The sequence below is a fragment of the Parabacteroides massiliensis genome (assembly GCF_900155425.1).
Lineage (GTDB): Bacteria > Bacteroidota > Bacteroidia > Bacteroidales > Tannerellaceae > Parabacteroides > Parabacteroides massiliensis.
Window position 1 is genome coordinate 1,302,812 of record NZ_LT700191.1, and the last position, 115,343, is coordinate 1,418,154.

Genomic DNA, 115,343 nt, shown 5'->3' on the forward strand with positions numbered 1-115,343 from the left:
CGCTGCATCGGAAGTATTTACCTTCTGCCTGAATCCCGGATTGAGGGTCGAGGAGGTGAAGGAAGGAGAGAAGCCGTTGGACTTTAAGCGGGAGGAACAGATTTTAGCGGTAGATTTCGGGAGGAAGATAGAAAAGGGCGATACCGTTTCGCTTTCGATCCGTTATGAGGGGAGGATAAAGGATGATTTCTGCTATCTGGATATCCCGGAAGAGGTCTTGCAGCAACCGTATGATAAGGAAATGCTCAAGCTCGATAAAAAATATAGCTTTCAGACACCCGATTATGTGTTGTTTACGCCCGAAACCTACTGGTATCCGCGTCCCGGCACGGGGTATAGCGACAAGAGCCCCGACTGGCAACAAACCTATTTCAGCCGTTTTCGACTGGATGTGAAACCGCTTCCCGGCCTGGTCTCTATTTCGCAGTCGGCAAACAACCCCTATCAGTCTGTTTCCCTGATTATCGGTAAATACGAGCAGAAGAGCGTGGAAAGCGACAGTACGCTCTATAGCGTCTGGCATATAAAGGGGCACGATTATTATGAGGCGGCGTTCGATTCGATCCGCGATACGATTCCGGGACTGATCCGCAACTTGCGGGAGAATCTCGAACGCACGTATAAGTTGAGTTACCCGTTCGACCGGTTTTCTGTGGTGGAGGTTCCGGCACAGTTCTACAGTTATGTCCGTTCCTGGTCGCAGGCGCAGGAAGTGGTGCAGCCGGAAATGGTTCTTTTCCCGGAATTGGGCTGTATGTTCAATCAGACGGACTTTGTCAGAAGCAAGGAAAACCAGATGAAATGGTCGAAGCGGGGAGGGCGCGAAATCAGCGGAGAGGAGGCGGAGATACGGGTGATGAACAATTTCCTGTGGCTTTTCTTGCAGACGGAAGGTAACTATAATTTCTCTTCCGGCAGCCGGGGCAAGTATAATATCTCCTCCCAAAGCAATCCGTATTTCCTGTTTCCCGAACTCTATAATTTCCGGTATAACATTTATTCTTCCGAATGGCCTGTCACGAACCGGTTGGTCGAGCTTTATCTGCAAAGGAAGTCCGATAACAACGGATGGGAACGTGAGATAAACGGAATCAGCAATAACGAGAAAGCGAACCTGCTGATGGAGAAACATTCGTTTAAAGAACTTTTGTCTGATGTGGAACACCGCGACTTGCTGAATAACACGATCAGCCTGAAAGGGTATTACCTGTTTGCTCCAGCCGAGGTGAATATGGGGGTAAGCCTGTTCCGAGATTCTCTGTATGCCTTGCTGGAACGAAACGAGTTTCGGAATATGCGTTTCGAGAATCTGTTGGATACGTTGGGGATGATCAGCGGGTCCGATATCCGTGCGGGTATTTCTGGGTGGGACCGTCCGACGCCTCTTCCTTTCTATACGATCGGTCAGCCCGAAGTGACTAAAATTACGAATAAGGGACAGGAGAGCTTTGTGTTGAAGCAACAGGTCAGCAATAATTCCGATCACGACGGTATGCTTCAACTCGATATACAGGCCGGAAGCTATGGTCCGAATATCGATCCGCGTACGAGCCGCAAACTGCCTCTTGCCGCCCGGCAGACCAAATTGCTGGTAACGGTCTGGGAAGGGGCGCCTCGCCAGGTGGATGTGAATACGCTGATATCCGGTAATCTGCCGAATATCCTGAACCTGCCTGTTGCCAACATTCGGGAAGAGCGGGAGAGAGCGGTCGATACCGAAGGCGATTTCATTGTTGCGGACTTCTCTCCCGAAGTGGAAGGGGAGGTGATCGTGGATAATGAAGATTCTCTTTTCTCCCTGTCCGAACCGGCCGTGGTCGGGCTTCTGCCCAAGTGGCTCGACAAGGTGGAAGATACCTCTTTCAAGTATGCCGGTGTCTCTCCCTGGCGTGCCCCGTTGCAGTGGACGGCTACGACGAATGCTGCCTACTATGGACGCTATATCCGGTCAGCCTATGTGATCAAGAGCGGCAACGGAAGCCAGACGGCAACCTGGAAAGTACCGATTCCTTCTGCCGGACAATATGACGTCTACTATTATGTCTCCAAAGACAATGAGCTGAAATATAATAAACAGGCCGGTGGGGAATACCATTTTAAGGTGAAGTATGATGAAGAAAACGAAGATGCTTATATAGACCTGAAAAGAGCGAATGAAGGGTGGGAACCGATAGGCGCCTATTACTTCAGTTCCGATACGGTCCGGATCACCCTGACGAACGAATGCAAACTACGGAGTGTGACGGCCGATGCGGTCAAAATAGTAAAACGATATTAATAGAATTAGATACATGATACGAAGAGAGTTACTATCCATGAAAAAGATAATGCTGACGGCTGCCGTCTGCCTGGGACTGTCTGTCCCGTCGCAGGGGCAGATATCGCTGACGATCGAGAAGGCGATGGATATAGCAGAGGAGCATAGTCCTTCCCTGCGCCGTTCCCACATGAACCTGGAACGTTATCAGCAGAACCTGGTCGCACAGCGGGCTTCCCTGAAATCGAAGTTCTCGTTGAACCTCAATCCGGTGGATTACAGCAAGAGCCGCAGTTTTGACAACCGCCTGTCTCAATGGTACACGAACGAACGGTTCAGTACGACCGGAACGTTCCAGGTGGACCAGCCGATCTTGTGGACGGATGGTGTCCTCTCGTTGATCAACCGTTTCGGGTGGCAGGATAACAATTCCAATATCGACGGAACGAAGACCAGCAACAAGGCATTCAGCAACGATCTCTACCTGCAACTCTCGCAACCTATCTTTACTTATAACAAGCGCAAAATGGAACTGCAGCAGATCGAATACGATTATGAGAATGCCAACATCAGTTATGCGTTGCAACGGTTGAGTACGGAAAAGGATATCACCCAACAGTTCTATTCCGTCTATATGACACAGAGCCAACTGGCCATCACCAGGGAGGAACTGACCAATGCACAGCAAAGCTACGAGATTATCAAGAACAAGGTGGAAGCCGACCTGGCTGCCCGCGATGAGTTGTTCCAGGCGGAAGTGAATCTTGCTTCCGCACGTTCTTCACTGGAAGAACAGCAGGTGTCGCTTGAAAACTCGAAAGACCAGTTGAAGCAGACGTTGGGGATGGACCTGAACGAGGACATCATGGTCTTTGCCGAAGTGCAGATCAAGCCGGTGGAAGTGAATCTGGAAAAGGCGATACAGCATGGGCTCGAATCGCGTCTGGAACTGCGGCAGCGTGAGATCGAGAGCAAAGAACTGGCTTTCGACATGATCAAGACGAAGGCTCTGAACGAGTTCAAGGGAGATATTGCTCTTTCTTTCGGTCTGATCGGTGATAACCGGCATCTGGAAAAGATTTATAATAACCCGACACAAAATCCGCGTGTCGCCATCAGCTTCAGCGTCCCTATCTTCGATTGGGGAGAGAAGAAAGCCCGTGTCAAGGCGCAGGAAGTAGCCCAAAAGATCAACCGGCTGGAGTTTCATGAGGACAAGGTCAACATCGAACTGAACATCCGCCAGACCTGGCGTAGCTTGGAAAATTTGCTTTCGCAGATCAAGATAGCCGAGCAGAACGTTGCAAATGCACAGCGGACCTATGACCTGAACCTGACCCGTTACCGGGAGGGCGATATCACCGGTATGGACATGAACCAGTTCCAGACCCAGCTTTCAAGTAAAAAGATCGCCTATACGCAGGCGCTTATCAATTATAAGATCGAATTGTTGAACCTCAAGATACTTTCCCTCTACGACTTCGAGCATGATGTGCCCATTGTCCCGATGGAAGATTTAGTAACGAAAAAGTAGTATGAACATGAAATATACAATCACATCTCTCTTATTGTTTGCTTTGTTGGCGACCGGTTGTAACAATCAGCCGCAGAATACGCCGAATGATATCGCCACACCCGTGTCGGTGACGGAATTGAAGGAAGGCTCTATCAGCAAGCTTGTCAATACGACCGGGACGGCACAGCCGACCTACGGGGTGACGCTCAATTCCGAAATGAGCGGCCTCTATAAGCTGCAAACCAATCCCCGTACAGGCAAGCCCTTTAAACTGGGCGATATTGTCTCCAAAGGACAACTGATTGTCCGGCTGGAAGACCGGGAATACGAAAACGGCATCGCTATCGACGCCAAAGAGTTGAGTCTCGAAATTGCCGAACAGGAGCAGGTGAAGCAGAAAGCCCTGTATGAGAAAGGCGGTGTGACGCTTAGCGAAATGCGTAATACGGAGGTGAAAGTGACAAACGCCCGCTACGACTACGAGAACGGGAAACTCAATCTGGAGAAGATGAATGTCAAAGCTCCTTTCGACGGTGTGATCGTGGACTTGCCTCACTATACGTCCGATGTACGTATCGAACAGGGGAAACCGGTAGTCGGCATCATGGACTATGCCCGTATGTATATGGATATCAACCTGCCGGAAAGCGCGATCGGGTATGTGAAAGCGGATCAGCCGGTCTATATCACCCATTATACGTTGCCCGGAGATACGATCCGGGGAGTGATCAGCGAACTGTCGCCCGCTATCAGTTCCGAAACCCGTACCTTCAAAGGGAAGATACTGATACAGAACGAGGGGTTGAAACTTCGTCCCGGTATGTTCGTCAAAGCTGATATCGTGGTGAACAAGGCAGACAGCGCCATCATCATACCGAAAGATGTGATCCAGTCCAACCGCCGTGTCAAATACGTTTATATCGTCGAGAAGAACACGGCTCTGCTCCGCGAGCTTAAAACCGGGCTGGAGGACGACAAGAACATCCAGATACTGGAAGGGCTGAAAGAAAACGATAACCTGGTGGTGAAAGGTTTCGAGACATTAAAAGAGAATGCAAAGGTAAAGGTTCAGAAATGAAAAGTATCATCAAATTTGCGGTAAGCAATCCGGTTACGATCTTTATGCTGGTACTGGCGATCTTGCTGTTGGGCAAGATTTCCTACGACCAGTTGGCAGTCGACCTGTTGCCCGACCTGAACAGTCCCCGCCTCTTTATCGAGCTGAAGGCAGGCGAACGTCCGCCGGAGGAGATCGAGAAGCAGTTTGTCAAGAACATGGAGTCGATGGCGATCCGGCAGAGCGACGTGACACAGGTATCGTCCGTGATTCGTGCCGGTTCCGCCCGCATCACGGTCGAGTACACTTGGAAGAAAGATATGGACGAGGCTTTTCTCGATTTGCAGAAAGCCATGAACCCTTTTGCCCAGAACAAGGATATCACCGAACTCAAGATCACGCAGCACGATCCGAACCAGTCGCCCGTCGTCCTGATCGGACTTTCGCACCGTAGCATTACCGATATGGCGGAGCTTCGGAAAGTAGCGGAGAGTTATATCCGTAATGAGTTGATCCGTCTGGAGGGGGTGGCGGATGTCACGCTGTCGGGTGATGAGGTCAGTACGCTGATGATCCGTACGGACCCTTATAAACTGGATGCTTTTAAGTTGACGATAAATGATCTGTCTTCCAAGATAGAGGCGAATAACCAAAGCATATCCGGTGGTCGTGTCAGCGAGTTGGGGCTGCAATACCTGGTCAAGAGTTCGAGCTTGTTTGCGACGGAGAGCGATTTTGAGAATCTGATTGTCGGTTACAAGCCGGTTACAGCCGAGACAAGCGGGACAGCAGCTTCGGGAACTTCCGGCGTGGCTGCATCATCGTCTGCGGACAAAGCCCCGATTTTCCTGCGCGAAGTCGCTACCGTCGGTTTCGAGAATGCCCGTCCGGAAAATATTGTCCGCATCAATGGCGAGCGCAGTATCGGATTGTCTGTTTATAAGGAGATGCGTTTCAATACGGTGAAAGTCGTCGATGGCGTGATCCGCCGGTTGGCGGTTATCGAGCAGGCATTGCCCGGCTATCGTTTCCAGGTGATCACGAACCAGGGAACTTTTATCAAGAATGCGATAGGGGAGGTGAAGAGCAGTGCCGTCTTAGGGATCATTCTCGCGGTGGTTATCCTGTTCGTCTTCCTTCGCCGCTTAGGGACGACGTTGATCGTCAGCCTGGCCATCCCGATTTCCATTGTCGCCACTTTCAACTTGATGTACTTCAATCATCTTACGCTCAATATCATGACGCTCGGCGGGTTGGCGCTTGGAGCCGGCATGTTGGTGGATAATGCGATCGTGGTGATCGAAAGCATTTTTCGTAATCAGGAGAAAGGAATGACGATACGTGAAGCCGCCATAACGGGAACTTCCGAAGTGGGTGGTGCGGTCATTGCCTCGACGCTGACGACGATTGTCGTCTTCCTGCCGATTGTCTACCTGCATGGCGCTTCCGGAGAACTGTTTAAAGACCAGGCTTGGACGGTGACGTTCTCGCTGGTATCGTCGTTGTTTGTGGCGATATTGGTGATCCCGATGTTATACGATCGGATTACCGGACGGCCCGGTCTCTTCCAGTGTTTGACGCCAGATCACAAAGAAACTTGTTGTGATAGTGGCGGTTCATCTGCGGCTCCGCGTCAAGCGCAGAGACAAGGTATCCGGATTGCCGGTTACAGCCCTTTGCTGCGTATTCTGCTTCGCCATCGTTGGGGAGTGATTGGCTGCGCTCTGATGTTGTTGGTGCTGGCTGGTGCGTTGGTACCTTTTATCGGTACGGAGTTTATGCCGAGAACTGAGAGCAAGGCGTTCTCTGCTGTTATCAAATTGCCGGAAGGGACTCCGTTGGAGCGTACCGTTTCGGCTGTCGAGAATTTGGAGGAGTTGATACGTACTATTTCGCAGGATTCCCTGTGTACGGTCTACAGCCATGTCGGATCGGGCAGCGGTTCGGAGAATGATATATTCGAAGGCGAGAACACGGCTGTCATGAAAGTGATCCTTTCTCCCTCTTGCCCTGTTCCACCCGAAGAGGTGATGGCGCAGTTTGTCCGGACAACCGAAAACACCGAAGGGTTGGAAGTCACCCTGAAACAGGAAGAGAACTCCCTCAGTTCCCTTTTGGGAAGCGAAGGGGCTCCTATCGTGGTCGAGGTGAAAGGAGAGGAGCTGGACGAGATCGGTGCTGTCACCGGTGAAGTAATGGAACGGATGACCGGCATTCCCGGAATCTACAACATCCGGTCGTCTGTCGAAGACGGGGCTCCGGAAGTAACAGTCTCCGTCGACCGTACGGTTGCTGGTATCCATAATGTCAGCGTCTCGACCGTTATCGAGCAGTTGAAGCAGCAGCTTGGCGGTCTCGAATCCGGCAAGATGGAGTATCGGGGAGAGATGCGGGACATCCTGATCAAGGTTCCCGATATCACCTTGCATAACCTTGGTGCCTTGGTCGTACGAAGCGGTGAGAAAGAGTTCCGCTTGCAGGAGATAGCTGCGATTACCCATTCGCAAGCTCCGAAAGAAATCTTCCGTCGCGGGCAGAACCGCATCAGTAAGGTGACGGCAAACCTCGACGCAAACTATTCGCTCGACAAGGTGGCGGACGAGATACGCCTTGCCGTGAAAGATATCGGCTTGCCTGCCAACTATTCGATTACTGTCACCGGTGAAGAAGAGAAGCGGCAGGAGTCCATGAACAGCCTGATGTTCGCTTTGGCCCTTTCGGTGATCCTGGTCTATATGGTGCTCGCTTCGCAGTTCGAGTCGCTGTTGCATCCTTTCACGATCCTGCTGACAATCCCGTTGGCGGTGGTAGGGGCGATCCTGCTGTTCTTCCTGACGGGGACGACGATTAACATGATGGGAGTGATCGGCATCGTGATGCTGGTAGGTATTGCGGTGAACAACTCGATTATCTTGGTCGACCGTATCAACCAGTTGAAACAATCCGGAATGGAGCTGACGGATGCCATCGTGGAATCCGGCCAGCAGCGTATCCGCCCGATCCTGATGACGACGCTCACGACGATCCTCGCCCTCCTGCCGATGACGTTCGGCTTCGGTGAAGGGGCTTCGCTCCGTTCACCTATGGCGATCGCGGTGATCGGTGGGTTGGTGACTTCGACCGTCATGAGCCTGATGGTGATCCCGTGTGTATATTATGTATTTGAAAAAATGAAAAGATGAATTTTTTACTACATAGGAAGATTGCGATCTGTATGCTGTTCATCGCATTGACCGGATTGGGCTATGTGTCGTACAAGCAGTTGCCGGTCGAGCTGTTGCCTAATGCGGAGCTTCCGATGCTGTTCGTGCAGGTCACCTCGGCACAGGATATGGACCCATCGTATGTGGAGTCGGAGGTTGTGATCCCCCTCGAAGGAGCCATCGGAACCATAGGCGGAGTAGAACAGATCGAATCCCAGATCGACAGCCGCCAGTCTTCCATCAAGATCGATTTCAAGCCGAACATCAACTTCAAGATAACCGCTCTGAAGTTGCAGGAAAAGATCAACGAGGCCGCCTCCTCGCTTCCCGAAGGTTTCACGGTACAGGTGCAAAAGGTCGATGTCTCGATGCTTGCCGGTGGCTTCATGTCGCTTCAGGTGCGCGGATCGGGCGGTACGGACCGGGTCCGTAACCTGGTGGAGAAAGAGATAAGGCCCGATCTGGAAAACATCGACGGCATCGCCTCCGTCAATATCTATGGCGGGCGAGAGAAGGCCATTGAGGTGCAACTTGATCCCGATGCCTGCAAAGCCCTTGATCTGATCCCTTCCGCTATCAGCAGCCTCCTGACGCAGAATACCGAGGAGAAGGCGTTCGTCGGTTATGCTAACGAACCGGACGGGAAATATTTCGTCCATGTCAACTCGCCTTATACCGAAGTATCCGATCTCGAAAACATCGTCGTCGCTCCCGGCCCTGTGCTGCTGAAAGACATCGCCACTGTTTTCTTCGATATGAAGGAAGAGACAAGCTACAGCAGGGTCAACGGCAAAGAGGCTGTCTCCGTCTCCTTGCTTGCTGACTCGCAGGCCAACTTGATCCAGCTCTCCCACCGTACGGTCGAAGTGATCGACCGCCTGAACGAGCAGCTTGCCCCGCTCGATCTCTCTATCGTGGTAGAGAACAACCAAGCGGAAACGATGGAGGATAACATCGACCAGATCATCCACCTCGCGATCGTGGGCGGTCTACTTGCCGTCATCATCCTCTGGCTTTTCCTGAAGAACATCCGGTTGGTGTTCTTCATCGCCTTGTCCATCCCGATCTCCGTCTATACGGCGTTCAATTTCTTCTACGGGGCAGGGATTACGATCAACAGCCTTACGCTGGTCGGTATGGCGCTGGCAATCGGTATGCTGCTGGACAATAGCGTGGTAGTCTTGGAGAACATCTACCGCCTCTCCGCTGTCGGAGACACGCCCGAACGTTCCGTGACGCAAGGTACGCGCGAGGTCTGGCGTTCCATCCTCGCTGCCACCCTGACAACAGTCACGGTCTTTCTGCCCTTCGTCTTTTCCGATAATTTCCTGATCAAGCTGATGGGCCACCATATCGGTGTCTCCATCATCTCGACTCTCCTGATCTCTCTCGCTGTCGCCCTCCTTTTTATTCCGATGGCCACTTATACGGTATTGAGAGGGGCTAAAAGGACAGGTTGCTTCAAAGGTTTCCATAGATGGTTCAAGTCGGTACGCTCCCACGTCAAGCGTGGAGACAGGAGCACGGTCTTTTATGAAAAAGTGTCTGTCACGCAACGACCGGTACAGATATATCTGGTGCTGTTGAAGACCTGTATGCGGAATCCCGGCGTGACGATCTTCGGGGCTGTCATCCTGCTGTTCCTTTGCCTGATCCTCTCTATCTCCCTGAATATCCAAGACAGGAAAGAGGTGGAAAACGACCGTTTCAGCATCTATGTGACGATGCCGACCGGCAGCACGCTGGAGAATGCCGACCAGGTCGTTCATGTCATCGAGGAACGCCTTGCCGAATTTCCGGAGAAACAAGACCTGATCAGCCGTATACGGGAAACGGATGCCGAGTTGATACTTGTCCTCAAAGAAGATTTCCGCCGGATAGGGAAGCGCAGCATCGCCGACATCAAATCCGACGTACAAACCCACCTTCGTGCCATCAACGGCGCTGAAATATCCCTTTCCGAAGCCGGAGGCAGAGGGGGAAGCGGTTCCGGAGATATGATGGGCGGCATGGGCAGCTTCATGCGCCTTTTAGGTATGGGCGAGAACCGGGAACGGATTGTGGTCAAAGGTTCCGACTTCGACCTTATGCAGCGAGTGGCGGAAGACTTCCGCTATTATCTCGACGAACAGGAGTTCATCCGCAATACCCGTGTCTCCTACAATCGCCGGCAACCGGAGATCCGTCTCGGTTTCGATCCGATCCTGCTGACTTCCTACGATATCTCTCGCCAGAACATAGCCTCCGGCCTCACGTCGCTGAACCCGGAGATTTCGTCCGGAACCTCTTTCAAGGTAGGGGAGGACACTTACGATATCATCATCCGTAACCGGGCGAACCGGATGGAAGAAGAGGAAGAGACGGACAAAAAGCGGGACAGGACGGTAGACGACCTACGCGAAGTGCGCATACCGGGTGGTTCCGGCGGCCTGCACAGGCTGGAAGATATCGCCTCTGTCAACTATGGCCGCGGGCGTGCCCGTATCACCCGTGTGAATCAGGACAAGCAGATCGAGTTGTTCTATTCTTTCTCGCGCAATGTCGAAGAGTCGAAAGACCTTCTCGAAGGCTACCGGTCGGATATCGACCGGCTGGTGTCGGATTATAACCTGCCTTCGGGTGTGGCAGTCGAAGTGTTTCACGAAGAAGATACGTTTGCCGACTTCAAGTTCTTGTTGTTGGCGGCGTTTATCCTGATTTTTATGATATTGGCTTCAGTCTTCGAATCCCTGACAACACCGTTCGTCCTGCTGTTTTCCATCCCGCTGGCCGCGATCGGTTCGTTGTTGGCGTTGTTGCTGACGGGCAACAGCCTGCTGAACAACGCGAACGTGATGATCGGGTTCCTGATCTTGTTGGGAGTGGTGGTGAACAATGGTATTATCTTGATCGACTATGCCAATATCCTCCGCCGGCGCGGTTACCGTCGCAACAGGGCGCTGATGACGGCAGGACTGTCGCGTATCCGCCCGATCCTGATTACCTCCATCACGACGATCGTAGCCATGTTGCCGATGGCAATGGGCAATTCGGAGTATGCCGGAGCGATCGGTGCGCCGTTTGCCATTACCGTGATCGGAGGGCTTTCCTTTTCGGCCTTGCTGACGCTGATCCTGATCCCAACTGTCTGCATGGGATTGGAGAACACGTTGCAATGGTACAGGGGGCTGTCCCCGAAAGTGTGGCTGCTGCACGGCCTGCTCTTTATGGTGGGAGCGGGTTGTATCCACCTGTATGGCGGTAGTCTCTTGTGGCAGTCCGTCTATGGGGTGTTGTTGCTGGCCGGTATTCCGGGTGCGACCTATTTTATGCAGGCAAGCCTCCGCCATGCCCGTTCGAAGGTGATCGATCCGGAGGCGGACATTCATATATCCGTCCGCAATTTGGTGAAGATATACGACTGGCCGGGACGTGTCAGCCGCCAGTGGAGGAGTGGCCTGTTGATCCGCCGGCGGTTGGGGATCGACGGTGAATATCGTTCGTTGAAAGATTTCGTGAATGTGGGTTGGCAGTTCGCCCTGTTGGGCTTCGGCGTCTGGTTCACCTGGTTCTTTATTGACAGCCGGTTATGGATCTTTTTCCTTTCCTTCGTGGTCTATGCCGCAACGCTTTACCTGTGGCGCAAGGTACGTGAATATTTGTATGTCAGGTTTGCAGGAAGCCGGACGGTGAAATACGTCAATCGGATCATCTTCTGGAGCCTTCCTCCGCTGATTCTCTTCGGCCTGTTCCGCAGATTGGACAATCCGAACCTGGTAGGGACGGTCGGGGTGCTGTGGGCGTTCTGCATAGCTGTCTATGTGACTTCCGGCTATCTGTTTGAGAAGGAAATCAATATCGAACGGGTAAAAGGGCGTTTCTCCGGGCTGCGCCGTTCGTGGTTCCGTCTGGTGAAAGGCATTCCGCTGATCGGGAAACGTCGCCGGCCGTTCAAGGCGCTCCGGGGCGTATCATTCGAGATACGTACGGGTATGTTTGGTCTCTTGGGGCCGAACGGGGCGGGAAAGTCCACCCTGATGCGTATCATCTGCGGTATCCTGGAGCAGAGCTACGGCAGTATCTGGATCAACGGGCTGGACACGCGTGTCTACCGGGAGGAATTACAGAGCCTGATCGGTTTCCTGCCACAGGAGTTCGGGACGTACGAGAATATGTCGTCTTGGGAGTTTCTCGACTACCAGGCGATCCTCAAGGGCCTCGTCGATTCCGGCCTGCGGCGTGAGCGGTTGGAGTATGTCCTTCGGGCCGTCCATATGTTCGACCGCAAGGACGAAAAGATAGGTTCTTTCTCAGGTGGCATGAAACAGCGTATCGGTATCGCTCTGATCCTGCTGCATCTGCCGCGTATATTAGTGGTGGACGAACCGACTGCCGGACTCGATCCGCGCGAACGCATCCGTTTCCGTAACCTGTTGGTGGAGCTGAGCAAGGACCGCATCGTGATCTTCTCCACCCATATCATCGAAGACATATCCAGCTCATGCAGCCAGGTGGTCGTGATCAACAAGGGCAGCCTGAAGTATTTCGGCGATCCGGTCGATATGGTCGGTATGGCGGCCGGAAAGGTCTGGCTGTTCGATATAGATAAAACGGAATTTGAACAGGCATTGGATAAGTCACGTATTGTCAACCATATCCAGAAAGACGATCGCATCCGGGTCCGTTACCTCTCGACTGCCTCCCCGCATGACGGGGCGGTACAAGCGGAACCGAACTTGGAAGATGCTTATCTTTGCTTGTTGAAAGGACTTTGAAAATTTATGGTTTATGATTTGTACGTCGGTGATAAATCATAAATCTCAAATCTCAAATCATAAATCATTATGACACTGAAACAATTCATATATCTCTTGCCTCGTCTGGTTAAATATAACCTGAAGATTATTTTTGCTGGGAAATTCATCTGGTTCCTCCTGGCGGCATTTCTGTTTTTTGGTTATTTCATGTTTCAGATAGCTTGGAACCGGTCGGAGGTCAACGAAGGGGTGGTCTATAACCTTCTGATGTTCCCTTGTGTCTTGCTGGTGTTCTATCCTGCCGTTTTCGGTATACAGAACGATGAGGACAGCCGGATACTGGAAATCCTTTTCGGCATCCCCGACTATAAATATAAGGTATGGGGTGTCCGCCTGTTGATGATCTACGTGGCGGTTTTCGTGATCCTGGTCGTCTTCTCGTGGCTGGCTACGCTCTTGCTCTATCCCGTCAATCCCCTTGAGATGTCGGCACAACTGATGTTTCCGATTCTTTTCTTCGGAAATCTCGCCTTCATGTTCTCCACCATCACCCGCAGTGGTAACGGGACTGCCGTCCTGATGATTATCATCGGCATTGCCCTGCTGATCTTCAGCAATACGCCCCTTATCGAGCGTTCCTTTTGGAACATCCTCCTCAATCCTTTCTCTATTCCCCACAATTTCCTGCCGGTCATCTGGGAAGGTATCATCATTAAAAGCCGCATCTTTCTCCTGGCTGCCAGTATCATCTGGATGCTGATCGGCCTTCTGAACTTGCAAAAGAGGGAGAAATTTGTCTGATCATATCATAGAAATCTGCTTATTTCCGGGTCGAAAGCAATAGACGATGATGCTTGGTAAAAAGCTCTTCTGTAAAAATACAAATAGAGTATCAGTGGTAATACACAAATACCGGTGATGCAAGGTATCTACATTGTGAAATTAACCAATGCTGGCTATACGAATGTGACTAAGGTAAATGTTTATTGATCCATATACGTTTAGTATTAAAAGAAAAAGGGCATCCCCATGGATGCCCTTTTCTTTTAAAGAGAGAAGTAGGGTTACCACTTATTATACAATACCACCTTGCGGGAATCTCGTATGCTCATGGTTGGGAACCAGATGTCGTCGGCTGTCAGGCCGCATTCTTCGACTGCCTGTAAACAATATTCCAGTTTGCCGAAATCGGCATCGGCATTGTTTGTCCCGAAGGTGAACTTGATTCCGCGTTCTTTCGCTTTACGGATGATGTCGAAGCTCGGAATCTTGTAGCGTGCGTTGATTTCAAGGGCTATATTGTATTTAACCAATACATCCAGGACACGGCTGATACGTTCGTCGGTCCAGTATTTGGCATACTCTGCATTCAATTCTCCCGGCAGGAAGGTCGGATTGGCATAGATGTCGGCCGGCTCGTAGGTAAGAATCTTGACCGTCTGGTCCACCAGGTGGTCCATATATTGTTCTTTTGTGACACCGTCGTAGTGCACCTCTTCGGGGCGGTATATCCTTGACAAACGTCCTTTATGGTCCACAATGGTCATTCCGTCGGTAAAGAGATAGTCGAATACGCCTAAAGCCTCTTGCGAGAAGGTTGCGGTCCATTTACGACCTTCACCCTGTACGCCACGCAGGAAAGGCATGTCTTTTACTTCGTTGTAGTATTCGTACACTTCCTTGTCATCGGCAAGCATACGGCCTACACCGCCCTCGCCGGCATTGGGAGCCACACCGTAGTTGATGCCGTAGTTCATCGACATGGCGTGTGCCATCTCCTTCGTCAGGCCACCTTTCAAATGTACGTGGTAGTCTATCACGGGGAAGTTTTGCTGCTGGAAACGGATCACGGCATCGTTCTGTTCGTCTATCCGTGGCATTGTGTCTGCTTCATTGACCGCGTCTTTTTTCAAACGGGTCATGTTGAGGTTACGAAAGGCTACATCGCCATTCATGCCTTTTAGCGCGATAGAACCCCGGCTGAGCAGACGTCCGGCATATTCTTCCGTACGATAGGGATGTTCGGGTTCGGTATAGCATACTACTACCGTATCGTTTATAGCAACCAGTATGTTATGCCCGCGTACGGCGATTTTGAAATCGAACCATTTCCCATCTTCGGCCAACGAACGGTAGAGGTTGCGCACGGATGTGAGGCTGCCGCTTTTACGTGTGCCGTCGATGGCTCCGTTCCGGAATGCCACCTCATAACCTGATTTCCCGTCGGTATGGAACAGCAAGGCTGCTTCCGCATTTTCTTCGGTGAGAGCTTGTCCGGTGAGTATGAAGTTTTCATATTCCCCTTCGGCAAACCAGGTCGATCCGGCTGTCACGGTTATCTCATTGCCCTCAGCGGTCCCCAGTTCGGAACTGCTGAAACGGTTCAACGGTTCTGCAACGTTGTATCGTACGCAGCCGGTAAGCCCTAAAATGCTTATCAAGGCCGCTATTAGTGCTGTACTGGTTTTATTGATCATAATGTATGTTGTTTTAGGAAATTATACATTGAAACGGAAATGCATGATATCGCCGTCCTGAACGATATATTCTTTTCCTTCGACGCTCATCTTTCCGGCTTCTTTCACGGCTGATTCCGAACCGTAGGAGATATAGTCTTCATATTTGATGACTTCGGCGCGGATAAAGCCTTTTTCGAAATCAGTATGGATCACGCCGGCGCATTGCGGGGCTTTCCATCCCTTATGGAACGTCCAGGCACGGCATTCGTCGGGACCGGCTGTCAGGAATGTTTGCAAGTTCAGGAGCTTGTAGGCTGACTTGATCAGGCGGGCAACCCCCGATTCCTCTAAGCCGATCTCCTGCAAGAACATCTGGCGTTCTTCGTAGGTGTCGAATTCGGCGATCTCGCTTTCGATTTTGGCTGCTACGACCAGAATTTCGGCACCTTCGTCTTTCACAGCTTCGCGGACGGCTTCCACATATTTATTACCGCTCACTGCGCTTGCTTCATCTACGTTGCAGACATACATCACCGGTTTGTCGGTCAGCAGGAACAGGTCGTGTGCTATCTTCTGCTCGTCTTTCGTCTCGAAAGAGACAGTGCGGGCGCTTTTACCCTGTTCCAATGCTTCTTTGTATTTGCAAAGCACTTCATAAGCGATTTTAGCCTGTTTGTCACCGCCGGTCTGAGCCTGTTTCTGTACTTTGGCGATACGGCTGTCTATAGTTTCCAAGTCTTTGATCTGCAATTCGGTGTCGATGATTTCTTTGTCGCGCACCGGATCGACACGGCCATCCACATGGACGATGTTGTCATCGTCGAAACAACGCAATACGTGCAGGATTGCATCTGTTTCGCGGATATTGGCGAGGAATTTGTTTCCTAATCCTTCCCCTTTGCTGGCGCCTTTTACAAGGCCGGCGATGTCTACGATTTCCACCGTAGTGGGGATAACACGTTGGGGATGTTCGATTTCAGCCAGCTTGTTCAGACGTTCGTCCGGTACGGTGATCACGCCGACATTCGGTTCGATCGTACAGAACGGGAAGTTAGCAGACTGTGCTTTTGCATTCGATAAGCAATTGAAAAGAGTGGACTTTCCTACGTTGGGAAGTCCTACGATGCCACATTGTAATGCCATATTATTATAGTATTTTTCTTATTATCAATTAGTTATATATTTATGTAAAAATAGACGAGTAACAAAATGGTAACAATATAAAGTTAAAAAAAGTAATTGTCCCTTCTATCTCGTTTTGGTGTGCAAAGATAATCAATTTTAGGCTAATGTGGTTATCTTCTTATACTTTCTCTTTTATCTGTTACCACAAGTTGTTTTTCGGGTGAGCCTCGTGATCCACTATTTTCTGCTACCTGCCAGAAAAAAGAAATCCCTGATAATAAGACATTATCAGGGATTTTCTTCGATTTTCATCTTTGATTGGTGATCCGCCTGGGGTTCGAACCCAGGACCCCATCCTTAAAAGGGATGTGCTCTACCTGCTGAGCTAGCGAATCATCCTGTGCGTTACTTCTGTAATGCGGGTGCAAAGGTAGGGCTTTTTTTTATATATGCAAGGGGTGATGCGAGTTTTTTATTCTTTTGGGGGTGTTTTTTTCTTTTGGCCCTTTGATAACTCGTGTTTCTCTACGAGAGACTGGTCTTCTTCCATCAGTACAAAACGTTTATAATAAGAAAGAAAGAGAGTTGTCAGAGGGAGAGCGATGATTAGCCCGATAAAACCTAATAGAGTTCCCCAAATAGATAAAGAAAGAAGGATGATGGCCGGATTCAAGCCCATTGCTTTCCCCATAATACGGGGAGTGAGATACAAGTCTTGTATACACTGTACGACGCAAAGGACAAGAATTCCCGATCCAAAGATCAGCCAAAAATTTTCTCCGGTCTCCGCCGATTTGAGAAGACTCAGCAAGACCATCGGGATGATGCCGATCGTTTGCATATACGGGATGAGGTTGAGGAGACCGATGAATAACCCCAGGATAACGGCCAAAGGGAAGCCAACGATCTTAAATCCGATGGCGAGGAGGATGCCGACACATAAGGCTATCAACGACTGTCCGCGGAAATAGCGGTTCATGCTGTATTCGACATCATCGGCCAGTCCTTGGACAAAAGGACGGTAACGTTCGGGAATCAGGCGGATCCAACCGTTGGCAATCCGTTCGTAATCCAACAGGATAAAGATGAAATAGAGGAAAATCACAAACACGATCGTTGCACTGAATAAGATAGAGAATGTATTGGTCAGGACCACCCACATTTTGGGGGCAATCTGTTTGATCGCCTTTTCAATATTCTCTTTGCTCAGGAGCTGCGCCAACTGATCTGGGTCGATATTCTTTTCCAGATATTCCGCCCACGACTGAGGAATCATAGGGATATGCCCGTAGCCTTTGTTATGTACCTGCATCAGTTCCAAAGTCCGGTTGAATTCTTGAGTGACGGAGGGGACGATTACGACACCGATCAGTGAAATCACCAAAAGGGTTGATATGAGAACGGCCAGAATAGACAGTAAACGGCTTTTCAGTTTGACTTTATACTGGAAGAACTTGACGAACGGTTGCATCATATAAGCCAGCAACCAGGCAATCAAGAAAGGTAACAATGCGTTTCGCAGGACAGCGATCAGATAGATGATACCACTGATAACGGCCAGACCGAACAGAATACGTGCTACCCTATCGAAAGTGAACGGTTTATCAAACAATGGGTTCATATTAAATTTATATCTTTGTGGACAAAGATAATGCAAACCGACTTATCTTCGCCTTTATGACAAAGATAAAATAAAGTTGAATAAAAAGGAATGATACGAAATAAAATAGTGCTGCTTTGCCTGTTGATTTGTTTCCATGCGCTTGCCGGAGCCCAAACTCCGGCTCCCGTTAAACGGTTATTGCAGGCCCCTTATATGCGAGGAGCCTCTTTTTCTCTGATTGTGAAAGATGTGCAAGATGGAAAAACGGTCTGCAGCTATGATACGGACCGCTTGCAATCGCCCGCTTCGGTATTGAAGACGGTTGCCACGGCGACGGCTCTCGAGATATTGGGCGAAGACTATCGTTATCCGACCACGTTGGAATATGACGGAACACTGGAAAACGGCACATTGAAAGGAAACCTCTATATAAAAGGCAGTGGCGATCCGTCCCTGGGTTCTTCGTATTTCGCACCGGATCAGAACAAGTTCCTGTCTGCCTGGATAGCCGCTTTGCAGAAGGCCGGTATCAGGCGTATAACAGGATCAATCATATCGGACGAAAGCATCTTCGACACCGAAGGTGCATCCGTCAAATGGCTCCGGGAAGATATGGGGAACTATTATGCTCCCGGAAGTTACGGCCTTTCCGTCTTCGACAACATGTATAAGCTATCGTTGCAAACAGGGGCCGTCGGGTCGCGGCCGGTCCTGAAGGGAACGGAACCGAATATACCCTTTATCCGGTTTAAAAACTACCTGAAAACGGCTTCGGTTTCTTCGGACAGCGCCTATATTATAGGTGCTCCGCTTGATGACGTGCGCTACCTGTATGGTGTCTTGCCTGCAAACCGGGAGGCGTATGTCTTGAAAGGAGACATACCCGATCCGGCCTTGTATTTGGCACACTATCTGACGGACCGGCTCCGGCAGAAGGGTATACAGGTGGACGGAGCCCCTTCCTGCTACCGTATCGAGGCGGAAGAAAACCGGTGGAATAAGAAAGAACGGAAAGAGATTGTCACGACCTATTCGCCCACCTTGCGGGAGATCGCAAGCGTTTGTAACCATGTCAGCCATAATCTTTATGCGGATGCTTTGCTCAAAACGATCGGGATGCAATATAAACCACGCAAGAACGAGGTGATCTCTTCGTTCGGCCGTGGCGTGCAGGTCGTGAAAGAATATTGGGAGAAGAAAGGCCTGGATGTCTTTTCGCTCCGGATGAACGACGGTAGCGGTCTGGCTCCGGCAGATAAGGTGTCGGCCGGATTTATGGGAGAGCTGTTGGCCTATATGGCGACGGAGTCTGCCGTTTCGGAAGCCTTCATTGCCTCTTTACCGCAAGCCGGGATAGAGGGATCGGTGCGCAATTTCCTGAAAGGTTCGAAGTTGCAGGGGAAAGCCCGCCTGAAAAGCGGAGGTATTACGGGTGTCAGGAGCTATGCCGGCTATATCACAGAAGATGGAAAGACGTATGCGGTAGCCATCTTCTCGAATAACTATTCTTGCCCGATGAACCGAATGACAGGAGCTTTGGAAAAGCTCCTGTTGCAACTTTTTAATTGACAATTGACAATTGGGCTATGCCGTATCATCTTATAAATGTCCGTTGTCAATTGAAATTGAGTGATCGCTGCGCCAGGAATTCGATAAGCTTCGGTTTGTAGTTGTCGGAGATCGGGATGTATTCTTTTCCGAACACAATCCGGTTTCGTTCGATCACCTTGATCTTTTCCGGCTGTACGATAAAAGAACGATGCACACGGATAAAGCGGTTCGTCGGCAGCATTTCTTCCAACGACTTCATGCTCATCAATGAAAGGATAGGATGCGGTTCATCCTCGACGAATATCTTGACATAGTCTTTCAGCCCTTCGATGTAGAGTATCTTACGCAGTTCGACCTGTACCAGCTTATATTCGGTCTTGATGAAGATCGATTCGATCTCTGTCGCAGGCGCTTGCATATGTTCGTACCATTGCAACGCCTTATTGGCCGCTTTGAGAAAATCCGGATAAGCGATCGGTTTCAACAGATAGTCGAGGGCGTTCACCTTGTAGCTGTCGAGGGCATATTGTTCGAAAGCCGTCGTAAAGATGATACGAGTGTCCGTCTTCAATATCCGTGAGAATTCCATGCCGCTCAGTTCCGGCATCTGGATATCGAGGAAAAGCAATTCTACCGGTTGGGCGCTCAATACAGGCAATGCCTCGAGAGCACTGTTGAACTTCCCCGCGAGGCGAAGGAACGGGGTCTTGTTTACATAACTTTCCAGCAGACTGATGGCCAGTGGTTCATCATCGATGATTGCACACGTTAACGTCATAATTTGTTGTATTGATGTACCGGACAAAAATACAACAAATCCTTATGCCTGCAACTCTAACAGGCAAACATATTCATCACCTTTTTGCCCGTAAGTGAAAATATGGTGCGACGGGTACAACAATTCCAGCCGTCGGCAGAGGTTTTGCAGTCCTATGCCGGATCCGCTCTTGTCCTGTCCGTTATCTTTCGGGAAGTAGCTGTTGCGGATGGAGCAGACGATCCGTTTCCCTTTCTGATGAATCTTCAGGTCGATAAAAGAGGGTTTGTTGTGGCTCACCCCATGCTTGAAAGCATTTTCGATCAAGGAGATGAAAAGGAGAGGCGCCACCTGTGTCTCTGGCGTGTCAGCCGATATGTCGGTTGTCAGCGTCACATGTTCCGGCAGGCGGATACGCATCAGCTCCACATAGTTCCGGATAAAGTCAAGCTCCTTCTCCAGCAGAACCATCGGCTGGCTGCTGTCGTAGAGCACGTAGCGGAGCAAGCGGCTCAGGTCGTGCACCGCCTCTTGCGCCTTCTCCGGGCTGAAAGCAATCAGGCTGTAGATGTTATTCAGTGTATTAAAGAGAAAATGCGGGTTCAACTGGCTCTTCAGGTTTTGCAATTCCGCTTCGGCACGGCTTTTCTCCAACTCCCGGCGAGACGATTCCATCTGATACCAACTTCCCGTCATCTTGATGGCGACGCTCAACCCTGCCACAAGCAGGTATAGCATGGCGTTTACCATGAAGAAACCGACTATCTCCTGCCATTCCCGTTCCGGTCTCGGATGTTCCCATTCGGGGTGCGGAAGCAGTTGGAACATCAAATGGACGGCTCCCATCGCAAAAGCGATCAACAGGACGTTGCACAGGAAGTATTTCCAAGGACGCTTGGCGAACAGGAAATAGTCGATCAATACGAAATAGTTGACATAGAATACCAGCATGAACGACAGCGGGACGAGCACGGAACGTATATAGCTCAGGATCGTCACCGTCTGTGATTCGCGTCCGGTGAAGAAGAATGGCAGCCCGAAGAGAATTGCCCAGGCTGCTATATGAATCAGTTTCCCCATTCCCTTGAAGGGAGGTGCCGGTAATGTGCGCATTGTCTCTGTTGTTTCCATTTTTGCAAAGATAATGTTTTATTCATACCGTATGGCTTCTATCGGATCGAGTTGTGCCGCCTTCTTAGCCGGATACCATCCGAAGAATATACCGGTGACGGTACATACGGCGAACGACAAGATGACGCTCCAAGGTTGGATGTAGATTGGAAAGTGGGCGACCCCGTTCACGACAAGGGCTGCGCCCACTCCAAAGACTACACCTATCAAACCGCCTGTCACACTGATCAGGATGGACTCGATCAGGAATTGTGCCAGGATGTCGATGCCTTTTGCCCCGATACTCATGCGGAGGCCTATTTCGCGTGTACGTTCTGTTACGCTGACGTACATGATGTTCATAATTCCAATACCTCCGACGAGCAGCGAAATACCCGCCACAGCCGCCAACAGCACAGTCATCATATCCGTAGTGCTTGTCAACATCGTGCTCAACTCCTGCTGGCTACGGATGGTAAAATCATCATCATCGGTATCCTTCAACTTGTGGTTGCGGCGGAGTATTTCGGTAATCTCGTCGATGGCCTGGTCGGTATATTCCTCTTTGAGAGCCGAACAGGTAATGCCTTGCAGATGGGTGATGGCCAGGACCTTTTTCTGAATAGTTGTGTATGGAGCTAAGATTAGGTCGTCCTGGTCCATTCCCATGCTGTTGTATCCTTTGCTTTCCAGCACGCCTACGATGCGGAAAGGCAATTTCTGAAAACGTATGACCTTGCCTACCGGGTTGCTGCCGTCAGGGAAAAGGTTGTCGACGACGGTTTTGCCGACAACGCAGACTTTGGCAGCTGTCTGGATGTCCTGTTCGGTAAACATGTCGCCGTCTTCGACCTTGTAGCGTCGTATTTCCAGGTAGTCAGGACTGATACCGTAGACCGTGGTCGGGGTATTGTTGGCTCCGTAGATTGCCTGCCCGCTGCTGTTGACGGAAGGAGAGACAGCCGGGACAAAGCGTGTTTCGTTCACTATATCTTCGTAATCCTGCAACTTCAGGGTTTCCATAGCGGAGGCATCCTGACGGACACCACCACGCATGTCGGCGCCCGGTTGTATCATGATCATGTTGGACCCCATCTCGCTGATCTGTGCTTGGATGCTTCGCTTCGAACCTTGTCCGATGGCAAGCATCGTGATCACGGAGGCCACGCCGATGATGATGCCCAGCATCGTGAGGAAGCCGCGCAACTTATTGTTGGCGAGCGCCCGGACAGCTATTTTTATTAGGTTTGTTCCGTTCATTAGTGAATAATGTGCTAATGTGAATAATTATTAATCGTCATTCTTTGGCAACCGTGCCAAAGCTTCTGCTGCGTTCAGGATATTCTTGTTGACCGTGTCGGAGGTGATATGGCCGTCGCGCAATGTGATGTTGCGGCTGCTGTATTGGGCTATCTCCGGATTGTGGGTCACGAATATGATGGTACGTCCCTCGGCATGCAACTTCTGGAAAAGGACCAATATCTCGAAAGATGTACGGGTATCGAGGTTACCGGTCGCTTCATCGGCGAGGATGACGGCCGGATCGTTTACCAGTGCCCGTGCGATGGCGACGCGTTGCATCTGTCCGCCGGACATCTGGTTGCTTTTATGCATCAGGCGGTCGCCCAAGCCTACGGCAATCAGCGAATCGACTGCTTTCTTATACCGCTCGGCTGCGCTATAGGATGGGTTGTACATCAGAGGCAGCTCTACGTTCTCGATCGCTGTCGTTTTAGGCAGCAGGTTGTAGTTCTGAAAGACGAATCCGATCTTGCGGTTGCGCAGGGTGGCACGGGCGTTCTTGCCCATCGTGCGGACAGATGTGCCGTCGAGGTAATATTCCCCGCTGGTCGGCGTATCCAGGCAGCCCAACGTGTTCAGCAAGGTACTCTTTCCTGATCCGGATGTTCCCATGATGGTGACAAACTCACCTTCGTAGATCGTGAAGGAGACACCGCGCAGGGCGTGGACTGTTTCGTCTCCGACCTTGAAGTCACGCTTGATGTTATCTAATTTGATTATCTCTTTCATTCTGTTCTGTTTTTTGAGGATAGGCACGAAGCCTACCCTACGCGATTAATTGTCAATTCTCAATTGTCAATTCTTTTTCTTGCTTCCCGGAGGGCCTGGCATGAACGGGCTTCTTTCTGTTTCAGCTCCGGCAACCGGAGCCATGGAAGAGGCTTCGAGGTCGACAGCCAGTTCTTCACCTTCGTTCAGGCCGTCGGTTATTTCGATCATGTTGCCACTGGTGGAACCGACGGTAACGGTCCTCGGCTTCAGTTCTTGTCCGTTCTTGATCCATACGAGACGTTTTCCGGCAGAGGTTTCCGTGTTGGATTCGGAGACGACGTAGCCCAATTGTGTCAAAATCTGTGTATCCGGTACGAAACGGAGTGCTTTGGTCGGGACCGTTAGTACGTTGTCACGTTCCAGTGTGAAGATCGTCACGTTGGCTGTCAGGCGCGGCTTCAATTTCAAATCGGGATTGTCGGCCGATATCACTACTTCGTAGGTAACGACCGTCGAGGTAGAAGAAGTGCTGCTGGAGCTTTCGCTGTCGCCGAGGCGTATCTGCATGACTGTGCCTTCGAAAACATCGTTCGGATAGGCATCGACAGTGAAGGAGACGCGTTGTCCGTTTTCTACGTTACCTATATCGGCCTCATCCACATCGGCGATCACCTGCATCTTGGTCAGGTCGGCTGCGATGGTGAACAGGGTCGGAGTTTCGAAGCCGGCGGCCACAGTCTGTCCTTCTTCAACGGCGCGGTTGATCACAACGCCGTCGATCGGGCTGGTGATGGTCGCATATTCGAGGTTACGTTTTACCTTGACCATTGACGCCTGGTTCTGTTCGTAGGCGGCTTTTGCCTTTTCGTAGTTGTATGTGGACGTTTCGTAGTCCGAGTCGCTGATCAGTTTCTTTTCGAAGAGGATCTTGTTACGGGCGTAGTTCTTCTGTTGATACTCGTATTCGCTCTTGCTGCTTGCCAGTTGTGCCTCGGCGGATGCGAGTTCGGCTTTCAGGTTGACCTTGTCCATTTCGGCGATCAGCTGTCCTGCTTTGACCACGTCGTTGTAGTCTGCATACAACTTGTCGATGATGCCGGACACCTGCGTACCGACTTCGACTTCCGTTACCGGTTCGACTGTTCCGGTTGCCGTTACCGTGTTTGAGATGGAACTGCGGCCCACTTTGGCGGTTTCGAGCCGGATACCGCCTTTCGACGTTTTACCCGTGAAGAGCCAGATGCCGCCGGCTACGACCAGTACGCCTACTATACCGATGATTAGTTTCTTCTTGTTCATATCTTTATCTGTTTTTATTTCTTCTTTGTTAGCGGTTCCTTTTGTGAGGTCCCTGCCAGAGTAACTCGAAGCAGGGACCGAAACAAAAAGAGAGTGAATATATTCATTAGCAGTTCACTCCTAATGCATTGTCTTAAAACAAATTGATATCTTCTCCCTGGTAGAAGCGCAACAAGCCTGCGTTCAGGATGGCCGTATATTTGGCCTGGAGCGTTTCTTGCTGTGCGCTTAACAGGTTGTTTTTTTCCGTGAGCAGCTCAACCGTGTTTTTCATGCCGACGTTGAACTGTTCGCTGACGAGTGAATAGCTTGTCTCCGTACTCTTCAACTTTTGGGAGGCTGCCACATATTGTTGTTGTGCGCTGTTGGCGGTCAGCCAAAGGTTTTCGATGGTCTTGTAGAGTGTCTTCTGGTTATCCAACAGATCGAGCTGGCTGGTCTGCTTTTGCAGCTTGGCCTTGTTTATGGAGCTTTTTGTCTGTCGTTTGTCGAAGATGGGGATGCTGAGGGTCAGTCCCAACGAGTTGTTCCAGTTCCGTTTGACCTGTTCGCTGAAGCTGAAGTCGCTACCGTTGGCATTTGTGCTTCCGATACCTGCGCTGAGGCTTAAGGTCGGGAGATAGCCTGCACGTGCCATCTTGATGCTCAGGTCCGAGGTCTCCACATTCAGCTTTCCGGCTTCTATTTCGGGGCGGAGGCTGAGAGCAGTGTTGTAGACATCGTCTTTTGAGGGGAGCGGGATCAGGACGTTGCTGTCGTTCAACTGTGGCAGATAGAGATCCATTTCGATGTCTCCGTCGAGTTCCAACAGTTGCTTCAATTGCAATTTGTAGTCTTGCAGGGTAGCTTCGGAAGTCACCAACTGGTAGTTGTCGCTACTGACCTGTGCTTCCAGTTGGGCGAGGTCGCTTGAAGCGATGCTCCCGACGTTGAAAAGTTCCTGTCCTCGTTCATATTGCTTCTGGCTCACATCCAGCGTCGACCGGTTCACTTTGACGGCCTCGGCGGAGTAGAGGATCTGCACATACAACTGGGTGATATTTTCTTCGATCGAGTTTTCGCTTTCGTTCACGTTCAGTTCAGCGATGCGGTTGTTCAACATCTGTTGCTTGACGGTGTTCACACGCTTGCTGCCGTTATACACGGTCCAGTTGGCATCGATGCCGTAGCTGCCGTTGTACGAAGTCTTGCTTTGGCTTGTCGTGATGTTATCGCCACTGATGATAGTACCGCTTGCACTGTTCGGACGGTTGACGACACGCTGGCTGACATTTCCGCTCAGGGAAGGCAGAAAATCCGCCTTGGCTGTCTTTACGTCTTCTTGGGCACTTTCGACATTGATACGGTTTCGCTGAATGGTGATGTTATGCTCCAATGCATAATCGATACAATCGCGAAGCGTCCATTGCTTGGGTGCGTCTTCCTCTGCTTTCATCCCGGCAGGCAGGAGAAGCAGGCAAGAGAGGAGTATGGAAGAAATCTGTTTCATAATGCTTTCGTTTTTGCAACCTAACAATCTTTTTACCTTTTTACGAAAGCAAAACTACAACGAGATAAAAAACTGTACAATCAGATTAGAAAAAGAGGAATGTTTCCTCGACAAAACGGGATTTTCTATCGATGAACGGTTTAGTAAAAGACAATTCCGGCGATACCTGCCAGGATGATCATCAGGATCGGGTTGATCTTAAATTTCCAGGTAAGGAGAAACGCGGCCCCGAAGATCAGGAAGCTTTTGTAGTCGATGAAGTTCTCGTTGTTCATCAACAGCAGTGCGGCGGCGGCAATCAAGCCGACCGTTGCCGGGCGAAGGCCGTAGAAAGCGGCTGCCACATATTTATTGTTCCTGAATTTGGCAAAGGCGTATGAAATGACGAGCACTAACAGGAAAGAGGGCAGGCAGACGGCAAATGTCGTCAGGCAGGAACCTAATATGGCTATCGCGGGGGAATAGCCGGCGTTGTGGATGGCTGTATATCCGATATAGGTAGCGCTGTTGATCCCGATCGGGCCAGGGGTCATTTGCGAGATTGCGACGATATCCGTAAATTCCTGTGACGAGATCCACCCGTAGCGGTCCACCACGTCCGCCTGTATCAGGGAGAGCATCGCGTAGCCGCCGCCGAAACCGAATATTCCGATTTTCAGATATACGTAGAATAATTGTAACCAGATCATATCAATCTTTCTTTATTTTCAGTCCGTAAACAAGTCCTCCTATGATAGCTGCCAGGATGACCCACACGGGAGACAGGCCACATTTCCAGATCAGCAGTGCGGCAGCGATAGGGATAATCAGTTCTTTATAACTCATCTTGATCGAACGCGCCGTCGTCAGGCAAGGTACGGCAATCAGGGCGACAACCGCCGGGCGCAATCCTTTGAATGCCTTCTCCACCCATATATTGTCCTGCACGTGCGTAAAGAACAGCGCGATAGCCAAAATGATAAAAAAGGAGGGAAGAATGCTGCCCAAGGCACAAACAATGCCCCCCGGTATTCTTTTCAACTTATATCCTACAAAAATGGAAATATTTACGGCAAAGATGCCGGGCAAGGACTGGGCAACGGAAAAGAGATCGATGAAATCTTCCTTCGAAAGCCATCCTCTATCTACTACTTCCCGTTGTATCAGGGGCAGCATCGCATATCCTCCCCCGATAGTGAAAGTCCCTATTTTAACGAATGTCAGAAAAAGCGTCCAGTACATAAACTAAATTTGTATTTACCGTCCCAATTCTTTTTCGTACCGCTGTTCGTCGTTGATGAGGCGCAAGGCTTCCTGGAAACTTTCGTTGTCGTCGTTGATGACCTGGAAGTATTCGGTCATGTCGTACAGGTCGCGTGCGATAAGCGCCTTGATCTGTAGCATGATAAGCGGCTTGGAACGGTTATATTGTTCTTCCTTGAACTCGATCTTTTCGTCTTTAGCCAGTGCGACCAGTTCCTGCATCATATCGTCCGTCACGTTGAAGTCCTGCTTGTATTGGACGAACTTCGGGTATTTCTTGTTCAGTTCGGCACGATGGCGGTCCAGATAGTTCATGGCGATGCGGTTCACCAGGCCGGCAGCCACGACGCTGCGGTGATAATCCGTGTAGCGCGACGTGTCGACCGGGATAAAGACATCCGGCATGATACCTCCGCCGCCATACACGATGCGTTTCGTTTCCAGCGTGTTGTACTTCATTGAGTCGGGGAAATGAATACTGTCTGCGCTCATCAGCTCGCCTCGGTTGTAGCGGTCGATCAGGTCGTGGTTGTATTGCTCTTGATTGCCGTTTTCATACGGTTTCTGGATGGAACGGCCCGTAGGCGTATAATAGCGGGCAACCGTTAGGCGGATCATCGAACCGTCAGGCATAGGGATCGGTTTCTGTACCAACCCTTTCCCGAACGTGCGGCGGCCTACGACCACGCCTCGGTCCCAATCCTGCACTGCGCCGGAAAGGATTTCACTGGCGGATGCGGATGTTTCGTCTACCAGCACGACCAGGCGTCCCTCTTCAAAGTTTCCGCGAGCCGAAGATTTGGCTTCTTCGCGCGGTTGCTTGTTCCCTTCGGTATAAACGATCAGCTTGTCCTTGCCCAAAAACTCGTCGGCCAGGTCGATCGCGATGTTCAGATATCCCCCGCCGTTTCCCTGCAAATCGAGGATCAGGTTTTTCATTCCCTGTTTCTTCAGTTTCTCCAAGGCTTCCCGGAATTCGTCGGCCGACGAAGCGGCAAAGCGGTTCAGTTTGATGTATCCGGTAGTCTTATCTGCCATATAAGCGGCATCCAGGCTGTATACCGGAATTTTTCCACGTGTGATCTTGAACTCGATCAGGTCGGGCACTCCGCCACGCAGGACTTTCACCCGCACTTCCGTGTTCTTCGGGCCGCGCAGGCGTTTCATCACATCCGTGTTCTTCATCTTGACGCCGGCAATTAGCGTGTCGTCCACCATGATGATGCGGTCGCCGGCCATCAGGCCGACCTTTTCCGACGGTCCTCCGGGAATTACCTGGATCACATATAAAGTATCCGTCAGCATGTTGAACTGGATGCCGATCCCGTCGAAGTTGCCCTGCAACGGTTCCGTCATCTCTTTCGTCTCTTCCGGGTCCGTATAGGTAGAGTGGGGGTCCAGCTTTTCCAGCATGCCGACGATGGCATCTTCCACCAACTTCGTTTCGTTTGTAGAGTCTACATATAGGTTGGAGATGGCATACAGGGCCAACTGGAGCTTGCGGGCTTCTACATTGTTGCCGCGCTGTGCCGACATCGAAGCGGCAAACACACTCAATATGAGGAGTGGAAGGAAAATTCGTTTCATTGTTTTATTTTTTAATAAAGGTTTGTCCCTTTCGGCACAAACTGCGAAATATCTTTGCCGTAACGCAGCAACTCCCGCACGATGCTGGAACTGATATGCGTATGTTCCGGTTCCGTAAAAAGAATAAAAGTCTCGATCCCGCTCAGCTTGCGGTTCACGTCGGCTATGCTCTTTTCATATTCGAAATCGTTCACCGTACGAATGCCGCGCAGGATAAAACCGGCATTCATCTGTCGGGCGAAATCGACCGTCAGCGAGTCGTACGACATGACCCGTACGCGCGGTTCATCCTTGTAGAGTTCCCGGATTGCCTCCAATCGTTTCTCCAACGAGAAATGGGTCCGCTTCGTGTCGTTGATACCGATCGAAATGATGATCTCGTCCACCAGTTCGAGCCCACGGCTTACCAGCGATTCGTGCCCGATCGTGAAAGGGTCGAACGTCCCGGGAAAAAGAGCGATTCTTTTTGATTGACAATTATCGGCCGATTCCTGTCTCTCTCCTGTTTTTATCTTATTCTCCATATTCTCAATTGTCAATTGACAACGTCTTCTTCTACAACTAAGTTATCTATGATAAAGTTCTGTCGTTCCATGGTGTTCTTGCCCATGTAGAACTCCAGCATATCTTTCACCAGGTCTTCTTTCTTCATGGTTACCGGGTCCAGGCGGATATCTTTTCCGATAAAATGCTTGAACTCGTCCGGCGAGATCTCTCCCAACCCTTTGAATCGGGTGATCTCGGCGCTTTTCCCGGCGGCGGCGATTGCGTTCACGCGTTCTTCCTCGCTGTAGCAATACCAAGTCTTCTGCTTGTTGCGCACGCGGAACAGCGGCGTTTGCAGGATATAGACATGATTCCGCTTGATCAGGTCCGGGAAGAACTGGAGAAAGAAGGTGATCAGCAACAGGCGGATGTGCATACCGTCCACATCGGCATCGGTCGCAATGATCACTTTGTTATAGCGCAAACCTTCCAATCCGTCTTCTATGTTCAATGCAGCCTGTAGCAGGTTGAACTCTTCGTTCTCATACACGATCTTCTTGGTCAGCCCGAAACTGTTCAACGGCTTACCGCGAAGGCTGAACACTGCTTGCAGGTTCGGATCGCGGCTTTTCGTGATGGAGCCGCTTGCCGAGTCTCCCTCGGTGATGAAGATGCAACTGTCTTCCAGGTTGTCGCCTTTTGTGTCGTTCAGGTGGATACGGCAGTCGCGCAGCTTCTTGTTGTGCAGGTTCGCCTTCTTAGCCCGTTCGCGGGCCAGCTTGGTCACACCGGCGATCGCCTTGCGTTCCTTTTCCGATTCCTGTATCTTGCGCAGCAGGGCATCCGATGTCTCTGCGTTCTTGTGCAGGTAGTTGTCCAGTTCCTTCTTGATGAAGTCCCCGACAAACTTGCCGACCGAAGGCCCGTCCGGTCCCATGTCTTTCGAACCTAACTTGGTCTTTGTCTGGCTTTCGAACACAGGTTCTTCCACCTTGATGCTGATGGCCGCCACCACGCCGGCGCGTATGTCCGAATATTCGAAATTCTTGTTGTAATATTCCTTTATGACACGTCCCAACGCTTCGCGGAAAGCGGAAAGGTGCGTGCCTCCTTGCGTCGTGTGCTGGCCGTTGACGAACGAGTAGTATTCTTCACCGTACTGGTTACTGTGGGTAATGACCACCTCTATGTCTTCTCCCTTCAAATGGATGATCGGATATAAAGGCTCTGTCGTCATGTTCTCGTTCAGCAGGTCCACGAGGCCGTTGCGTGAGTGGAACTTCTTGCCGTTGAAGACGATCGTCAGTCCGGAATTGAGGAACACGTAGTTCTTCAGCAGGCTCTCGATGTATTCGTCCTTATACTGGTAATCCTTGAATATCTCCTTGTCCGGAATAAAGTAGATAAGCGTTCCGTTCGGCTCTTCCGCCGGGCAGATAGGCGCGTCTTCCGTAATGATCGCCTTGCTGTATTCCACCCGCTTGCATTCGCCGTCCCGGTAACTGGCGATCAGGAAATAGCTGCTCAGCGCATTCACCGCCTTAATGCCGACCCCGTTCAATCCGACCGACTTTTTGAAAGCCTTGCTGTCGTACTTCGCTCCGGTATTCATCTTGCTGGAGACATCGACCACCTTGCCCAGTGGAACACCGCGGCCATAGTCGCGTACGGAGACGGTGCCTTCTTCGACGGTCACTTCTATGGTTTTACCGTAACCCATCATATATTCGTCGATGGAGTTATCCAGCACCTCTTTCAGCAATACATAAATACCGTCATCGGCATAACTACCGTCTCCTAACTTCCCGATATACATACCGGGGCGGCGACGGATATGTTCCATCCAGTCAAGCGTCTTGATGTCGTCATCGTTGTACGCTGTCGGCTGTTGCATTGTTGAATTAAGTTCGTCCATTTTGAAAATTGAAAATTGAAAGTTGAAAATTGAAAGACTGGGAATAAGAAAATAAAGAATCACTTTCCCCTTTCAACTCTTCCCTTTCAACTGTTTAATGTATGCTCTTCTTGTCTTGTGATGTTCGCGTTTGAAGTAATCCCATTGCGCCTGTACGGCATTGTTTGTCTCCAGCTCCGGATTGCTTTCCGCATAAACGGCTCCGACACTCCTGTAGACAGGGATCAGGTCGTTGAACAGCAGCGCGTTCACGCCTTTGCTCTGATATTCAGGCAAGACCCCCGTCAGGTAGAGGTCGATCACTTTCGGTTTGCTCTTCAAAGCCTTCAGCAGATGAATCCAGCCGAACGGGAAAAGATGTCCTTTCGCTTTCTGCATCGCCCTGGACAGGTTGGGGAGCGAGATGCCGAAGCCGACCACTTCGTCGTCTTCCTCGCGGACGATAAGCGTCACCAGGTCGTAGCGAAGCATCGGTATGTACATATTAATGTAGTAGTCGATCTGCTTTTGGGTCAGGCGTGCGAATCCGTATAACGGCGCGTACGATTCGTTCAATGTCCGGAACACCTTCTGCGCGTACGGCATGATCGATTTCGCATTCTTGAACTTCATGACCTTCAAGCCGTATTTCTTCTTTACGATCTCACCGATACGCAAATGTTTTTCCGGCACTCCGTCCGGTATATATATCTTGAACTCGTGCCAGTCCTGGTCTTTCGTATATCCCATACGTTCCATTTGCTTCGGATAGTAAGGATAATTGTAGATGGTTGCCATCGTCCCGATCTGGTCGAATCCTTCGATCAGCATTCCCTCGTGGTCCATATCGGTAAATCCCATCGGCCCTTGCAAAGCCTCCATCCCCTGTTCTTTCGCCCATTTCTCTACGGCATCGAACAAGGCATCCACCACTTCGGCATCGTCTATAAAATCTACAAACCCGAAACGTGCATATTTCTGGTTCCAAGTCTCGTTGCTCCGGCGGTTGATCATCCCCGCGATGCGTCCTACAACCTTCCCGTCTCGGTAGGCTAAAAAGTAGATAGCATCACACACTTCGAACGCCGGATTCTTCTTTTTATCCAACGTCACCATCTCTTCTTCGATCAGGCCGGGCACGTGATACGGATTGCCTTTATATAATTCGATATTGAACTTTACGAACTTTTTGAGTTCCTTCTTACTGGTAACTTCTTTAATTACTACGCTCATCGGTCATTTAGTTTGAACGGCAAATTTACACAATTAATTCATTTTTAGTGCCGGTTGGCGGAAAGAAAATGTTTTCACCCCATGATTACATGAAATCTCCGTTATCAATTTAAGATTAGATGCAAGTGTAATCTGTTTTCGGTAATGTCGTGTACATTTTCGACAATACCGTGTATGTTTTCGGCAATGTCATGCATATACTTGACATTGCCGAAAACAAATTACACTTGCATCCGAATGAAAACGGATCGTGATGGTTTGTCGGCGGGAATAGGAGGATTGAGCCTTTCGTACAAATAACTCGATTTTAAGGTGCGTAATGATTCCAATTTCTTATCTTTGTGGCGTTTTCGTCGTTTTCCGTATGGGAGTGACGAGCCTTTGTGTGCCCGAAACTCTGGTTGGAGGCACTTAATCATAACTTTTATTTGATTATAAAATCATGAAAATAGCTATCGTCGGGACAGGTTATGTGGGCCTTGTTACTGGTACATGTTTTGCCGAAATGGGAACCGAGGTTTTCTGCGTTGACGTAAATGCCGAAAAGATCACAAACCTGAAACAAGGTGTCATCCCTATCTACGAACCCGGCCTTGAAGAGATGGTCCATCGTAACCAACAAGCCGGCCGTCTCCATTTCACAACCGATTTGACAGAATGTCTGAACGAGGTCGAAGTCCTCTTCAGCGCCGTAGGTACTCCTCCCGACGAAGATGGCAGTGCCGACCTGAAGTATGTGCTCGAAGTAGCCCGTACCGTCGGCCGCAACATGACCAAACATCTCCTTGTCGTGACGAAGAGCACCGTTCCGGTAGGCACGGCCCGCAAGGTCCGCGAGACGATCCGGGAGGAACTGGATAAACGGGGCTTGTCGATCGAGTTCGACGTCGCTTCGAACCCCGAATTCCTGAAAGAGGGTGCGGCGATCAAGGATTTCATGAGTCCGGATCGTGTGGTCGTAGGCGTCGAATCCGAGCGTGCAAAAGAGTTGATGACCCGTTTGTACCGTCCGTTCCTGCTGAATAATTTCCGTGTGATTTTCATGGATGTCCCATCCGCCGAGATGACGAAATATGCAGCCAACGCCATGCTGGCTACCCGTATCAGCTTTATGAACGATGTTGCAAACCTGTGCGAAATTGTCGGTGCCGACGTGAACATGGTGCGTAAGGGAATCGGTTCGGATGCCCGCATCGGCAACCGTTTCCTGTATGCCGGTATCGGCTATGGCGGATCCTGTTTTCCCAAAGATATAAAAGCGCTGATCAAAACAGCCAAATCGAACGGCTACCGCATGCGTATCTTAGAAGCAGTCGAGGAGGTCAACGAAGAACAGAAATCCATCTTGTTCCGCAAGTTGGACGATTATTTCAAGGGAGATCTGAAAGGCAAGCGTATCGCCATGTGGGGTTTGGCCTTCAAGCCGGAAACCGACGATATGCGCGAAGCTCCTTCTCTGATACTGATCGATAAGTTATTGGCTTCCGGTTGCGAAGTGTATGTCTACGACCCTGTCTCGATGGAAGAGACCCGCCATCGTTTGGGAGACACCATCCATTATGCCAAGGATATCTATGACGCGGTAGTCGATGCCGACGCCCTCCTGCTTGTCACGGAATGGAAAGAATTCCGCTTGCCCTCCTGGTCTGCCGTCAAAAAACTGATGGCAACCCCGCTGATCTTGGACGGCCGTAACATTTACGATGTGAAGGAACTGGAAGAGAATGGCTTTGTTTATCATTGCGTAGGAAGATGACGAAAGAAGAAATCTTGCAATTGATCCGTCAGGGAGAAAGTTTTCGGCTGGAAGCAAAGAAAGCAGAAAAAGAGGTTCCTGTTTCTGTATGGGAAAGTTATTCCGCTTTCTGTAATACGGATGGAGGAATCATATTGCTTGGCGTGTCGGAAGATAAGAAAACGAAAGAACTTTATGTTTCTGGTGTCGAAGACAGTGGCAAGATTATCCAATCTTTTTGGAATCAAATCAATAATAAGCAAAAAGTTAGTGATAACCTGCTTTTCAATCGTCAGGTTTATGCCCTTTCTATTGAAGATAAAGACATTGTCGTTATTGAAGTTCCTCGTGCAGATCGTCATTATAAACCGGTTTTTATTAATGATAACCTGTTTGCCGGTACATATCGAAGGAATGCCGATGGCGATTATCATTGCCAACGAGAAGAGGTGAAGGCGATGCTTCGTGACCAGGCGGATATAACTTTAGATAATACAATCGTTGAAAATGTCGATTGGCAGGAACTGGATAAAGATACGATTTATCGTTTCAGGATGCGTTTCCGAAATCTGAAACCGGATCATGTTTGGAATACATTGGATGATGTAGAGTTTCTATTGAAAGTCGGTGCACTCAAACGTAGTAGCATCGTTTCTGCTGTCCATCCGACTTTGGCCGGAATCTTGATGTTCGGTACGGAGATGTTGATCACCAACGAATATCCGAATTATTTCCTGGACTATCGGGAGATCGAAGACGGGAACCGTTATACGGATCGTGTTTTCTCAGCTTCTGGAGATTGGTCGGGAAACCTTTTTGATTTTTATTTCAAAATAGTCGATCGTCTGATTGCAGGGCTGAAAGTCCCGTTTCAATTGCGCAATGGATTAGACCGGATCGATGAGACACCGGCTCGTTCCGCTTTGCGTGAAGCATTGGCAAATGCTTTGATTCATGCGGACTATAATGGACGTCGAGGAATTGTGATTGAAAAACATAAAGATCGTGTCGTGATCTCGAATCCCGGTACATTGCGAATTACATTGGATGAAGCTCTTGAAGGGGGTATCAGTGATCCGCGTAATGCAATTTTGTTTAAAATGTTTGTATTGGTCGATATCGGTGAACGTATCGGTAGTGGCTTACAGAATTTACGTTATGTTTGGGAACAGTTGGGGCAAGAACAGCCTGTTTTGCGAGAATCTTTTTCACCGGATCGGATGCGGTTGGAGATTCCATTGGATGAAAGTATAACCAACCCTGTTACCAACCCTGTTAGTAACCCTGTTACCAACCCTGTTAGTAACCCTGTTACCAACCCTGTTAGTAACCCTGTTACCAACCGATTTGATGGTCATAATTTATCGGAAAGGCAAGAGGCTGTTTTGTGTTATTGCAGGGAAGCTCATAGTAGTCGGGAAATATTGTCTTATTTGGGAGTATCTTATCAATCAAAGAACATCAAACAGTATGTGAGTGACTTGGTTGAATATGGTTTGTTAATCCCTTTGATACCGGATAAGCCGAACCATCCGGGTCAAAAGTATGTATCAGTCGGATAAAGATATGAAACAACAGTTAGATGATGAAAATATCCGACAAGTACTAAAAAAAACTATTCAAAGTGAAATAAAAAAGCATAAAATATGGGAAAAACAGAGGTAATGGAAGCAATACGAATGACGGCTAAGCAAGTACTGCCATCCGGAGCACGTGTTATATTGTTTGGTTCCCAAGCCCGAGGGGACGCTCGTTTGGATTCTGATTGGGATCTGTTGCTTCTCTTGGATAAAGAACAGTTGGAAAAATCGGATCATGATACTTATTCTTATCCCTTTTTTGAATTAGGTTGGCATATCGATGTCCAGATTCATCCTATACTTTATACGGTTAATGATTGGGTAAAAAGAAAAGTTTCACCTTTTTATAAGAATGTAGAGTTGGAAGGAATAGAGTTATGTTGACGATAGATGAAAAGGTGGCGATAATAAATTATCGTCGGCAGAAAGCTTATGCAAGTTTGAATGAAGCGCGTGAGGTTGCCAAGTTAGGATTTTGGAATTTAGCAGGAAATCGGCTTTATTATGCTGTTTTCCACATGGCTTCGGCATTATTATTGGATAAAGGTTTGATGGCAAAAACGCATGGAGGTGTTATTCATTTGATAGGTTCGCAGTTTGTAACTAAAGATTTGTTGACAAGAGAATACGGTCGATTGTTTTCTCGATTATATGAATTACGCCAATCCGGTGATTATGATGATTTGTATGATGCAACAGAGGAAGAAGTATTGCCGTTCATTGATAAAACCGTGGAATTCTTAGAGCAAATGGAGAAACTTATTACACTTTCTGCTTGAAAGAATAGAAAGACTTGGAAAAAGGGAAATAGAAAAAATAAATGGCAGAACAAACTCTGAAAGAAAAAACAGCCAAAGGACTCTTTTGGGGAGGGCTGAGCAATGGGGCGCAACAAGTGTTGAACTTGGTGTTCGGCCTTATGTTAGCCCGTATTCTTGATGCGTCCGATTACGGAATGGTTGGAATGTTGGCAATCTTTAGCGCGATTGCTTCAACGATTCAAGAGAGCGGCTTTACTGCGGCACTTACCAATCAAAAGGAGATACGACATGAGGATTATAATGCCGTGTTTTGGTTTAGTACGCTAACAGGTGTATTGTTCTATTTGATCCTTTTCTTTTGTGCACCATTGATTGCCCAATTTTATGATAAACCGGAATTAATAGGTTTGTCTCGTATTGTCTTTTTAAGTTTCTTGTTTGGAGGCTTTGGAATTGCATCGAATGCTTATATGTTTAAGAATCTGATGGTTAAGGAACGAGCAAAGATTGATATCATATCACTAATTTGTTCGGGTACTATTGGAGTGTTATTGGCTTTGAATGGTTTTGCTTATTACGGGTTGGCAATACAGACTACAGCTTACATAGGAATAGGTTCGTTGTTGAAATTTTGTTATTCTCCTTGGAATCCCACATTCTTGATAGATTGGAGACCTTTAAAATCTATGTTTAGATTTAGTTCAAAATTAATAGTTACAAATGTATTTACTCAGATAAGTAATAATATATTTTCTGTTATTTTGGGGAAATTCTATAGTCCAAGACAACTTGGGTTCTATTCACAAGGACAAAAATGGATGGGAATGGGTAATTCGTTTGTAGGAGGTATGATCAATGGGGTTGCACAGCCTGTTTTAGTACAATCTGTTGCTGACAAAGATAGGCAGCGAAATATGTTTAGAAAAATGGTTCGCTTTGGAGCTTTTATTTCATTCCCGTTAATGTTTGGATTTGCTTTTGTGGCAAAAGAATTTGTCCTCATCTTTTTAGGTGAAAAATGGTCTCCAAGTGTTCTTTTTTTACAAATATTTTGCTGTTGGGGTGCTTTTTGGTATTTACAGTCGTTGTATACAAATTTATTAATTTCACATGGTAAGTCTGACTTGTATTTATATGGAGTAGTGATTAATAGCACTTTACAATTGTTGTTTATAGTTTGCTTTTCTTACTTTGGTATTTATTTTATGGTAGTTGGATTTGTAATAGCTAATGTAATTGGGCTTTTGTTGTGGCATATTATCACAAATAGGGTTGTAAGTATAAATTTGTTTTCTGTGATAAAAGATATAATACCATATTTTGTATCAATTTTGGTTTCAATTATAGTTTGTCATTATGTTTTGTTCTTCATAGAAAATATTTTTTTGTTATTAGCGTTGAAAATTTTCATTGTTTCTGTTTTATACATAGCTATTATGAATTATGGAAATTCTATTATTTTTAAAGAATGCGTATATTTCCTTTTGAAAAAAAGTAGTGTAGTATGAATGATATAAATAATTATATTAGGCTGAATAATTCTTTTGATAAATCTGTGATTTTTAGATTAGGAATAAGTGGTGGTTTCTTTTCTGAATATAATAATATGCTTGTTTGTATGTTATATTGCATGCAGCATAAAATTAGATTTAGATTGGATTCTATGCATGCTAATTTCGCAGTAAAGAATGGTTGGACTGATTTTTTTGAACCATTCTGTGAAGAAGTGATAAATGATGAGAGTATTCATCAGAAAACAGTTGATTGGAGATATTTAGTAAAGTCTATATTCAAAAATCAGAAAATATCTCTATTTGATAATTTGAGACCCTATGTCTATTTTTGGAATAAATCTTTACTAACACAAGATATTTACGGAAAAGCACGTAGTAGTGCTTCTCAGAAACGTTTTTACGATTTTCCAGAATTAAATATTCATGGAGATTTTAGAAATGCATGTGGTGCTTTCTTAAATATGACGTGGCACTATAATGAAGCAGTCAAATCTGAAATAGAAAAAATTATTCAAAAGCTGAATTTACCTTTAGTGTACTTAAGTATGCACATTAGGGGAGGAGATAAAGTTTTTGAGCATCAGTTATTTTCTATTGATACTTATTTTAAGAAACTTGAAGAATCTAATTTGTTAGTATGTAATAATATATTTTTACTTACAGATGATTACAACATTTACAAAGAGTGCAAGATAAAGTATCCTAATTATAGTTTTTGGACTCTTTGTGAAGAAAAGGATAGTGGATACAATAATTCATTATTTGTCAAACAAGATCCAATAGAGAAAAGGAGAAAATTAATTCGCCTTTTTGCAGCAATGGATATTATGGCATCTTCTTTGTGTTTTATAGGGACATATACAGCAAATCCGGGATTATTTTTGGGTATGCGTATCCCAAAGAAAACCATTTGTGTTGATTCTGATAAATGGAAAATTTGGTAAGATGAAAAATGTATATCTATGTTCATTTGCAGACTCAAGAATGTCTCCTACATTGGAAAGAGTAAGAAGGCAAGCAGAGGCTTCATTATTTTTTAAGGAAGTATTTTTGTATGATGAACATTTGTTAGGTGATCTGTTTTTAAAAAAGTTCAGAGAGCAATTGATAAAAGGAGGCCGTGGTTTCGGTTATTGGGTTTGGAAACCTTATGTTATATTGGAAACATTAAAAAAAATACCGGATGGAGCAATTCTTCTCTATATGGATGCCGGATGTTGGATTAATTCAAAAGGGAATGAGATCTTTGAACTTTTTGTAAATAGAACATCTGAGAGTCCTTCTGGGTTGTTAGTTTCTGAACTTACCATAGATTGTTTAGAAAAATATTATACAAAGGGAGATTTATTGGATTTTTTTAATGTCCGAGATATTAAAGAAATTGTAGAATCTCCTCAAAGAGCAGCAACGACATTTTTTATTCGTAAAGATCCGATAAATATTGAATTTGTGGAGAAATGGTTAGCTGTTTTTGACCATTTTTCTTTAATAGATGATACACCGTCTGTTAGTCCTAATTTAGATGGATTTATAGAGAACAGGCATGATCAGAGTGTCTTTTCTATTATGTCTAAAATTCGAGATGTTGAGATATTTCCGTATTCTTTTATATGTGAAAGTGTTGAAAATCCTATATGGGCCTTACGGGATAAAAAAATAAAGTTGAAATATAGATATTCATTTAAAAGATTTTGTAGAAAGATAAAGAAATGGGCATGCGAACGATTAAAATAGGTTTTGTGGATTTTTGGCCGGACTTTGATTATAAAAAATTTTTCATATATAATTATTTGTCTAAATATTATCATCTAATTGTCAGTGATGAGCCGGATTATTTGTTCTGTTCAAGTTTCGGTTATAAACATTGGAAATATTCAAACTGCATAAAAATATATTATACAGCAGAAAATTTAATTCCAGATTTTAATATATACGATTATGGTATAGGTTTTTATTATCTTTCGTTGGAAGATCGATATTTAAGATTCCCATTATGGTTAATTTATTCTTGGAATGAATTAAACGATATGGAAGATAAAAATATAGATGAAAAATTATGTAAAAGAAAATTCTGTAATTTTGTTTATTCTAATTCTGGATGGGCTGACCCTATTAGAGAAAAATTCTATAAGGAAATATCTAAATATAAGAGAGTTGATTCAGGTGGGGCTTTCTTAAATAATATAGGCTATAGAGTCCCCAATAAATTAGACTTTATAAAAAATTATAAGTTTACTATTGCAATAGAAAATTCTGTGGCTTCAGGATATACTACTGAAAAGATAATAGAACCAATGATTGTAAATTCTATGCCCATATACTATGGAGATCCTTATGTGGATAAGGATTTTAATATGTATTCGTGTATACATATTAGGGACTTTGATTCTGTTCAAAGTTCTATAGATTATATTATCCAACTGGATAAGGATGATTCTCTCTATATATCTAAATTGCGCCAAAAATGGTTTGCCTATGAGAACATTAAGAATGTATATGATAAAAAGTTAAGAGATTTTTTTGAAAATATTTTTAATCAAGAAAAAAGTGACGCTATTCGTCTTGTTGATTATGGATTCGCACGTCGTTATCGTAAGGAACTAAGTCGAACTACACCTTGGGCTACAACATTTTTAATAGAAAAAGGATATGGCTTACTTGATCGGCTAAAAAGAATACGATTATGAATAAAGTAATAACAGTAACATCCCCTCTTCTTCCTCCCTTAGAAGAGTTTACTCCTTATTTGGAAGATATCTGGAGGCGTAAGTGGCTTACCAATAATGGATTTTATCATCAAGAATTGGAAAAAGCTCTTTGTGAGTATTTGAAAGTCCCTTATATTAGTCTGTTCACAAATGGTACTTTGCCATTGATATGTGCTTTGCAGGCAATGCGAATTACGGGAGAAGTTATAACAACTCCATATAGTTTTGTTGCGACAACACATGCCCTTTGGTGGAATGGCATTAAGCCTGTATTTGTAGATGTCGACCCTTTAACAGGAAATATGGATCCAGAGAAAATAGAAGCTGCTATAACTCCAAAAACAACTGCTATTATGCCAGTTCATGTTTATGGACAGCCTTGCAATATAGAACGTATCCAAGAAATAGCAGACATCTATGGGTTAAAGGTTATTTATGATGCAGCCCATGCTTTTGGAGTAGAAAAAGATGGTGTCTCTATCATTAATGCCGGAGATATGGCAACATTAAGTTTCCATGCTACTAAAGTGTATAATACAATAGAAGGGGGTGCTTTGATTTGTCATGATGCACAGACTAAACAACGTATTGATTACATTAAAAACTTCGGTTTTGCCAATGAAACAACGGTTGTTGCTCCTGGTATTAATGGTAAGATGGATGAACTTCGTTCTGCGTATGGGTTGTTGAGTTTGAAGTATGTGGATGAGGCTATAGAGAAGCGTCATCAAGTAGCTATACGTTATCGGGAAACATTGAAAGGTGTTTGTGGAATACGCTATTTGGATGATAATTTCGGTGTAAAACATAATTATTCATATTTCCCTATTTTTGTTTCTGAACATGAATATGGAATGAGTAGAGATGCTTTATATGAGAAAATGAAATCAGTAGGAGTATATGGTAGACGGTATTTTTATCCATTGATTAGTACATTCTCAACATATAAAGGCTTGGAGTCTTCTCGAAAAGAGAATTTGCCTATTGCATATAAAATGGCTGATGAGGTGATTTGTCTACCTATGCACCATAATTTGAATCAGGCTGATATAGAAAGAGTTTTGAGTAATATTATAGATTCTAATAAAGTATGAAAATATGCATTTATCAAATATAACACAATCAATAAAACCTTCTCTGACAAGACATCTGTTTAATTTGGCAAAAGCTTATGACGATGTTGTTGATTTTACCTTAGGTGATCCGGATATTCCTCCTCATCAGGCTATAAAGGATGCAGGATGTAGAGCTATTCAAGAAGGTAGAACTCGTTATTCTCAAAATGCAGGACTATTAGAACTTCGTGAGGTTATTAGTCAATATTGTAAAAGAAAAGAGCATATAGATTATAATCCTTTGGATGAGATAATTGTAACAGTGGGAGCAATGGAGGGTCTTTATCTTTCTTTGCTTTCTCTTTTAAATCCAGGAGATGAAGTAATAATACCTGCTCCTTATTATGTGAATTATGAGCAAATGGTACAAATGTGCCATGCAAAACCGATTATAGTTGATAATCCTGATGGAGAAAAACTGGGGTTTAAGGTCGAGGATGTAGAAAAAGCAATAACAGATAAAACTAAAGTTATAATAATCAATACTCCATCTAATCCATCGGGAAAGATAATTCCTGTTGAGAAAATTGAAGCATTGGCAACTTTAGCTAAACAATATGATTTAGTCATTATTTCGGATGAAGTTTACAAATGTTTGATTTATGGTGATTCTAAATTTAAAAGTATTGTAAATATAGAAGGAATGCGTGAAAGGACTATATTAGTGAATAGTCTTTCAAAGGAATTCTGTATGACAGGGTGGCGTATCGGTTACGTTTTAGCTCCTTCAGAAGTGATTGCTGCTATGACAAAATTGCAAGAGAATGTTGCAGCCTGTGCACCTTTACCATCCCAATATGCAGCAATTGAAGCATTAAGTGGAAAGGACGATTATTCTGCAAATATGGTAAATATTTTTACTAAACGTAGAAATATTCTAGTTAAAGGCATAAATAAAATTTCAAAACTATCTTGTGAGACTCCTGAGGCTACTTTCTATTTAATGGTTGATATTTCTGGAACAGGAATGAAGTCGGAAGAATTCGCTATTGCTTTACTAAAAACTGTTCATGTTGCTGTTGTTCCTGGAATAACATATGGAAGGAGTTGTGATAATTATGTCCGTATGGCTTTTACTTTGAAAGAAGATAAAATTCAGGAAGGTATAAAAAGAATACAAACTTTTATAAACCAATTTTTTTTATGAAAAAAGTATTAATGCTTGGTGGTTCTCTTTATCAGGTATACGCAATAAAAGAGGCTGTTCGTTTAGGATATTATGTTATATCTTGTGATTATTTGCCGAATAATCCAGGACATAGATATGCACATGAATATTATAATGTTAGTACGACTGATAAAAATGCAGTTTTAGAATTAGCAAAAAGATTACAAGTAGATGGCATCGTTGCGTATGCCTCTGATCCGGCTGCACCAACGGCTGCTTATGTTTGTGAAAAATTGGGATTGCCGACAAGTCCATATAGATCTGTAGAGATCTTATCCAAAAAGGATCTATTCAGAAGATTTTTAGCAGATAATGGTTTTACTGTTCCTAAAGCACAGGGCTTTAGTTCTTATGAAGAAGCTTTGTCTATGGTAGATAATTTTAAGTTACCGGTTATGATTAAACCTGTTGACTCATCAGGGAGTAAGGGCATTAATAAAATGACAGATGTATCCCAGTTGAAGGCATTTGTGGATGATGCCTTAAGTTATTCTCGTGATAAACGTTTTTTAATTGAAGAGTTTATAGAGAAGAAGGGGTATCAAATATCTGGGGATGCTTTTAGTGTTGAGGGAAAATTAGTTTTTCATTGTTTTGGAAATGAATATTATAGTAGTAAAGTAAGTAAGGATTTTGCTCCTTTAGGGGAATGTTGGCCATTTTTGATGGATGATTCAATAGTTTCTCGTTTACATTCTGATTTGCAAAGATTGATATCTCTTTTAGGAATGAAATCTACAGCATATAATGTAGAAGCTATTGTAGATAAGAATGATAATATATATATATTGGAATTAGGTGCTCGAAGTGGAGGAAGTTTAATACCCCAAATTACAGAATATACAACAGGAGTAAATTTGGTAACTTATGTTATAAAGGCTGCTATGGGGGAAGACTGTAGTGATCTTCATATGAGGGTTCCCAAAGGCTGTTGGTCTAATTATATGGTTCATGCAAATGAGACAGGTAAATATGTCGGTACTGTTTTTGAAGACGGTTTTAAGAAGAATAATTTGGTGGAATTTGTTACAGATATAAAAAAAGGAGATCAAGTTCATAAATTTCGGGATGCGCAAGATGCATTAGGAACTTTGATTATTAAGTATGAAGATACAAAACAGATGCTTGATATGATTTGTAATATGGATAATTTTGTTCGAGTAATTGTAGAGAAATAAGTCATAAATGCAGGGTTAGTGATGTTAAAGTTTGAGGTAAAAGAAAGAGCTTCTTATATATTGAGATGTTTATTGTTAAGTAGGAAAATGTACTTGAAATTCATCGAGAAAGCTCTTAAATGCATTGATCTCACTTGATGCCCAGCCTTTCTTTTAATGTGATTTTAAAACTTGTTTAAAATTTGGTATAAAGAGTGGGGCATATGGATAGATTTGTTATCAAGAATGAACGATTAGATCTGAAAGATGTTTTAGATTTCTTTGTTTTAACAACTAATGATTTTCCTGATTTCAAAGAAGATCATTTTTTGGAGAATCGAGCGAAAAAAATATCAGATTTGGCTGATTTTGTAACTTGTAGAACTCTAACAGGAAAATTAATTGGTATGATAGCTTTTTATATGAATAGACCTCCTTTATGTTATATTACTCATGTAAGTTTGCTAGATGGTTATAAAGGCCTAGGTCTATTTAAGAAAATGTATGTTTTTTTAGAACGTAGAGTCTATTTAAACGGATGTATGTTAGTGAAACTCGAAGTGTTAAAAAGTAATATTTATGCTATTAAGAGTTATTGTAATTGTGGATTTAAAATAGTAGATAATGATTCGGATGAACGTTTTTTTATGATAAAAGAGATTTGAAATTAAATGTATTATGAATAAGTTTTAATTATAAATATTGCATAATGGAATGTGCTCCAATTATAATAAGTGTTTATGATCGTCTGGATCATTTAAAAAGATGTATTAAATCTTTGCAACAGAATAAATTGGCTCGTTATAGTGATTTATTTGTGATTTCAGATGCGGCATATAAACAAGAGCATGCCTCACAAATTAATGAGGTTAGGGCTTATATTAAGAGTATTTCAGGGTTTAAGAGAGTTTATCCTGTATTTCGTGAAGTAAATCTGGGGGGACATAAATCGATTTTAACAGCATTTCATGATGTATTGCAAATTTATGATTCATTTATTTCTCTTGAAGATGACATTGTTGTTTCTTCTGATTTTCTTCAATATATGAATGAAGCTTTAGTGTTTTATAAGGATGAAAAGCGGATTTTTTCAATTTGCGGTTTTAAAGCTCCTTTTTTATTACCTAAAGGATATGATGAAGATGTTTATTTCTATCCATGTAATTCTCCATGGGGGATTGCCACTTGGAAAGATCGTTGGGAATCGGTAAATCATGATTATTTTGATCGATATTCTGAATTGAAAAAAGATCCAAAGAAGTATAAAGCGTTTACTTCTATTGGTTTTTATATCAAAGGCATTTTACAAGCAGATTCTCGAAAAGAAATTGTAGCAGGAGATTTACGTGTTTATTATCACATGTTTCAACACAATATGTGTTCAGTCTTTCCTGTTGTCTCCAAAACTCAAAATTGGGGATTTGATGGGACTGGTGAACATTGTGGTAATAAAAATGTTTGGTGGGCAAAACCAGAGTTGGATACGAGAAATCAACCAACGAAGTTTATTCCATTTAATGGATATAACGAAGAATTACTTCAAAATCATCGAAGATTCCAAGATAAGATTAATGGTGGGCTAATTGCAAAATGGTTGAAATATACATGGGCACATAGGCTTTGGAAGAAAATCAAAAAAATATTGGCATAGTATTGGGAACGTTTTATAATGACAGATGGATATGTTTCATCTTTATGATGAGTTTGTATATCTTAAAAAAATAAGTAATTAGTATATGGATGTTATAGAGAAGGTTTCGGTTGTCATGTGTACTTATAACGGTGAGAAGTATATTAGGCAGCAATTAGATTCTATTTTACAACAAACATACCCAATTTATGAGATCATCATTAATGATGATCTATCAACAGATAAAACTGTTGATATAATAAAAGAATATATGATTCGATATGATAATATTCATTTGTTTGTAAATTCGAAACGTTTAGGAGTGCACCCTAATTTTATGGTTGCTCTTGCAAAAGCTTCTGGAGACTATATTGCAATATCTGATCAGGATGATATTTGGGAACTGGCAAAGATTGAAAAACAAATGGCCTGTTTGAAAGATTATGCTTTGTGTTTTTCTTTAAGTAGATCTTTTGGTGATGGGGTGGAAGCTTATGCTGAATGTCGTGTACCTAACACAAATGTGTTCCGTTTGCTGTTTTATCCCGTTATTCCTGGACATGCTATGCTGTTTAAAAGATCTGTTTTGTCTCATATTCCCAAGACTGATTATGTAGTGTATGATCTCTTGCTTGCATTAGCTGCTAATCTGTATGGAGGAATTGTGGTTTGTCCGGAAATATTGAATCTTCATCGGAGGCACAACAACGCCTTTTCTTATTCAAAACCTAAAAACTACAATAGATCGATCTTTAATGTCTTCAATTATATATGTAGTGGAATAATAGGATATTTTCAAAAGAGGGATAAGATTAGAATGCATTTTTCAGTAATGGGCAATCTTTTATCTGCTTTTGATCCTAATATACAGGATGAATTGGTAAAAGATGCACTTTTGTTTTCTCAATGTATGTTTGAGGGATCGTTCTCTTCAATGCTGAAAGCAAGTCGGATATGTTTCAAAAGACGGAATGAAATATTTTATGCGAAGACTAAAGATAATATAGTGTTGAAGATAAGAGCTTTATTATGGCCATTACTTTGCAGTGAATATTATTGACTATGTTTTTTTGAGGAAGATCGCAGATGGTAATGTATATCATAAAGTTTGAAGGTCATTATCTCTTGGATAGTATGAATTTAAACTTCTCTGATGATATATTTGGCGAAATGGTCGTTAATCTTAGATAAATTTTCCTATGAAAGAAAATCAACTCATTGAATTTAAAGAATCCTGGCGTGACGAATATGTTCGTTATGTTTCTGCTTTCTGTAATACAAATGGTGGTACATTGTATATCGGCATTGATGACAAAGGAAGAGTTGTGGGAGTGGAAAGGGTTGAGGTGTTAATAGAAAAGCTTCCGAATTTTATTGCTCAAAAGACGGGAATCATGCCTGTCGTCCGATTGTGTGAAACGAACGGAAAGGAATACGTTGCGATCGAACTTCAACCGTCAGCTATGCCGATATCGGTTCATGGGAAGTATTATGTCCGGAGTGGGAGTGTTACATCTGAATTGCAAGGAAACCAGTTGAATATGTTCCTTTCTGCTAAGATGGGGTTAACTTGGGAAAGCATGGTGGAAGAGGGTTTTACTGCAGATGAGATTGATTTGGAAACGGTAGAACGGTTTAAGACCTTGGCAAAAGATCGTGTGCCTTCAATTGAGAAGGAGACCGATATGTTGGTTTTGATGGAACGATTGAATTTAATAGTTGGTGGTCGTTTTAAAAGAGCTGCTGTGGTCTTGTTTGGTAAGAATGTGCAGAAATATGTTTTGCAGGCTCGTATTAAAATCGGAAAATTCCTTTCTGATACGGAAGTATTGACAACGGATATAGTGGAAGGTAACTTGATTCAGCAAGTTGATCGGACACTGGATATATTGCGTACGAAGTATCTGCTGAGCTATATATCGTATGAAGGTATTTACCGGAGGGAGAAGTTGGTTTATCCGTATGAGGCACTACGAGAAGCGTTGTTGAATGCGATTATTCATCGTGAATATTTTGTTTCTTCTGAAATCCAAATACGAATTTATGATGATAAATTGGTGATTGGGAATGAAGCTCGTTTACAGGATATTACAATAGATGATTTATCCAGATCTCATCCATCAAGACCGTATAATAAGTTGATTGCGGATATTTTTTATAAAGCTGGTTTTATTGAAAGTTGGGGACGAGGAACGCAGCGGATTATGGATAAATGTAAGGCGGAAGGTTTATCTGCTCCTGTTTATGAATATAAAATGGGTTTTTTATACCTGACTTTTTCTCATGAGCGGATAAATGAGCGGATAAATGAGCGGATAAATGAGCGGATAAATGAGCGGATAAATGAGCTTACAGAAATAGAACAGAATGTGTATGATTTGATTTGTTCGGATCCTCATGTCCGTCAGTCGGATTTGGCTATTCGTTTAGTATTGACGGAGCAATATGTACGTAAGATAATAAAGCATCTGAAAGACAAAGGAGCTATAGAGAGGGTGGGTGCACGCAAAAATGGATATTGGAATGTAAAGTTTGGAAAATGAAAATTGTCATCTTAAACACATCCGAACGTACCGGAGGTGCAGCTGTGGCTGCCGGACGTTTAAGTAAGGCTTTAAAGCAGGCCGGGATGCAGGTTGATAAGCTTGTCCGGGAAGACACATGGTTGAACCGTTTCCGATTTTATTGGGAGCGGTTGATTATTTTTTTATGTAACCATTTAAACCGTAAGAATCTGTTTGCGGTTTCCATCGCCAATACAGGAACGGATCTGTCCGGACATCCTTTGATAAAAGGAGTTGATATTATCCATCTTCATTGGATTAATCAGGGGTTTCTTTCCGTGTCCGACTTAGAAAGATTGATAGATTCTGGCAAGCCTTTTGTTTGGACACTTCATGATCTTTGGCCTGCAACAGCTATATGTCATTATCCTGATGGGTGTAAGAAGTATCAATTAAAATGTAGCAGGTGCCCATTGCAAGTATCCAAACCTCTTTTTGATTTGGCGAGTTGGACATATAATAAAAAAAGGCAAATAGGATTGAATAGAATTCATTTTGTCGGTTGTAGCAAATGGATTACAGAGATGGCACAAAAAAGTTCTCTATTGGAAGGAGCCTCGTTTACATCAATACCAAATCCGATAGATACTTCTGTTTTTAAACCGATAATGAAGAATGATTCGAGAGAACGATTTCAGTTGCCTAAAGACAAGTTATTACTATTATTTGCTGCTGCCAAGTTGTCGGATAGGCGGAAAGGGGCTGCTTATTTAATAGAGGCTTGTTCTATTTTAAAACAATACTATGCTGGTAAAATAGAAATCGTTTTAATGGGAAATGGATCGGAAGAACTGTGTCAGGCGTTGCCTTTTAAGGTAAATTCTTTGGGATATATTTCAGATACTTCAACAATGGTTACAGCTTATTCTTGTGCTGACTTATTTGTTATTCCTTCATTGGAAGATAATCTCCCAAACACGATCATGGAGTCGATGGCATGCGGAACTCCTTGTGTCGGATTTGCAACAGGTGGGATTCCGGAGATGATCGATCATCGTGTGAATGGTTATGTTGCCAACTATAAAGATGCCGGCGATCTTGCCTGTGGTATCCGGTGGGTTTTGGAGCATGAAGATCGACAAGCTCTTTCGGATGCTTGTGTGAAGAAAGTTCGGGACAATTATACGGAGGAAGTGGTTGCAAGGCAATATATTGCTTTATACAAGAAGTTGCTTTGAAAGAAATTCCCGTAAATGGAAAAGAAAGGATTAAATATGTTCCTTGTTGAAAAAAGATCATCTATATCAATCATTGATTCATTATAAGCAAAGATATATGTATGTTTGCATAAAACTTATTGATTAGAATATGGTAACACCTCATTTATCCCTTATCATTCCTGTCTACAACCGCCCCAACGAGGTGGAAGAATTGTTGGACAGTCTTACGCGGCAGAGTGAAACAAACTTCGAAGTCGTCATCGTTGAAGACGGCTCGAAGGAAACTTGCCAACAGGTGGTCGAGACTTTCAAGGATAAGCTGGATGTTTCCTATTTCTATATTCCGAACGGCGGTCCGGGCAATGCTCGCAATTACGGAGCAAAACAGAGCAAAGGCGATTACCTGATCGTTCTCGATTCGGATTGCATCTTGCCTCCCGGCTATATCAAATCGGTAAACAATGAACTGGAGGAAACCGGGGCGGACGCTTTCGGAGGGCCGGACAAAGCCTCTGACAGCTTTACGGACGTGCAGAAGGCCATCAACTACTCCATGACCTCCTTCTTTACGACAGGCGGTATTCGTGGCGGTAAAAAGAAGATGGATAAGTTTTACCCTCGCAGTTTCAACATGGGGATCCGGAAAAGTACATACGAAGCGTTAGGAGGTTTTTCTCCCATGCGTTTCGGGGAAGACATCGATTTCAGTATCCGCCTGTTCAAGAATGGCTACAAAGTTTGCCTGTTCCCCTCGGCTTGGGTATATCACAAAAGGCGTACGGACTGGCGCAAGTTTTTCCGCCAGGTTTATAACTCCGGCATCGCCCGTATCAACCTGTACAAGAGATATCCGGACTCGCTTAAACTGGTGCATCTATTGCCGGCTGTTTTTACTTTAGGAGTATTCTTCTTCCTGGTAGGAAGCCTCTTCTGCGCTTGGAGTTTATTGCCGCTCGGACTTTTCTGCTTACTGATTTTTGTGGATTCTTCGATTCAGAATAAGAGCATCAAAATCGGTTTCTTGTCGATCATCGCCTCTTTTATACAGCTGTTAGGATACGGTTGCGGATTTTTGGATGCCGCCTGGAACAGGCTGGTTCTGAAGAAAGAGGAATTTTCAGCATTCCAGAAGACGTTTTACAAATAGAGTGGATTGACATAATTCAGGCACGGATCACACGGAAAGAAAGCAAATTTATCCGTGTAATCCGTGACTGAAAAATTGTGATAAAGGGGGAGACACGCTCCCCTACGAGATTATTCTTTATTCCTTTTCCAATATTTCCATCCCGACCAACCGATCGCAGCAATCAGCAATAAGAGGATTAGGAACGAGCTGTAGGTAGAAACATATGCAGCCGTCACATAACCGGACGGACGGAATTCGAATACGATCGTATGTTCGCCTGCCGGCACACGCATACCGCGCAAAATCCAGTCTGCACGGAAATGAGGCACTTCTTTGCCGTCGACCGTTGCCTTCCATCCCGGCTGGTAATAGACTTCGGAGAAGACAGCCAACTGCTCTTTATCCGCTTTACTCTTATAGGTCAGACGGTTCGGACGGTATTCTTCCAACACGATCGTTGCGGTTGAATCTTTCTGCGGGACAAATCCTTCCAGCTCTTTTTGGAAACGTTTGTCCACAACCGCCGTTTCTCGCGGATCGATTGTATTCAAGGCATCTATCTCGGCATCCGCATTATCCACCATGTCCAGCTTGTCCACAAACCAGGCATTCCCGAATGCATACGGATTCTTCAACGGCTGCTGTTCGGGGTTATAGATGATATAGCGGGTATTCAGCATATTCAATGAAGGACAGGCTGCCAACGCAGACATCACGTCTTCGGCCGTCTGTGCCTTCTGCAAAGCACCGATAATTCCACGCAACTCACTGTCCAGCCGATGGTCGATCAGCTCCTGGTAACGACGCAACTTGACGGCATGATACCCTCCGATAGAATGATGATAGTAGGAAGTGTTTGTTTCCTGCCACGGGTTATTGATGTTCAACACACGGAAAGTCGATCCCGTATCTTGCAAAATCGTCTTGTCGGCAACCGTTTCCTTATACATCTCCACCGGCTTCTGCTTGACGAAATTACTGTCATCCAGATAACGGCGGTCCACCGTCCAGAGATCGATCAAAATAAGTACCGCCACCCCTGCACTTACGAAAGTCGCCGCAGTCTTCTTGTTCTTCGCCTTCCAGAACCAGACAAGCAACCCGGCTCCCAACAGGATGAAGACTAAAGAACGCAACGCATCGGCCGAAGCTAATGAAGCACGGTCCATCAACAAGGCCGTGTAATACCACTCCGGAACTTGGTTCTGGAACTGCGCATCATATGCAGACCGGAAATCCAACAGCAAGGAGGGCATCAGCCAAAGGATCACACAAAGGCCTCCGGTCAATCCCAGAGCCCAAAAGAATCCTTTTCTCAAACGAGTTTCTTCTACTTTTTCAGCCAAAATCTCCCGCAACCCCCAAATGGCGACGATCGGGAACACCAGTCCCGGTATCACCAACGCCATCTCGACCGTACGGAACTTATTGTACAAAGGCAGATAATGGAACATCAGGTCGTTGAAAGAATCGAAATTACGTCCCAACGCAAGGAATGTCAGGAACACCGATCCAGCCAACAGCCACCATTTCATCGGGTTCCGGATCACGAACATCCCCAGGACGAACAGGAAGCAGACCAAAGCCCCGAAATAGACCGGCCCGGAAGTGAATATCTTATCTCCCCAATAGGTATAGGTTTGTACTTCTTTCCCTACCTGGGCTCCGTTTTTCTTCAGCTCTTTGTATAGCTCGGAAGAGCTGTCTAACGTGCCTCCCGAACCGCCACCATATACATTCGGTACGAGAACGGTCATCAACTCTTTCCAGCCGTAACTCCATTGAAAAGCATAATCCTTATCCAGACCGGTGGAAGCCTTCTCCACTTTTCCCGAAGCATCCGGTTTCGGTGTCAGCTCCGAAGCGCCACGGATGGAGTGCTGTCCTAAATCCCAATTGGAGTACATTCCCTGCGCGTTAGGCAATACGGCCAATATGACGCAAGCGGCCATAATCAAGGAAGTCTTCAACCATTCGCCATACGCTTTTTCTCTGATCTTTTTGATAGCATATCCTACATAGATCAGCAGGCAAAGCAGTACCAGATAATAGGTGATCTGGATATGCCCGTTTGCTAAAGATAAAGCTACCCCCAACAGGAACAAGACGGCACCCCACAGATAAGAGCGCCTGAAAAGCAATGCCATACCGGCCAACGTCACCGGCATATAACCAATCACATAGGCTTTCACGATATGTCCCGCCTCGATAATAATGATATTATAGGACGCGAATGCAAAAGCGAACGCCCCGGCAATCGCAAGCCACCAGTTTACTCCCATGACGCACATCAGCAGGTAGAAACACACCAACCCGGTAAAAACCATAGCTGCATCGCCATATCCCACCTTTTTCAACCAACTATCCACAATAGAATAAGAAGGCATACTCGGCACGGCCTGGCCGTATCCTGTCACATACGGCATCCCTCCGAACATCGCATCCGACCAGACGCTGAACTCACCCGGCTGTGCCGTCTTGGCGTATTGATCCATCTGGCTTGACCCCATTCCGGTCGCCTTGATGTTATCGCCTTGCATGATCACTTTCCCATCAAACACCGCCGGTGAAAAATAGGCCATCACCAGTCCCAAAAACAAGATCAGGGCAACAACGTGTTTTCCCCACTGCTTTAGCAAATCCTTCATATATGTCTCATTAAAATTCATACTCTCTCAAACCCGCCCTTTCAGGCATTTTGCCGCATAGAAACGGATGGCGAACCACCCGTGGAGCAAAACCGTAACAAAAGTACCATAATATTTGCACATAATCGCATATCTCTCTCGCAAGGATGCTTTTCTTTGCGTCGTGCTCGTTCCGCCGTCCAGAAAGTCGGACAGGGTGAGATGCGTATTGCAAAACGAACGGGCCTGTTTCATGCAGCGGATACACCAGTCGAAATCGGCCGAATAGCGATACTGTAAATCGTATGACGGGGCAATCGTACGTTTGGGTATGAACGATTGGTGGCAAACCAACATCCCCATCCTAAAACTCTTCCACGAGAGCTTTCGCGGAGCTCTGAGACGGCGCAGTCCCAACGACCGCCTTTCTTCGTCCACGATGTTCGTCTCCCCATAGATGATATCCGGCAAGGTCTTCCTCCTCTGTAGTTTGGAAACGATTGATTGGACTGTATCAGAAGAACAGAGAGAATCACCGGCATTGATAAACCAGACATAATCGCCCGTCGCCTTTTGAAGCCCCTTGTTCATGGCGTCGTATATCCCTTTGTCCGGTTCGCTTACCCAGTAAGCAAGCCCCGACTCATATTGTTTGATAATATCCACCGTCCCATCCGTCGAACCACCGTCTATCACGATATATTCGATGTTCGGATAGGACTGGCTTAACACGTTCAATAACGTCTGTTCCACCAGACGCACAGCATTATAGGTAATCGTTATGATTGAAAATGTAGGTTGTTGTTGCATATATTTATGACTCTGTTCCGTTTAACTTGACAATCCATTTTCCACGGATAAAACCTTGGCAAGAGGCAGGATTTTTGTTTTGCGAACAAAGATAACAAAGATATTTTGATTTTATATCTGTTTGCAATACGGACCGGTCTATTCATATATACATCCGTCATACATACAGACATCCGCCTGATATGCATGTGAATAAGCAATTATTAATTCTTCTTGATCGAACCTCCGCCTACGACACTTTTACTAAGTTCGGGATCTCCTTCATATCGTATGCGACCACCACCGGCTATACTGGCGTCCAATTGTTCGGATGCATGTACTTCAATGTTTCCGCCACCGGCTATACTGCATTCCGCTTTCCGGATGATACATCCGAAGGCGCTGATATCCCCGCCACCGGCAACGCTCAGATCCCCTCTTTCGGCCTCTCCTTTGAGCAAGATAGAACCACTGCCTGCCACGCTGCAATCCATGTTGTCTACTTTCAGCTTGGTTGCGTTGATATCTCCTGATCCTGCCACGCTAAATTTGATCTTGCGTGCTTCCAGCTGCTTATCGAAGTTTATTGTGCTGCTTCCGGCAACACTGATATCCAGTTTGTCGGTTTTAAGAGGGCTTTTGGCGACAAACTCTCCACCTCCTACTGCACTTATCTCTTTCAGTTCACGGGAGTTGGTCTTTATTTCGCATACGGTCGGTTGGAGATTGAGCCCGTAAGATTTTCCGTTAAAAGATTTTTTTTCATCTTTAGGTTGTATGATCAATGTCTTGCCTTTTACTTTTATGTCGAGGTGGGACAGTATGTTCTCGTCTATCGTTATCTTAAAAAAGGGGGATGCATTGGATTGCTCGTATTCGATGTTCACTTTTCCCACATATGAAATTTCATCATAATCGGATATGGAGATTTCTTTCGTGATAATGTTTCCGTCTCCTTTTATTGTATTCTGGGCAAATCCGTTCGTTGCCAGTAGCCAGATACAAGTCATAAAGAAAAATACTCTTGTTTTCATGTCTTGTTATATTTTTGTTTGTTTTCTTTTATAGACGAACGGGGAGATGTTACAGTTGCATATTTTCTTTACTTTTTTGAGAATTAGTTTTTCTTATATGTTCTACAACATAAATTAATGCTTCAGCTATTGACAGATTTGGAAAAGCCCGTATCTTTGCATCGTGGTTTTTTCATAATAGTATTAGATTTAAGGTTAACAAAGTTGGTTAGGGGTTGTCGTGAGACAGCCTTTAATTGTTTATAGAGGTTTCTGTAGTGCAGGAACCTTTCCCCATTCCGGTATGAGCCTCTATTTCCCGGTTGGAAAGAAACTCCCCGTCTTTTATCAAAATTCGATAGGTGAAAGTGATGGAATCCTCCTTTTTTAGCAGGATTTGAACTTTTTCCGCCTGTTTATCGAAACACCGTCCTCCTAAGTTATTAATCGCAAACAAGCCGTATCCACGTGCATGCGACCAACCCGGATAATTGGGATTTTCAGGATGGTCTATGAGGGCTATCGATATCTTCTCGTCTTTTATTTCCCCGTTCAAAACAACCCAAGCCGAACGTTTCCCCCAAACATCGTCACCGGTGTCTCCTTCTTTGTTCTGATAGATCCCGGAAATGTCGGCTTCAAGGTTTCGATCTAAACGCATACCGAGTAAGCCTTCTTTATTTTCCGTGATGAAAATAGAATCTTTGAAAGCGGTCAGCGTAGTGGTTCGCCGAATGCCTCTTTCGTGTGGCTTACCGGTGAATGCGTAGGTGGTTTTTTCTTTCAGTAGAATATATCCATTGTGGTTTGTCCAATCTGCTTCGACTGTAAATTTGTTTTCTTTCTCGTTTATATTCTTGATGCCGGTAAACCGGATAATGCCGTAATGTTCTTTTTTATCATGGGGAATACGATTCGAGTTATTCCAGAAATCCAATCCGTTGATGTCTCCGAAGCTGAACCATAATCCCACCTGGTGAGGATGGTCTGTCCGTTCATCGGCTTTCGGGCGGATAGGGTAGCCACGAGTGATTTCCGTACCGGATGCAGTGTAGATAGGATAAAGAACTTGTTTATATAAAGTGTCGGAGTAAAGAAATTCTGTAAAAAGTGTTTGGTCTATGTATATGCTTATCTTTTGTGAGTCTGGTTTTTCAATGAAATGTATGTGTGAATGCTGACCTGTTGCAAAACAGCAACAGGACAGAAAGAAGAGGATAGATGGAATCAGTTTGTTCATGGGGGTAAAAGTAATCAAAATGGGGTAAAAGGAAGGATTGAAACGACCCTGTTCCTGTGTCAGGCGTGGGAACAGGGTCGTTTCAATTCCTCTTTGGATGTTTATAAGATACGTTTATACAACTTCTTTTCCTGTGGTTGGATCGAAGTTAAATCTGCAATTTTGACCGGTTGTCCGGATGCTATGCTGTTGCGGGCTGCGATTCCGACCAGGCAGGCCAAAGCACCGTCACGAGTGTTTGCACATTGTTGGAACGGATCGTCGATATTGGGCAGGAATATCTGGTCTTTTAATAATGCGTCCCCGCCACCATGTCCGGATGTCCCGAACGGGATCTGGATATATTGCCGCTTATTGAAATTCTTGAATAGAACAAGTTCGTCATAATTGGCATCCGATGTCGGTTTGGATTCTTGTATCCAGGCTTCCAAACGCCCTTTTGTTCCGTTGAATGCAATCCGGTAACCTTCGTACGGAGAATAGGTTGTCAACGAGTAGGCTACTTGTACGCCGTTTTTATATTTGATCGTTGCAGCCATCTTGTCGAAGATGTTTACATCCTTTTTGAACACACAACCGTCGCGCAGGTAACCGTCATATTTTTCATTGGCCACATACAGTTCCATGTAGTTCTTGTTCTTGGTGATGTCAAAGAAGAACTTGCATTTGTCTGTATGCGGGCATGTACGGCAATTCTCAGCCCGTATGGTTCCATTCTTTCCATAATGGTTGAGATCTCCAAGCGCATAAACACTTTCGGGATCACTGTCGATCCACCAGTTCAGGAGGTCGAAATGATGGCTGGCTTTGTGCACCCATAACGAACCGCTGCATTCAACGAGCCTATGCCAGCGGCGGAAATAGTCGGCTCCGTGCGAAGTATCCAGATACCAGTGGAAATCGACGGAGGTTATGTCGCCGATTTCTCCGGCACGAAGCAGTTCCCATATTTTTGCCCGGTGAGGAGAATAGCGGTAATTGAATGTGACCCGGCATGTCTTACCCGTCCGTTTTTCAGCATCCAGAATCGCTTGGATTTTCTTTTCATCGGTCGTCATCGGTTTTTCCGTGATAATATCGGCGCCCAATTCCATTCCTCGGATAATGAATTGATGATGTGTGCTGTCCATTGTCGTGACAATCAATACATCCGGTTTTGTCTCGTTCATCATCTTCTCGAAATCGGTATAAGTAGGACAGGAAGCACCAATGATGCGTTTACCGGTTTCAACACGTCCTTCGTTTTTATCGCAAAGACCTACGAATTCAATATAATCAGGGTAACTTTTCAAAATATCCCTTCCCCACATGGATGTTCCACGGCCTCCTGTCCCGACAAGTGCGATCCGGAGCTTTTTACCAGCCGGCTTTGCAATGCCAGCCGGCTCCGCTTTTATATCAGATAACGGATTGAGCAAGGCCGTTCCAGCAATTGCCCCCGTTGTTGCAAGGAAATGTCTTCTTGACATTTGGTTTGTTGTGTTATGCATAGTAGATGATATATTGTATGTTTCTTCATGGTTTGTTTTAGATTTTCGATGATTCATTTCAATCGACTTGAATTTTCTCGAATAGTTCCTCCGAACATTGCAAATATATGAAATTTTAGGGCATAAGCAAATTTCGAATGAATATCTTTGGGGAGGCTATCAATGCTTTTTTGTCGGGAGTATTCCGTTATTTGCCGGGATTTAGCAGTGACTGGCCGTTTCTCTATTGTGTAAACGGTTGTGTAGCGGTAGTTTTGCTACAAATCAAAAAAAATATGAGTATGAGGACAAATCAACAGGGAGGTTTTATCAATGGTGGTCATTCCGGCCACAATAGGTTGAATACAGTTGCAACGGCGGCAGTATTTATCATAGTGGGATTATTGTTTCTTGGGCGGAATTTCGGGATAATAGATTCTTATCTGTTTCACATCCTGGTTTCCTGGCAGATGCTGCTGGTTGTAGTCGGTATTGTCAATTTGATTAAACGACATTTCTTCGGGGGAGTGATTACGATTGCCATAGGTGTTTATTTCCTGTTGCCGGAAATAAGCGGGATAGAAGGCGAATGGGGCGGAAGGTTCTGGCCTGTACTGTTTATTTTGGTGGGAATCATGATTCTCTTTAAGTCGGACCGTCACCGTTTTAATAGCCATTGGGATGAAAAGAGGGGGGAGTATGCTAAAGAGGTGTATAACTCTGAAGATGGTTTTGTCGTATCGGACAACACTTTTAGTTCGGTTCAGCAGATTGTTCTGGACCCGGTGTTCAGAGGAGCACGGATTAGAAATGCGTTTGGCGGAACTGTTCTGGATTTGAGGCGGAGCAAGTTGGATGCTCCCAGAACGTTTATAGATATCGACTGTTCTTTTGGAGGAGTCGAGATTTATTTGCCGTCAGATTGGAATTTACAGACGCAGATCGATACGTTTATCGGTGAATGTGATGACAAACGCTATAATTCGTCTGTTGAGATAGACAAGGAGCATGCTTTGATTGTGAGGGGAAAAGTCTCTTTCGGAGGTATTGAGTTTAAAAGTTGATTTATGCAGACACATCCATTTATAGAGTCGGTCATCAATCGCGTGGTGGGGATTACCCTGGCAGTTGTGGTTTGGATGGTTTATTCATGGCTTCTGTTCTGTTATGGAGGAGAGGAGATATGGATGGCTTGTCTGGATGGAATGGTCTCTGTCGGGTTACTGGCTGTCGCCGGTTTCCTGTACGGGTACATTGACGGGACTATTCATGCCTTGCAGATCCAGATCGCATTGGCGGTATTGGTTCAGGCGATCAGTCTGGCAGGGGCTTTTGAACTGCAGGTACTTTTGGAACAAAGAAGTGGCGGTGATTTTATGGACAGTGTTTCCCTTCGCTTGGTCTTTGGCGTGTTATGCTGGATTATCCTGTTGCAATGGTATCGGATGAACCGGACGAATGAACCGGATCTTAAAGATATATCCGGAATCGAAGCAAATAAGGTACAAGAAGATGCCGTTCCCGCGGATGAAACTTTTTTGGATCGCGTATCGGTAAAAGACGGTTCCCGTATTCATATCATCCATCTCGGAGAACTGTTATATCTGCAAGCCGGAGGCGATTATGTGACACTTTTCACTCCGGGCGGGCAGTATGTGAAGGAGCAGACGATGAAATATTTTGAGACACATCTTCCGCCTGCGCTGTTTGTTCGGATTCACCGTTCTTGCATTGTCAATACCGAGCAAATTCTGCGAGTGGAACTGTTCGGGAAAGAAAATTATCAGGTCCGTTTGAAAAACGGAGTTTGTTTGCGGGCAAGCAATGCCGGTTATAAGCTCCTGAAAGAGCGTCTTTCTCTCTAAAAAAGAGTATCTGAAATGTTAATTTTAGCAGAATTTGATTCCTTTGTATAAAGTTTTGCCCTTTGTAACACTTTTTACCGCAAAGCCCTTCAGAGCTTAACATATATTGTCTGTAGAAGGCTTGACAAACGGGCTTAAGCTTGTATCTTTGCACTGTGGTTTTTTCATAATAGTATTAGATTTAAGGTTAACAAAGTTGGTTAGGGGTTGTCGTGAGACAGCCTTTAATTGTTTATAGGGGGAGAGAATTTTTCCCATCTTTTGAAGAGACCTTCAAATTATTCATGGTCATATTGAATCGTATCAAACTCTTTCTTTTGTATTTATGTCACCGGATGGCAGGCGAATCGGATATAGAAAATGTTGTTTAGTAATCCAGTATGGCCCGAACCTGCCGCTTTTCCTTTTTGAGGCATATTTCGAGGCTGTTGTTTGCCATATTGAACGTTATCCCCAGATCGATCACGCTGTTGTCTTTACACCAGTATTCTTCGTCGTATAGTAAGGTCCCTTGGCGCTTGGCAAGATGCATGTTGAACTCCTGTTGCTTGGTGTGCAGCAATACCAAATTGAGCATATCCGGCAAATGCCAGTTGCCCAAAGTCCCTTCGGAAATAGATTCACAATAGATCAAGGCGTCGAAATAATCGAGCGCCTGCTCCTGTATCTCCATTACCGAACCTTTATAAGGGATTATATCGGCTTCCATGAGCTGGCCGGAGGTATTTTCGCCAGTCTGTATAACCACGCCGTTCGCGTAAAGATCTCCGATTGCCGGAGCCCGAAAGAGGGGGAGATGGAGGCCTTGTGCGATCCGATATCCTTTTTCGGCGTAATAGTATGTGAAATGGCTGAGGAATGTCGTGAACCGGATAGAACGGATGTGACTGGCTTCGTCCGGGATAGCGATTGAAATTCCCTGATCCAGTATCTCTATATCCGGTGTTATGTAATGATACAGGGGATACTCTTCGGATGTGAATTCGAATGCAGCTTTTTGAACGGATGGAGGAAGATTGTCCGGGAATATGAAATACATAATTTTCCATTTGCTCCATCTGTCCCCTGGGATGGAAAACATAATAAAAGCGTGGGAACTGCCATCTATCCAAGCAAGAGGTATCGCCAAACAGCCATCCGGTAGATAGACAACAGCCCACGCTTAATGTTTATATAATTATGTATATATACAAAAAACGTGAGGCAATAGTTGTCTACTGTCCTTTCTGGATGAAAAATTGGCGATTTTCTTGCTTAGGACAATATGATAACGCTTTTGTTTTACTATGTATATTGCAACTCTTTGCAATAAAGTTCACTACAAAGATAGTGTATAAATGTGGTGATTTACATACTTTATGTGTTTTTGTTAGTGTGCTTCCAGCCAGTTTACCCCTTCGCCGCAGTCGGCGATTAGGGGGACTCGCAGTTGGATTGCATTTTCCATTTCATCCAATACGATCTGTTTAACTTTTTCCAGTTCGTCTTTGTAGACGTTAAAGTTCAATTCGTCGTGTACCTGCAGGATCATTTTGCTCTTCAGGCCTTCGGTTTCGAAGCGGTTGAAGATGCGGACCATGGCAACCTTGATGATGTCGGCTGCACTGCCCTGGATCGGAGCGTTGATCGCGTTTCGTTCGGCATATCCCCGCACGATGGCGTTATGGGAGTTGATATCCGGCAGGAAACGTTTGCGCTTGTAGATGGTCTCTACATATCCTTTTTCTTTTGCCACTTCGATGCTTTCGTCCATGTAGGCACGGATGCCCGGATAGGTCTTGAAGTAACCTTCGATCAGTTCTTTCGACTCTGCCCGGGGGATGCTCAGCCGTTCGGCTAACCCGAAGACAGAGATTCCGTAGATAATGCCGAAGTTGGCTGTTTTTGCTTTCCGGCGCATGTCGGAGGTGACTTCTTCAACCGGAATGCCGTATATCTTGGCGGCTGTGGCGGCGTGGATGTCAGCTCCGCTGCGGAAAGCTTCTATCATGTGTGTATCCTGGCTGAGGTGTGCCATGATACGAAGCTCGATCTGCGAATAGTCGGCGGAGAAGAAAATACAGTCTTTGTTGTCGGCTGTAAAGGCTTTCCTGATTTCACGTCCCAACTCGTCGCGTACCGGAATGTTCTGTAGGTTCGGGTTGGTGGAACTGAGGCGGCCGGTCGAGGTGACTGCCTGGTTGTAGGACGTGTGGATCTTGCCGGTCTCCGGGTTGATCAGTTCGGGTAGTGCGTCGATATAGGTGCTGAGCAGCTTTTTCAGTCCGCGATATTCGAGCAGCTTTCCCACGACGGGATGTTTGGAACGCATTTTCTCCAGAATCTCTTCACTCGTGCTGTAGCTGCCTGTCTTCGTCTTCCTTGCTTTCTCTTCTATCTTGAGGTGATCGAAAAGGACTTCACCGACCTGGCGGGCGGAATTGATGTTGAACTTCATTCCTGCCAGCTCATAAATTTCTTTCTCCAGCTTCTTGAGTACGGCTGTCAGTTCTTCGGACGATTGTTTCAGGGCGACGGTGTCGAGCGTCACTCCCGTATACTCCATTTCGGCCAATACATATATTAAAGGCATCTCGATGTCATAAAAAAGCGATTCGAGTCCTTCTTTTTCCAGGCAGGGGGCAAAATAGTTTTTCAGCTTGAGCGTAATGTCTGCATCTTCGGCGGCGTATTCGGCTACTTGGGTGACCGGGACGTCGCGCATGGTAAGCTGCTTCCTTCCTCTCGGACCGATCAGTTCCTCGATCCGTACCGTTTTATATTTAAGGTATGTTTCGGCAAGGTAGTCCATGCCGTGACGCAATTCGGGATTCAGAAGGTAATGGGCGATCATCGTATCGAATAGAGGGCCGGCTACCCGGATTCCATATTTGCGGACGACAAGGATATCGAATTTTATGTTTTGTCCGATCTTGAGCGATTTCGGATTCTGCAGGGCAGGAGAGAGGTGGGCAAGAACTTTGTCCGCTTCTTCACGGGCTGCCGGAACAGGAACGTACCAAGCCTCGTTTTCCTTCACGGCGAACGACATTCCGACCAATCCTGCCTTCAGCGGGTCTATGCCATCTGTTTCCGTGTCAAAAGCAAAAAAATCCTGTTCGTCCAAAAAACGGCCTAATTCGGCTATTTTTTCCTCTGTATCAACAAGATGATAAGTGTGACGAGTGGATTTTAAGTCCGCGAGAGTCGAATATTTAGGAACAGCCGTAGGCTCGGCCGCAAATTCTTCAAAGAGCGAGCCTTGAATCGGACCTGCGGGAGCTGCTTTTTTCCTTGTGCCGGTTTTTGCCGGTGCCGATGTCGCTTTGGACTCCGTTTTGGCTTTTTCCGGCTCTCCTACTATTTTGTTAATAAATGTTCTGAATTCTAATTCGGTGTAAATCTCTACGAGACGTTCTTCATTTATCTTTTCCCGGATGCATTTGACGGCATCGAACCGGATCGGGGCATCTGTCTTGATTGTTGCCAGGAATTTGGAGAAACGAATTTGTTCCCTGTTCTCCGTGACCTTCTTTTGGAGGGAACCTTTCAGCTTGTCGGTATTCTCCAAAAGATTTTCGATTGTTCCGAATTCGGTCAATAATTTTTGGGCGGTCTTTTCGCCGACACCCGGACATCCGGGGATATTGTCGGAACTGTCGCCCATCAGCCCTAAAAGGTCGATCACCTGGTCGACGGATGTCAGGCCGTATTTGCCCAACACTTCGGGTACGCCCATAATCTCGTAGTCGCCGCCGAAGCGGGGGCGGTACATGAATATATGTTCGGATACCAACTGGCCGTAGTCTTTATCCGGTGTCATCATATACACCTCGAAACCTTCTTTTTCGGCTTGCTTGGCAACCGTGCCGATGACATCGTCGGCCTCATAGCGCGGGACTTCCAGAATCGGGATATTGTAAGCTTCAATGATATTTTTGATGAACGGGACCGACTTGCGGATATCTTCCGGTGTCTCTTGCCGTTGCGCCTTGTACTGTTCGTAGGCTTCGTGGCGGAAAGTCGGGCCTTTCGGGTCGAAGGCTACTGCTATATGGGTCGGGTTTTCACGTTTCAGGACATCTTCCAGGCTGTTGATAAAACCAAAGATTGCCGAAGTGTTCATACCTTTGGAGTTGATACGCGGATTCTTGATAAAAGCGTAGTAAGACCGATAAATCAATGCATATGCATCTATGAGGAATAACTTCATCTCTTTTAACACGTTTTAGTGTGACAATTGTCGGTAAATGTACGAAAAAACTCGCTTACTCGATACTTTTTGTTACTTTTGCGCATCTTAGGATCGATTATGAAGGATAGAAGTAAAATAGAACAACCGGTTGCCGTAGAGTTTAAACGTTTTAATGATGAGTTTGCTGCTTCGCTGCGAAGCGAAACGAATCGTTTGCAATCGGCTATTGACCGGATACTGAATGCGAGCGGAAAACATGTCCGCCCCTTATTGGTACTTTTGACAGCTAAAGCATGCGGGCAGGTAACGGATAATACGATTAATTCGGCTGTTTTGCTGGAGTTACTTCATACTGCCACGCTTATCCATGATGATGTGATCGACGAGACAAAACAGCGTCGCGGCGTTCCTTCCCTGAATGCCATATTCGATAACCGCATTTCAGTCTTAGTGGGCGATTATGTCCTTTCCACCGCGTTGATCCGTTCCATCCAGACAGGTAATCTGCAAATCATAGGTATTGTTTCCAACCTGGGCCGCGATCTTTCGGAAGGGGAGATCAAACAGTTGGAAACGGCCGAAGAAAGCATTATCGACGAGTCCTGCTATATGCAGGTGATACGGAAAAAGACGGCCATGTTGCTTTCCGCATGTGCCGAGATCGGTTCCATTTCTGTCGGCGCGTCCGGTGAAATGGTGGAAAAATGCCGTGAGTTCGGTGAATACTTAGGTTACTGTTTCCAAATCAAAGATGATATCTTCGACTACTTCAAAGAGGCGAATATAGGAAAACCTACCGGCAACGATATCCGGGAAGGAAAGGTTACGCTTCCTTTGCTGCACGCGTTGAAGACGGGCAGGAGGGAAGAGGTGGACAAATGTCTTCGGATCATAAAGGAAAAAGATTTTACCACAGAAAATATCAGCTTGCTGATTGATTTTGCCAAAGCGAACGGGGGAATCGAATATGCCGAACAGCGGATGCAGGAATATCGTGATAAAGCGGTCGAGGTTCTGATGACGCTTCCAGAATCGGAAGCACGCGAAGGATTGCTCTTACTTGCCGACTACATCGTAGAGCGTCGCAAATAAGTTTTTCACGTTTCTACTGTCATACTATCATTTTCTTCTTGTATTCGTTGAATATCAATCTGATACGAGCATGATAGTTGCTTTTTCATCTATCATGTTTATCTATCATACCATCATGCTTATACCTTCTTATTAAACGATTATTTCCTGAAAAACAATAGATAAAAGCCGGAAGATACGGGGAAAGATGAATAAACAGCTTATATAAACATGGCGACACCCGGGTGTAGGCAGTCCCTACATCCGGGTGTTCGTATAGGGGAGATCCGGGTGTGGCGGGAGGGAACATCCCGGTGTCGCCGAATTTATGTCGTTGTTTCTCTTATTTTCCCAGGCGGTGTTCGATGTCTTCCACCAAGCTGCTGGCTCCTATGCGGAACAGGTCTTTATTCAACCAGTCGTTTCCTAATACTTCCTTGACGATGGTATAGTAGCGGACGGCCTCTTCTGCCGTGCGAACACCGCCTGCAACCTTAATGCCGACACGCTTTCCTGTGATGGAATGGTATTTTTTCAGAACTTGGCACATCGTGTAAACGGCTTCCGGAGTGGCACCCGGATAACCTTTCCCGGTCGATGTCTTGATGAAATCCGCACCGGAATAGACTGCAAGGATGGCTGCTTTCTGAATGCTTTCGGGCGTCAGGAGAGCGCCTGTTTCGAGGATGACCTTCAGTTTGGCATCACGGCAGCTCTCTTTGATCTCCTGGATTTCTTCGCTAAGTTCGTCATAATTTTCTTCGAGGAAATAACCTAAGTTCATGACAACGTCGATTTCATCGGCTCCCTGCATGACGGCCATCGCCGTTTCGGCAATCTTTATTTCCATGAAGGTCTGCGAGGAGGGGAAACCGCCTGCTACGGATGCAATCTTTACCTCCTGTGCAGAGAGGGCTTCTTTTACCGTCTCCACGAACAGGGGATAGGTACAGATGGCAGCCACGTTGGGTACGTCGGGGCGGGTTCCTTCGAAATCGTTTACTTTGTCGACCAGCTTCCAGATGCTCTCTTTCGTGTCGATACTGGTGAGGGAAGTCAGGTCGATGAAACCGTGAATCTGTTTCAGAACGTCGGGAGTGAAGTTGTCGTTCCCATGTTTTCCGAGCAGTGTTTTTACCTGTCCGGCCACTTCTTCCGTCGTGCCGGCCGCTTCGAATTTGGCGAATGCCTGTTGGTATTTGTTGGTGTGGAGATGTTCGGGATCTTCATCGTGGTGATGATGTCCGCATCCACATTCGTGATCGTGTTCGTGTACCATAATCTTATAACTTTTTATTGTTTATATGTCGTTCTTTATCCCGGTCCGTTTTCTTTTGCAGATTCTTTTCAAAAGCAGCCGTCAGGTCGACGCCTGTCTGGTTGGCAAGGCAGAGCAATACCCATAGGACATCGGCCATTTCATCGCCTAAATCGCGGTGTTTGTCGCTCTCCTTGAAAGACTGTTCGCCGTATGTGCGGGCCATGATGCGGGCCAGTTCGCCGACTTCTTCGGTCAGGATGGTCATATTCGTCAGTTCGTTGAAGTAGCGGACGCCATACGTTTTGATCCAGTTGTCCACCTGCTCCTGTGCCTGTTTGAGTGTAATTTCTGCCATATCTTTTATTATTCTTTGTTCTGTGAGTCGATCCAGATTGTGACAGGACCGTCGTTCAGCAGTTCCACTTTCATGTCGGCGCCGAACGTTCCGGTCTGTACTTCCTTTCCGATCTGCAAGCCCATCTCAGCGCAGAAAGCCTCGTACATCGGAATAGCTATGTCCGGTTTGGAGGCATGGATATAGGAAGGGCGGTTTCCCTTCTTTGTGGAGGCGTGCAAGGTAAACTGGCTAACCACCATCACTTCCCCTTCCGTTTCGACGACAGAACGGTTCATAACCCCGTTTTCATCGTCAAAGATGCGCAGGTTGGCAATCTTCTTGCACAACCATTCGATGTCCTCCTGTGTGTCGCGGTCTTCAATACCGACCAGTACAAGCAGGCCTTTCCCGATTTTGGACTTCAGCTGTCCGTCTATGGTCACGGAGGCATGTTGTACCCGTTGTATCAATGTTCTCATATCTTTATTTTAAACCATTTAATAATGCTTTTGTTTTGGCTTCTCCGATCACCTCTTTCAGCTCGTCGAAGCTGGCTTCGCGTATTCGCTTTACACTCTTAAAATGACGTAAAAGTAATACTTTTGTTTTTTCTCCGATCCCTTTTATCGTATCCAATTCGGATTTTGTTTGGCTTTTGCTTCGCTTATCCTTGTGGAAAGTGATGGCGAAACGATGCACCTCGTCCTGTATTTGGGTGAAGAATTTGAACATGAAACTTTGTATCGGCATGCCGATTGTTTCGGGAGGGAAGCCGAACAGGAGTTCCGAAGTCCGGTGTTTCCCGTCTTTTGCCAGCCCGGCTATCGGAATGTCCAAGTGCAGTTCGTCCTGGATCACTTCGCGCACAACTTCCATTTGCCCCTTTCCACCGTCGGTGATGATCAGGTCGGGCAGGGGAGTCTCTTCAGCGATGGCACGCTGGTAGCGGCGGCGTACGACCTCTTTCATCGAGGCGTAATCGTCTGGGCCGACAACCGTTTTGATGTTGTATTTCCGGTAATCTTTTTTCGATGGTTTCGCCATTTTGAAGACGACACATGCAGCCACCGCGTCGCTTCCCTGTATGTTGGAATTGTCGAAACACTCGATATGGGCCGGCAGTTTGGGAAGATGAAGCGTCTCCTGTATCTCTTTTAAAAGACGTGTGCTGCGTTGCTCCGGGTTCAACTTCTCCGCCTGTTTCAGCTTGTCGACCTTATACTGCTTCACGTTCATCTCCGATAATTCCACCAGCTTCTTTTTATCTCCGCGCTGCGGAACGGTGATCGAAACGTTTTCCAACTCTATATCCAGTGGAAAAGGAACGATGATTTCGCGTGCAGTGCTTTTAAAGCGATTGCGCATTTCGATGATCCCTAAGCTAAGCAGGTCCTCTTTCGACTCGTCCAGGCGCTTTTTATATTCGAACGTATAGGCTTGCACGATCGCCCCGTTGCCGATATGCAGGTAATTGATGTAGGCGGAATTCTCGTTTTCGGCCAGCGAGAATACATCTATATTGTGGAGCATCGGGGTGACCACTGTCGATTTGGAACGGTAATTTTCGATGACTTCATACTTTTCTTTGATCTTCTGTGCTTCCTCGAACCGCAATTCTCCCGCCAGTTTCTGCATCTCTTCATACAGATGTTTGCTTATCTGCGAGATATTCCCACGCAGGATTTCCTTTATTTCGGAAATATTTTGCTGGTATTCCTCCAATGTCTGCAATCCTTCACAAGGCCCTTTGCATCGTTTGATATGGTATTCGAGGCAAACTTTGTATCGCCCTTCCGCGATGGATTCGGGTGTAAGAGGATATTTGCAGGTGCGTAGCGGATACAGCTCTTTCAGCATTTGCAGCATGACCTTTGCCGTGTAGACGGAAGGGTAGGGACCGTAATAGCGCGAACCGTCCCGTACGATATTCCGGGTTTGGAATATGCGCGGAAAATATTCGTTCTTGACAACGATAGACGGATAGGTCTTGTCGTCTTTCAGCAGCACGTTGTATCGGGGACGATATTGCTTGATCAGGTTATTCTCCAGAAGAAGCGCATCCTCTTCCGTGTCGACAACAAAGTATTTGATGTCCCGTATCTGTTTGACCAGAACGCGTGTTTTGTTGCTGTCGTGTTCTTTGTTGAAATAGGAGGAGACACGACGCTTCAGATTCTTTGCTTTGCCTACATAGATGATCGTTCCCTTCTCGTCAAAGTATTGGTAGCAGCCAGGCGATTCCGGTATGACGGAAAGGATGTTCTTTATATGTTCCTCGGTCGCGCTCATTTCTTTTTGCTTATCTTTCTATCCTATTTTCAGTCTTTTACGCTATTGTTGTTAAAGTAAATGTTTCACGTGGAACATTTCGCGTTTAGCGCCCCAGCATCACCAGGAGGATGTTGATGTCGCTTGGCGAGATGCCCGGAATGCGGCTTGCCTGGGCTATCGTGTCCGGGTCTATCCGTGTCAGTTTCTGCCGGGCTTCCGTAGACAAAGACTGGATCGAATTGTAATCGAATTTGCCTTTGATATGGATATTCTCCAAACGGTTTATCTTGTCGGCGATGATCTGCTCGCGGCGAATATAGCCGCTGTACTTGATTAGGATTTCTGCCGCCTCGATGATCTCCTCTTTTCGTGAAACAGGAACCTTATCCAGCTCTGCCCGGAATGCCGGAACCAGTTCCGCGATATTCTCCAACGTGATTTGAGGGCGTGGAATCAGTTCAATCAATTTGCATCCGTGTGAGAGCGGGGTAGTACCCAAAGCCTCCAGGCCGCTGTTTATATATTGCGGTTTGATTGAGTAGTTCTCTGCAAAAGAAATAATCGCATCCCGGCTTGCCTTTTTCTCTTTCAGCAGCTCGTGGCGGTCTTGTTTTGCCAAACCAAGATGATACGACTTTTCCGTCAAGCGCATGTCCGCATCATCCTGGCGGAGCAGAATGCGGTATTCTGCACGTGAGGTAAACATGCGGTAAGGCTCGTCCACACCTTTCGTAACAAGATCGTCGATCAGTACGCCGATATAGGCTTCGTCGCGCCCTAACACGAACGATTCTCCGCCGTGGCAGTTGATATGTGCGTTTATTCCGGCCACCAATCCTTGTCCGCCGGCTTCCTCGTAGCCGGTCGTTCCGTTGATCTGTCCGGCAAAGAACAGGTTGCGGATTAGTTTTGTTTCCAAATTATGATGGAGCTGCGTCGGATCGAAGAAATCATATTCGATGGCATATCCCGGACGGTAGATCTGTATGTCGCGGAATGCCGGTATCTGTTGCAGGGCTCGCAACTGTATCTCCAACGGAAGGGAGGAAGAGAAACCGTTTAGGTAGTATTCCTGTGTCGTTTCGCCTTCCGGTTCCAGGAAGAGCTGATGCTGGGGCTTGTCTGCAAACGTCACGATCTTCGTCTCGATGCTCGGACAGTAGCGCGGGCCGATGCTCTTGATCTGTCCGTTATACAACGGGGAGTCGGGGAGGCCTTCGCGCAGGACTGCATGGCAGGCCTCGTTGGTGAACGTCGTCCAGCAACTTAACTGTTTCAGAACGCGCTGCGAAGTGTTCATATAAGAAAACTTATGGAAGTCGTTTTCTCCGGGCTGTTCCGCCATTTCATCGAAGTGCACGCTGCGTGCGTCGATACGCACAGGCGTCCCGGTCTTCATGCGTGCGGACCGGATCCCTATTGAAACCAGTTGTTCGGTCAGTCCCGTTGCTGCCGGTTCGGCTATGCGCCCGCCTCTGATCTGTGTCCGCCCGATATGCATGAGCCCGTTCAGGAAAGTCCCGTTTGTCAAGACTACGCTTTTCGCATGGAACTCGACTCCCATATAAGTCTTTACGCCGCATACGGTATTTCCGTCGAGCAACAGTTCGCGTACGGTATCCTGCCAGATATACAGGTTCGGAAGGTTTTCCAGTATTCCCCGCCAACATTCGATGAAACGGGCGCGGTCGCTTTGGGAGCGCGGGCTCCACATGGCCGGCCCCTTGCTCCGGTTCAGCATGCGGAACTGGATGGCGGTCCGGTCCGTCACGATTCCCATATAACCGCCTAAAGCGTCGATTTCACGGACGATCTGTCCTTTGGCTATGCCTCCGACAGCCGGATTGCAACTCATCTGCGCAATCTTGTTCATGTCCATCGTAATGAGAAGCGTCTTCGAACCTAAATTGGCGGCAGCCGCTGCGGCTTCACAGCCTGCATGACCGGCACCGACCACGATCACATCGTAATTGAAAGTCATTGTCCTAATTGTCTTTGTTTCTTGTGCAAAGATAATAGTTTGTCCGGGATTTTGGTTATATTTGAGAATCATCTCCATGCGATACTTTGGAGATAGGATAGGAGAAACAATACGATCCTGTCATAACAACCTGTGCAACGTTTGACTGGTTTTGAGCATCTTATATTTATGATTGTAAGTCTAAAAGAAATGTTATGAAAAAGTATCTACTTTTGTTAGGGCTGTTGATACAGGCTGTGTCGGTTTTAGCCCAAGAGACGTCTGTCGGAAAGTCGATGTTCTCTGTTCGCGTAGGACCTTCCTGGTATTTGGGAAAAATGATCGGGATCACGAACAACTCCGATGCTTATCGAAATGATTTGCGGAATGGGATTGCCTGGGATGCCGACTATTATTTCTTGGGAGACAAATATATCTCCGGTTCGTTTAAGCTCGCTCCCGGACTTATCTATCAGGGGGCGCGTTATAAAAGTACTCGTGACGAAAGTTCCGACAAGATCCTGATGCATTATGTCGCACCTCAGCTGGCCTTGTTTATGGTAAAGCAGAAATACAATCTGTCTCTATCGACCGGAGTAGGATACCAGCATTATAAAGATAGAAGCTTTGTGTTTGGGAAGCCGCGGGATGTGTCGATGAATAAACTGGCCTATAATCTGTCGGCAGGGGGCGAGTATCGTCTTTTTCCGTTAGTGGGGATTTCTGCAAAGTTGAATTGGATCGTTACCTCCTCCGAGAGCTATTCGGTCAGATATCACGGGCAGAAATGGCAGGTCGAATCTCCTGAATTGAGCGGTGGCGGAGGATGTTTCTCCCAATTATCCTTATTGTTCGGTATGAATTTACACTTTTAATCAGATACACTTATGAGACATCTGTTATTTATCTGTTTGTTGCTGTTTTGTGTGGCCTGTGAAGAGAACGAATCGGTCGATCCGACGATTATGCCCGAAGCTACTACGACCGGAGCGAATACATTCGGTTGCCTGGTCGACGGCTGGGTGTATGCGAGCGGGCGGTGGGGGTTGCCTGTTGCGGAATATTTGGAAGGAGAAGAAGGTTCCGAGATGACGATATCGGTGCAGACCGGCCTTGATTCATATATCCGTTTTACGATTGCCGATCCCAAGCAGGGAGAAACACTCCCTTACGGGAATGCATATTTTGAGAACCAAAAGATGGAGGATGGCAAGGTCTACATCTCCCGTATGTCGGACGGTGTGTTCAGCGGCACTTTCGAAGGCGGACGCATTACGGAAGGCCGTTTCGATCTGAAATATAAGGAATGAGCGATCGCCCAGGCGGCTTGGTCTATAATTGCTTTAATACTTCCATCACATAGTTTCGCCGTTGGCGGGAAATGCTGACCGAGGCTCCGTCTTTCATGCGTATATATCCGCCGTCGCTCTTGATGAAACTTTTGATCTCATCCAGGTTGATCAGGTGCGACTGGTGGACGCGGAGGAAGTGGTAGGGGGTTAGTAGTTCGTCGAACTCCTTGAGTGTCTTCGATACGATCAGTTTTTCTCCCGATTTCAAAAAGAAAGTCGTGTAGTTGCTCTCCGATTCGCAACGGATGATGGAACCGATTTCTACAAACTCTATCTTATCTGCGACCGACAGGGCTATTTTCTTCTGCTTGTCCAATACCAGCGTGTTTTGCAAGAGGTTCTGCATCCGTTTGTTTTCCTGTTTCCGGAGGACGATCTGGACCGCCTTGTCTACGGCATGCGTCAGTTCTTCCGGGTCGATAGGCTTCAGCAGATAGTCGAGCGCACTGAAGCGGATGGCCTGGATCGCATAGCTGTCGTAGGCGGTAACGAAAATCACTTCGAAAGGAATCTCCGGAAGGCTGCCTAAGAGGGAGAAACCGGTGTCGTCGCCCAACCGGATATCCAGGAAGAGGATATCCGGTTTAGCTTCGGGCAGCACGGTACGGGCTTCGGTGACGGAGCTGCAAATGGCCGATATCCTGATCTGCGGACAATAGTTCCCGATCATGCGGAGCAGGTTCTCCCGGTTGCCCTGCTCGTCATCTACGATTGCTGCGGTTATTTTGGTGTCCATATTTTGTCTTATAAAGGGATGGATAGCCGGACGTGGCAACCGGAAACAGATTCTTTCTTCTGCCTGTTTTCGATCGTTATGCCGATTTCCGTATTGTATAAATCCTTCAGTATCTCGAACTCGTTGCTGATGGCACGAATACCGAAGCCGCTTTCCGTTTCAGTTTCCATTCCGGGACCGTCGTCGATGATGTCGATGACCAACAACTGGTCCTGCAAAGATAATCGAATTATGATTTCTCCCGTACCGCGCGGAGCGATTCCGTGTTTGACGGCGTTTTCGACGAAAGGCTGTATCAGCATTCCCGGAATCTCGATCGCATCCGGTTCGATATTTTTGTCTACCGTCAGCGAGTAGAAGAAGGGGAAACGGAGCTGTTCGAGTTTCAGGTAGAGCTGTAGCTGTTCAAGCTCGTCGGAGAGGGGGACCAGTTTCTTTTCGGAAGTCGCCAGCACTTTTCGCAACAGGCGTGAGAAGTCGATCAAGTACTTATTTGCCTCCTGGTTGGCCGAGCGGTTGATCAGGTTCTGGATCGAACTGAGCGCATTGAAAATGAAATGCGGGTTCATTTGGGAACGGATGGCGCGTAGTTCGAGTTCACGGATACGGCGGCGGTTACGCTCCTTCTTTTGTTTCCCTCTCACCCGAAAATAATAAACGATACCGATGATTGCCACGATTAAAAGCGTACCTAATACTCCTTCCTTGAATCCTTTTAGAAAATCGTTGAAAGATTCGTCCTCCCGTTTCAGGTCGTTTTGAATGATTGCTAAGGCGGGTTTGGGATCAAATTCCCAACCCGTAAACTGCCGATGGAGGATGGTCCCGTCTTCGCGCATCAGGATGGTCATAGTGCCGAGTCCCCTCTGTTTTAATTCCTCTATTTGAAGATCGGAAATTGCTTTAAAGGGTTTTACCCGTTGGGCATTGTTAGATTGGAATTTTGAATATAACTCGAGTTGCACGATGGAGGCAAGTCCTTCCGATTCGAGGCTTTTTTTGAAATCGAGTGCATTTTGTAGGCTTGGCGCAGGAAGACCTTGCTCCCTTGCTGATAAAAACAGCAGGATGTATTTTCGGTCGCTTCCTTCCGCCAGATGCAGGCTATCGGCTATCATAAGGCCGCTCTCCCTGATATTCTTTCCGGTTTCAAAAGGCAATAGTTTATCGTATGTTCTTTTTATCTGGTTATTCAAGCTGGTATCCGGACAGGAGCGGATGAAATCGTTGTAATCCTCTTCTATTTCGGATAGCATATTGTTGTGCATCAGTTGTTGTAGGGTGGATCCTGTTACTATGTATTTAGGAAAGCCGGAAAAGAGTTGTTTATTTAGGCTATACTCTTCCTGCGGGGATAGTTTTCTTTGTTTGTTCAAGCACAGGTTGTCGGATTTGAACTCTTGTCTCTTATAGATTGAATATGCGTACAGGAAATAATAGTAGGTGGCTGCGCCTGGCTTTTGCAGGCTGTATGCAAAGTCGATAAGCGGATTGACCGATGCGAAATAAGGAGCCTGCCAGTCAAGCAGACCGCTTTCTTGCCAAGCCTGTTTGTCGGTGGCCCTCATGTAAAACTCGAGGACAAACGTCCCTTCGAAATATCGTTCCGAATGTTCGAACACCTTTCGCCAGTATGGATCCAAATGCTTGAAATCCTTCTCTAATGCAATCTGAAAAAGGGAATCACGGGTTTGAAATGCTTTTTTTACCTGGTCGGGAGTGATAGGGCCCAAACTTCGTATGTTAGGGTCATATATGTCTGCGAACCTCCGGAAGCTGTATTGGATATTGTTCTGTTCGCTTCCCCGTCCTTGATAGTGCCGGATATGTGTTTGGGCAAACCGTTCTTTGTCTTGCGTGATAGAATCTCCCGGAGTGAGTAGGAGTGTCACCCGTTCGCCCACTTTGTATTCGGTCGGGTAGGCGATGAATATCTTTTTGTGGACGGTCGAATCGTCAGACAGGTCGAAATTGACATGGCTACACGTAAACTCTGTATTCGGAGGAAGGGCGAACGAAGCGTCGATGACCCGTGTGTCTTGCGTCAGCCGGGGCATCCCGTCTTCCTGCCAGCCGGTCAGGAGAGCATGTGCCGCCGGTGCAAGCAGTTTGTCCAGGGGTAAGGAATCCCGGACAGCCGTTCCCGGATAGGCGGACAACCCGGCTTGTCTTACTCCGAAAGGAACATAGCTTTTCGAGTAAGAAAAGGCTGTTTCTTGCCTGTCTGAAGTCTGTGCTTTCCGGCTGTCCCGATCGTATGTGACGCGCAGGATCTGTTTGCCGACCATCTCATGATCGAACGTGAAGTCCTGCCGGTAGCGGCTGTCAAAATAGTGGAAACCCGGCTTCCCGGCTTCGTTCCGGCAATCGTACAGGTTCTTGAACGTATAATCGAGGGTGAGGCTACGTTCATCCAGATCCGTTACGGTCGCCCTGAAGGTGACTCGCCGGATGTTTTCCGCGCGCCAGGGAACCTTTTCTTCGATGCCCGGAGCAACGTAGGGGTAATAATGAACGGACTCGATTTCCACCCAATCGCCCTTTTTCAGAGAGTCGGGTGTATAGGGAACGAACGTTTCGGCCGAACCGCTGTTTGCCAGAAAAAGAAGAAGCAAGAGGAGTGCTGTTTTCATACCTGTAAAAATAAGATGAATAATTGAATTACCCTTCAAATATATCCCGTAAAGCCCGCTTATTGTTGACTTAATGAGCGGACGGCTGTTTTGGATGAGTATTAGGGAATAAAAACTTGTTGCATATTGTCGATTTATTTCTAACTTTGTAAAAAGGATGGAATTATGAAAACTATAGCAGAATATAAAGAAATACTATCCCAGTTCAAGAAAGAATTTGGTCCTCAATTTGGAATTAAAGAATTGGGAATATTCGGTTCTGTTGCTAGAGGCGAACAGACCGAAAATAGTGACCTTGATCTGTTCGTCTCCCTCGAAAAGGTTGGACCTTTCACCGTTTTTGATATGAAAGAGCTATTGGAATCTTTATGCAAATGCAAGGTTGATCTGGTTCGGTTGCGTGACTCTCTGCGGCCGGCATTAAAAAGAAATATTTTTAAAGATGGAATTTATGTTTGATAATGGGAAGATATTGGATCGTTGTGAACAGATTGTAGAATCTATTGATTTAATAATGACGTGGAGTGAGCCAATTCAAAAACCTGAAGACTTTCTTCTTTCATCAGAACGTGTATTAATTTTTGATGGTTGCATAATGCGTATTCAAACCATTGGAGAAAATATTAAAAAAATAGATGAGTACACAAGTGGAAAGTTGCTGCTTGAATATCCTGAAATTCCTTGGCGCAAAATTGTAGCTCTTCGAAATATTATATCGCATGAATATGCTAATATCGATGAAGAAATTATATTTGCTATTGTCAAACAAAGTTTGCCTCCTTTGAAATTAGCGGTATTGGAAATAATAAATGCGTTCCAATCTTGATATAACCAAAACCGGAATTCTCATATAAGCACTTGCTAAAAAACATAAAGGTTTTGCATTACCTCCTTACGCAGAGTCCTAAAAAGAACACTGCACGTTTATAAGTTTCTCTTTTTGTGTTTTATCAACATGATTACCGGATTGGAGTCTTCGTCCAGTTTTGATGCGATCTCTTTTAGTTTGCCTTTCAACTTCCCTTTTTCATAGTCTCTGCAAAGTTCGAAAGCATTTAGGGTAGCCCATGATTCACCTTTGGAATTGATCGGGGTCAGCATAACCATATAGAGTTCTTTTTTATAGGAATAATCGCCATTATAAATGATATATCTGAAGAAGTCCTTTTCCTGTGTATCGTACACAAAGTATGTTTTCGGAAACCCTTCTTCTTTGCTGAAATCATATACATTCTTGATGCTTTCCATGAAATAATAACGATTGGAAACCAACTTCAGAATCAGGAAAAATTCCGGATTCATGGTGTGGATAGGTGGTGTCCGCACAATAAACGGGCGTAAACTATAATCAGGCATTAACGTGTAGATCGTATCTGACGAAGGCTCCAATAGGATCCAATTACCCTTAAAGGGGGTTATTCTGCTATAATTCCCCGGTCCGGCAGCTCTTGTCCCTCCTTCATGTCTTAATAGTTGGATAAAAATCTTCTTTTCTTTAAATGGGGTTTTAATCTCTTTGGTTATGCTCCCGTCTTGTTTCGATACAAGCAGGAATGGTATCCTTCCCCTCCTTGCCCTTTGCGATTAATCTTCCGGACGGCTTTCCCGCTCCGGCCATATACAAAAATATCACCGTCATCCCTATAGTTTGTTACCAATATGAGTTCTTTGCCTACAGCCTGCACAAATCCTTGATTAATAAAATTGTCGTTCGTTTCTAACGGAATATATTCAACATCCATGAAGTCTTGAAGGATCAGTTCCTTTTTGGGAAAAGAGTTTTTGGTGACATCTACCGTGATCAAGTCGTCTGCCGTTGGATTCTGTCTTTTGCAACCTGCCGTCATTAACAGAATAGATAGAAAGAAAATAGTTGTGCCTTTCATGCCGGATAATTAAATTATTGCCAATTCCTTATTTATCTGTTTCCAGAAATTCAAATCTATGTGATAATACCGAGCAGGTATCCGGCAAATGAGCAGATGGTCGTTTGGGATGAGTATTTGTGGCAATGATAGCGAGTAATCTTAGATTGTTGGCAAGCATTATACGGCCGGTATTAGCATGGAGGTGTGTCAAAATATACTTTCATGCAATTTCGACACACTTCCAAGCTTTTTATTCAGCCTCAAAAAATGTACGGATGTAGCCTTCTTTTGATTTTTCATTCAGCCGAATTCCAATACGGGAAAACTCAGGACCGTTTTCTTGTATCTTTTCCGGAATGATGGTATATCCTTTGGGAGAGGAAACCTCTATTTTTATATGGGCCGTATGCTGTTTGCCTGATAGTTTTATTTTGTTGTCTCCTATTTCCTGCCAATCGGCCAGTGTTATCACTGCAGATTCAAAAGAACCGGCTTTATTTAGTTCGAAATGGTCTTCAACTAATAGGCTTCCTTTTCCGTTGCGATCATAGACAAATTTGCGTGTATATGACTTCAGATTCGGGCAATCATAGGCTTTTGTTAAGTCCAAAGTATATTCGTCACGGGTGGACGTGAAATTCGTTCCGATTATTTCTGCCCTAAACTCTTTTCCTGCTTTTTGTAGTGTCTGGTCGATCACTGCAACTGGATGGCCGAAAGAGGAAATAGACTTGAATGTGTATCGTTTTTCCGTCCACATCGCACCTGCATAATGGTAAGGGCCACCCGGATCACCCGCCAATGTTTCATCTCCTATAATAAGAGAATAACTCCCGATGTCATTATGATTGTGGTGTTCGTCATTATTTCCTCCTTTTAAAGCGACTCCCATAGAATGAGCTGTTGGATTCTCCGGTCGGCAGATTAATACACCGGCTTTGTCGAAGAATGTCCTGATAGGTTGTTTTCCCTCTGCCTTTGCCGAACTTTCTACAGGAGTGGAGTTTTGTGACGCTGTATTTGGGAAAAGCAACATCGCTGTGAATACAGAAGGAAGAAGTTTCTGAGAGTCAAGCTGGTCGTAGGCAGGTAACCCTAATCCCAAATTGTGGTTGCAGTACCATAAAATCTGAGGAGAAACAGTTACTCCGATCCGGCAGTCTGCAAAAGCGGGATAGGCTCCATTGATGATTTCGAAATTGATGCCATACATCGCTATTTTTTTCATCTTCTCGCCTTTGAACAGATCTATGGCTCCTTTTGTGCGCTGATATAACTGTTCCCGTAAAATGATATAATGTTGGAATCCGTAATTGAAATATCCCAGTCCTTCCGTGCAATATCCGTCATCTGCGTATCCCAATACACTGTTCTGCGAATAATATTCAGCAGCGGCAACAAACAAGGCCCGTTCTTTCCGGTCTTTTATGACTCCGACAGCGGCACTGGTGACTCCTGCCAAACAAACAGCATTCCAGTTATTTGTATTATTGAACCAGTTAAAGGTATATCCTTGTCCGGTTTGCAATGCATCTTTAACCGGATTGAAGGCACGGGTATACATAGAATCTATTACCTCTTGCCTGACCGGTTCGCTTATCTTGTCATCCAAGAAATAAAGAGTTTCTGCTAACTCATGGACAAAAGCAGCAGCTACCAGATCGACTTCATGTTTCTTTCCGTAAAATACATCCAGAGAAGCGTCGTGGGCCGGGAGTATCCAAGAGCGATGAGAGATCAGGTCTTTCAATGTCGATTCTATTTTGGGGACAAAACGTCCTTTGTTTTCTATACATTCGGCCCAGACCAACGGAGCCAGACGTGATTTTCTGGCATTCAGCATTTTCTCTCCGGGAGGTCTGACTCCGTTCCTTGAAAATTCCAAATAAAGTTCATCATCCCAAGCTGGCATTTCTGTATTCAGAACTTCCTCTGCCTTTTGCAGGATAGAGGGATAATCTATTTTGTCTTTGATTTTTTCCCACTCTGAGCGGTTGTGATAGGATACACCGAATCCTGCCGGTTTTTCTTCTAAATAACCAGCTATTTCGTTGATCCGCTGCTGGTTCTTCTCTTCAAAAGGAATACTCTTCGGTATTTGTGCCACTAGAGCAAAAGGCAGCAAACAAAAGATTAAAAGGTATTTATTCATGATATATTATGTTTTTAATGAATATTAGCGTGATTCAACCGGGAATTTTAACTCTCCCGGCATTCCTCCGGCAATATCGCCAAAGCTTTGTTTTCGTTGGCTTCCATGATTTCGCGTTCTCCGGGTCCTTTATCGTTGATGCCGCAGAGGTGGAGGATGCCGTGGATGATGGTACGGTGGAGTTCTTCGTTGTAGGGGGTGTTGAAGGTCTCTGAATTGCTCTTCACCGTGTCGAGGCTGATAAACAGGTCTCCGGATATCTTATCGCCACTGGTGTAGTCAAATGTGATGATATCCGTATAATAATCGTGTTGGAGGTACTGGCGGTTTACTTCCAGTATCTTCTCGTCGGAGCAGAAGATATAGCTGATGTCGCCGACTTTCTTCCCGTATGTGGCGGCGACTTCCTTTACCCAGTTACCGACCGCTCTCTTTTTAATTGCCGGAAGCTTGATGTCTTCCGCGTAAAATGCTATTGCCATATTGTTATTCTTTTTATATTTTATCTTACCGAATGATATGTTAAAAAATATTACCCGCTATACTAATTCCAAAAACATGCCCTACTAATCCGAATTGCATGGTAGGCGGTGTCATTTTGATATTAGGTAAAAAACAGATACGTCATAAATGTCCGGTTGTTTCTACTGTTTGTAAATCGTTATTCCAACCCTGTCGATATGTGCTTTCAAATCGGGATTGGAGATGGACGAGTAGGCGAGTAGGTCGACGAAAAAGGGTAGGAGAGATTCTTCGAATGCTCCTGCAAGGCTGCATATATCCTCTTTTGTCAAAGTTGCGCCTTTAATGGCCATATCTATATCTGAACCGGGTTTGTAATTGCCTTTGGCCCTCGAACCGAATACGATTGCTTCCTCGACATGCGGATATCGGGAAAAGATCCGATCGATGATTTCCTGATGTCTCGGTGTAAGCCCTAATCGTGTGATTGTATTTCCAACCATGTATGCAATGCTTTTAGTAAGGGGAAATAGCTCGTTTGAATGTTATTCGCTACCGACAGAGCCGTTTCTTCGTCATACGTGTGAGTTGTCAGATTCCGGTCATTCAAGGCTTGCAACCATAAATCGCCCTCTTGGATGTACCCGGATTGGAAGGCTTGCCGGAGTGTGGCACGCGGAGAAGGGCAGGTGAACCCTTCTGCTTCCAGATAATCTTTCAATGTTTTCCACGAAAGTTCGAATGTAAATTCATATATCTGGATCAATCCGGCTTGCAGGAGAAAATTGTCCGGATCTTCCCGTATGATTAACATCGCCTTGCTTAATCGGAGGAAGGCCTTGTCGAAATTCTGAAAACGTTGTTTCCAGCGGATATCTTGTTGTTCCATACTTTATTGCAATTTAGATAGGACGAAGATACGAATTATTTTCAGGTAAAAAACAGATACGTCATAGCTACCGCCGCGATCGCTCCGGCTAAATCGGCTAGCAGCGAACAGGGAATCGTATAGTAGGTGTTGCGGATTCCGACACTGCCGAAATAAAGGGCGACGACGTAGAAAGTCGTGTCGCTCGATCCCTGCACGATAGAGCAGAGGCGGCCTATGAACGAATCCGCGCCGTAGGTGTTCATCGCATCCAGCATCATGCCCCGCGCCCCGCTGCCGCTGAGCGGTTTCATCAGCATGGTAGGTAGGCCTTCCACGAACTGCGTGTCCAGTCCTGCTGCCGTGACTCCCATGCGGATGCCGTTGATCAGGAAATCCATCGCTCCAGAAGCCCGGAAAACAGCGATGGCGACCAATACGGCGATGAGGTAGGGGATAATCGTCACGGCGGTTTGGAAACCCTCTTTCGCTCCTTCGATAAAGGTGTCGTAGACATTGATTTTCTTACGAATTCCGCTGATGATGAATCCGCATATGATGGAGAAAAGCAAAATGTTGGCAAACAGGGTAGAGTAGAGGGAGACCGATTGCTGGCTCATCATCCCGAAAAGCAACGCCAAGCCACCGATGAATGCGATCATGCCACCGAAGAAAAGCAGCAGGTTGCGTTGCAGGATGTTGATCCGTTGTTTGATACAGACCGCCAGTATGGCTACCAGGGTGGAAGAGAAGGTCGCGAGCATAAGGGGCAGGAAGACATCGGCCGGGTTTGCCGCCCCCATCTGTGCCCGGTAGGTCATGATGGAGACCGGGATCAACGTCAGTCCCGAAGCGTTGATGCAAAGGAACATGATCATCGGATCACTGGCGGAATCCTTCTGCGTGTTCAGTTCCTGCAACTCTTTCATGGCTTTCAGTCCCATCGGCGTGGCGGCATTGTCCAAGCCTAACAGGTTGGCCGAAATGCACATGAAGATGGAACCCGTTGCCGGATGGTCTTTCGGTATTCCCGGAAAGAGCTTGCTGAATACGGGCGCCGTCAGTCGGGCAAACGCCTGTATCACGCCTCCTCTTTCCCCGATTTTCATTATGCCGAGCCAAAGAGCCAGGACGCCTGTCAGTCCGAGGGATATTTCGAACCCTGTCTTTGCCGAAGCAAAAGAAGCGTTGATGATGTTGGTGAAAACTTCCGTGTCTCCACCGATGACCAGTTTGCAAAGCGCCACCACGAAGGCGATCAGAAAGAAGGCGATCCAGATATAATTTAGAACCATAGCAGTTGTTGACAGGTAATAAGATACTCGTTATCGGAATACAAAAATAGGAAATAATCGGGTTTCATAGGAAAAAGGAGGCGGGAAATGGAAGATTGTTTGCTTAGTTGCAAAAAGCTGGTTACATTTGGTGGATGTTTTTTTGTGTTTAATCAATTCAAATTTAGCGATAATATGATGAATAAAATCGGGTTGACTTTTCTGCTTGTCTGGTTTGCTGTGATGGCTGTTGCAGCCGATTATACCTATGAACGTAATGTCCCGTACCGGGAAAATACGGGTGATGAATATGCTTCTAAAATGTGCCGTCTGGATATTGCTTACCGGCCGGGTGTGCAAAACGCGCCTGTCGTGGTCTGGTTTCATGGCGGCGGCCTGACCGGTGGCAGCCGTGAAGTTCCATCTCAATTGTTGACGGACGGATTGGTAGTCGTTGGTGTCGAATACCGCTTGTCGCCGCATGTGAAAACGATGGAGATCGTGGACGATGCCGCTGCTGCCGTTGCTTGGGTATTCGATAATATCGGAAAATACGGAGGTGACCCCTCCTCTATCTATATCGCCGGCCATTCCGCAGGCGGCTACCTGGTCGATATGGTCGGACTGGATAAAACGCAGTTGGCGCGTTATGGAAAAGATGCCGACAAGCTTGCCGGGATCATCCCTTTCAGCGGCCAGGTAATCACTCATTTCGAAACTCGCAACCAGCGGGGACTGAAACCGCTGCAACCGACAATCGACGAAACAGCTCCCTTGTTTCATGTCCGGAAAGACTGCGCCCCTATCCTGATCCTTTCCGGCGATCGAGAAAAGGAACTGTATGGCCGCTATGAAGAGTCCGCCTATTTCTACCGCCTCTTCAAATTGCTCGGCCATCCCGATGTGACCCTTTACGAATTAGGCGGTTTCGACCACGGCTCTATGCGCGATGCCGCTTTTCCCTTGGCCGTCCGGTTTATCCGCGACCATGCACTTTCAAATCAACCCCGGAAGTAACGGATAATTTTGTATTTTTGCAGGGTATTAATGATGTATAATAATTTAATTATAAGCGAATAAATCATCATTTACCTTCATAAGTTGAATAAAAAGAATGGTTATGACAAAGATATTAGTCACTTACGACATGTTCCGCGAAGGTTTTACCGAGTTGGAAAGCAAGTATGAGGTTACTTTTCCCGAAGGAAGAGATTTTACGTACGAAGAAGTTTTAGAGATGATACCGGAGTATGACGTGTTATGCTCGATGTTCGATTTTCCGGTAAATAAGGAATTGATCGACCGTGCCCCCAAACTGAAGATGGTGGCAAACTATGCCGTCGGTTACAACAATATCGATGTCGCCTACTGCCTCGAAAAAGGGATCACGGTTGCCAATACTCCCGATCCTGTGACGGCCCCTACCGCCAATCTCGCGCTCGGATTGATGCTCGATGTGGCACGTCGCATTACCGAATGTGACCGTAAGTTGCGCCGGGAAGGCCTCGGCATGAAAGTCGGCGTCTTGGAGAATTTAGGTATCAACGTGACCGGGAAGACGTTGGGTATCATCGGTATGGGACGTATCGGGAAAGCACTTGCCAAACGGGCGAATGCCTGTGGTATGGAAGTACTCTATCACAACCGCCGTCAGCTGTATGTCGAAGAAGAGACAAGGCTGAACGTGACTTACGTTTCCAAAGAAGAGCTCCTCGCCCAATCCGATTTTGTCTCTTTGAATGCCCCTTATACACCGGAAACCTATCATATCATCGGTGAAGCCGAACTGAAGCAGATGAAACCGACAGCTGTCCTGATCAATACCGGCCGCGGTCCTTTGGTCGATGAAAAGGCTTTGGTGCAGGCGTTGAAAGACGGGACGATTCATGGCGCCGGCCTGGATGTATTCGAGTTTGGCGATTATCCTTCGCCGGAGTTGCTGGAAATGGAAAATGTCGTCCTTACGCCCCATATCGGGACACAGACGTTAGAAACGCGTATTATCATGGCACGTACGGTCTGCAACAATGTAATCGGATTCCTGGAAGGCGACCGTCCTGTGTCACGGGTGCTGCGTCCATGACGGCGGAGTTTGTGCTGAGTGAACTGCAATCGGTCGGTTCACCCGAAAAAGCCGCCCATCTGAGCCGGTTTTTCAAGACCGGGCCGGGGCAGTATGGCGAAGGCGACCGCTTTTTAGGTGTCGTCGTCCCGCAAACCCGCAGCATTGCGAAAGCTAACAAAGCTATGCCTCTCGATGAATTGCAGCGCCTGCTGGATAGTCCCTGGCATGAGGCCCGTCTTTGTGCCCTGTTGGTTTTGGTCTATCGTTTCCAGGATAAAAAGACGCCGGAAACTGAACGGGAAAAGATGTATCGTTTCTATCTGAAGAATACCCGTCGTTGCAATAATTGGGATTTGGTGGATTTGTCCTGCCGGGATATTGTCGGCGAATATTTGGTGGATCGGGACCGTTCCGTCCTGTATGAACTGGCTGCCAGTGATAATCTGTGGGAGCAGCGGATTTCGATTGTCTGTACCTGGGCCTTTATCCGCCGTTCGGATTTTACCGATACACTGGCGTTGGCCGAACGGTTGATGACGCATAAACATGACTTGATGCATAAAGCCGTAGGATGGATGCTCCGCGAGGTGGGCAAAAGAGACCGGGATACCCTCACCGACTTTCTGGAACGTTATGCGACCCGGCTTCCGCGTACGGCTCTCCGCTACGCCATCGAGCATTATCCCGAAGACCGGCGGCAGTATTTCTTAAAGATGAAATAAGGGATGGACGAACAACTGAAAGAGAAATTGAAGGAATGGGCCGGAACCTATAATGTGAAGTCTTTTATACCCGATGACCCGGTTCAGTTTCCCCATAGGTTTACGGGGAGGCGGGATATCGAAATATCCGCTTTTATCACTTCCTGGATCTCTTATGGACGCCGGGAACTGATCCTCCGTAAGGCAGACTGGCTGCATAGCCGGATGGGCGGAAGCCCTTGCGAATGGATATTGTCCGGGCGCTACCGGGAACTGGTTTCGGATGTCCCGGCCGGCAAACGCGATACGTTTTACCGCTTTTATACGCATTCGGACTTGTGTGCCCTCTGTGATCGGTTGAAAGAGATATATGAGCGGTATGATTCGCTGGAAGACGCATTGGCTGCAAGCCCCTACCCGAATCCGGTTCTTAGGTTGCAGGATCTCTTTTCCGGCATAAACGGCATTCCGGTGATGGGCGGCACTTCTGCCTGTAAACGTCTGGCTATGTTCCTTCGCTGGATGATCCGGACCGATGGAATCGTTGATTTCGGGATTTGGCAGACTGTCTTTCATCCTCGCCAGCTGATTATTCCGTTGGATACGCATGTTCACCAGATTTCATTGGAACTTGGCTTGACCCGGCAACGAGCCGCCACCTTGAAAACGGCGCTTGAGATAACCGAGGCTCTGTCGCATATCTTCCCGGATGATCCCTGCCTGGGCGATTTCGCCTTGTTCGGATATGATATAAATAAAGAGAAAATGAGTAATGGAAAAAGAGAAAAATAGGATTGCTTCTGTTTGTGTCTATTGTGCTTCCAGCACGCGGGTGGCCCCTGTCTATCGGGAGGCGGCAGCCGAATTGGGACGCTTACTGGGTGAACGGAATTTGCGTGTGATAAATGGTGCGGGAAATACCGGACTGATGTGTGCCGTCTCGGACGGTGCTTTGGCTGCCGGTGGAACCGTGACCGGTGTGATTCCCCATTTTATGGTCGAACAGAACTGGTGCCATAAAGGATTGACTGAGTTGGTGGAAGTGGACAACATGCACGAACGCAAACAACGGATGGCCGACCTGTCGGAAGCTGCGATTGCCCTTCCCGGCGGATGCGGTACTCTTGAGGAGTTATTGGAAGTCATCACCTGGAAACAGTTAGGCTTGTATCTCAACCCGATCGTCATCCTGAATATAAACGGTTACTTCGATCCCCTTTTGGAGATGTTCCGCCGAGCCGTCGACGAACATTTCATGCGCTCGCAGCATGCCGGACTTTGGGCAGTCGCTTCTACCCCCGCCGAAGCTGTTGCGCTGATTTATTCGGAACCTAACAGTGGGCTTATTGTCAAAAACGTACAGAAATAGCTTACAGATCTGCGCTAAATATGTTACGGATGGTTGTTTTGAGGGAGAAATAGAATGAGCATGAAAGTCGTTTCTCCGTGAGGTGCGCAGAAAATTGCGACGACGACCGTCTTCATCGCCATGAAGTCAATGTTCATACCTCATGAGTCCGGCAAGTCACGGCAACGAAGACGGTCGTCGTGGCGATGAAGACGGTCGTCGTGGAAATAAGGAGCCGGATCTCCTGAAAACAGCCATCGGGTGCTTCACATATTGCTGTATGCTCCCCGGTCGCTTTCCAAATATTCGATTCTCCAGGAGTTCGGATTTTCCCGAATGCTGGGGATATCCGGAAATAGGTTGACGAATGCAATCAGATTTGCTCAGGAATGGGCAGACGGTTGTCGTATGTGTCAGGGAAATCGTCTGAATGGTGTGAAAAAGACAAATCGAAATGGTACGTTTTTCCCCCTGTAATAAGGAAATAATAGGGTTATTGTAAAAATAGAGGGTACGCTCTTTTACTGAAACGCATTGACCTCCGGCGTGCGGATGCCCGGTTTTAGTTCTCCACCAATTATGATTATTGTGTTGGCATTATTTGCGATGCCGGCTCCGGCGCGTGCCAGTTCTTCGTAATCGCCTAAGCGGGTCCAGTGTTTTGTGAATGTATTGTATTGCAGGAGGGCGGTATTGAACTTATACCAGCCGTCAGGATGCAGCAGATAGTTCTGGGCTTCTTTTTGCAACGAATCCCGTAACGAGAGGTTGCCCGTGTGCGTCGCCTGTTCCGTTAGTAACGGACGGTTAAGAGCGTCACGGAAACGGCTGTAGTTTACGCCTCCTATCAGGAGGATGGAACTATCGCCCGATGAGACGGCGCAGCCTCCCGTAACGGTACGGGGCGAGCCATCCTCTAAAGCGGGCAAAAGACCTTCGCTTTTCCATCGTCCGGTTGCGGGATGATAGGATAGCATATCGGTTGCAACGATGGCTTCCCGATTGGCTGAAGCGGGCTGGAAACCTCCTGCCAGATAGATACGTGTGCCGTCTTGTGAATGTTGGGCGGCCAAGACCGGTTGTACACGTGCCGCATCGGGGAAATCCGGAAGTTTTGTCCATCCGTTGTCTATATTTTGTCCCAGTTCGAGCGCGAAAAAAGAGCAGGAAGGTTCGGAATGTACGTTTCCACCGGCAATATAGAGAATCTCGTCGGAATAAGTTGCCCCAAAATTGTCCATCTCGGCAGGCAGTTCAGGTAACGGATGAATGTCTATATCCCCTTTTTCTGCCGACCAGTTTATTCGTATCACTTGCCTGGATGCTCCCTTCTCGTTACAACCTCCTATCCATATCACTCCTTCAGGGGTGGTAGCCGAAGCTCCGTAGGCAAGAGACTCAGGGAGATGCCCCACGAGTCGCCATCCTTCGGTTGTTTGTCCGCTGATGTCGAGTGCATAAATCTCGCTGTAGTATCGCTTCGTTCCCCCTTGGGTTACCGGTTTTCCGGGGAAGTTACATCCGCCGGCGACTAATAATTGCCCGCCACTGATGCCGGTAAACGGGGCGGATAGGCCTAATGACGGGCTTTGGCTAACCCCGGGCAGGTCGGGCAGCCGGAACCAGCTGACCGAAGTTGCTTCCGAACGGAATGTCGAAGCCGGAAGCCCCGCTTCATTCACTAAATTGGCACGGGTGAAAGGTTGCCAGCCGTAACGGACGAATTTCGGGTTCCGGATTTGGTCGCTCCATACTTTTATCGTCTTTCCATCGATGATTTGTGCCTCCGCAGGAACGAACAGGCCATCGTGTTCGGCAATCTCGAAAGTGCGCAGTTTGTCGCCGTCGGAACTGTGCATGCCTTTCCCGTAATCGAATGTGACATAGGCTGCGTTGTCTTTGAACGTCACCGAGCGGTAGAGCGGACCGGAAGGAAGGACTTCGTGTCCGTACGTCTTGTTGAGCGCCCAGTAAGCGAGGCGTTCCCCTATCTCCCGTTTGTGGCGTGGGTGGACATCCAAAGAGTCGCCGTGATCGCTGCTGACTGCCATGCCGCTGTTGGGGATCGATTGGAGCATCCGGCGCTGGCTGTCCCGGAACCAAGGCCAGCTGGGACGGTCGATGCTGGATAGTTGCACATAATAGAAAGGTAATTCTTCCGCCCAGTTCTCCCGCCAGTTTTTTGTCAAAAGATGGAACAATTTCTCGTGCGCTTCCATATTGTGGGCATTCGATTCTCCCTGATACCAGATGATACCCCGTATCGGGAACTTTTCGAGCGGCCGGATGCCGGACTCGTATAAGTAGCAAGGTTCGTAGGGATGCCGTTGCTGCTTGTTCGTCGATTTGCGGATGTTGAGGGCGGCGCGTTCCCGTGCCCAGCCTTGAATGAAATCATTGTGTTTCCAGTCATAGAGGATATCGGGAAATTCGAATTCCAGGGTTTTACGGTCTATCCAGGCTTCCGTCGGTGAACCGCCTATGGCATTCAAGATAAGTCCGACCGGGACTTGCAAGCTGTCTGACAACATCTGCCCGAAAGCAAAGGCCACTGCAGAGAAACGATCGGCCGTCTCTTCGTTGCATTCCTTCCACTCGGTATCCCGATAATATTGGAGCCTGTTGAGGGAATCCAGTGTTGAAATGTCCCATTCCACCGCACTTGTCGCCCATCGAGGTTTCATATCGAAAAGGCGGATTTGTGGTTTCCTGGCGGCAAATTCCAGAAAAGCCTTCCGCTGGCTGTCGATGGCGCTGCTGACCTGGAACGCCATATTCGACTGGCCTGAACAAAGCCATACTTCGCCGATCAGGACATTCGTATAATCCAGTGTTCCGGATGCGGCCGAGATACTCAACGTGTACGGGCCTCCGGCCTTCATCGGTGGCAAGGTGACCGACCATTTCCCGTCGGGAGCCGTTATCGTTTCACCTTTCTGCCCGGCAATGCCGACCGTCACTTTTTCCCCGGCATTGGCTGTCCCGGCTATCAGGAGCGGTTTCTCCCGTTGGAGTACCATATTGTCCGAATAGGTCACGGGCATTTGAAGCCCCCCGTAATCTCCGGTCAACGCCTGGCAAACCGTCCGTGCGATGATTCCGGCTCCTTCGGCTGTGGGATGCAAGGCATCGGGCAAGAGGTCGGGACGGTTGTACAGCCCCGCTTGCAGGTCGATCAGCCCGGTATGGGCGAGTGTAGCAATGTCTTCGATGTTTCGTTGTATCTGCCAATACCAGTCGCGTGTGCCCGATTTAAAGCGCGTATGGCGGTGGGAGATCGGTGTCAGGCGGCAGATCCAGATTTTGCATTTCGGGTTCGCTTGGCGGAAAGCGTCGATCAGGGCCAGGTAATCCTTTGTGAAGTCATCCCGGTAATCTGGCCAGTCACGCGGGTCTGTGTCGTTCAGTCCGAGATGGATGACGACCCGGTCGGCGGCAAAGTCGAGGGCAGCCTTGCATTCCTCCTGTTCGTTGTAAGGACGGTGTCCTCTTCGCAATAACGTCGCCCCGCTTTTCCCGAAGTTGACGACTTCGTATCCGTCGCCTAACATCCGTTGGAGCTGGGCGGGATAACTGTTCTTTTCGCGGTCCTCGATTCCGTAGCCATACGTTACACTGTTACCGACACAGGCCACCTTGATTTTTTGTGCCTGGATCGTGGCACTCAATACGATGAATAAACAGAGCAGGATCTTTTTCATATGTTTATCGTTTCTTATCGGGTGAATAGACCAGGTCGTCCACAGCCTTTTCACCGTCAGGTGTGACAAATACGAAAGTGAACATCCACTTTTGCAAGCGGATTTCCGGTCCGGTGAACTTTCCGACCGGAAGTTTCATAAATACCTTGTTCCATCCTTTTTGCAGATGGACAGGCATGGGAGGACGCACGACACAGTTTTCGTTGCCGAGCAGAACCTCGTTGGATTTGGTCCGGTGCGTGGCGGTCCAGACGGGAGGCAGAATCTCCCGGTCGTTCACCCACACCCGGCTTTCCCGGTAATCCCATTTCCCCGGAAGTGGCGGCAGATCCATTTCCGAACGGCTGTAGTTCTGGAACTCTATCCAGGCTCCTACATCTTGTGCTTTCGGAGAGTAGACCCAAGTCCAGGCATACGCCGTATGGTTTTCTTGCGGTTCCTTGTAGATACCCGGGACGAGCGTTCCCCAGACGTGGCGGAGGTAGATGCCTGCGCCGGTCGCATCCTGCGTCCCATACGTTTTGTTGTCGTATGTATAGTGGGATTTCAATTTCTTTTCAGGCGGGAATGATGCCGTCAGGTTGCCTTGGTTCGGGAATGCGTCCGTGATACGCCACCTGACGTTCGTCTGTTTGACGTAAGCGAACGGATATCCCTCGAAACAATGCTCCTTATGCCAGAGCAGGCGGTTTTCGAAATCAGCGAAAGCCTTGAACATCTCACTGTCTGCCGGTGGTAAAACCGTCCCTTGCTTGTCGAAATATTCAGTACCGCCCCCTTTCCAAGCACGTTCGGCTATGGCGAGCATATTCGGGTAGAAGTTATTCTGTTTGACGATATCGGTTTCCGGCTGGATCATCCGGTCGTTCCAGATTGCCAGGATCGTGCCGGCCAGATCATCGCTACCCTGCGGTTCGTTGTAGATACGGCTGTTGTAGAGGGCGAACAGGTCGGCAAAAGTGTCGAAATGGTTCAGATAGTGGAAACGGGAGTCGATGGCCGGAATCCCTTTTTGGGCTTTCCCCCGGTAACTCCACAGATGCGTCATGTCGATCTCTCCCGGCTTGTAGTGCCATCCCGGATTCCAGGAGATCACCTTTTTCCCTTTGGAGCGGACATAAGCGACCATTTCGGGTACGAAATCCGGATTGGTGAACTGCACTTCGTCCGTCCCGATATGCAGATAAGGAACATCGAACGTTTCGCAAACCTCGTCGACCAGGAGTTTCAGTATCTTCATCCCTTCCGGGCTTTGCATGTCATGGCGGAAAGTACGGATGAAAGCGGCGCTGTGTCCGGGCATATCGATCTCCGGGATCAGCATGACATGATGCTGTTTACAAAAATCGACCAATTCCCGTGCCTCTTCGAGCGTGTAGTATTTCCCCGGCTGGCGGATCGTGTTGACGCTGTCGTTCAGCATCGGGAACACCTTGCTTTGCAGGCGCCATGCTTGGTTTTCCGTCAGATGCCAATGGAAGACGTTTATCTTATAACGTGCCAGGATCGCTATTTCCCGTTTCAGTTCGTCCATCGAGATATAAGTACGTCCCACATCCTGCATGAAGCCGCGGATACGGAAGGCGGGCCAGTCGGTGATCTCGCATCCGGTGATTGCGATGCCGTTACCTTTCTTTTCCGTCAGTTGGCGTAATGTCTGGATCGCCCTGTATACACCCGTTTCCGTAATGGCTTCGATCTCTATTCCTTTTGACGTGACACGCAGTTTATAGGCTTCATCACGATTGATAGGTATATCGGGAAAATCCTTGGCCCATTTGACCGAAAGAGCCGGACGACCTGATGTGGCATCTGTTACCTGATTGCCTGCCGTTTGTTTCAGGCCTATGGAACTCAAGTTTTCCGTAAGGGAAACAAAAGTTCCTGCATGTCGGAACTTTTCTCCGTTCCAGACCACTTTCTGCGGGCAAGGAAGCAAATGAGGGATATCGGCTGCTTGCACAACCCATATCCCTGTATATAAACTTACTAATATGAACAGTATGCGTTTCATACGCAGGACTACTTCACCAGATCAGACAGTTTGACAGCTTGGAAAGTCATATGAGCGACGCTCGATTCGTAGAAGATGCCGACCGTCTCCTTGTCGATCATGGACAGGCAGGAATAGCCCCAGCCTTCGTCTTCGTCCAGCGTTACTTGGTTGGAGAGCGGCCAGGTCATGCCTCCGTCCGTACTAACCTTTATGGTGATATGGTTACGTCCCTTCGTCGTGTTCGGATTGGAGAAGATCAGCAGGTCTTTTCCCGTGATGTTGTCTTTGGCATCCACGTGGATGAGGCTTGCCATACAAACCGGTTCCTGCAAGGCGCTGCGGCTGGACGGATGTTCGTTCCAAGTCTTGCCCAGGTCGCGTGTGGTGGCCACGGCACGGCTGCCTCCCCGGTTGTCACGCATGTTTAGCATCAGGACACCCGGTTCGACTTCGGCGACCTGTGCTTCGGTCGTGTTCGTACGTGCCAGGTTATGCAGATGCCAGGTAGTTCCCCGGTCTTTACTATACATGATGCCGGCGTTCGGCACACGGGTGGAATCGATGAACTGGATCGGGAAAACCAGTGTCCCGTCTTTCATCGTGATCCCCCGGCCCGGTCCCTGCAACAGGAAGTACCAGGAAGGATCTTTTACCTGTGATGTGATATTGATCGGTTGGCTCCAGGTCTTGCCGTCGTCTTCGCTTTTGACAAGCATCAATTGCGCCGTGTTGTCCGGTTCCATGCCCGGCATAGAATTCCACCATGCACGTCCGTTACCCATCCCGTGTGTCCAAGCGGCAACGACCCAGATCGTATTTGTCTTTTCGTCCACCAGAATAGACGGGTCGCCCACACCGTTCTGTGCGTGAGGCAGGCCGCCCGTTTCGCCGAACGTCATTGCCACACGCATCGGTTCCCAGGTCTGTCCCTTGTCGGTGCTGCGGCTTACTCCTATATCGACTTTCTCCTGTAGGTCTACACTGCTGTTGTAGCGAATGTCGTACACGCCCAGAAGCGTCCCGTTGTTGGTTGTCACCAACCCCGGAATACGGTAGGCTGCCACCCCGTCGTCACCGGCGTGGCGGACGCCTATTCCCATGCGGCAGATATCCGATTTGCTGTCCCACACGATTGTCGCCGGCCTGTCGTTGATCTCGGCTGCCGGCATCAGGACGCTAAAGGAGGCCGACAGGGAGGTCTCAGGTTTCATCTCGATACTGACCCAGTAATAGTTGACACCTTCCACCATCGGCTGGTTGCTGGTGAAGGTTACGACATTGGCGATATCCGTCACTTCGCTCTGCTTGACGGAGTAAGAGGGATTGGCAGCCTTCGTCTTACCTTCCGCATGGCTGGAAATATAGGAAACGGGGCGGAAATGTTTTCCCTGTCGGGAAGTCGCTTCCGTTCCGCTATAGAAAAAGCGTAAGGCTTTTATGTCGTTTAAGTCGGTTCCCTCTTTGAATTGCAGGGAAAGTTTGTTGAGCACATCTCCTTTGTGTGCCTGTACACGCATTTCCAACAGGATATTGTCTGTCCGGTCGATCAGTATCGGGATCTGCGGCTTTCTGACAAACAAGCTGTCTGCGGCAAAGGCAGTTTGCATGAAGAGAAGGAGGCTGAAATAAAGAAAGATTTTTCTCATGATGTTTTTATTTTAATTATTTATCGGCCATATTGACCGTTTTCGGGCGTAAGAAGATGACTTCCACCATTAAGGCAACGAATACCAAGCCGGCCATCATCGCGAAATCATGGCCCAAGTTACCGGCATCCGTCGATTCGCCCAACAGTTTTGTGATGATCGCTCCGGCAAAGACTCCGGTCATGTTCATGATACCGTAGGCTGTCGCCCGGTAGCGCGGCGACACGAACTGGCAGAGGATCGGCATGTTGTTGGCATCGAAAATACCGAAGCCGATGCCGAAACAGAGCCCACCGCCGACAATCATGGCGAAGCTGTCGCCGAACCCTAACAGCAGGAGTGCCGGAATGGTCAGGGCAAGCCCGATGGAACCGGTATAAATACGTCCCCGCACATTCCGCTGGATCCATTTGTCGGACAAGATACCGCCCGCAATCACCCCGATGAAAGAAGAGATTGCAATCGTGAAAGTGGACAACGGCCCGGCTTCCGACATATCGATGGACAAGTTCTCCGAGAACAAAGTCGGCAACCAGTTTTTAGTCGCCCAACCCGGCAAGCTCGATGTGGCGAAATAAAGCAGGATGATCCAGAACGAAATGTTGACGAACAACATTCCCATTCCTTTTATCGCTGCTTTCGCCGGATTCTCCTTCGGTCCGGGCTCTGAAACCAGTCTGGCGGCGGCATGGTCTTTTTTCTCTTTCAGGAAAAGGATCAGGACAAGGCTGTATGCGATTCCGATGATTCCGAACCAATGGAAAGTCGCTTCCCAACTGTATGCCCCCGCAATGGTGGCGCCGAAACCACCCAACGCCTGTCCCGTATAGAGCCCGGTCATATGGATCCCGACGGCTAACGACCGCGTTTTCTCCTGGTGGTAATCCGTGATCAGCGAAAGTCCGGCTGGAATGTACAAGGCTTCGCTGACCCCCATAATGGCGCGGAGAATATAGAGCTGGTTGAAATCGGTCGAATATCCCATCATCAGCGTAACGAACGACCAGACGAAGAGGCTGCCCACGATCAACCATTTCCGGTTGATCCGGTCGGCGATCATGCCGGCGACCGGGCTCATCAGGCCGTATATCCACAAGAATACCGCCATCAGGCGCCCGAAATTCGTGGCAGATTCCAGTTCGGTAATATCGATCATCATGGCAGACTTCATGGTCGAAAGCATCTGTCTGTCCATGTAGTTCAGCAAAGCCACGCCCCAAAGCAGGGCGACAACGATCCAAGGATAATATTTCTTATTGCTTATCATAGTCCTGAAAGGATTTCCTTACATAGAAGATTGCATTTCAGAAGCATCCGAGGAATATGGAACGGACCTTTGTACATGTTTCCTTTTGCCGGTTGCGAGAGTGTCCCGTCGTAATGGAAATAGCCGAACCATTCGCCGTATTCCTTGTCGGGGAAACGGGCGTAGGTGTATTCGTTTATCAGTTTGTGCATTTCCAGGTATTTCGGGTCGCCAGTCGCCTCATAGGCATACAGTGTGGCGATGATGGCTTCGCACTGCGGCCACCAAAACTTCATGTCGTGCCAGTATTCCTGTTGCGGACGGTTTTTGCAATCCCTGAAATAGGTGATTCCGCCGTGCACTTTATCCCAGCCCCATTCCCAGGACCAGTCCAGGATCGTGAGCCCCATCTGTTTTAGCTGAGGGTCCCAGTTCCGGTGTTTGGCCTCTTCGAGGATGAACCAGGCGGTTTCGATGGAATGGCCCGGATTGATGGTCCGCCCCGGGATCGAGTCGATGAATTCACCATCCGGCCCGACCGTTTCCAGAATGGCCTTAAATTCCGGCTTCATGAAGTCGCGGCGCAGTTCGGCTATCGATTCGTCGATCTGGCGTGTCAGCACAGGATCATCTATCGCTTCCCGGATGCGGGCGGCGGTGTCGATCAGGATCATGCAAAAAGAATGCCCTTTTGCAACGAACCCTTCTCTGAATTTGGGCTCTAATGCGCCCGGTGTGTTTTTGTAGTAGAGAATCCGGTTGAACAGCTTGACCGCCTTTTCGGCATAGCTCTTGTCGCCCGAAGCGATCGAATATTGAGCCATTGCGATTGCGGCAAACGTTTCGGAAAATACATATCGGCGTTTTCGTACGGGAGTTCCTGTTTTCGTCACCTCGTAAAACATGCGGCCGTCGGTATCGAAACAGTATTTCTCGATGAAGTCGATCCCGTTTTTGCAAGCCTCCAGCCATTCGGCCCGTTTTTCAAGGTTGTTGTAAGCATAAGCGAGTATAAAGGCGAACCGTCCCTGAAACCAGACCGATTTGTTCGTGTCCATCAGCGAACCGTCCCGGTCCAGACAGGTGAAATAGCCTCCATACTCTTTGTCGATACCGTATTTCAGCCAGAAAGGCAGAATGTCGGTCAACAAATCGTTTTTGTATTTTTCGCCCCAATATTCGAGGTATTCAGATGGTTTTGTAATGTCGTGCATGGCGTTATGGATTAGAATTTATTGCATCTGTCGAAAAAATGAATAGCTTCCAGTTCCGCTTTCATGGCAGCCTCTTCCGCATCCGTCATGTTTTGGAACGGCGTCCGGTTTTTACCTAAGTCGAGCCCGATCAACTTCATGATCCGCTTGCCGCCCACGATATTGCCACGATAATGGCAGATCACGTTGATCACTTCCTGTGAGAAGTTCTGGCGTTCGCGTGCCGTTTCGAGGTCTCCGGCTGCCCAGGCTTCGAGTATTCCGGTCAACTCTTTGCCGTTGTAGTTGGTTGTCCCGCCGATACCGCCTTGTGCGCCGCCCATCGCCAGGCATGGAAGGATTGTTTCGTCTTGCCCGTGAAGCATATCGAATTTGCCGTCTTTATACAAGCGGCACTGGTTGTACTCGTAAAGGCTTTCGTATGTATATTTGATCCCTGCGAAATTCGGGATACGTCCGTCTACCGCTTTCAGCAGCTCGACCATCGGCAGGAATGCACCGTTGAAAGCCGGGATATGGTAGTAATAGAAAGGAAGTTCCGGAGCTCCGGATGCGATTTCTTCGCAGTATTTCACCAATTCTTCTATCCTGTTCACTTTCGGAAAAGGAGAGGCCATGGCTCCGATTCCCCAAGCTCCGATCTTTTGGGCATGTGCAGCCAATTTATGGCTTGCTTTTACACACGTGCTGCCTACGTGCACAATGACCTTGAATCCGGCAGGAGCCACTTCCACCCATCTTTCGGCCAGTTTCATACGCTCTTCGTCGGTCAGCATATAGCCTTCTCCCGAAGATCCGTTGATAAACACTCCCTTCAAGCCGTTTTTTACCAAAAGTCCGGCATATGCTTCTATCGGTTCGTAGTTTACTTCTCCGTTTTCATAGAACGGAGTGAAAGGTGCATCAATTAATCCTTTAATCTTTTCCATTATCTGCGCGATTTAATAGTGTTGTGTTATTCATTAATAATGTATCATGCCAAGCAGTTTGCTTCTCGATAGGAGGCAGGCTCCTAAAGCCCCCGCTCTTTCTCCTAATTTGGATATTTTGATTTCGGTGTCCTGATTGACCAGATTGAGCGAATATTTGCGGATGGCACTCTTGATCGGCAGACTGATATACTCGCCTGCCAATGAAAGCGTTCCGCCCAGTATGACCAGCTCAGGATTGAAGATGTTCATCAGTCCGGCAATACTTTTTCCCAGGTTCACGCCCATTTTTTCCAGAATGTCGATACAAAGTACATCCTCTTTCCGTACAGCTTCGAGCAGGTCGCCGAGCGAGATCTCTTCTCCACTGTCCAGTTTCTGGGCGAGTATGGTGTTGCTGCCTTTCCGGTAACGTTCTACCAGGATACGATGGAAAGCCGATCCGGAAGCCTCTGTTTCAAGACAACCTTTCTTGCCGCAATGGCACAGCACTTCGTTTTCGAACATACAGAAATGTCCGAACTCTCCGGAAAAGCCGGATTTCCCGTAATATAAATTCCCGTCGATGATGATGCCCAGTCCCAGTCCCCATGTCATGTTGACGAACAAGATGTCCTTTTCTCCCTGTACGGCTCCTTTCATATATTCGCCGTAGGTCATGGCCCGGCTGTCGTTTTCGATAAAAACCTTTGTCTGCAACCGCTCTTCAAGGAGTTGTGCAAGGGGTTTTTCATCGAAATAGAAGATGCTGTAACTATAGCCCGATACCGGATTTACACGGCCGGAAATATTGACTCCGATTGCCAGTATCTTATTCCGTTCTACAGGAAATGATGTGATGAAATCGTCAATAATCTTGCAGAGTTGTTCCAGTGCGGCAGGCGTATTTTCAAGTCGGTAGGGGATGTTTTCTTCGAGTAGGACTTTGTCGCCTTTGAAATCTATCGCTGCGATGTTCAACTTGTCTTTAAGCATATCGACTCCCACAAAGTAGCCGGATGCCGGATTAAGGCCATAGATATTCGGTTTACGTCCTCCACTGGTTTCCTGTTTTCCGAAGTCCAGAATATAACCGTCATCCTGAAGTTCGGCGACCAGTTTGGTGACAGTTGGAATGCTCAGGTCCATTTCACGCCCCAAATCGGCGATGGTCGCATCGCCATTGGCAATATAATAATGGATGATCTTCTTTTTTAGAAGCTCATTGCGGTTGTTATTATCGGAAGACAATAAAAAATTTGTGTTCATGGCCATTAGGATGTTATAATAATGATATAGCTCCACAAAAGTATATAAAATTTTTTCAAATATAGGATTGTGAAAATAAAAAAATCAAATAAATCTGCCACCTATTCCATATTTGTCTCTTACACTCGTTGCCGTGCAGGAAAGAGAACTGCAAAACTGCCGAAAAGCGACCCATTCCAGGCGGTTCATATATGATGAAAAATACAGTAACCCCGCTTTAAAAGGTAAATATACGTATCATGCTAATATTCAGTGCTTTTATCAAATACTATGTTTCTTAAAAAATATTACCCTTGCGGATAATTTGAAAAATATGGGGTATAAAATCAAATTTCATGCACTACTGTTTCGATTCAGACCAACGGGTATTCTGGGAAATGATACAATAAGCCAAGTATGACAAAAAGTTTTGCATTCGAAAGTCGTGTTCCGATTATAAAAAAGCGTATCTTTCCACAGAAAACAACCGATCTAACAATATATCCGTATGAAAAAATGCTCTTACTAATCTTGTCATCCGTCTGCCCATTCTTTTCGTGTGTAGGAGACCGTACCGTATCGGAAACGATGGACCGGTCAGAAATACTTTTAGAGGCAAATCCAGATAGTTCCTATACATTATTAAATAAGATAGAAACACCCGATAGGTTGAACGAACGACAGTTTGCCCGTTGGTGTATGCTGTATTGCCGGGCGGCGGACAAATTGTCTGAAGATATGCTATATACCGAACAACTCGACCGGGCATTGTCTTGGTTCAAAAATCATGGTTCGGTAGAAGAACAGGCTTGGATAGGGCTTTACTTAGGGCGTTCGTATGTGAAAGATAAGCTTTTTGTCCCGGCAATGAAGGCTTATTCAGAGGCGTTGGGGTTGGCAAAAGAGAAGCGTTTATATGATGTGGCAGGATACATTTGTAGTTATATGGCGGATTTGTACACCTACACGAAGCAAAGAAGTGAAGAGCGGAGGAAGTTTGAAGAAGCGGCAGAATTTTTTAAGCAGGCCGGTAATGAGCGGAGTTATGCCTTTGCCCTGCGAGATGTGGCTAAAACATGGGCATTTGACGATTCTTTGTCGTTGGTGCTTTGCTATATGTTGAGAGCGGATTCTGTTATTACAAAGCTTCGGGATTCGGCCGGAATTGGAGTCATTGCTAATGGCTTGGGTAATATTTATAATCTGATGGGGGATATAGAGAAATCAAAGAGTTATTTTATCAAAAGTTTAAATTCGGATACGATATATCAGGCTCCAACTTACTTGGCTTTAAGTAGTCTTTATTATGATGAAAACATTCTTGATTCAGCCCGGTGTTATTTGGCAAAGGTGACAGGAGCGCCAGCGAATCCGTATACTTTGGTGGATCGGTTTTATCTAGGTTATCTAATTGAAAAGGATGCCGGTGACACGGAAAAAGCCCTTTCCTATTTGGAACAATATCAGGAAAAGAAAGATTCTTTGTATGATAAGCAAAAGCAAGTAGACATTATCGATGCTGAGAAGCGGCATGATGTTACGACTGTTGTTCAAGACAATAAAAAACTTGTTGAGGAGAAACTGTTATTGTTTGCATTGGCTGTGATCGTTTGCCTTTTGTTGGTAGTGGGCTATCAGATACGAGATAAGAAGAGGCTTCTTGAAATAGACCGGCGGAAAAAGTTTTTAGAAGAAGAAAAAAGTCGTCATAAGAAACAGAAAACAGAATTGGAAGACCGTCTCCAAGAGTTAACGGCAGAGATGGAAAGAAAAGCTGCCGCACATGAGGATACGAGTGAATATAAGAAAGAAATCATAATGTTGAGATTTGAAAAATTGAGACAGTCTTCTTTATTTAAAACACTCAAAGAGCAATGTCGGAAAGTAGAGCCAGGTAGTGAACAGAAACTAAGCGAAAGGGAGTGGAAAAGCCTGATTCATCTGATCGATTCCTTTTTCCCGAACACCTGTGTTTTCATGAAAGAAAACACGTTGGGGCTGACAAAAACAGAAACCAAGATTTGCTATCTTAGTTTTCTTAATTTGTGTTTAAGTGAAGAGGCTATTCTTTTAGGAGTCAGTTCCGACTCAGCCAACAAGTTCCGAAGTCGTACCCGGCAGAAACTATGTCCGGGTCAAAAAGGAAGCGATATAAATGAGACCATTCTTCAAAAAGGGTGGTAGAAGTTTGGAATTTGTATTAAAATAGGGACAATTTTTATTGTCTCTATTTGTAAATGACTGATTAATAGGTTGTAATAGAACGTTGAATAGGATTTGTAGCTGTCTATATAAATTAATTACACAAAAATATATTGCTAATTATCAGTGTATATATCTTTGTGTAAGATGATTTTGTCCATAGTAGAATAGATTCTGTCCATATCCTGATTTGCTGTATTTTCTGGTTTCTTCTATGTTTGCACCCAACAAATTTTTATGAATGCATTTAGAAAAATTGGGTATGTGCTATTAATAGCAACACTTTCGTTTCCTTGCTTTGCCAAGAAACGAATAAATCTGGAAGGAAAATGGAATACTACTCCTAAATCTATTATTCCTAAACTACCTATTCAGGTATGGGTTGAAGACAACAACAAAGATTTATTGTTGGAGTTTTCCGTTAATTTGGGAACGGTCGAAGTGATTGTAACAAATTCAGAAGGAGAGGAAGTGTATAAACAATCTGTAGAGGCGAAGCCTTCGGTTGTCATTTCTTTGGAAGAGGAGGTGAAGGAAGGAGATGTGTTGTTGGTGACAGATGGTGAGAATTTGGTTTATGGGGGAATAAAATAAGCAATTGATTTTGGCACGGTAGCCAAGAATAGAACAATTCCTCATGCTTGTAACAAATGAAATTATTAATAACAATTTAAAGATTAAATCAAGATGAAAAGATTAATTAATTCAATTTCGCTATTGTTTATTATGTCAATAATTATATCTTCATGCTCTAATGAAGAAGATATACTTTCGCCAACAGACTTGGCGGTAACTAAGTCTGTAGAAAGTTGTCGGTTAGAAAGTGATTATACTGTGTTGGGAAATTATCTTATAATAGAAAATTATAGATATAAGTTATCTATCAGCGATGAAAAAGTTCTATCTTTAGGTGTAGAAAAAAAATCACTTGACCAATTTAAAAATGAAATAGCAGTAGTAAATGATGTAATTGCTAAAAATGAAACAGACCCCGAATCTTTTATTAGAATGAATTTGCCTAATAAAGAAGCGGTAGTTGTGCCGACATTGTTAAAATCTGGTAAGCGAAAGTCTATGCCTGTTAATGCAGAACAAAGACCTATGTTGATACCTTTCTCAGAAGATACAACAATTATCGATAGTACATCTGCACGAATAGGTCAGTATTTAGGCGGGATGGATGTCGGTCAAAATTGTTTTTTTGAGGGTAAAGATTTAATAGAAAGTTGGTATTATGTTCAGTCTGCTCACCTTTGGTCTTTCAGTTGTAGATGTGATATATTTGTTGTGCCAAATGAAGGGTGGAGAACTTGGCTCGAATCAGGTTTTGGTTCAAGTAACGGTTCTAAGGATTGGCAATTTTCCTTGGTTCCAGAGAGCGGTAAATGTTGGTGGGAGTTTAGTTCTATAAATACAGGAGCTGATGGAAGTTCTATAAATTTTAAGTTCTACAATAAAAACTAATGATTTTGATTTTATAGGATAATGCAGTGAAATGATTATGATAAAGAATAGTATATTTTTTTTGATTGTTTTTTGTTGTATTGTGTTTCTCTTTTCCTGTGAACAGGAAAAGGTTACATATCAGGATTGTGTGGAAGAGGAACAGGCTATTATCAATAATTTCATAAATGATCATGAAGTTATTGTATTGAAAGAATATCCAGGTAATGGAGTTTTCCATAAGAATGAATTTGTGAAACTTGAGAATGGTGTTTATCTTCATGTGATAGATTCTGGAAATGGGAATCGTCCAGTTTCTGGGACAAAGATTCAGTCATTTGCTGAAGGATGCATTCTGGGAAAAGATAGCATGATTAATTTTGATGGTTTTCGCAATAATAAGGATTTGGCAAATTGGCCTATAGAATTTACTTATAACGAATCTCCGTTCCTGGATCAATATTTGTTAGGAGAAGGTTATATGGGGGCAATGAAATTTGTAGGTGATAGTTCTTCTGTAAGTATGATTGTTCCATTTGCAGTAGGAAGTTCATATCAACAATCCGTTTTGGTTCCAATTTACTTTGAAAGAGTTGATTTTGTTTTTGTGAAATAATAAGATTTACTTGATATAAACTAAGAAATAAAAAGGGAGGGCTTTTGGTTTTCTTCCTTTTTATTTAGTTATCATATTATGAGCAAATGATAAAATTCTAATCTTTTAATAGGGTTTTCCCCCCATTTTTCCAACTTATTATATGAGCAGAATGGAGAGAAATTGCTTCGGTTGACAATAAAGGACTCCCGTTAAAGGTTACTTTATCCCCCGTTTCCCATTAGTAAATGAAGCCGAACATCCATAAAGGGATTTCGTTTTGGTAGGCATATTCCATGTCGTCTTTTACTATATATCCTTCAACTGCATTTTTTATCTGTGCCCGTTTTTTGTTTCGTCCGCCGACTTCGAAAGTGCGTCCGTCAATTTCAAAATCGCTGATAGGGGATGAGATGATGAAATGCCCTACACGCATCCAAGTAAAAAAGACGGTTTCACGAATATTGCCTATATCCGGAGTTGTGTCGGACAACATGTAGGCGATGTCTGTATTGTTGAGATAGATTTTGTCTATCTTTTCCAATACTTTTATGCCATTCGCTTTTTCTCGAAGCAGGTTGATGAGTCCGGCTTTTTCCAAGTAGAGCAGATAGGTGGGCAATGTGTTCCGGCTGATTTCTAGGTTTCGTTCCAATTTGGTGTAATTAGGCTTGAATGGTACGCTTTGGGCAAGGACATAAAGCAATTTTTTCAGTTTAAAAGCTGATGCTACATTCATTTCGGCAAATTGCGGAATGTCGGTTTCTATCATGAGTTTCACAACATTACTTAACCGCAAGCGATACTCCGTTTCTGTGAAAAAAGGATAATAGCCCGCTTGCAGATAGTTTTTGAAAAGTTTAAGAGGCCGTTCCTTTTCGTATGGAAATTGTACTTTTCCGGCTACTATCTCGGATAAAGGATAGGCTGGCAATTGCCATCCTTGGGTAAGATTGATGTATTCTCTAAAAGAGAGACCGGGCAGGTGATACTCCACTTTCCTTCGACTCAAGTCTGCACCTCCTTTTTCTAAATCCAGAATGGATGATCCTGTGTAAACGACATGGAGGCCGGGTATCTGGTCGTAAATGTTTTTTATCTCGGTTGACCATCCTTTGTATTTATGTATTTCATCAATAAAAAGTTTTTTCCCGCCTTGTGTGTAAAACTGGTAGGCTAAATCGAAAAGACGATGATTGGTGAAATAGAAGTCATCGGCAGTGATATAGAGTACATCTTCAGCCTTTTCGTACTTTTTGATGTGTTGGAGCAATAACGTCGTTTTGCCTACTCCTCTGGAGCCGACAATAGCTATTAGTCTACTGTCCCAGGCGATTTTATCGTGCAGGAAGCGGATGAAATCAGTAGATACCAATTCTAATTGAAGACGAAAGTTTCTGTATAAATTCTGCATCATTGCTATCTTTTAAGCTTTTTCTTTGCTACAAAGATACGGAATTGCATGTTCCATTGTGCATTTTTGTCAATAATTGCATGATGCAACGTGCGATTTTTTTTGAAAATGGTCAGGTTTATTCCTTGCAACAAGGGATGGAAGGACAGACTTTAGAAAGTTGGCTTTTCATTTCAATGCATCGTTTACAGCTATCAACTTGGCCAAAGTGTTTTTTTTGTGTGTTAGTAGTAGAATTTTTATTCGTGGATAGGGGGTTTCTCATTTTTTCTGTCATATAGTAAAGTCAAACCAATAAAAGAGAGTTGATATGAAAAAGAGTGTGATGTTTTTATTATTGAGTTTAGTGTGTTTCTCAGTTTCCGCGCAAATAGGGAAAGTGAGAAGTGGAATAATCGGTGGCGTCTCGATGGATTGGTATAAGGATAAGGCAATGTCTAAAGACAAAGCCGGATTTAATATACCGGATATGAAACCATCTTTTCATGTGGGATATCAGTTTCAAATCGAATTGAAACACCGTTTATCAGTGGACGCAGCCTTATTATACGGGCAGAAACGAGGTGAAATAGCCTCGATTGGCAATAAAGTGGCTCCTGTTAAAGGTTACCAAAGTAAGTTTGCAAGGAATTACATGGCATTGAACGGAGTTCTGAATTATAATCCGGTAGGAGGATTGAAGGTCGGCGCAGGTGTTGAGCCTACTCTTCATTTTAAGGATGATATTATGATTGGGAACACAATCAAATCTGCCTTTGATGTGCCGGTTGTTGTCAAAGCAGCCTATGCTTTCAAATATTTCGATTTGGCTTTGACATACAAGCATGGTACTTGCAATGTGATGAAAGGGGTTCCTTATATGAAATACGGTCGGACTCGCGACATGCAAGTTTCCATCTTTGTCCCGATATTCAAATGATTTCTTCAATAAAAAGTAAGTTATATTCTAAAAAATAAGTTTTATGGCAAAAATAATTATCTCACTATTGTTACTTATATTCTCTTTTAGTGTGAAAGGGATTGAATTACAACCTTATTCCGGAATTATATATTCAAATAAGTGGGGTTTGCAGACCGGTGCTGATATCGGTTTCCCGCTGAAAAATAATTTTTATTTTCAAACAGGTCTGATGCTTTATTCCAATCCCGAATCAACGTGTTCTTATGATGATTGGAGGATTGGAGTCAATCTGCCTGTTTATATGCAATACCGTTTGCCTATAAACAATAAAGTGAAAATGAATATCAATGTCGGACCATATTTGGGAATCGCTTCTGTCGGGCAAGTCGGTGTTGCCAGCAAGATAGGGCTTGATATTTCACGAATTAGCTTTAGTCTCAGTTATTTTCAAAATTGTGTGACAGACAAATTTGCTGTATTAGGATTGTCCGTAGGATATAAATTTGTCCTCTGATATACTATAAAAAACATTGCCGCAGAATAGGTTTTTTCCCCCATTTTTCCAGTCATATCAACAAAGTCAAACCAATAAAAGAGAGTTGGAAGAATTTGCCTTGACGGATAAAAAAGGATTTTAGATAAAGCTGGAAAAATCAGCCTTATATAATTGTGAGAGTATAAATAAATTCTTTTCTTTGTAGAAATAAGAAAGGAGTCAGTTATGTCGAGTTATATTCGTTTTGACTGGGCGATGAAGCGCCTGTTGCGTGACAAAGGAAACTTTGCAGTATTGGAAGGTTTGATCACTACGCTATTGGGTGAAGAGATCACGATCAAGACGCTGTTGGAGAGCGAAAGCAATCAGGAAAGCGAGTATGATAAATATAACCGGGTGGATATATTGGGAGAAGATTCGAAAGGTCGTTTGATCTTGTTCGAGATACAGAACAACAATGAGTATGCCTATTTCCAGCGGATGTTGTTCGGTGTGTCCAAACTGGTGACCGAATACCTCAACCGAGGTCAAGGGTACGAGTCTATCCGTAAGGTCTATAGCATCAATATCGTTTATTTCTCGTTAGGTAGCGGCACGGATATAGTCTATCATGGCAAAACTGAATTTCGGGGTATCCATAATAATGAGCTTCTTCGACTGTCACCGTTTCAGCAACAGACCTTCAAGGTATCCGAAGTTAGCAACCTGTATCCTGAATATTATATATTGCGTGTGAACGATTTCAACCGCTGGTCGAAAATCCCGTTGGAACAGTGGATATATTTCCTGAATACGGGCGAGATTCCGGAAGAAGCGAATGCTCCTGGTTTACCCGAAGCACGCGAACGTTTGAAGTTGGACCGTCTGAGTAAAGACGAGCTGAAAGCTTATTACCGGCATTTGGATAATGTCGTGATATTGCGTGATAATATTTTAACGGAACGTGCGGAGGGTCGAGTAGAAGGTCATGCTGAAGGCCGGGTGGAGGGTTTGGCCGAAGGCCGTGCTGAAGGTCGTGCTGAAGGTCGTGTTGAAGGTCGTGTTGAAGGCCGGGCTGAAGGAGAGCATGTCAGATCTGTGGAAATTGCCCGAAAGATGAAAATTAAAGGTATGTCCGTTTCTGATATTTCCGATATGACCGGTTTGGATGTAGAGGAGATAGAGCAAATTGACCGGTTTTGATTATTATTTTGTTATAGAAGTCTTTGTGTAAAAAACTGACGCCGGTTCAGAACCTGATAATTCTTATTATCTTTGCCTGTCAAAGTAAATAAGAGTATGGAAGATGAATTTGATATAAGGGATGCACGGGTTCCGGAGAGCGAGCGGGAGTATGAGAATGCGCTTCGTCCGCTTTCGTTTCGGGATTTCAGCGGACAGGCCAAAGTGGTTGAGAACCTGAAGATTTTCGTAATGGCAGCCCGGATGCGCAAGGAAGCGCTCGACCATGTATTGCTGCACGGGCCTCCCGGATTGGGAAAGACCACCTTATCCAATATTATAGCGAATGAATTGGGAGTCGGCTTCAAGGTGACTTCTGGGCCGGTGCTGGATAAACCGGGCGATCTGGCGGGAGTGTTGACTTCGCTGGAGAAGAATGATGTCCTTTTTATCGATGAGATCCACCGGTTGAGCCCGATTGTGGAAGAATATCTGTATTCGGCGATGGAAGATTACCGGATCGATATCATGATCGATAAAGGGCCGAGCGCTCGTTCCATCCAGATCGACTTAGCTCCCTTTACACTGGTGGGGGCGACGACTCGCAGCGGTTTGCTGACAAGTCCTCTTAGGGCACGTTTCGGGATTAATATGCACCTCGAATATTATGAGATGGAGACGCTGACGAAGATTGTACTTCGCAGTGCCGATATTCTGAATGTGAAATGCGAACTGAGCGCGGCACGTGAGATAGCCTCCCGTAGCCGTGGTACGCCCCGTATAGCGAATGCGTTGCTGCGTCGTGTGCGTGATTTCGCACAGGTGAAAGGGTCCGGGGAGATCGATAAGGCGATTTCCTGTTATGCTTTGGAGGCACTGAACATTGACCGCTACGGCTTGGACCAGATCGACAATAAGTTACTGACGACTATCATCGACAAGTTTAATGGCGGACCGGTAGGACTGACAACTATCGCGACTGCTCTGGGAGAAGACCCTGGAACACTGGAAGAAGTTTACGAGCCTTTCCTTATCAAAGAAGGCTTTATCAAACGTACGCCCCGTGGTCGCGAGGTGACGGAGTTGGCTTATGCCCATTTGGGACGGCTTCGTCCCGACGGAATACAAAGCTCATTATTTTAATTGTCAATTGTTTTTAAGTTATGGCAGGAGGAATGAAGCGGCTCGCAGGAGAGACCGCAATTTATGGCGTCAGCAGCATTGTCGGGAAGTTCCTGAACTGGATGTTGGTGCCGATGTATACGCGTGTGCTGGCTACCGAGAGCGATTTCGGGATTGTGACGAATCTGTATGCCTGGACAGCTTTGTTGATGGTGATCTTGACGTATGGGATGGAGACCGGCTTTTTCCGGTTTATGAACAAGAAAGAGATCAAGCTCCCGATGAGGGTATACGCGACGACATTGTTCAGTCTGGCGTTCACATCCGTCCTGTTTATGGTGTTTGTGTTCAGTGCGCTGACTCCGATCAGCAACTTCTTAGGATATGGTACGCACCCTGAATATATCGGGATGATGGCGGGGATCGTGGCGGTGGATGCTTTCTGTTGCATTCCGTTTGCTTTCCTCCGGTATCAGGGGAAGGCGGTTCGTTTTGCAGTGATCAAGCTGTTGAACATATTCCTGAATATTATATTGGTGATATTCTTCCTGATAGTTTGCCCGTGGCTGTATGAACATGTTCCGGGATTGATCAGTTGGTTTTATGTGCCCGGCTATCAGGTGGAATATATTTTTGTCAGCAATGTGGCTACTTCGGTGGTGACATTCTTGCTTTTAGTGCCGGATATGATACCCGGATTGCGCGAGAAAGCCAGTTTCGTGTTGTTGAAACAGATGTTGAAATACTCGTTCCCGATCCTGATTTTAGGGATTGCCGGTATCTTCAACCAGACGGCGGATAAGATTCTGTTTCCTTTCCTGTTTGCAGACAAAGACTATGCGAATACCCAGTTAGGAATTTATGGCGCCTGTTTCAAGGTGGCTGTTGTGATGGTGATGTTTATCCAGGCGTTCCGGTATGCCTACGAGCCGTTTATTTTTGCCAAGAATAAGAGCGACAATAATACGCGGGCTTATTCGGAGGCGATGAAGTTTTTTATTATCTTTTCCCTGATGATCTTTTTAGGGGTGATGTTTTACCTGGATATATTGAAGTATATCGTACCGGTGGAATATTATCCCGGATTGCGTGTCGTGCCGATCGTGATGTTGGGTGAACTGTTCTTCGGGATCTATTTCAACCTGTCGTTCTGGTATAAGCTGATCGACCAGACGCAGTGGGGAGCTTACTTTTCGACGATCGGTTGTGTGGTGACGGTGCTGATGATCGTGCTGCTGGCACCGGTTTACGGGTATATGGCTTGTGCGTGGGCTTCTTTTGCCAGTAACTTGCTGATGATGATCCTTTCTTATGTGATCGGGCAGAAGAAGTTTCCGATTCAATATGATATAAAATCAGCCGTTATTTACGGCATATTAGTGGCTTTATTCTATGTCGCCGGGATGTTGCCCCGGATCGATTCGGAGATACTCCGCTTGGGCTATCGCACGGTTCTGCTTCTGATTTTCCTGGCAATCATCATCAAACGCGATCTTCCGTTAAGCGAATTGCCTTATATCGGGAAAAGGTTTACATCTAAGAATATTTGACCCCGTCGGCTATTTGTAGGTATTAATTGAGAATGTTTGTTGTTGTTTATGCTCCTGTGTGTTTTGCAAAGTTAATTGAAAATCAATAATTATCGTGAGATTTGATCCGCTTATTTTATGTTCACAGCTCTTATTTTTTATTTAGAGATACTATTTCTATCTTTGTGCGATTTAGGCGATATGATAAAACGGTTGTCAGAGAGTGTCGTCCATTATAGGGGACTTTAATGGGATGTTCGCATACAAACATTGATTTTTATAGGATGGAAAAAGGATTACTGCACAAGCAAATTAGGGACTTTTTTGTCCGTAATTTCGGTGTCCGCCAGGAAAAAGAGGATGAACTCGAAACAATCGAGTCTATCAAGAAAGGCGTAGAGTTTAAGGGTACGAACCTCTGGGTTCTGATCTTTGCGACTTTCGTTGCTTCGTTGGGTTTGAATACGAACTCGACGGCGGTGATTATCGGTGCGATGTTGATCTCTCCTCTGATGGGGCCTATTATGGGGTTCGGCCTTGGGTTGGGAATTTCCGATTTTGACCTGATCAAGCGTTCTTTCCGCAATTTCGCTACGGCGACGGTGTTCAGTGTCATCACTTCGACGCTCTTTTTTCTGATCTCTCCGATCAGTGAGGCGCAGAGCGAGTTGTTGGCCCGTACGCAGCCTACCGTCTACGATGTGCTGATCGCTTTCTTTGGCGGTCTGGCAGGGATCGTGGCCAGTTCGACCAAGAGCAAAGGAAATGTGATTCCCGGCGTAGCGATCGCTACGGCTTTGATGCCACCGCTTTGTACGGCCGGATTCGGATTGGCGAGTGGTAATCTGTATTATTTCTTCGGTGCTTTCTATCTTTATTTTATCAATACGGTGTTTATCAGCCTGGCTACCTATATGGTGGTCCGCTTGCTGAAATATCCGAAGAAAGTTTTTTTGGACAAGCAACGCGAGAAGATAGTGACACGATATGTCGGGGTGATTGTCTTCTTTACCATCGTTCCGAGTCTTTTTTTGAGCTACAACCTGATCCGGACCAGTTATTTCAACGACCGGGTGCGGACGTTCATCGCGGATGAACTGAGTTTTCCGAACACGCAGATATTGAACAAGACGGTGACCGACACCAGCGACAAGAGAGAGGTGAAAGTTGTCCTGATCGGTGAGATTGTGCCGGAGACGATGATTGCGAATGCTCGTGCCAAGATGCCGAAATACGGCCTGAAAAACGTAGACCTTGTCGTACAGCAGGGATTCGGACAGGAAACCACAGACATCAACGAGTTGAAAAGCCTGCTGATGCAGGACTTGTATAAAAATAGCGAAGAAGTTCTCCGGGCGCAGTCCGTACAGATCGATTCGCTGAAACGCGACTTGAACAAATATCACAGCTACAATCATCTTACGTCCGAGCTGATGCCGGAAATGAAAGTTCTTTTCCCTTATGTCAAAGAAGTCTCTTGTGCGCATACCTATCTGATGGATATGGATAGCATTAAACCCGATACAGTCCTGTTGGTTTATCTGAAAAGTAAAGAAAAAGTAGATGGGGCAGAACAGGAAAAGATCAAGAAATGGCTTGCCGCACGTGTAGAACAAAAGAAAATCAAATTAATTATTGAATAATGCGAATCAGCAGTTGGCTTTCTGATTCAAAAATTAAAAATTAACAAATGTAAGTAGAGCAATAGCCAACTTTCCAAAGGTATGTACCAACAGCCCTTTGGTAGCTCTTACTTTAGATGCTCTTTGAATTTCTGTTTTTTCATTCAGCCAGTTGAAAAAGGATTCGATAGGTTGTCTGACTTTAGAAACGGCTTGCGAGAAAAGGTCTCTTGCAGCTTTCTCCCTCTGTTTGAGAACTTCCGGTTCCCCTTTAATCTCTTTATGCGGAGTAAGCACTTTAACCGGATTGTTCTCATTAAAGAAAGAGAAATCGCTGTAAATCTTGTCTGCAAGCACCGTCTTTCCGGATAGGTATGGCACGCATTCGCTTTTGAATACGGTCAGGTCGTTGTCCGAAGCCGGTGTCAGAGTTATCATTTCCGGAAAAGGTAAGGTTCCCTCCCTACGCTGTCCTACCATATGCAGTTTCATGCCATAGTAGTACATGTTCTTAGTGGAGCAATACCCTTTTGATGTTATCTCCGTAGCTACTTTCCCCTCTCGGTTTTTCCCTTTACAGGTCACTATCGGCATAGAATCGACAATGGATATAATGGAGTCGCAATCCTTGGGCTTGAATGATTGTATCATGGTTTCCACCAGCACCTTAAATGTTTCTGAAAGCATATTTAGGCGTACGCAAAACGTTTGATAAGACGGCAATTTTGGAAACCATGATGACAGATACTCCTTAGCGAAGGTATGTATCTCCTTGATGTTGAAGTATCTCTGGCAGTACCCGCAGAACAGATAGATGGTAAGAACCTCCTCATCCGTAAACTCAGGATTGGAATTGTTACTGAATCTCTGGCAGTGGAAACGCAGAGAAGACTTATGGACATCACAGATATACATATACAAACCTATTAGTATTAACTTTTTCTCCTTGGGAATCATAATTAGAAAAATGAGTGGTTTTATTCTTCTAATTTACTGATTTTCAAGGAGATTACAAAATAAAATAATGAGATAATTAACTGAATTACAAACTTTTAAATCAAGAATCTGAAGATGTTTTCAACTGCTGATTCGCATGAATAACGAACAAAGAATGAATTTTATGAAGAAGTTGTGGGCAGTGTTACTGCTTCTCGTTGCTTCAGGCCAAGTGTTTGCCGATGAGGGCATGTGGGTACTGAAAGAGTTGAATAAACAAAACCTGGCAAGGATGAAGGAGTTGGGATTTACTCCCTCTTACGAACAGTTGTACAGTGAAACCGACCCTTGTGTTGCCAATGCCGTCGTGATCTTCGGAGGAGGATGTACGGGCATTACCGTTTCGAATGAGGGATTGGTTTTCACCAACCACCATTGTGGTTTCGGTTCGATCCAGCAGTTGAGCAGTGTGGAACATGATTACCTGAAAGACGGTTTCGTGTCTCAAAGTAAGGAAGAAGAGTTGCCGGTTCCGGGCCTGACGGTCCGTTACTTGCGGGAGACAGTGGATGTGAGCGAGCGCATCAATTCACAGATAGCCTCGATCGAGGAAGAGCATCTGCGTCTGGCTGCTGCCGACTCGATCGGGCAGGCGATGGCCGATTCTGTCGGGAACACGGAGTTTCTGGCTGCCGACGTTGTGCCTTTCTACAATAATAACAAGTATTTCCTGATCGTCTACGATGTTTTCAATGATATCCGCATGGTATTCGCTCCGCCCAGCTCAGTCGGTAAATTCGGTGGCGATACGGACAACTGGATGTGGCCGCGCCATACGGGCGACTTCTCCGTGTTCCGCGTATATGCCGGAGCCGACAACAAGCCGGCTGCCTACAGCAAGGACAACAAGCCTTACCAGCCGAAATATGTGGCAGAAGTCTCGTTGCAAGGTTACCAAGACAAGGATTATGCGATGACGATCGGTTTCCCCGGCAGCACGGATCGTTACCTGTGTTCATGGGGCGTGCAACAGCGTATCGAGGATAGTAACAAACCGCGTATCGAAGTGCGTGGCATCAAGCAGGCGATCTGGAAAGACGCGATGCTTGCCAGCGACGAAATGCGTATCAAATATGCCTCCAAATATGCCGGCAGCTCCAACTATTGGAAAAATTCGATCGGTATGAACAAAGGCCTTGCCAACTTGAAAGTAATCGACCGCAAGCGGCAAGAAGAAGCTGCTTTTGCCTCCTGGGTGGCACAGGATGCAAAGCGTAAAGAGGTGTATGGCGATGTCTTGAACCTGTTGGAAAAAGGATATACTTCTTCCAGCGAATATAAAAAGATATCCACCTACCTGGGCGAAGCATTCCTGAGCGGCGCCGAAATCGTGAAACTGGCCCGCATGATCCAAAGCGTGGATGTGAAGGGCTCTACTCCGGAAGATATCGATATTTTCCTCGAAGACAATATCAAGCCTTTCTTCAAGGATTATGACGCAAGCCTCGACCGGAAGGTTCTGGCTGCCATGATGAAGATCGTGAAGGAACGGGTCCCAGCAGAGAATCTTCCGGATATCTACAAGACGGTGGACAAGAAGTACAAAGGCGATTATGAAAAGTATGCCGCCGATGTATTCAAGAAGACCGCTATCCTGTCTTACGACAATATCGCTTCCATGCTGAAGGATCCGAAAAAATATGCGAAACTGAAGAAGGACCCGGCTGCCGAGTTGAGCTTGTCCGTCCTGATATCCCTCTTCGAATTGCAGCAACTCACGGGTGATTCTTACTACGATATTGCCAAGGGCGAACGCCTCTATTTTGCCGGCTTGAAAGAGATGTATCCGGAAAAGGCGCTTTCTTCGGACGCCAACTTTACGATGCGTGTGAGCTACGGTTCCATCGGCGGCTACCGTCCGTATGATGCTGCTTGGTATGATTACTATACGACCCAGAAGGGTATCTTCGAAAAGGAAAACCCAGAAAGCGACGAGTTCTGGGTGCAACCCGAAATCCTCGACCTGATCCGCAGCAAAGACTTCGGCCAGTATGCCAACAAAAACGGCGAATTGCAGCTTTGCTTCCTTTCCAATAACGACATCACAGGCGGTAACTCCGGCAGCCCGGTATTCGACAAGAATGCCCGTTTGATCGGCCTCGCTTTCGATGGTAACTGGGAAGCGATGAGCGGTGACATTGCTTTCGAACCGGACTTGCAGCGCACGATCAGCGTGGATATCCGCTACGTGCTGTACATGATCGACAAATGGGGAAAATGCCCGCGACTGATTGAGGAACTGAAGTTGGTGAAATAGGAAGGCGGCAGCTTTGGGCTTGACCTGAAAGCTGTCAAAGGAAGTTTGCCTGGCTATGTTATATTGAAAAAGTGCCGGAGAGGAGGGTATGAAGCCTCCTTCCCGGCACTTTTTTCAGATTAGGAGATGTCTCTTATTGATATATTATTTAATTCATTACTTTTGTAGGAAAGAAAAACAAAAGACGTACCATGAAGACATTGAACAACCTTATCATCGGAGCCGGCCTTTTGGCGACAGTTTCTCCGATGCTGGCTGCCGACAGAACGGAAGCGGCTGGTGAACGCCCGAACATCCTCTTTATCCTCTCCGACGACCATACTTCGCAGGCGTGGGGTATATATGGGGGAATCCTGCGTGATTATGTGAAAAATGAGAATATCCGCCGCCTGGCTGCTGAAGGGTGTGTGCTCGACAACTGCTTTTGTACGAACTCGATCTCTGCACCCAGCCGTGCAGCGATTATGACAGGCGCTTACAGCCATCATAACGGAGTCTACACGCTCGAAGACAGGCTTGATCCTGCTTTGGACAACATCGCGAAACGTATGCAAGAGGGAGGATACCAAACTGCTCTTTTCGGCAAGTGGCATCTTAAAACGCAGCCGTCGGGATTCGACACCTTTTCTGTTTTCCATGACCAGGGAGAATATTGGGATCCGCTGTTCAAGACCGCTGAAGGCTGGGTGGATGATGATCAGGGAAAGAGTGGAAAGGTGGAGAAAGGTTTTTCGACTGACTTGGTGACTGACAAGACGATCCAGTGGATCCGTTCGCGGGATAAGGATCAGCCCTTCATGATGTGTTGCCATTTCAAGGCAACGCACGAACCGTGGGATTTTCCCGAACGGCTGAAACATATCTATGACGGGGTTACATTCCCCGAACCGGCCAACATGATGGAGTTCGGGCCGGAAGAATCCGGGCGTACCTTCCCCGGACAACCGTTGGAGGACATGGCACGCCGTTGGGGCATCGCATCGAAAGACCCAGACTCGTGGTGGTGTAAGTATCCGGAACTGCCTTTCTCCATAGAAGGAATGAACAAGGAAGATGCACGCCGGAAAATCTATCAGAAATTGATTCGCGACTACCTGCGTTGCGGAGCGGCCATCGACGACAATATCGGCCGTCTGCTGCGTTTCCTCGATGAAGAAGGGCTGTCGAAGAACACAATAGTGGTGTATGTTTCCGATCAGGGCTATTTCCTTGGTGAGCACGGCATGTTCGATAAGCGTATGATGTTCGAGGAACCGTTGCGCATGCCTTTTG

At 46.1% G+C, this 115,343-nt stretch carries 92 protein-coding genes, 1 tRNA gene and 1 pseudogene (2 of these 94 running past the window's edge); 49 read left to right on the forward strand and 45 right to left on the reverse strand.

Going from position 1 to position 115,343, the window contains the following annotated elements; all coding sequences use genetic code 11:
- The 6 genes from BQ9893_RS16430 to BQ9893_RS16455 form a co-directional block, all read left to right on the forward strand.
- Window positions 1–2,278, forward strand: partial view of a golvesin C-terminal-like domain-containing protein gene (locus BQ9893_RS16430; protein ID WP_075966936.1) — the 3' portion only. The gene continues 995 nt to the left of window position 1, outside the view; only the last 2,278 of its 3,273 coding nucleotides appear in the window; its start codon lies beyond the left edge, outside the window; its stop codon occupies window positions 2,276–2,278.
- 37 nt (window positions 2,279–2,315) lie between these two features.
- Complete coding sequence (locus tag BQ9893_RS16435) at window positions 2,316–3,791, forward strand: TolC family protein (protein WP_374046596.1); 1,476 nt, start codon at window positions 2,316–2,318, stop codon at window positions 3,789–3,791.
- 1 nt (window position 3,792) lies between these two features.
- Window positions 3,793–4,851, forward strand: a complete 1,059-nt coding sequence (locus BQ9893_RS16440; RefSeq protein ID WP_075966938.1) for an efflux RND transporter periplasmic adaptor subunit — start codon at window positions 3,793–3,795, stop codon at window positions 4,849–4,851.
- A complete protein-coding gene (locus BQ9893_RS16445) occupies window positions 4,848–8,012 on the forward strand; it encodes an efflux RND transporter permease subunit (RefSeq protein WP_075966939.1) in 3,165 nt (1,054 codons plus the stop codon). The genes BQ9893_RS16440 and BQ9893_RS16445 overlap by 4 nt, the downstream gene beginning before the upstream one ends.
- On the forward strand, window positions 8,009–12,787 hold the full coding sequence (locus tag BQ9893_RS16450; protein ID WP_075966940.1) for an efflux RND transporter permease subunit: 4,779 nt from the start codon (window positions 8,009–8,011) through the stop codon (window positions 12,785–12,787). The genes BQ9893_RS16445 and BQ9893_RS16450 overlap by 4 nt, the downstream gene beginning before the upstream one ends.
- A 69-nt stretch (window positions 12,788–12,856) precedes the next feature.
- Window positions 12,857–13,570, forward strand: coding sequence for a hypothetical protein (locus BQ9893_RS16455; protein ID WP_075966941.1), 714 nt, complete (start codon window positions 12,857–12,859; stop codon window positions 13,568–13,570).
- Between the two features lie 263 nt (window positions 13,571–13,833).
- Here the strand turns inward: BQ9893_RS16455 and BQ9893_RS16460 are convergent, their stop codons facing one another.
- The 4 genes from BQ9893_RS16460 to BQ9893_RS16475 all read right to left on the reverse strand — a co-directional run bounded on the left by BQ9893_RS16460 (window position 13,834) and on the right by BQ9893_RS16475 (window position 17,974).
- Window positions 13,834–15,246: a DUF1080 domain-containing protein gene (locus tag BQ9893_RS16460; RefSeq protein WP_075966942.1), complete on the reverse strand. Its 1,413-nt coding sequence runs from the start codon at window positions 15,244–15,246 to the stop codon at window positions 13,834–13,836.
- Between the two features lie 21 nt (window positions 15,247–15,267).
- A complete protein-coding gene (gene ychF, locus BQ9893_RS16465; protein WP_075966943.1) occupies window positions 15,268–16,371 on the reverse strand; it encodes a redox-regulated ATPase YchF in 1,104 nt (367 codons plus the stop codon).
- 301 nt (window positions 16,372–16,672) lie between these two features.
- Window positions 16,673–16,748 (reverse strand) — tRNA-Lys (locus tag BQ9893_RS16470).
- Between the two features lie 77 nt (window positions 16,749–16,825).
- Window positions 16,826–17,974, reverse strand: coding sequence for an AI-2E family transporter (locus BQ9893_RS16475; protein ID WP_075966944.1), 1,149 nt, complete (start codon window positions 17,972–17,974; stop codon window positions 16,826–16,828).
- 90 nt (window positions 17,975–18,064) lie between these two features.
- Here BQ9893_RS16475 and dacB point away from each other — a divergent pair, with 90 nt between their 5' ends.
- Complete coding sequence (dacB, locus tag BQ9893_RS16480; RefSeq protein ID WP_075966945.1) at window positions 18,065–19,525, forward strand: D-alanyl-D-alanine carboxypeptidase/D-alanyl-D-alanine endopeptidase; 1,461 nt, start codon at window positions 18,065–18,067, stop codon at window positions 19,523–19,525.
- A 46-nt stretch (window positions 19,526–19,571) separates the two neighbouring features.
- On the opposite strand, the gene BQ9893_RS16485 is transcribed toward dacB, so the two are convergent.
- The 12 genes from BQ9893_RS16485 to BQ9893_RS16540 all read right to left on the reverse strand — a co-directional run bounded on the left by BQ9893_RS16485 (window position 19,572) and on the right by BQ9893_RS16540 (window position 32,617).
- Window positions 19,572–20,285 carry a LytR/AlgR family response regulator transcription factor gene (locus BQ9893_RS16485; RefSeq protein WP_075966946.1) on the reverse strand — a complete coding sequence of 238 codons (714 nt, stop codon included), beginning with the start codon at window positions 20,283–20,285 and terminating at the stop codon, window positions 19,572–19,574.
- 42 nt (window positions 20,286–20,327) lie between these two features.
- The gene (locus BQ9893_RS16490) at window positions 20,328–21,377 is read right to left on the reverse strand and encodes a sensor histidine kinase (protein ID WP_075967414.1); all 1,050 of its coding nucleotides are present in this window, start codon (window positions 21,375–21,377) and stop codon (window positions 20,328–20,330) included.
- 36 nt (window positions 21,378–21,413) lie between these two features.
- Window positions 21,414–22,634: an ABC transporter permease gene (locus BQ9893_RS16495; RefSeq protein WP_075966947.1), complete on the reverse strand. Its 1,221-nt coding sequence runs from the start codon at window positions 22,632–22,634 to the stop codon at window positions 21,414–21,416.
- A gap of 30 nt (window positions 22,635–22,664) precedes the next feature.
- Window positions 22,665–23,405, reverse strand: coding sequence for an ABC transporter ATP-binding protein (locus tag BQ9893_RS16500; protein ID WP_075966948.1), 741 nt, complete (start codon window positions 23,403–23,405; stop codon window positions 22,665–22,667).
- A gap of 66 nt (window positions 23,406–23,471) precedes the next feature.
- On the reverse strand, window positions 23,472–24,686 hold the full coding sequence (locus tag BQ9893_RS16505) for an efflux RND transporter periplasmic adaptor subunit (protein ID WP_075966949.1): 1,215 nt from the start codon (window positions 24,684–24,686) through the stop codon (window positions 23,472–23,474).
- A 133-nt stretch (window positions 24,687–24,819) separates the two neighbouring features.
- A complete protein-coding gene (locus tag BQ9893_RS16510) occupies window positions 24,820–26,175 on the reverse strand; it encodes a TolC family protein (RefSeq protein WP_075966950.1) in 1,356 nt (451 codons plus the stop codon).
- Window positions 26,176–26,315: 140 nt separating this feature from the next.
- The gene (locus BQ9893_RS16515) at window positions 26,316–26,864 is read right to left on the reverse strand and encodes a chromate transporter (RefSeq protein WP_075966951.1); all 549 of its coding nucleotides are present in this window, start codon (window positions 26,862–26,864) and stop codon (window positions 26,316–26,318) included.
- A gap of 1 nt (window position 26,865) precedes the next feature.
- Window positions 26,866–27,396: a chromate transporter gene (locus BQ9893_RS16520; protein ID WP_075966952.1), complete on the reverse strand. Its 531-nt coding sequence runs from the start codon at window positions 27,394–27,396 to the stop codon at window positions 26,866–26,868.
- A 15-nt stretch (window positions 27,397–27,411) separates the two neighbouring features.
- Window positions 27,412–29,004, reverse strand: coding sequence for a S41 family peptidase (locus tag BQ9893_RS16525; protein ID WP_075966953.1), 1,593 nt, complete (start codon window positions 29,002–29,004; stop codon window positions 27,412–27,414).
- Window positions 29,005–29,015: 11 nt separating this feature from the next.
- Window positions 29,016–29,528, reverse strand: a complete 513-nt coding sequence (coaD, locus tag BQ9893_RS16530) for a pantetheine-phosphate adenylyltransferase (RefSeq protein WP_075967415.1) — start codon at window positions 29,526–29,528, stop codon at window positions 29,016–29,018.
- A gap of 11 nt (window positions 29,529–29,539) precedes the next feature.
- Window positions 29,540–31,405, reverse strand: a complete 1,866-nt coding sequence (locus tag BQ9893_RS16535; RefSeq protein ID WP_075967416.1) for a DNA topoisomerase IV subunit B — start codon at window positions 31,403–31,405, stop codon at window positions 29,540–29,542.
- Between the two features lie 72 nt (window positions 31,406–31,477).
- Window positions 31,478–32,617: a hypothetical protein gene (locus BQ9893_RS16540; protein WP_075966954.1), complete on the reverse strand. Its 1,140-nt coding sequence runs from the start codon at window positions 32,615–32,617 to the stop codon at window positions 31,478–31,480.
- A 442-nt stretch (window positions 32,618–33,059) separates the two neighbouring features.
- Between BQ9893_RS16540 and BQ9893_RS16545 the strand changes: the two genes are divergently transcribed.
- The 17 genes from BQ9893_RS16545 (at window position 33,060) to BQ9893_RS16625 (ending at window position 50,856) form a co-directional block, all read left to right on the forward strand.
- Window positions 33,060–34,373, forward strand: coding sequence for a UDP-glucose dehydrogenase family protein (locus BQ9893_RS16545; protein WP_075966955.1), 1,314 nt, complete (start codon window positions 33,060–33,062; stop codon window positions 34,371–34,373).
- Window positions 34,370–35,914, forward strand: coding sequence for an ATP-binding protein (locus BQ9893_RS16550; RefSeq protein WP_075966956.1), 1,545 nt, complete (start codon window positions 34,370–34,372; stop codon window positions 35,912–35,914). Before BQ9893_RS16545 ends, BQ9893_RS16550 begins: the two co-directional genes overlap by 4 nt.
- A gap of 84 nt (window positions 35,915–35,998) precedes the next feature.
- Window positions 35,999–36,316, forward strand: a complete 318-nt coding sequence (locus tag BQ9893_RS16555) for a nucleotidyltransferase domain-containing protein (RefSeq protein ID WP_075966957.1) — start codon at window positions 35,999–36,001, stop codon at window positions 36,314–36,316.
- Window positions 36,310–36,711, forward strand: a complete 402-nt coding sequence (locus BQ9893_RS16560) for a HEPN domain-containing protein (RefSeq protein ID WP_075966958.1) — start codon at window positions 36,310–36,312, stop codon at window positions 36,709–36,711. The genes BQ9893_RS16555 and BQ9893_RS16560 overlap by 7 nt, the downstream gene beginning before the upstream one ends.
- Window positions 36,712–36,752: 41 nt before the next feature.
- Entirely contained in the window at window positions 36,753–38,201 is a 1,449-nt protein-coding gene (locus BQ9893_RS16565) for a lipopolysaccharide biosynthesis protein (RefSeq protein WP_075966959.1), read from the forward strand.
- Window positions 38,198–39,151: a hypothetical protein gene (locus tag BQ9893_RS16570; RefSeq protein ID WP_075966960.1), complete on the forward strand. Its 954-nt coding sequence runs from the start codon at window positions 38,198–38,200 to the stop codon at window positions 39,149–39,151. The genes BQ9893_RS16565 and BQ9893_RS16570 overlap by 4 nt, the downstream gene beginning before the upstream one ends.
- 1 nt (window position 39,152) lies before the next feature.
- Entirely contained in the window at window positions 39,153–39,941 is a 789-nt protein-coding gene (locus BQ9893_RS16575; RefSeq protein WP_139322617.1) for a hypothetical protein, read from the forward strand.
- Complete coding sequence (locus BQ9893_RS16580; RefSeq protein WP_075967417.1) at window positions 39,923–40,894, forward strand: glycosyltransferase family 10 domain-containing protein; 972 nt, start codon at window positions 39,923–39,925, stop codon at window positions 40,892–40,894. The genes BQ9893_RS16575 and BQ9893_RS16580 overlap by 19 nt, the downstream gene beginning before the upstream one ends.
- Window positions 40,891–42,009 carry a DegT/DnrJ/EryC1/StrS family aminotransferase gene (locus tag BQ9893_RS16585; RefSeq protein WP_075966962.1) on the forward strand — a complete coding sequence of 373 codons (1,119 nt, stop codon included), beginning with the start codon at window positions 40,891–40,893 and terminating at the stop codon, window positions 42,007–42,009. Before BQ9893_RS16580 ends, BQ9893_RS16585 begins: the two co-directional genes overlap by 4 nt.
- A gap of 4 nt (window positions 42,010–42,013) precedes the next feature.
- The gene (locus BQ9893_RS16590) at window positions 42,014–43,177 is read left to right on the forward strand and encodes a pyridoxal phosphate-dependent aminotransferase (RefSeq protein ID WP_075966963.1); all 1,164 of its coding nucleotides are present in this window, start codon (window positions 42,014–42,016) and stop codon (window positions 43,175–43,177) included.
- Window positions 43,174–44,376, forward strand: coding sequence for an ATP-grasp domain-containing protein (locus tag BQ9893_RS16595; RefSeq protein WP_075966964.1), 1,203 nt, complete (start codon window positions 43,174–43,176; stop codon window positions 44,374–44,376). Before BQ9893_RS16590 ends, BQ9893_RS16595 begins: the two co-directional genes overlap by 4 nt.
- Before the next feature lie 203 nt (window positions 44,377–44,579).
- Window positions 44,580–45,020, forward strand: coding sequence for a GNAT family N-acetyltransferase (locus BQ9893_RS16600; protein ID WP_075966965.1), 441 nt, complete (start codon window positions 44,580–44,582; stop codon window positions 45,018–45,020).
- Window positions 45,021–45,064: 44 nt separating this feature from the next.
- Window positions 45,065–46,006, forward strand: coding sequence for a glycosyltransferase family A protein (locus BQ9893_RS16605; RefSeq protein WP_075966966.1), 942 nt, complete (start codon window positions 45,065–45,067; stop codon window positions 46,004–46,006).
- A gap of 85 nt (window positions 46,007–46,091) precedes the next feature.
- Entirely contained in the window at window positions 46,092–47,045 is a 954-nt protein-coding gene (locus BQ9893_RS16610) for a glycosyltransferase (RefSeq protein ID WP_075966967.1), read from the forward strand.
- A gap of 139 nt (window positions 47,046–47,184) precedes the next feature.
- Window positions 47,185–48,528: an ATP-binding protein gene (locus tag BQ9893_RS16615; protein ID WP_075966968.1), complete on the forward strand. Its 1,344-nt coding sequence runs from the start codon at window positions 47,185–47,187 to the stop codon at window positions 48,526–48,528.
- Complete coding sequence (locus tag BQ9893_RS16620) at window positions 48,525–49,727, forward strand: glycosyltransferase (RefSeq protein ID WP_075966969.1); 1,203 nt, start codon at window positions 48,525–48,527, stop codon at window positions 49,725–49,727. Before BQ9893_RS16615 ends, BQ9893_RS16620 begins: the two co-directional genes overlap by 4 nt.
- A 130-nt stretch (window positions 49,728–49,857) precedes the next feature.
- A complete protein-coding gene (locus tag BQ9893_RS16625) occupies window positions 49,858–50,856 on the forward strand; it encodes a glycosyltransferase family 2 protein (protein WP_075966970.1) in 999 nt (332 codons plus the stop codon).
- Between the two features lie 110 nt (window positions 50,857–50,966).
- Here the strand turns inward: BQ9893_RS16625 and BQ9893_RS16630 are convergent, their stop codons facing one another.
- From BQ9893_RS16630 to BQ9893_RS16650, 5 genes are all read right to left on the reverse strand, one after another.
- Entirely contained in the window at window positions 50,967–53,486 is a 2,520-nt protein-coding gene (locus BQ9893_RS16630; protein ID WP_075967418.1) for a YfhO family protein, read from the reverse strand.
- A gap of 27 nt (window positions 53,487–53,513) precedes the next feature.
- Window positions 53,514–54,275: a glycosyltransferase family 2 protein gene (locus BQ9893_RS16635; RefSeq protein WP_075966971.1), complete on the reverse strand. Its 762-nt coding sequence runs from the start codon at window positions 54,273–54,275 to the stop codon at window positions 53,514–53,516.
- 203 nt (window positions 54,276–54,478) lie between these two features.
- Window positions 54,479–55,288, reverse strand: coding sequence for a head GIN domain-containing protein (locus BQ9893_RS16640; protein ID WP_075966972.1), 810 nt, complete (start codon window positions 55,286–55,288; stop codon window positions 54,479–54,481).
- A gap of 232 nt (window positions 55,289–55,520) precedes the next feature.
- Window positions 55,521–56,507 carry a DUF6807 domain-containing protein gene (locus BQ9893_RS16645; protein ID WP_075967419.1) on the reverse strand — a complete coding sequence of 329 codons (987 nt, stop codon included), beginning with the start codon at window positions 56,505–56,507 and terminating at the stop codon, window positions 55,521–55,523.
- 101 nt (window positions 56,508–56,608) lie between these two features.
- Complete coding sequence (locus BQ9893_RS16650) at window positions 56,609–57,997, reverse strand: Gfo/Idh/MocA family protein (RefSeq protein WP_075966973.1); 1,389 nt, start codon at window positions 57,995–57,997, stop codon at window positions 56,609–56,611.
- Between the two features lie 281 nt (window positions 57,998–58,278).
- Between BQ9893_RS16650 and BQ9893_RS16655 the strand changes: the two genes are divergently transcribed.
- Entirely contained in the window at window positions 58,279–59,040 is a 762-nt protein-coding gene (locus BQ9893_RS16655; protein ID WP_075967420.1) for a LiaF transmembrane domain-containing protein, read from the forward strand.
- A gap of 3 nt (window positions 59,041–59,043) precedes the next feature.
- Entirely contained in the window at window positions 59,044–59,841 is a 798-nt protein-coding gene (locus BQ9893_RS16660; protein WP_075966974.1) for a LytR/AlgR family response regulator transcription factor, read from the forward strand.
- Window positions 59,842–60,208: 367 nt separating this feature from the next.
- On the opposite strand, the gene BQ9893_RS16665 is transcribed toward BQ9893_RS16660, so the two are convergent.
- Window positions 60,209–60,880: a hypothetical protein gene (locus BQ9893_RS16665; RefSeq protein ID WP_075966975.1), complete on the reverse strand. Its 672-nt coding sequence runs from the start codon at window positions 60,878–60,880 to the stop codon at window positions 60,209–60,211.
- 330 nt (window positions 60,881–61,210) lie between these two features.
- Window positions 61,211–64,033, reverse strand: a complete 2,823-nt coding sequence (gene polA / locus BQ9893_RS16670; protein WP_075966976.1) for a DNA polymerase I — start codon at window positions 64,031–64,033, stop codon at window positions 61,211–61,213.
- 99 nt (window positions 64,034–64,132) lie between these two features.
- Between polA and BQ9893_RS16675 the strand changes: the two genes are divergently transcribed.
- Window positions 64,133–65,107 (forward strand): polyprenyl synthetase family protein, encoded by a 975-nt coding sequence (locus tag BQ9893_RS16675; protein ID WP_075967421.1) that lies wholly within the window; start codon window positions 64,133–64,135, stop codon window positions 65,105–65,107.
- Window positions 65,108–65,429: 322 nt separating this feature from the next.
- On the opposite strand, the gene deoC is transcribed toward BQ9893_RS16675, so the two are convergent.
- From deoC to mnmG, 5 genes are all read right to left on the reverse strand, one after another.
- Window positions 65,430–66,365, reverse strand: a complete 936-nt coding sequence (deoC, locus tag BQ9893_RS16680; protein ID WP_075966977.1) for a deoxyribose-phosphate aldolase — start codon at window positions 66,363–66,365, stop codon at window positions 65,430–65,432.
- Window positions 66,366–66,369: 4 nt separating this feature from the next.
- On the reverse strand, window positions 66,370–66,702 hold the full coding sequence (locus tag BQ9893_RS16685) for a nucleotide pyrophosphohydrolase (protein WP_081415483.1): 333 nt from the start codon (window positions 66,700–66,702) through the stop codon (window positions 66,370–66,372).
- Window positions 66,703–66,710: 8 nt separating this feature from the next.
- Window positions 66,711–67,163, reverse strand: coding sequence for a D-aminoacyl-tRNA deacylase (dtd, locus tag BQ9893_RS16690; protein WP_075966978.1), 453 nt, complete (start codon window positions 67,161–67,163; stop codon window positions 66,711–66,713).
- Between the two features lie 4 nt (window positions 67,164–67,167).
- Window positions 67,168–68,973 carry an excinuclease ABC subunit UvrC gene (uvrC, locus tag BQ9893_RS16695; RefSeq protein ID WP_075966979.1) on the reverse strand — a complete coding sequence of 602 codons (1,806 nt, stop codon included), beginning with the start codon at window positions 68,971–68,973 and terminating at the stop codon, window positions 67,168–67,170.
- Between the two features lie 85 nt (window positions 68,974–69,058).
- Entirely contained in the window at window positions 69,059–70,936 is a 1,878-nt protein-coding gene (gene mnmG, locus BQ9893_RS16700) for a tRNA uridine-5-carboxymethylaminomethyl(34) synthesis enzyme MnmG (RefSeq protein ID WP_075966980.1), read from the reverse strand.
- A gap of 194 nt (window positions 70,937–71,130) precedes the next feature.
- On the opposite strand from mnmG, the gene BQ9893_RS16705 reads away from it, so the two are divergent.
- Together BQ9893_RS16705 and BQ9893_RS16710 are read left to right on the forward strand one after the other, a co-directional pair.
- A complete protein-coding gene (locus BQ9893_RS16705; RefSeq protein WP_075966981.1) occupies window positions 71,131–71,790 on the forward strand; it encodes a hypothetical protein in 660 nt (219 codons plus the stop codon).
- 12 nt (window positions 71,791–71,802) lie between these two features.
- On the forward strand, window positions 71,803–72,225 hold the full coding sequence (locus tag BQ9893_RS16710; protein ID WP_075966982.1) for a Riean_0653 family protein: 423 nt from the start codon (window positions 71,803–71,805) through the stop codon (window positions 72,223–72,225).
- 22 nt (window positions 72,226–72,247) lie between these two features.
- Here the strand turns inward: BQ9893_RS16710 and BQ9893_RS16715 are convergent, their stop codons facing one another.
- Window positions 72,248–73,003, reverse strand: coding sequence for a LytR/AlgR family response regulator transcription factor (locus tag BQ9893_RS16715; protein WP_075966983.1), 756 nt, complete (start codon window positions 73,001–73,003; stop codon window positions 72,248–72,250).
- 8 nt (window positions 73,004–73,011) lie between these two features.
- A complete protein-coding gene (locus BQ9893_RS16720) occupies window positions 73,012–75,636 on the reverse strand; it encodes a sensor histidine kinase (protein WP_075966984.1) in 2,625 nt (874 codons plus the stop codon).
- Window positions 75,637–75,801: 165 nt separating this feature from the next.
- On the opposite strand from BQ9893_RS16720, the gene BQ9893_RS16725 reads away from it, so the two are divergent.
- Window positions 75,802–76,095, forward strand: a complete 294-nt coding sequence (locus BQ9893_RS16725) for a nucleotidyltransferase family protein (RefSeq protein ID WP_075966985.1) — start codon at window positions 75,802–75,804, stop codon at window positions 76,093–76,095.
- Complete coding sequence (locus BQ9893_RS16730; protein WP_075966986.1) at window positions 76,079–76,462, forward strand: HepT-like ribonuclease domain-containing protein; 384 nt, start codon at window positions 76,079–76,081, stop codon at window positions 76,460–76,462. Before BQ9893_RS16725 ends, BQ9893_RS16730 begins: the two co-directional genes overlap by 17 nt.
- Before the next feature lie 98 nt (window positions 76,463–76,560).
- On the opposite strand, the pseudogene BQ9893_RS16735 reads toward BQ9893_RS16730, so the two are convergent.
- The 6 genes and pseudogenes from BQ9893_RS16735 to BQ9893_RS16760 all read right to left on the reverse strand — a co-directional run bounded on the left by BQ9893_RS16735 (window position 76,561) and on the right by BQ9893_RS16760 (window position 82,281).
- Window positions 76,561–77,522: pseudogene (locus tag BQ9893_RS16735) on the reverse strand (6-bladed beta-propeller).
- A 232-nt stretch (window positions 77,523–77,754) separates the two neighbouring features.
- Complete coding sequence (locus tag BQ9893_RS16740) at window positions 77,755–79,656, reverse strand: heparinase II/III domain-containing protein (RefSeq protein ID WP_244155165.1); 1,902 nt, start codon at window positions 79,654–79,656, stop codon at window positions 77,755–77,757.
- 47 nt (window positions 79,657–79,703) lie between these two features.
- Window positions 79,704–80,138, reverse strand: a complete 435-nt coding sequence (gene ybeY / locus BQ9893_RS16745; RefSeq protein ID WP_075966987.1) for an rRNA maturation RNase YbeY — start codon at window positions 80,136–80,138, stop codon at window positions 79,704–79,706.
- A 162-nt stretch (window positions 80,139–80,300) separates the two neighbouring features.
- A complete protein-coding gene (locus BQ9893_RS16750) occupies window positions 80,301–80,621 on the reverse strand; it encodes a nucleotidyltransferase family protein (protein ID WP_075966988.1) in 321 nt (106 codons plus the stop codon).
- The gene (locus BQ9893_RS16755) at window positions 80,594–81,007 is read right to left on the reverse strand and encodes a nucleotidyltransferase substrate binding protein (RefSeq protein WP_075966989.1); all 414 of its coding nucleotides are present in this window, start codon (window positions 81,005–81,007) and stop codon (window positions 80,594–80,596) included. The genes BQ9893_RS16750 and BQ9893_RS16755 overlap by 28 nt, the downstream gene beginning before the upstream one ends.
- Window positions 81,008–81,048: 41 nt before the next feature.
- On the reverse strand, window positions 81,049–82,281 hold the full coding sequence (locus tag BQ9893_RS16760) for a nucleoside recognition domain-containing protein (RefSeq protein ID WP_075966990.1): 1,233 nt from the start codon (window positions 82,279–82,281) through the stop codon (window positions 81,049–81,051).
- A gap of 174 nt (window positions 82,282–82,455) precedes the next feature.
- Between BQ9893_RS16760 and BQ9893_RS16765 the strand changes: the two genes are divergently transcribed.
- The 6 genes from BQ9893_RS16765 (at window position 82,456) to BQ9893_RS21445 (ending at window position 86,738) form a co-directional block, all read left to right on the forward strand.
- On the forward strand, window positions 82,456–83,277 hold the full coding sequence (locus BQ9893_RS16765) for an alpha/beta hydrolase (RefSeq protein ID WP_075967423.1): 822 nt from the start codon (window positions 82,456–82,458) through the stop codon (window positions 83,275–83,277).
- Window positions 83,278–83,380: 103 nt separating this feature from the next.
- Window positions 83,381–84,343, forward strand: a complete 963-nt coding sequence (locus BQ9893_RS16770; protein ID WP_075967424.1) for a 2-hydroxyacid dehydrogenase family protein — start codon at window positions 83,381–83,383, stop codon at window positions 84,341–84,343.
- Window positions 84,340–85,047 carry a DNA alkylation repair protein gene (locus tag BQ9893_RS16775; protein WP_075966991.1) on the forward strand — a complete coding sequence of 236 codons (708 nt, stop codon included), beginning with the start codon at window positions 84,340–84,342 and terminating at the stop codon, window positions 85,045–85,047. The genes BQ9893_RS16770 and BQ9893_RS16775 overlap by 4 nt, the downstream gene beginning before the upstream one ends.
- Window positions 85,048–85,050: 3 nt before the next feature.
- A complete protein-coding gene (locus BQ9893_RS16780; protein WP_075966992.1) occupies window positions 85,051–85,818 on the forward strand; it encodes a TIGR02757 family protein in 768 nt (255 codons plus the stop codon).
- Window positions 85,799–86,395 carry an LOG family protein gene (locus BQ9893_RS16785; protein WP_075966993.1) on the forward strand — a complete coding sequence of 199 codons (597 nt, stop codon included), beginning with the start codon at window positions 85,799–85,801 and terminating at the stop codon, window positions 86,393–86,395. Before BQ9893_RS16780 ends, BQ9893_RS16785 begins: the two co-directional genes overlap by 20 nt.
- A 142-nt stretch (window positions 86,396–86,537) precedes the next feature.
- Window positions 86,538–86,738, forward strand: a complete 201-nt coding sequence (locus BQ9893_RS21445; RefSeq protein ID WP_139322618.1) for a hypothetical protein — start codon at window positions 86,538–86,540, stop codon at window positions 86,736–86,738.
- Between the two features lie 157 nt (window positions 86,739–86,895).
- Here BQ9893_RS21445 and BQ9893_RS16790 read toward each other — a convergent pair whose 3' ends face one another.
- The 7 genes from BQ9893_RS16790 to BQ9893_RS16820 are packed head-to-tail and all read right to left on the reverse strand — an operon-like array spanning window position 86,896 to window position 98,354.
- Entirely contained in the window at window positions 86,896–90,075 is a 3,180-nt protein-coding gene (locus tag BQ9893_RS16790; RefSeq protein WP_075966994.1) for a cyclically-permuted mutarotase family protein, read from the reverse strand.
- Window positions 90,076–90,079: 4 nt separating this feature from the next.
- Window positions 90,080–92,089 carry a family 20 glycosylhydrolase gene (locus BQ9893_RS16795; protein ID WP_075966995.1) on the reverse strand — a complete coding sequence of 670 codons (2,010 nt, stop codon included), beginning with the start codon at window positions 92,087–92,089 and terminating at the stop codon, window positions 90,080–90,082.
- A gap of 8 nt (window positions 92,090–92,097) precedes the next feature.
- Entirely contained in the window at window positions 92,098–93,717 is a 1,620-nt protein-coding gene (locus tag BQ9893_RS16800) for a sialidase family protein (protein WP_075966996.1), read from the reverse strand.
- Between the two features lie 16 nt (window positions 93,718–93,733).
- Window positions 93,734–94,981 carry an MFS transporter gene (locus BQ9893_RS16805; RefSeq protein WP_075967425.1) on the reverse strand — a complete coding sequence of 416 codons (1,248 nt, stop codon included), beginning with the start codon at window positions 94,979–94,981 and terminating at the stop codon, window positions 93,734–93,736.
- On the reverse strand, window positions 94,981–96,177 hold the full coding sequence (locus tag BQ9893_RS16810; RefSeq protein WP_075966997.1) for an AGE family epimerase/isomerase: 1,197 nt from the start codon (window positions 96,175–96,177) through the stop codon (window positions 94,981–94,983). Before BQ9893_RS16810 ends, BQ9893_RS16805 begins: the two co-directional genes overlap by 1 nt.
- Before the next feature lie 11 nt (window positions 96,178–96,188).
- On the reverse strand, window positions 96,189–97,106 hold the full coding sequence (locus BQ9893_RS16815; RefSeq protein ID WP_075966998.1) for a dihydrodipicolinate synthase family protein: 918 nt from the start codon (window positions 97,104–97,106) through the stop codon (window positions 96,189–96,191).
- Between the two features lie 33 nt (window positions 97,107–97,139).
- Window positions 97,140–98,354: an ROK family transcriptional regulator gene (locus BQ9893_RS16820; protein ID WP_075967426.1), complete on the reverse strand. Its 1,215-nt coding sequence runs from the start codon at window positions 98,352–98,354 to the stop codon at window positions 97,140–97,142.
- Between the two features lie 873 nt (window positions 98,355–99,227).
- On the opposite strand from BQ9893_RS16820, the gene BQ9893_RS16830 reads away from it, so the two are divergent.
- From BQ9893_RS16830 to BQ9893_RS16845, 4 genes are all read left to right on the forward strand, one after another.
- Entirely contained in the window at window positions 99,228–100,517 is a 1,290-nt protein-coding gene (locus BQ9893_RS16830) for a tetratricopeptide repeat protein (RefSeq protein ID WP_244155166.1), read from the forward strand.
- Between the two features lie 255 nt (window positions 100,518–100,772).
- Window positions 100,773–101,129, forward strand: a complete 357-nt coding sequence (locus BQ9893_RS16835; protein ID WP_075967000.1) for a DUF3244 domain-containing protein — start codon at window positions 100,773–100,775, stop codon at window positions 101,127–101,129.
- 93 nt (window positions 101,130–101,222) lie between these two features.
- On the forward strand, window positions 101,223–101,999 hold the full coding sequence (locus tag BQ9893_RS16840; RefSeq protein ID WP_139322619.1) for a hypothetical protein: 777 nt from the start codon (window positions 101,223–101,225) through the stop codon (window positions 101,997–101,999).
- Between the two features lie 130 nt (window positions 102,000–102,129).
- Entirely contained in the window at window positions 102,130–102,594 is a 465-nt protein-coding gene (locus tag BQ9893_RS16845) for a DUF4827 family protein (RefSeq protein WP_167369882.1), read from the forward strand.
- Between the two features lie 220 nt (window positions 102,595–102,814).
- On the opposite strand, the gene BQ9893_RS16850 is transcribed toward BQ9893_RS16845, so the two are convergent.
- Window positions 102,815–103,987 (reverse strand): ATP-binding protein, encoded by a 1,173-nt coding sequence (locus BQ9893_RS16850; RefSeq protein WP_075967428.1) that lies wholly within the window; start codon window positions 103,985–103,987, stop codon window positions 102,815–102,817.
- A 310-nt stretch (window positions 103,988–104,297) separates the two neighbouring features.
- On the opposite strand from BQ9893_RS16850, the gene BQ9893_RS16855 reads away from it, so the two are divergent.
- The 6 genes from BQ9893_RS16855 to BQ9893_RS16880 all read left to right on the forward strand — a co-directional run bounded on the left by BQ9893_RS16855 (window position 104,298) and on the right by BQ9893_RS16880 (window position 110,839).
- Window positions 104,298–104,906, forward strand: coding sequence for a hypothetical protein (locus BQ9893_RS16855; protein ID WP_075967003.1), 609 nt, complete (start codon window positions 104,298–104,300; stop codon window positions 104,904–104,906).
- A 43-nt stretch (window positions 104,907–104,949) separates the two neighbouring features.
- The gene (locus BQ9893_RS16860) at window positions 104,950–105,402 is read left to right on the forward strand and encodes a hypothetical protein (RefSeq protein ID WP_075967004.1); all 453 of its coding nucleotides are present in this window, start codon (window positions 104,950–104,952) and stop codon (window positions 105,400–105,402) included.
- 207 nt (window positions 105,403–105,609) lie between these two features.
- Window positions 105,610–106,566, forward strand: coding sequence for an Rpn family recombination-promoting nuclease/putative transposase (locus BQ9893_RS16865; RefSeq protein ID WP_075967005.1), 957 nt, complete (start codon window positions 105,610–105,612; stop codon window positions 106,564–106,566).
- A gap of 96 nt (window positions 106,567–106,662) precedes the next feature.
- Window positions 106,663–107,688: a Holliday junction branch migration DNA helicase RuvB gene (gene ruvB / locus BQ9893_RS16870; RefSeq protein ID WP_075967006.1), complete on the forward strand. Its 1,026-nt coding sequence runs from the start codon at window positions 106,663–106,665 to the stop codon at window positions 107,686–107,688.
- 20 nt (window positions 107,689–107,708) lie between these two features.
- Window positions 107,709–109,217: a lipopolysaccharide biosynthesis protein gene (locus tag BQ9893_RS16875; protein WP_075967007.1), complete on the forward strand. Its 1,509-nt coding sequence runs from the start codon at window positions 107,709–107,711 to the stop codon at window positions 109,215–109,217.
- Between the two features lie 263 nt (window positions 109,218–109,480).
- Window positions 109,481–110,839 (forward strand): TIGR00341 family protein, encoded by a 1,359-nt coding sequence (locus BQ9893_RS16880; protein ID WP_075967008.1) that lies wholly within the window; start codon window positions 109,481–109,483, stop codon window positions 110,837–110,839.
- A 33-nt stretch (window positions 110,840–110,872) separates the two neighbouring features.
- Here BQ9893_RS16880 and BQ9893_RS16885 read toward each other — a convergent pair whose 3' ends face one another.
- On the reverse strand, window positions 110,873–111,505 hold the full coding sequence (locus tag BQ9893_RS16885; protein ID WP_244155011.1) for a transposase: 633 nt from the start codon (window positions 111,503–111,505) through the stop codon (window positions 110,873–110,875).
- Between the two features lie 433 nt (window positions 111,506–111,938).
- Between BQ9893_RS16885 and BQ9893_RS16890 the strand changes: the two genes are divergently transcribed.
- Both BQ9893_RS16890 and BQ9893_RS16895 read left to right on the forward strand, forming a co-directional pair.
- A complete protein-coding gene (locus tag BQ9893_RS16890; protein ID WP_394333243.1) occupies window positions 111,939–114,071 on the forward strand; it encodes a dipeptidyl-peptidase Dpp7 in 2,133 nt (710 codons plus the stop codon).
- Between the two features lie 191 nt (window positions 114,072–114,262).
- On the forward strand, window positions 114,263–115,343 hold the 5' portion of the coding sequence (locus tag BQ9893_RS16895) for a sulfatase family protein (RefSeq protein WP_075967009.1). 494 nt of this gene lie beyond the right edge of the window; 1,081 of the gene's 1,575 nt are visible here — the first part of the coding sequence; the start codon lies at window positions 114,263–114,265; the stop codon falls past the right edge of the window.

Bases quoted from the DNA above. Each gene is read 5' to 3' on its own strand.
- ruvB (WP_075967006.1), top strand. From the start codon at position 106,663: ATGGAAGATGAATTTGATATAAGGGATGCACGGGTTCCGGAGAGCGAG.
- BQ9893_RS16440 (WP_075966938.1), top strand. From the start codon at position 3,793: ATGAACATGAAATATACAATCACATCTCTCTTATTGTTTGCTTTGTTG.
- BQ9893_RS16795 (WP_075966995.1), bottom strand. From the start codon at position 92,089: ATGAAACGCATACTGTTCATATTAGTAAGTTTATATACAGGGATATGG.
- BQ9893_RS16800 (WP_075966996.1), bottom strand. From the start codon at position 93,717: ATGAGAAAAATCTTTCTTTATTTCAGCCTCCTTCTCTTCATGCAAACT.
- BQ9893_RS16620 (WP_075966969.1), top strand. From the start codon at position 48,525: ATGAAAATTGTCATCTTAAACACATCCGAACGTACCGGAGGTGCAGCT.
- BQ9893_RS16790 (WP_075966994.1), bottom strand. From the start codon at position 90,075: ATGAAAAAGATCCTGCTCTGTTTATTCATCGTATTGAGTGCCACGATC.
- BQ9893_RS16460 (WP_075966942.1), bottom strand. From the start codon at position 15,246: ATGATCAATAAAACCAGTACAGCACTAATAGCGGCCTTGATAAGCATT.
- BQ9893_RS16490 (WP_075967414.1), bottom strand. From the start codon at position 21,377: ATGCGCACATTACCGGCACCTCCCTTCAAGGGAATGGGGAAACTGATT.
- BQ9893_RS16560 (WP_075966958.1), top strand. From the start codon at position 36,310: ATGTTGACGATAGATGAAAAGGTGGCGATAATAAATTATCGTCGGCAG.
- BQ9893_RS16850 (WP_075967428.1), bottom strand. From the start codon at position 103,987: ATGCAGAATTTATACAGAAACTTTCGTCTTCAATTAGAATTGGTATCT.
- BQ9893_RS16455 (WP_075966941.1), top strand. From the start codon at position 12,857: ATGACACTGAAACAATTCATATATCTCTTGCCTCGTCTGGTTAAATAT.
- BQ9893_RS16875 (WP_075967007.1), top strand. From the start codon at position 107,709: ATGGCAGGAGGAATGAAGCGGCTCGCAGGAGAGACCGCAATTTATGGC.
- dacB (WP_075966945.1), top strand. From the start codon at position 18,065: ATGATACGAAATAAAATAGTGCTGCTTTGCCTGTTGATTTGTTTCCAT.
- BQ9893_RS16635 (WP_075966971.1), bottom strand. From the start codon at position 54,275: ATGCAACAACAACCTACATTTTCAATCATAACGATTACCTATAATGCT.
- BQ9893_RS16540 (WP_075966954.1), bottom strand. From the start codon at position 32,617: ATGAGCGTAGTAATTAAAGAAGTTACCAGTAAGAAGGAACTCAAAAAG.
- BQ9893_RS16860 (WP_075967004.1), top strand. From the start codon at position 104,950: ATGGCAAAAATAATTATCTCACTATTGTTACTTATATTCTCTTTTAGT.
- BQ9893_RS16535 (WP_075967416.1), bottom strand. From the start codon at position 31,405: ATGGACGAACTTAATTCAACAATGCAACAGCCGACAGCGTACAACGAT.
- BQ9893_RS16645 (WP_075967419.1), bottom strand. From the start codon at position 56,507: ATGAACAAACTGATTCCATCTATCCTCTTCTTTCTGTCCTGTTGCTGT.
- BQ9893_RS16815 (WP_075966998.1), bottom strand. From the start codon at position 97,106: ATGGAAAAGATTAAAGGATTAATTGATGCACCTTTCACTCCGTTCTAT.
- BQ9893_RS16810 (WP_075966997.1), bottom strand. From the start codon at position 96,177: ATGCACGACATTACAAAACCATCTGAATACCTCGAATATTGGGGCGAA.
- uvrC (WP_075966979.1), bottom strand. From the start codon at position 68,973: ATGAGCGCGACCGAGGAACATATAAAGAACATCCTTTCCGTCATACCG.
- BQ9893_RS16665 (WP_075966975.1), bottom strand. From the start codon at position 60,880: ATGTATTTCATATTCCCGGACAATCTTCCTCCATCCGTTCAAAAAGCT.
- BQ9893_RS16630 (WP_075967418.1), bottom strand. From the start codon at position 53,486: ATGAAGGATTTGCTAAAGCAGTGGGGAAAACACGTTGTTGCCCTGATC.
- BQ9893_RS16740 (WP_244155165.1), bottom strand. From the start codon at position 79,656: ATGAATAAATACCTTTTAATCTTTTGTTTGCTGCCTTTTGCTCTAGTG.
- BQ9893_RS16855 (WP_075967003.1), top strand. From the start codon at position 104,298: ATGAAAAAGAGTGTGATGTTTTTATTATTGAGTTTAGTGTGTTTCTCA.
- BQ9893_RS16520 (WP_075966952.1), bottom strand. From the start codon at position 27,396: ATGTACTGGACGCTTTTTCTGACATTCGTTAAAATAGGGACTTTCACT.
- BQ9893_RS16750 (WP_075966988.1), bottom strand. From the start codon at position 80,621: ATGGTTGGAAATACAATCACACGATTAGGGCTTACACCGAGACATCAG.
- BQ9893_RS16495 (WP_075966947.1), bottom strand. From the start codon at position 22,634: ATGAACGGAACAAACCTAATAAAAATAGCTGTCCGGGCGCTCGCCAAC.
- polA (WP_075966976.1), bottom strand. From the start codon at position 64,033: ATGAAGTTATTCCTCATAGATGCATATGCATTGATTTATCGGTCTTAC.
- deoC (WP_075966977.1), bottom strand. From the start codon at position 66,365: ATGGTACACGAACACGATCACGAATGTGGATGCGGACATCATCACCAC.
- BQ9893_RS16760 (WP_075966990.1), bottom strand. From the start codon at position 82,281: ATGGTTCTAAATTATATCTGGATCGCCTTCTTTCTGATCGCCTTCGTG.
- BQ9893_RS16570 (WP_075966960.1), top strand. From the start codon at position 38,198: ATGAATGATATAAATAATTATATTAGGCTGAATAATTCTTTTGATAAA.
- BQ9893_RS16890 (WP_394333243.1), top strand. From the start codon at position 111,939: ATGAAGAAGTTGTGGGCAGTGTTACTGCTTCTCGTTGCTTCAGGCCAA.
- dtd (WP_075966978.1), bottom strand. From the start codon at position 67,163: ATGAGAACATTGATACAACGGGTACAACATGCCTCCGTGACCATAGAC.
- ybeY (WP_075966987.1), bottom strand. From the start codon at position 80,138: ATGGCAATAGCATTTTACGCGGAAGACATCAAGCTTCCGGCAATTAAA.
- BQ9893_RS16595 (WP_075966964.1), top strand. From the start codon at position 43,174: ATGAAAAAAGTATTAATGCTTGGTGGTTCTCTTTATCAGGTATACGCA.
- BQ9893_RS16590 (WP_075966963.1), top strand. From the start codon at position 42,014: ATGCATTTATCAAATATAACACAATCAATAAAACCTTCTCTGACAAGA.
- BQ9893_RS16885 (WP_244155011.1), bottom strand. From the start codon at position 111,505: ATGCTTTCAGAAACATTTAAGGTGCTGGTGGAAACCATGATACAATCA.
- BQ9893_RS16450 (WP_075966940.1), top strand. From the start codon at position 8,009: ATGAATTTTTTACTACATAGGAAGATTGCGATCTGTATGCTGTTCATC.
- BQ9893_RS16720 (WP_075966984.1), bottom strand. From the start codon at position 75,636: ATGAAAACAGCACTCCTCTTGCTTCTTCTTTTTCTGGCAAACAGCGGT.
- BQ9893_RS16565 (WP_075966959.1), top strand. From the start codon at position 36,753: ATGGCAGAACAAACTCTGAAAGAAAAAACAGCCAAAGGACTCTTTTGG.
- BQ9893_RS16710 (WP_075966982.1), top strand. From the start codon at position 71,803: ATGAGACATCTGTTATTTATCTGTTTGTTGCTGTTTTGTGTGGCCTGT.
- BQ9893_RS16685 (WP_081415483.1), bottom strand. From the start codon at position 66,702: ATGGCAGAAATTACACTCAAACAGGCACAGGAGCAGGTGGACAACTGG.
- BQ9893_RS16730 (WP_075966986.1), top strand. From the start codon at position 76,079: ATGGAATTTATGTTTGATAATGGGAAGATATTGGATCGTTGTGAACAG.
- BQ9893_RS16785 (WP_075966993.1), top strand. From the start codon at position 85,799: ATGGAAAAAGAGAAAAATAGGATTGCTTCTGTTTGTGTCTATTGTGCT.
- BQ9893_RS16545 (WP_075966955.1), top strand. From the start codon at position 33,060: ATGAAAATAGCTATCGTCGGGACAGGTTATGTGGGCCTTGTTACTGGT.
- BQ9893_RS16865 (WP_075967005.1), top strand. From the start codon at position 105,610: ATGTCGAGTTATATTCGTTTTGACTGGGCGATGAAGCGCCTGTTGCGT.
- BQ9893_RS16770 (WP_075967424.1), top strand. From the start codon at position 83,381: ATGACAAAGATATTAGTCACTTACGACATGTTCCGCGAAGGTTTTACC.
- BQ9893_RS16765 (WP_075967423.1), top strand. From the start codon at position 82,456: ATGATGAATAAAATCGGGTTGACTTTTCTGCTTGTCTGGTTTGCTGTG.
- BQ9893_RS16660 (WP_075966974.1), top strand. From the start codon at position 59,044: ATGCAGACACATCCATTTATAGAGTCGGTCATCAATCGCGTGGTGGGG.
- BQ9893_RS16775 (WP_075966991.1), top strand. From the start codon at position 84,340: ATGACGGCGGAGTTTGTGCTGAGTGAACTGCAATCGGTCGGTTCACCC.
- mnmG (WP_075966980.1), bottom strand. From the start codon at position 70,936: ATGACTTTCAATTACGATGTGATCGTGGTCGGTGCCGGTCATGCAGGC.
- BQ9893_RS16485 (WP_075966946.1), bottom strand. From the start codon at position 20,285: ATGACGTTAACGTGTGCAATCATCGATGATGAACCACTGGCCATCAGT.
- BQ9893_RS16585 (WP_075966962.1), top strand. From the start codon at position 40,891: ATGAATAAAGTAATAACAGTAACATCCCCTCTTCTTCCTCCCTTAGAA.
- BQ9893_RS16610 (WP_075966967.1), top strand. From the start codon at position 46,092: ATGGATGTTATAGAGAAGGTTTCGGTTGTCATGTGTACTTATAACGGT.
- BQ9893_RS16725 (WP_075966985.1), top strand. From the start codon at position 75,802: ATGAAAACTATAGCAGAATATAAAGAAATACTATCCCAGTTCAAGAAA.
- BQ9893_RS16600 (WP_075966965.1), top strand. From the start codon at position 44,580: ATGGATAGATTTGTTATCAAGAATGAACGATTAGATCTGAAAGATGTT.
- BQ9893_RS16515 (WP_075966951.1), bottom strand. From the start codon at position 26,864: ATGATCTGGTTACAATTATTCTACGTATATCTGAAAATCGGAATATTC.
- BQ9893_RS16715 (WP_075966983.1), bottom strand. From the start codon at position 73,003: ATGGACACCAAAATAACCGCAGCAATCGTAGATGACGAGCAGGGCAAC.
- BQ9893_RS16835 (WP_075967000.1), top strand. From the start codon at position 100,773: ATGAATGCATTTAGAAAAATTGGGTATGTGCTATTAATAGCAACACTT.
- BQ9893_RS16625 (WP_075966970.1), top strand. From the start codon at position 49,858: ATGGTAACACCTCATTTATCCCTTATCATTCCTGTCTACAACCGCCCC.
- BQ9893_RS16505 (WP_075966949.1), bottom strand. From the start codon at position 24,686: ATGAACAAGAAGAAACTAATCATCGGTATAGTAGGCGTACTGGTCGTA.
- BQ9893_RS16840 (WP_139322619.1), top strand. From the start codon at position 101,223: ATGAAAAGATTAATTAATTCAATTTCGCTATTGTTTATTATGTCAATA.
- BQ9893_RS16780 (WP_075966992.1), top strand. From the start codon at position 85,051: ATGGACGAACAACTGAAAGAGAAATTGAAGGAATGGGCCGGAACCTAT.
- BQ9893_RS16510 (WP_075966950.1), bottom strand. From the start codon at position 26,175: ATGAAACAGATTTCTTCCATACTCCTCTCTTGCCTGCTTCTCCTGCCT.
- BQ9893_RS16435 (WP_374046596.1), top strand. From the start codon at position 2,316: ATGAAAAAGATAATGCTGACGGCTGCCGTCTGCCTGGGACTGTCTGTC.
- coaD (WP_075967415.1), bottom strand. From the start codon at position 29,528: ATGGAGAATAAGATAAAAACAGGAGAGAGACAGGAATCGGCCGATAAT.
- BQ9893_RS16605 (WP_075966966.1), top strand. From the start codon at position 45,065: ATGGAATGTGCTCCAATTATAATAAGTGTTTATGATCGTCTGGATCAT.
- BQ9893_RS16820 (WP_075967426.1), bottom strand. From the start codon at position 98,354: ATGAACACAAATTTTTTATTGTCTTCCGATAATAACAACCGCAATGAG.
- BQ9893_RS16550 (WP_075966956.1), top strand. From the start codon at position 34,370: ATGACGAAAGAAGAAATCTTGCAATTGATCCGTCAGGGAGAAAGTTTT.
- BQ9893_RS16575 (WP_139322617.1), top strand. From the start codon at position 39,153: ATGAAAAATGTATATCTATGTTCATTTGCAGACTCAAGAATGTCTCCT.
- BQ9893_RS16640 (WP_075966972.1), bottom strand. From the start codon at position 55,288: ATGAAAACAAGAGTATTTTTCTTTATGACTTGTATCTGGCTACTGGCA.
- BQ9893_RS16475 (WP_075966944.1), bottom strand. From the start codon at position 17,974: ATGAACCCATTGTTTGATAAACCGTTCACTTTCGATAGGGTAGCACGT.
- BQ9893_RS16555 (WP_075966957.1), top strand. From the start codon at position 35,999: ATGGGAAAAACAGAGGTAATGGAAGCAATACGAATGACGGCTAAGCAA.
- BQ9893_RS16650 (WP_075966973.1), bottom strand. From the start codon at position 57,997: ATGCATAACACAACAAACCAAATGTCAAGAAGACATTTCCTTGCAACA.
- BQ9893_RS16615 (WP_075966968.1), top strand. From the start codon at position 47,185: ATGAAAGAAAATCAACTCATTGAATTTAAAGAATCCTGGCGTGACGAA.
- ychF (WP_075966943.1), bottom strand. From the start codon at position 16,371: ATGGCATTACAATGTGGCATCGTAGGACTTCCCAACGTAGGAAAGTCC.
- BQ9893_RS16755 (WP_075966989.1), bottom strand. From the start codon at position 81,007: ATGGAACAACAAGATATCCGCTGGAAACAACGTTTTCAGAATTTCGAC.
- BQ9893_RS16655 (WP_075967420.1), top strand. From the start codon at position 58,279: ATGAGGACAAATCAACAGGGAGGTTTTATCAATGGTGGTCATTCCGGC.
- BQ9893_RS16445 (WP_075966939.1), top strand. From the start codon at position 4,848: ATGAAAAGTATCATCAAATTTGCGGTAAGCAATCCGGTTACGATCTTT.
- BQ9893_RS16500 (WP_075966948.1), bottom strand. From the start codon at position 23,405: ATGAAAGAGATAATCAAATTAGATAACATCAAGCGTGACTTCAAGGTC.
- BQ9893_RS16880 (WP_075967008.1), top strand. From the start codon at position 109,481: ATGGAAAAAGGATTACTGCACAAGCAAATTAGGGACTTTTTTGTCCGT.
- BQ9893_RS16525 (WP_075966953.1), bottom strand. From the start codon at position 29,004: ATGAAACGAATTTTCCTTCCACTCCTCATATTGAGTGTGTTTGCCGCT.
- BQ9893_RS16705 (WP_075966981.1), top strand. From the start codon at position 71,131: ATGAAAAAGTATCTACTTTTGTTAGGGCTGTTGATACAGGCTGTGTCG.
- BQ9893_RS16580 (WP_075967417.1), top strand. From the start codon at position 39,923: ATGCGAACGATTAAAATAGGTTTTGTGGATTTTTGGCCGGACTTTGAT.
- BQ9893_RS16675 (WP_075967421.1), top strand. From the start codon at position 64,133: ATGAAGGATAGAAGTAAAATAGAACAACCGGTTGCCGTAGAGTTTAAA.
- BQ9893_RS21445 (WP_139322618.1), top strand. From the start codon at position 86,538: ATGAGTCCGGCAAGTCACGGCAACGAAGACGGTCGTCGTGGCGATGAA.